101 protein-coding genes and 1 tRNA gene are annotated in these 114,356 nt (G+C 59.2%); 53 read left to right on the top strand and 49 right to left on the bottom strand.

The features are described 5' to 3' along the window. The first annotated feature begins 242 nt into the window (after positions 1–242). A complete protein-coding gene (locus FS804_RS19370; RefSeq protein ID WP_063947153.1) occupies positions 243–509 on the top strand; it encodes a DUF6074 family protein in 267 nt (88 codons plus the stop codon). Between the two features lie 72 nt (positions 510–581). Here FS804_RS19370 and FS804_RS19365 read toward each other — a convergent pair whose 3' ends face one another. Then, complete coding sequence (locus FS804_RS19365; protein ID WP_144578534.1) at positions 582–1,481, bottom strand: tetratricopeptide repeat protein; 900 nt, start codon at positions 1,479–1,481, stop codon at positions 582–584. A 121-nt stretch (positions 1,482–1,602) separates the two neighbouring features. After that, the gene (gene rpsU, locus FS804_RS19360; protein ID WP_063947155.1) at positions 1,603–1,830 is read right to left on the bottom strand and encodes a 30S ribosomal protein S21; all 228 of its coding nucleotides are present in this window, start codon (positions 1,828–1,830) and stop codon (positions 1,603–1,605) included. Positions 1,831–2,147: 317 nt separating this feature from the next. On the opposite strand from rpsU, the gene FS804_RS19350 reads away from it, so the two are divergent. The 5 genes from FS804_RS19350 to FS804_RS19330 are packed head-to-tail and all read left to right on the top strand — an operon-like array spanning position 2,148 to position 7,641. Continuing rightward, positions 2,148–3,401 (top strand): sarcosine oxidase subunit beta family protein, encoded by a 1,254-nt coding sequence (locus tag FS804_RS19350; RefSeq protein ID WP_059756984.1) that lies wholly within the window; start codon positions 2,148–2,150, stop codon positions 3,399–3,401. Continuing rightward, complete coding sequence (locus FS804_RS19345; protein ID WP_186376910.1) at positions 3,401–3,811, top strand: hypothetical protein; 411 nt, start codon at positions 3,401–3,403, stop codon at positions 3,809–3,811. The genes FS804_RS19350 and FS804_RS19345 overlap by 1 nt, the downstream gene beginning before the upstream one ends. 11 nt (positions 3,812–3,822) lie before the next feature. Next, positions 3,823–4,137: a sarcosine oxidase subunit delta gene (locus FS804_RS19340; protein WP_144578533.1), complete on the top strand. Its 315-nt coding sequence runs from the start codon at positions 3,823–3,825 to the stop codon at positions 4,135–4,137. Further along, positions 4,134–7,094, top strand: coding sequence for a sarcosine oxidase subunit alpha (locus FS804_RS19335; RefSeq protein ID WP_144578532.1), 2,961 nt, complete (start codon positions 4,134–4,136; stop codon positions 7,092–7,094). The genes FS804_RS19340 and FS804_RS19335 overlap by 4 nt, the downstream gene beginning before the upstream one ends. Beyond that, entirely contained in the window at positions 7,087–7,641 is a 555-nt protein-coding gene (locus FS804_RS19330) for a sarcosine oxidase subunit gamma (RefSeq protein WP_144578531.1), read from the top strand. The genes FS804_RS19335 and FS804_RS19330 overlap by 8 nt, the downstream gene beginning before the upstream one ends. A 145-nt stretch (positions 7,642–7,786) precedes the next feature. Here FS804_RS19330 and FS804_RS19325 read toward each other — a convergent pair whose 3' ends face one another. The 10 genes from FS804_RS19325 to FS804_RS19280 form a co-directional block, all read right to left on the bottom strand. Continuing rightward, positions 7,787–8,827: a DUF2332 domain-containing protein gene (locus FS804_RS19325; RefSeq protein ID WP_144578530.1), complete on the bottom strand. Its 1,041-nt coding sequence runs from the start codon at positions 8,825–8,827 to the stop codon at positions 7,787–7,789. A 22-nt stretch (positions 8,828–8,849) separates the two neighbouring features. Beyond that, positions 8,850–9,338 carry a MaoC family dehydratase gene (locus tag FS804_RS19320; protein WP_144578529.1) on the bottom strand — a complete coding sequence of 163 codons (489 nt, stop codon included), beginning with the start codon at positions 9,336–9,338 and terminating at the stop codon, positions 8,850–8,852. Between the two features lie 55 nt (positions 9,339–9,393). After that, positions 9,394–11,349: a glycogen debranching protein GlgX gene (gene glgX / locus FS804_RS19315; RefSeq protein ID WP_144578528.1), complete on the bottom strand. Its 1,956-nt coding sequence runs from the start codon at positions 11,347–11,349 to the stop codon at positions 9,394–9,396. Between the two features lie 230 nt (positions 11,350–11,579). Continuing rightward, positions 11,580–13,208 (bottom strand): alpha-D-glucose phosphate-specific phosphoglucomutase, encoded by a 1,629-nt coding sequence (locus tag FS804_RS19310; protein ID WP_144578527.1) that lies wholly within the window; start codon positions 13,206–13,208, stop codon positions 11,580–11,582. A 4-nt stretch (positions 13,209–13,212) separates the two neighbouring features. Then, the gene (gene glgA, locus FS804_RS19305) at positions 13,213–14,655 is read right to left on the bottom strand and encodes a glycogen synthase GlgA (RefSeq protein WP_144578526.1); all 1,443 of its coding nucleotides are present in this window, start codon (positions 14,653–14,655) and stop codon (positions 13,213–13,215) included. A gap of 5 nt (positions 14,656–14,660) precedes the next feature. Then, positions 14,661–15,923, bottom strand: coding sequence for a glucose-1-phosphate adenylyltransferase (gene glgC / locus FS804_RS19300; RefSeq protein ID WP_063947166.1), 1,263 nt, complete (start codon positions 15,921–15,923; stop codon positions 14,661–14,663). A gap of 21 nt (positions 15,924–15,944) precedes the next feature. Then, positions 15,945–18,152: a 1,4-alpha-glucan branching protein GlgB gene (glgB, locus tag FS804_RS19295; protein ID WP_144578525.1), complete on the bottom strand. Its 2,208-nt coding sequence runs from the start codon at positions 18,150–18,152 to the stop codon at positions 15,945–15,947. Next, entirely contained in the window at positions 18,152–20,614 is a 2,463-nt protein-coding gene (locus FS804_RS19290) for a glycogen/starch/alpha-glucan phosphorylase (RefSeq protein ID WP_144578524.1), read from the bottom strand. The genes glgB and FS804_RS19290 overlap by 1 nt, the downstream gene beginning before the upstream one ends. 473 nt (positions 20,615–21,087) lie before the next feature. Next, positions 21,088–21,858, bottom strand: coding sequence for a class II glutamine amidotransferase (locus tag FS804_RS19285; RefSeq protein WP_144578523.1), 771 nt, complete (start codon positions 21,856–21,858; stop codon positions 21,088–21,090). Beyond that, entirely contained in the window at positions 21,859–22,572 is a 714-nt protein-coding gene (locus FS804_RS19280; protein WP_144578522.1) for an aspartate/glutamate racemase family protein, read from the bottom strand. Positions 22,573–22,738: 166 nt separating this feature from the next. On the opposite strand from FS804_RS19280, the gene FS804_RS19275 reads away from it, so the two are divergent. Then, on the top strand, positions 22,739–23,200 hold the full coding sequence (locus tag FS804_RS19275) for an Lrp/AsnC family transcriptional regulator (protein ID WP_080828478.1): 462 nt from the start codon (positions 22,739–22,741) through the stop codon (positions 23,198–23,200). Between the two features lie 7 nt (positions 23,201–23,207). Here FS804_RS19275 and FS804_RS19270 read toward each other — a convergent pair whose 3' ends face one another. From FS804_RS19270 to FS804_RS19260, 3 genes are all read right to left on the bottom strand, one after another. Beyond that, positions 23,208–24,200, bottom strand: coding sequence for an aldose 1-epimerase (locus FS804_RS19270; protein ID WP_144578521.1), 993 nt, complete (start codon positions 24,198–24,200; stop codon positions 23,208–23,210). 142 nt (positions 24,201–24,342) lie between these two features. Beyond that, positions 24,343–25,236 carry an NAD(P)-dependent oxidoreductase gene (locus FS804_RS19265; RefSeq protein WP_144578632.1) on the bottom strand — a complete coding sequence of 298 codons (894 nt, stop codon included), beginning with the start codon at positions 25,234–25,236 and terminating at the stop codon, positions 24,343–24,345. A 50-nt stretch (positions 25,237–25,286) separates the two neighbouring features. Beyond that, positions 25,287–26,042, bottom strand: coding sequence for an SDR family oxidoreductase (locus tag FS804_RS19260; RefSeq protein WP_144578520.1), 756 nt, complete (start codon positions 26,040–26,042; stop codon positions 25,287–25,289). 206 nt (positions 26,043–26,248) lie between these two features. Here FS804_RS19260 and FS804_RS19255 point away from each other — a divergent pair, with 206 nt between their 5' ends. After that, positions 26,249–27,292, top strand: coding sequence for an L-idonate 5-dehydrogenase (locus FS804_RS19255; protein WP_144578519.1), 1,044 nt, complete (start codon positions 26,249–26,251; stop codon positions 27,290–27,292). 190 nt (positions 27,293–27,482) lie between these two features. Here FS804_RS19255 and FS804_RS19250 read toward each other — a convergent pair whose 3' ends face one another. From FS804_RS19250 to FS804_RS19220, 7 genes are all read right to left on the bottom strand, one after another. Continuing rightward, a complete protein-coding gene (locus FS804_RS19250) occupies positions 27,483–27,671 on the bottom strand; it encodes a hypothetical protein (RefSeq protein ID WP_063947174.1) in 189 nt (62 codons plus the stop codon). Positions 27,672–27,693: 22 nt separating this feature from the next. After that, positions 27,694–28,125: a DUF3597 domain-containing protein gene (locus tag FS804_RS19245; protein ID WP_144578518.1), complete on the bottom strand. Its 432-nt coding sequence runs from the start codon at positions 28,123–28,125 to the stop codon at positions 27,694–27,696. A gap of 12 nt (positions 28,126–28,137) precedes the next feature. After that, positions 28,138–28,389, bottom strand: a complete 252-nt coding sequence (locus FS804_RS19240) for a GlsB/YeaQ/YmgE family stress response membrane protein (protein WP_003508605.1) — start codon at positions 28,387–28,389, stop codon at positions 28,138–28,140. A 146-nt stretch (positions 28,390–28,535) separates the two neighbouring features. Continuing rightward, complete coding sequence (gene nadC / locus FS804_RS19235) at positions 28,536–29,402, bottom strand: carboxylating nicotinate-nucleotide diphosphorylase (protein ID WP_144578517.1); 867 nt, start codon at positions 29,400–29,402, stop codon at positions 28,536–28,538. A 1-nt stretch (position 29,403) separates the two neighbouring features. Then, the gene (locus tag FS804_RS19230) at positions 29,404–30,972 is read right to left on the bottom strand and encodes an L-aspartate oxidase (RefSeq protein WP_144578516.1); all 1,569 of its coding nucleotides are present in this window, start codon (positions 30,970–30,972) and stop codon (positions 29,404–29,406) included. Continuing rightward, complete coding sequence (nadA, locus tag FS804_RS19225; protein WP_144578515.1) at positions 30,969–31,940, bottom strand: quinolinate synthase NadA; 972 nt, start codon at positions 31,938–31,940, stop codon at positions 30,969–30,971. The genes FS804_RS19230 and nadA overlap by 4 nt, the downstream gene beginning before the upstream one ends. 69 nt (positions 31,941–32,009) lie before the next feature. Next, positions 32,010–32,912 (bottom strand): hypothetical protein, encoded by a 903-nt coding sequence (locus FS804_RS19220; protein WP_144578514.1) that lies wholly within the window; start codon positions 32,910–32,912, stop codon positions 32,010–32,012. Between the two features lie 208 nt (positions 32,913–33,120). Here FS804_RS19220 and FS804_RS19215 point away from each other — a divergent pair, with 208 nt between their 5' ends. Continuing rightward, positions 33,121–33,495 (top strand): PAS domain-containing protein, encoded by a 375-nt coding sequence (locus FS804_RS19215; RefSeq protein ID WP_063947180.1) that lies wholly within the window; start codon positions 33,121–33,123, stop codon positions 33,493–33,495. Positions 33,496–33,759: 264 nt separating this feature from the next. Here the strand turns inward: FS804_RS19215 and FS804_RS19210 are convergent. Together FS804_RS19210 and FS804_RS19205 are read right to left on the bottom strand one after the other, a co-directional pair. Next, positions 33,760–33,835: transfer RNA gene (locus tag FS804_RS19210), tRNA-Ala, on the bottom strand. 153 nt (positions 33,836–33,988) lie between these two features. Beyond that, a complete protein-coding gene (locus FS804_RS19205) occupies positions 33,989–34,375 on the bottom strand; it encodes a TIGR02300 family protein (protein ID WP_063947181.1) in 387 nt (128 codons plus the stop codon). A 226-nt stretch (positions 34,376–34,601) separates the two neighbouring features. Between FS804_RS19205 and cmk the strand changes: the two genes are divergently transcribed. Both cmk and rpsA read left to right on the top strand, forming a co-directional pair. Next, positions 34,602–35,234 carry a (d)CMP kinase gene (gene cmk / locus FS804_RS19200; RefSeq protein WP_144578513.1) on the top strand — a complete coding sequence of 211 codons (633 nt, stop codon included), beginning with the start codon at positions 34,602–34,604 and terminating at the stop codon, positions 35,232–35,234. Positions 35,235–35,403: 169 nt separating this feature from the next. Next, a complete protein-coding gene (gene rpsA, locus FS804_RS19195) occupies positions 35,404–37,104 on the top strand; it encodes a 30S ribosomal protein S1 (protein WP_063947182.1) in 1,701 nt (566 codons plus the stop codon). Positions 37,105–37,197: 93 nt separating this feature from the next. Here rpsA and FS804_RS19190 read toward each other — a convergent pair whose 3' ends face one another. The 4 genes from FS804_RS19190 to FS804_RS19175 form a co-directional block, all read right to left on the bottom strand. Next, positions 37,198–38,748, bottom strand: a complete 1,551-nt coding sequence (locus FS804_RS19190; RefSeq protein WP_144578512.1) for a hypothetical protein — start codon at positions 38,746–38,748, stop codon at positions 37,198–37,200. Positions 38,749–39,006: 258 nt separating this feature from the next. Beyond that, a complete protein-coding gene (locus FS804_RS19185; protein WP_144578511.1) occupies positions 39,007–39,315 on the bottom strand; it encodes a hypothetical protein in 309 nt (102 codons plus the stop codon). A gap of 48 nt (positions 39,316–39,363) precedes the next feature. Continuing rightward, positions 39,364–40,596 (bottom strand): hypothetical protein, encoded by a 1,233-nt coding sequence (locus FS804_RS19180; protein ID WP_144578510.1) that lies wholly within the window; start codon positions 40,594–40,596, stop codon positions 39,364–39,366. An 84-nt stretch (positions 40,597–40,680) separates the two neighbouring features. After that, entirely contained in the window at positions 40,681–41,307 is a 627-nt protein-coding gene (locus FS804_RS19175; protein WP_063947186.1) for a ribonuclease D, read from the bottom strand. A gap of 160 nt (positions 41,308–41,467) precedes the next feature. Here FS804_RS19175 and FS804_RS19170 point away from each other — a divergent pair, with 160 nt between their 5' ends. From FS804_RS19170 to FS804_RS19130, 8 genes are all read left to right on the top strand, one after another. Continuing rightward, positions 41,468–42,079, top strand: a complete 612-nt coding sequence (locus tag FS804_RS19170; protein ID WP_144578509.1) for a nucleoside 2-deoxyribosyltransferase — start codon at positions 41,468–41,470, stop codon at positions 42,077–42,079. Then, positions 42,076–42,825 carry an SDR family oxidoreductase gene (locus tag FS804_RS19165; RefSeq protein WP_063947188.1) on the top strand — a complete coding sequence of 250 codons (750 nt, stop codon included), beginning with the start codon at positions 42,076–42,078 and terminating at the stop codon, positions 42,823–42,825. The genes FS804_RS19170 and FS804_RS19165 overlap by 4 nt, the downstream gene beginning before the upstream one ends. Positions 42,826–43,356: 531 nt before the next feature. Beyond that, positions 43,357–44,544 carry a Xaa-Pro peptidase family protein gene (locus tag FS804_RS19155; RefSeq protein ID WP_144578508.1) on the top strand — a complete coding sequence of 396 codons (1,188 nt, stop codon included), beginning with the start codon at positions 43,357–43,359 and terminating at the stop codon, positions 44,542–44,544. A gap of 117 nt (positions 44,545–44,661) precedes the next feature. Next, positions 44,662–46,266 (top strand): ABC transporter substrate-binding protein, encoded by a 1,605-nt coding sequence (locus FS804_RS19150; RefSeq protein ID WP_144578507.1) that lies wholly within the window; start codon positions 44,662–44,664, stop codon positions 46,264–46,266. 63 nt (positions 46,267–46,329) lie between these two features. Next, complete coding sequence (locus tag FS804_RS19145; protein ID WP_004437854.1) at positions 46,330–47,337, top strand: ABC transporter permease subunit; 1,008 nt, start codon at positions 46,330–46,332, stop codon at positions 47,335–47,337. Then, positions 47,334–48,248, top strand: a complete 915-nt coding sequence (locus FS804_RS19140) for an ABC transporter permease subunit (protein ID WP_144578506.1) — start codon at positions 47,334–47,336, stop codon at positions 48,246–48,248. The genes FS804_RS19145 and FS804_RS19140 overlap by 4 nt, the downstream gene beginning before the upstream one ends. A 3-nt stretch (positions 48,249–48,251) precedes the next feature. Beyond that, positions 48,252–49,091: an ABC transporter ATP-binding protein gene (locus FS804_RS19135; RefSeq protein WP_063947193.1), complete on the top strand. Its 840-nt coding sequence runs from the start codon at positions 48,252–48,254 to the stop codon at positions 49,089–49,091. Further along, positions 49,088–49,933, top strand: coding sequence for an ATP-binding cassette domain-containing protein (locus tag FS804_RS19130; protein WP_144578505.1), 846 nt, complete (start codon positions 49,088–49,090; stop codon positions 49,931–49,933). The genes FS804_RS19135 and FS804_RS19130 overlap by 4 nt, the downstream gene beginning before the upstream one ends. A 49-nt stretch (positions 49,934–49,982) precedes the next feature. Here FS804_RS19130 and FS804_RS19125 read toward each other — a convergent pair whose 3' ends face one another. Continuing rightward, positions 49,983–51,452, bottom strand: a complete 1,470-nt coding sequence (locus tag FS804_RS19125) for a mannitol dehydrogenase family protein (protein WP_144578504.1) — start codon at positions 51,450–51,452, stop codon at positions 49,983–49,985. Between the two features lie 105 nt (positions 51,453–51,557). Continuing rightward, the gene (locus FS804_RS19120) at positions 51,558–52,232 is read right to left on the bottom strand and encodes a GntR family transcriptional regulator (RefSeq protein WP_144578503.1); all 675 of its coding nucleotides are present in this window, start codon (positions 52,230–52,232) and stop codon (positions 51,558–51,560) included. A gap of 229 nt (positions 52,233–52,461) precedes the next feature. Between FS804_RS19120 and FS804_RS19115 the strand changes: the two genes are divergently transcribed. Next, positions 52,462–53,580: a mandelate racemase/muconate lactonizing enzyme family protein gene (locus FS804_RS19115; RefSeq protein WP_144578502.1), complete on the top strand. Its 1,119-nt coding sequence runs from the start codon at positions 52,462–52,464 to the stop codon at positions 53,578–53,580. A 186-nt stretch (positions 53,581–53,766) separates the two neighbouring features. Here FS804_RS19115 and FS804_RS19110 read toward each other — a convergent pair whose 3' ends face one another. Together FS804_RS19110 and FS804_RS19105 are read right to left on the bottom strand one after the other, a co-directional pair. Further along, a complete protein-coding gene (locus tag FS804_RS19110; RefSeq protein WP_144578501.1) occupies positions 53,767–54,789 on the bottom strand; it encodes an LLM class flavin-dependent oxidoreductase in 1,023 nt (340 codons plus the stop codon). A 135-nt stretch (positions 54,790–54,924) separates the two neighbouring features. Beyond that, positions 54,925–55,842 carry a LysR family transcriptional regulator gene (locus FS804_RS19105; RefSeq protein WP_063947199.1) on the bottom strand — a complete coding sequence of 306 codons (918 nt, stop codon included), beginning with the start codon at positions 55,840–55,842 and terminating at the stop codon, positions 54,925–54,927. A gap of 211 nt (positions 55,843–56,053) precedes the next feature. Between FS804_RS19105 and FS804_RS19100 the strand changes: the two genes are divergently transcribed. The 11 genes from FS804_RS19100 (at position 56,054) to FS804_RS19050 (ending at position 68,894) form a co-directional block, all read left to right on the top strand. Then, positions 56,054–57,262 (top strand): ABC transporter substrate-binding protein, encoded by a 1,209-nt coding sequence (locus tag FS804_RS19100; RefSeq protein WP_006698064.1) that lies wholly within the window; start codon positions 56,054–56,056, stop codon positions 57,260–57,262. A gap of 27 nt (positions 57,263–57,289) precedes the next feature. Further along, positions 57,290–58,075, top strand: coding sequence for an ABC transporter ATP-binding protein (locus FS804_RS19095; protein ID WP_144578500.1), 786 nt, complete (start codon positions 57,290–57,292; stop codon positions 58,073–58,075). Between the two features lies 1 nt (position 58,076). Then, positions 58,077–58,778, top strand: a complete 702-nt coding sequence (locus FS804_RS19090; RefSeq protein ID WP_063947202.1) for an ABC transporter ATP-binding protein — start codon at positions 58,077–58,079, stop codon at positions 58,776–58,778. A gap of 2 nt (positions 58,779–58,780) precedes the next feature. Next, complete coding sequence (locus FS804_RS19085; protein WP_004437878.1) at positions 58,781–59,668, top strand: branched-chain amino acid ABC transporter permease; 888 nt, start codon at positions 58,781–58,783, stop codon at positions 59,666–59,668. Position 59,669: 1 nt separating this feature from the next. After that, a complete protein-coding gene (locus FS804_RS19080) occupies positions 59,670–60,677 on the top strand; it encodes a branched-chain amino acid ABC transporter permease (RefSeq protein ID WP_144578499.1) in 1,008 nt (335 codons plus the stop codon). 72 nt (positions 60,678–60,749) lie between these two features. After that, entirely contained in the window at positions 60,750–62,345 is a 1,596-nt protein-coding gene (locus FS804_RS19075) for a GMC family oxidoreductase (RefSeq protein WP_144578498.1), read from the top strand. 13 nt (positions 62,346–62,358) lie between these two features. Further along, positions 62,359–63,243: a 3-hydroxyisobutyrate dehydrogenase gene (mmsB, locus tag FS804_RS19070; RefSeq protein ID WP_144578497.1), complete on the top strand. Its 885-nt coding sequence runs from the start codon at positions 62,359–62,361 to the stop codon at positions 63,241–63,243. Beyond that, positions 63,240–65,195: an acetoacetate--CoA ligase gene (locus FS804_RS19065; RefSeq protein ID WP_144578496.1), complete on the top strand. Its 1,956-nt coding sequence runs from the start codon at positions 63,240–63,242 to the stop codon at positions 65,193–65,195. The genes mmsB and FS804_RS19065 overlap by 4 nt, the downstream gene beginning before the upstream one ends. A gap of 4 nt (positions 65,196–65,199) precedes the next feature. Continuing rightward, on the top strand, positions 65,200–65,985 hold the full coding sequence (locus FS804_RS19060; protein WP_144578495.1) for a 3-hydroxybutyrate dehydrogenase: 786 nt from the start codon (positions 65,200–65,202) through the stop codon (positions 65,983–65,985). A gap of 133 nt (positions 65,986–66,118) precedes the next feature. Next, complete coding sequence (locus FS804_RS19055; protein WP_186376908.1) at positions 66,119–66,460, top strand: hypothetical protein; 342 nt, start codon at positions 66,119–66,121, stop codon at positions 66,458–66,460. 97 nt (positions 66,461–66,557) lie between these two features. Then, a complete protein-coding gene (locus FS804_RS19050; protein ID WP_144578494.1) occupies positions 66,558–68,894 on the top strand; it encodes a glucose/quinate/shikimate family membrane-bound PQQ-dependent dehydrogenase in 2,337 nt (778 codons plus the stop codon). Between the two features lie 155 nt (positions 68,895–69,049). Here FS804_RS19050 and FS804_RS19045 read toward each other — a convergent pair whose 3' ends face one another. Continuing rightward, the gene (locus FS804_RS19045) at positions 69,050–69,550 is read right to left on the bottom strand and encodes a ferritin-like domain-containing protein (RefSeq protein WP_063947211.1); all 501 of its coding nucleotides are present in this window, start codon (positions 69,548–69,550) and stop codon (positions 69,050–69,052) included. Positions 69,551–69,720: 170 nt separating this feature from the next. On the opposite strand from FS804_RS19045, the gene FS804_RS19040 reads away from it, so the two are divergent. Beyond that, positions 69,721–70,206, top strand: coding sequence for an MgtC/SapB family protein (locus FS804_RS19040; RefSeq protein WP_063947212.1), 486 nt, complete (start codon positions 69,721–69,723; stop codon positions 70,204–70,206). 34 nt (positions 70,207–70,240) lie between these two features. Here the strand turns inward: FS804_RS19040 and FS804_RS19035 are convergent, their stop codons facing one another. From FS804_RS19035 to FS804_RS19015, 5 genes are all read right to left on the bottom strand, one after another. Further along, on the bottom strand, positions 70,241–70,651 hold the full coding sequence (locus FS804_RS19035; RefSeq protein WP_144578493.1) for a TIGR02588 family protein: 411 nt from the start codon (positions 70,649–70,651) through the stop codon (positions 70,241–70,243). A gap of 7 nt (positions 70,652–70,658) precedes the next feature. Further along, entirely contained in the window at positions 70,659–71,519 is an 861-nt protein-coding gene (locus tag FS804_RS19030; RefSeq protein ID WP_144578492.1) for a TIGR02587 family membrane protein, read from the bottom strand. Between the two features lie 54 nt (positions 71,520–71,573). Continuing rightward, entirely contained in the window at positions 71,574–72,014 is a 441-nt protein-coding gene (locus tag FS804_RS19025; RefSeq protein ID WP_144578491.1) for a PPC domain-containing DNA-binding protein, read from the bottom strand. Positions 72,015–72,077: 63 nt separating this feature from the next. Further along, a complete protein-coding gene (locus tag FS804_RS19020) occupies positions 72,078–72,638 on the bottom strand; it encodes a type 1 glutamine amidotransferase domain-containing protein (RefSeq protein ID WP_063947215.1) in 561 nt (186 codons plus the stop codon). Between the two features lie 18 nt (positions 72,639–72,656). Next, positions 72,657–72,878 carry a hypothetical protein gene (locus FS804_RS19015; protein WP_144578490.1) on the bottom strand — a complete coding sequence of 74 codons (222 nt, stop codon included), beginning with the start codon at positions 72,876–72,878 and terminating at the stop codon, positions 72,657–72,659. Positions 72,879–73,167: 289 nt separating this feature from the next. Between FS804_RS19015 and FS804_RS19005 the strand changes: the two genes are divergently transcribed. From FS804_RS19005 to FS804_RS18995, 3 genes are read left to right on the top strand one after another with little or no spacing between them, the layout of a single operon-like run. Beyond that, positions 73,168–73,998, top strand: coding sequence for an N-formylglutamate amidohydrolase (locus tag FS804_RS19005; protein WP_144578489.1), 831 nt, complete (start codon positions 73,168–73,170; stop codon positions 73,996–73,998). Continuing rightward, entirely contained in the window at positions 73,995–75,872 is a 1,878-nt protein-coding gene (locus FS804_RS19000) for a flavohemoglobin expression-modulating QEGLA motif protein (RefSeq protein ID WP_144578488.1), read from the top strand. Before FS804_RS19005 ends, FS804_RS19000 begins: the two co-directional genes overlap by 4 nt. A gap of 10 nt (positions 75,873–75,882) precedes the next feature. Beyond that, positions 75,883–76,929 (top strand): glutathione synthase, encoded by a 1,047-nt coding sequence (locus FS804_RS18995; RefSeq protein ID WP_144578487.1) that lies wholly within the window; start codon positions 75,883–75,885, stop codon positions 76,927–76,929. Here FS804_RS18995 and FS804_RS18990 read toward each other — a convergent pair whose 3' ends face one another. Together FS804_RS18990 and FS804_RS18985 are read right to left on the bottom strand one after the other, a co-directional pair. Next, on the bottom strand, positions 76,930–77,949 hold the full coding sequence (locus FS804_RS18990; protein ID WP_144578486.1) for an NAD-dependent epimerase: 1,020 nt from the start codon (positions 77,947–77,949) through the stop codon (positions 76,930–76,932). Between the two features lie 86 nt (positions 77,950–78,035). Beyond that, a complete protein-coding gene (locus FS804_RS18985) occupies positions 78,036–79,367 on the bottom strand; it encodes a UDP-glucose/GDP-mannose dehydrogenase family protein (RefSeq protein ID WP_144578485.1) in 1,332 nt (443 codons plus the stop codon). 377 nt (positions 79,368–79,744) lie between these two features. Between FS804_RS18985 and FS804_RS18980 the strand changes: the two genes are divergently transcribed. After that, complete coding sequence (locus FS804_RS18980) at positions 79,745–80,632, top strand: DMT family transporter (RefSeq protein ID WP_144578484.1); 888 nt, start codon at positions 79,745–79,747, stop codon at positions 80,630–80,632. Positions 80,633–80,736: 104 nt separating this feature from the next. After that, complete coding sequence (locus tag FS804_RS18975) at positions 80,737–81,717, top strand: glutathione S-transferase family protein (protein WP_144578483.1); 981 nt, start codon at positions 80,737–80,739, stop codon at positions 81,715–81,717. 11 nt (positions 81,718–81,728) lie between these two features. On the opposite strand, the gene FS804_RS18970 is transcribed toward FS804_RS18975, so the two are convergent. Continuing rightward, a complete protein-coding gene (locus FS804_RS18970; protein ID WP_144578482.1) occupies positions 81,729–82,631 on the bottom strand; it encodes a LysR family transcriptional regulator in 903 nt (300 codons plus the stop codon). A 210-nt stretch (positions 82,632–82,841) separates the two neighbouring features. On the opposite strand from FS804_RS18970, the gene FS804_RS18960 reads away from it, so the two are divergent. From FS804_RS18960 to FS804_RS18945, 4 genes are all read left to right on the top strand, one after another. Further along, positions 82,842–84,371: an aldehyde dehydrogenase family protein gene (locus FS804_RS18960; RefSeq protein WP_186376907.1), complete on the top strand. Its 1,530-nt coding sequence runs from the start codon at positions 82,842–82,844 to the stop codon at positions 84,369–84,371. 227 nt (positions 84,372–84,598) lie between these two features. Further along, entirely contained in the window at positions 84,599–85,552 is a 954-nt protein-coding gene (locus FS804_RS18955; RefSeq protein WP_144578479.1) for an aliphatic sulfonate ABC transporter substrate-binding protein, read from the top strand. Between the two features lie 15 nt (positions 85,553–85,567). Continuing rightward, complete coding sequence (locus tag FS804_RS18950; protein ID WP_063947224.1) at positions 85,568–86,347, top strand: ABC transporter permease subunit; 780 nt, start codon at positions 85,568–85,570, stop codon at positions 86,345–86,347. Positions 86,348–86,355: 8 nt separating this feature from the next. After that, complete coding sequence (locus tag FS804_RS18945) at positions 86,356–87,183, top strand: ATP-binding cassette domain-containing protein (protein ID WP_144578478.1); 828 nt, start codon at positions 86,356–86,358, stop codon at positions 87,181–87,183. 38 nt (positions 87,184–87,221) lie between these two features. Here FS804_RS18945 and putA read toward each other — a convergent pair whose 3' ends face one another. Then, entirely contained in the window at positions 87,222–90,896 is a 3,675-nt protein-coding gene (gene putA, locus FS804_RS18940) for a trifunctional transcriptional regulator/proline dehydrogenase/L-glutamate gamma-semialdehyde dehydrogenase (protein ID WP_144578477.1), read from the bottom strand. 175 nt (positions 90,897–91,071) lie between these two features. Here putA and FS804_RS18930 point away from each other — a divergent pair, with 175 nt between their 5' ends. Continuing rightward, the gene (locus FS804_RS18930) at positions 91,072–91,542 is read left to right on the top strand and encodes an Lrp/AsnC family transcriptional regulator (RefSeq protein WP_063947227.1); all 471 of its coding nucleotides are present in this window, start codon (positions 91,072–91,074) and stop codon (positions 91,540–91,542) included. 62 nt (positions 91,543–91,604) lie between these two features. Here FS804_RS18930 and FS804_RS18925 read toward each other — a convergent pair whose 3' ends face one another. Then, a complete protein-coding gene (locus tag FS804_RS18925) occupies positions 91,605–92,171 on the bottom strand; it encodes a sigma-70 family RNA polymerase sigma factor (RefSeq protein ID WP_063947259.1) in 567 nt (188 codons plus the stop codon). Continuing rightward, positions 92,171–92,377 carry a NepR family anti-sigma factor gene (locus tag FS804_RS18920; protein WP_063947228.1) on the bottom strand — a complete coding sequence of 69 codons (207 nt, stop codon included), beginning with the start codon at positions 92,375–92,377 and terminating at the stop codon, positions 92,171–92,173. Before FS804_RS18920 ends, FS804_RS18925 begins: the two co-directional genes overlap by 1 nt. Before the next feature lie 137 nt (positions 92,378–92,514). Between FS804_RS18920 and FS804_RS18915 the strand changes: the two genes are divergently transcribed. Next, complete coding sequence (locus FS804_RS18915; RefSeq protein ID WP_063947229.1) at positions 92,515–93,309, top strand: response regulator; 795 nt, start codon at positions 92,515–92,517, stop codon at positions 93,307–93,309. 95 nt (positions 93,310–93,404) lie between these two features. Beyond that, entirely contained in the window at positions 93,405–94,391 is a 987-nt protein-coding gene (locus tag FS804_RS18910; RefSeq protein WP_063947230.1) for a sensor histidine kinase, read from the top strand. Positions 94,392–94,647: 256 nt separating this feature from the next. On the opposite strand, the gene FS804_RS18905 is transcribed toward FS804_RS18910, so the two are convergent. Beyond that, on the bottom strand, positions 94,648–96,372 hold the full coding sequence (locus FS804_RS18905) for a sensor histidine kinase (protein WP_144578476.1): 1,725 nt from the start codon (positions 96,370–96,372) through the stop codon (positions 94,648–94,650). A 233-nt stretch (positions 96,373–96,605) separates the two neighbouring features. On the opposite strand from FS804_RS18905, the gene FS804_RS18900 reads away from it, so the two are divergent. Continuing rightward, positions 96,606–97,178: a PRC-barrel domain-containing protein gene (locus FS804_RS18900; RefSeq protein WP_144578475.1), complete on the top strand. Its 573-nt coding sequence runs from the start codon at positions 96,606–96,608 to the stop codon at positions 97,176–97,178. An 88-nt stretch (positions 97,179–97,266) separates the two neighbouring features. Here the strand turns inward: FS804_RS18900 and galE are convergent, their stop codons facing one another. The 3 genes from galE to FS804_RS18885 all read right to left on the bottom strand — a co-directional run bounded on the left by galE (position 97,267) and on the right by FS804_RS18885 (position 99,209). Further along, the gene (gene galE, locus FS804_RS18895) at positions 97,267–98,250 is read right to left on the bottom strand and encodes a UDP-glucose 4-epimerase GalE (protein ID WP_144578474.1); all 984 of its coding nucleotides are present in this window, start codon (positions 98,248–98,250) and stop codon (positions 97,267–97,269) included. A 172-nt stretch (positions 98,251–98,422) separates the two neighbouring features. Further along, positions 98,423–98,860: a hypothetical protein gene (locus FS804_RS18890; RefSeq protein WP_144578473.1), complete on the bottom strand. Its 438-nt coding sequence runs from the start codon at positions 98,858–98,860 to the stop codon at positions 98,423–98,425. A 4-nt stretch (positions 98,861–98,864) separates the two neighbouring features. Then, on the bottom strand, positions 98,865–99,209 hold the full coding sequence (locus tag FS804_RS18885) for a YqjD family protein (RefSeq protein WP_063947235.1): 345 nt from the start codon (positions 99,207–99,209) through the stop codon (positions 98,865–98,867). Positions 99,210–99,488: 279 nt separating this feature from the next. Here FS804_RS18885 and nspC point away from each other — a divergent pair, with 279 nt between their 5' ends. Beyond that, positions 99,489–100,586, top strand: coding sequence for a carboxynorspermidine decarboxylase (nspC, locus tag FS804_RS18880; RefSeq protein WP_144578472.1), 1,098 nt, complete (start codon positions 99,489–99,491; stop codon positions 100,584–100,586). A 59-nt stretch (positions 100,587–100,645) separates the two neighbouring features. Further along, positions 100,646–101,884 (top strand): saccharopine dehydrogenase family protein, encoded by a 1,239-nt coding sequence (locus FS804_RS18875; RefSeq protein ID WP_144578471.1) that lies wholly within the window; start codon positions 100,646–100,648, stop codon positions 101,882–101,884. 276 nt (positions 101,885–102,160) lie between these two features. Here the strand turns inward: FS804_RS18875 and FS804_RS18870 are convergent, their stop codons facing one another. Further along, a complete protein-coding gene (locus FS804_RS18870) occupies positions 102,161–104,008 on the bottom strand; it encodes a DEAD/DEAH box helicase (RefSeq protein WP_063947237.1) in 1,848 nt (615 codons plus the stop codon). Positions 104,009–104,397: 389 nt separating this feature from the next. Between FS804_RS18870 and FS804_RS18860 the strand changes: the two genes are divergently transcribed. The 6 genes from FS804_RS18860 to clpB all read left to right on the top strand — a co-directional run bounded on the left by FS804_RS18860 (position 104,398) and on the right by clpB (position 114,254). Then, entirely contained in the window at positions 104,398–105,675 is a 1,278-nt protein-coding gene (locus FS804_RS18860; RefSeq protein ID WP_144578630.1) for an aspartate kinase, read from the top strand. 175 nt (positions 105,676–105,850) lie between these two features. Beyond that, complete coding sequence (gene ptsP / locus FS804_RS18855) at positions 105,851–108,118, top strand: phosphoenolpyruvate--protein phosphotransferase (protein ID WP_144578470.1); 2,268 nt, start codon at positions 105,851–105,853, stop codon at positions 108,116–108,118. A gap of 29 nt (positions 108,119–108,147) precedes the next feature. Beyond that, positions 108,148–109,227: a peptide chain release factor 1 gene (gene prfA, locus FS804_RS18850; RefSeq protein WP_063947239.1), complete on the top strand. Its 1,080-nt coding sequence runs from the start codon at positions 108,148–108,150 to the stop codon at positions 109,225–109,227. Continuing rightward, positions 109,224–110,099, top strand: a complete 876-nt coding sequence (gene prmC / locus FS804_RS18845; protein WP_144578469.1) for a peptide chain release factor N(5)-glutamine methyltransferase — start codon at positions 109,224–109,226, stop codon at positions 110,097–110,099. Before prfA ends, prmC begins: the two co-directional genes overlap by 4 nt. A 393-nt stretch (positions 110,100–110,492) precedes the next feature. Continuing rightward, a complete protein-coding gene (locus FS804_RS18840; protein ID WP_144578468.1) occupies positions 110,493–111,278 on the top strand; it encodes a DUF4167 domain-containing protein in 786 nt (261 codons plus the stop codon). A gap of 351 nt (positions 111,279–111,629) precedes the next feature. Next, positions 111,630–114,254, top strand: coding sequence for an ATP-dependent chaperone ClpB (gene clpB, locus FS804_RS18835; protein ID WP_144578467.1), 2,625 nt, complete (start codon positions 111,630–111,632; stop codon positions 114,252–114,254). Positions 114,255–114,356: the final 102 nt, after the last annotated feature.

Here is a 114,356-nt window from a genome sequence, read left to right as displayed (position 1 = left end):
CAACACACATATACTTCTTCTAGGGGTTGCAGCATGAAATTTCGGTAATCTTGATTGGTAAATTCCTTGGTAATCGTGGAATTTTTCGATCGAGCCCGTTTCCACCGGCCGTCCTTGCGTCTGAGACAGCTAAAATACGTCTTAAGCGGCCAATTGCAGGGGGCCTTCGCGTTCTGCAGACTTCGTTAACCATCTCGCCTTTAAAAAGCCGGTATTGATTCCTCGAAGACCAGGGTGACCGCGTGACAACGAGTTCAGAAGTAATCGCCTTCCCGGCAAAAAACCGTATTGCCGACGTCAAACGCTGCGCGACGATGCTCGATCGGCTGCATGGCGCGGAGGCAAACGACTTCTGGCGCACGGAGTGCCGCAGCCTGGCCGCCCGCCTGACTGCCCTTGGCTATGACGATGCTGCTATGCGGCGGGAGGTCATGGAGTTTCAAAATGCCGTTCAGGCAGAATTGTGGTCGAGCGATGCTGCGCCGGAGGCGCGCCGCGACAGCCACTAAAGGCTTTCAATCCGTGATGCATAAAGCCGACGGGTAATGCACCTGCCGGCTTTTTGCTGGTCTCTTAAAAACTCAGGAAGCGCCGGCAGCGCCGCGTGTGCGGGCAACGCCGTCAAGTGCGGGTTTGTATTTCGGATCAAGCCTTGCCGCATGCGCGTAGGACTTGGCAGCCTTGGCCATTTCACCACGTCGCTCGTAGACTAGCGCCTGGTTTGCCCAGGATTCCGCAACATTGCCATCAAGCGAGATCGCGTGGTTGAAGTCGGCAAACGCGTTTTCGTCGTCGTTGAGCGCGACGTAGGAAAGTCCGCGGCCGTTATAGGGCTCAGGCGACGTCGATGAAAGCGAGATGGCCTTGGAGAAATCTTCAATGGCCTGCGCATGCTGGTTGCGCAGCTGGTAGATCAGGCCCCGATTGTGCCAGGCGCGGCCGTCAGTGGTTTCCAGCTCGATGGCGCGGGAAAAGTCATTGAAAGCTTCGTTCACACGGCCCGACTGACGATAGAGATTACCGCGGCCGATCAGCGCCACATCATAGCTCGGGTTGATCTGCAGGGCGGCATTGTAATCCTGCAGGGCCTGCTGTTGCTGGCCGCTGTTGCGATACACCAGTGCGCGGTTGGCATAGGCCTGGTAAAAGCGAGGGTTCAGCTGCAGCGCCCTGTTGAAATCTTCAATGGCGCGGCGCGAATCGCCAGCCCGGCCATAAGCCGAGCCACGCACATTGTAGCCCTCCGGATCCTGCGGATTGGCGTTGATGACCGACGTGAGAGATGCGATATTTTCCTGGGAGCCCTGCGCGCGGTCGATCCGGAACACATCGTCCGTCTGGTTGGATGTCGCGCAGCCGGAAAGACCCGCAAGCACGGTGCAGACCACAAGAGAAGCGCGAAACCCTCTGTTGCTCATTAACGGTATCCGGCGCTTGGAGGCATCGGACATTTTCACAACACAGGCGTCGACAGCGATCATTCGATGTGGGTTCCCTCGCAGGCCGGTCTCATGAACATTCTCCGACCACAAACACAAAGAGCGGTGACGAACTGATCGCCCCCGCCCAACAAGCATTCAAAAACGTCCAAAAGACGGCCTGTTAACGACCTGCGCGGGCGCCAGCGACCAAACCTTCGCGCTGTGCACGCTTGCGCGCAAGCTTACGGACGCGGCGAACGGCTTCGGCCTTTTCGCGGACGCGCTTCTCGGAGGGCTTTTCGAAGAAATCGCGCATTTTCATTTCACGGAAAATGCCTTCGCGCTGCATCTTTTTCTTCAGGGCGCGGAGCGCCTGATCAACGTTATTGTCGCGGACTAGTACCTGCACGTGTATCCTGTTCCTTTAATTTTGCTGTCTTGCTGGGCGAATAAAGGTATTCGCACGCAAATAAAATTCGTTCATCCGGCCGTAAGGCGGGGCGATTGATCGCGTGGAATATCAGATCATTGGCAACAAGTCCAGCCGCAGACGGATAATCCGCCTGTAAAACGCCTCCAGCAGACGATTCCTGTCGCGATGTCGAAACAAAATCATTGCGGCGTCGCAAAATGGATATTGCCTCCCATCCCGATTTGCCATGTGTAATGATATGGACCGGGACGATGTTGCCGGTCTCTTGCCGGTTCTTAAGGAGCAGACCGAGAATGCGCAAATATTCCGTTTTTGCCGTGGCGCGTGAGGCGCTCAGGGGTCATAAAGGGTGGGATGCGCAATGGGCCTCACCCGAGCCGCGCAAGGACTATGATGTCATCATCATTGGTGGCGGCGGTCACGGTCTGGGTGCTGCATATTATCTTGCCAAGGAACACGGCATTACCAATGTCGCAGTTCTCGAAAAAGGCTGGCTCGGCGGCGGCAATACCGGCCGCAACACCACCATTATCCGCTCCAACTATCTCTATGAAGAGAGCATGGATATTTACGAGCACTCCCTGAAGCTTTGGGAAGGCTTGAGCCAGGATCTCAATTACAACGTCATGTATTCGGCGCGCGGCGTGATGATGCTGTCGCACAATATCCATGATCGGCAGTCCTTCAGCCGCCATATCAATGCCAACAGACTCTATGGCATCGACAATGAGTGGCTGACGCCGGAGCAGGCAAAGGCGTATTGTCCGCCGCTCGATATATCAGGCAATGCGCGTTATCCGATCAACGGCGCTGCCCTTCAGCGTCGCGGCGGCACCGCGCGCCACGATGCAGTGGCATGGGGTTATGCGCGGGCCGCTTCCGATCGCGGTGTGCACATCATCCAGAATTGCGAGGTCACGGGCATTCGCCGCGGGCCGGACGGAGCGGTGACGGGTGTGGAGACCAATCGTGGTTTCATCGGCGCCAAGAAAATCGGCGTTTCCGCCGCCGGCCATTCGTCCGTGATCATGAAGATGGCTGACGTGCGTGTTCCGCTGCACTCAAACCCGCTGCAGGCGCTGGTGTCGGAACCGTTAAAGCCGATCTTCCCCTGTGTCGTCATGTCCAACACAGTTCATGCCTATATTTCGCAATCCGACAAGGGCGAGTTGGTCATCGGTGCCGGTACCGACCAGTATAATTCCTATTCGCAGACCGGTGGTCTGCAGATCATCACCCATACGCTGGACGCCATCTGCGAGCTGTTCCCGATCTTCCGGCGCGTGAAAATGATGCGCCAATGGGGCGGCATTACCGATAACACACCCGATCGGTCCGCCATCCAAAGCGTGACACCGGTGCAAAACCTCTTCGTCAATTGCGGTTGGGGTACGGGCGGCTTCAAGGCGACGCCGGGTTCGGCCAATCTCTTCGCGCATCTCATCGCCCGCGGTGAACCGCATCGTCTGGCGGCTGGCCTGACGCTCGACCGGTTCCGCACAGGCCGGCTGATCGATGAGGCTGCTGCTGCGGCGGTGGCGCATTGATGCTGGCGGCGGCCATGCTTGCGATCAACGTCTCCGGCGCGGCCGACGTCGTGCCTGCCGGCAGCGTCATTCCCGATGCAAAGGATTTCCGCAGCCAGAAAATCCAGAAGATGCAGGGCGAGAAAGACTGGCCCTTCATGGCGGAAAAAGGCCTGCTTCTGTGTGCTCCAAGCCTCGCGAACAAGATGGTCTATTTTGTCGGCGAGAAGGAGGATGGCGAGCAGGACTATCCCTTCGCGATCGATACCGACATGATGGCGGTTGCCATCGTCAATATGGGCCGGGCCTCGGCGCTGCGCCCCTTCGATAATTTCGAGCAGCTTTTAAAGCGGCTTTCCCCCTTCGTAGCCATGGGGAAGCGGCTGTGTGACCAACCCGCCGGAACAGCGCTTCCGGAAAATTCTCTCTAGGTGGAGCGACGATGCTTCTGATCCATTGCCCCTATTGCGGGGAAGACCGTTCCGAACTGGAATTCCGCTGGGCGGGCGAAGCCCATATAGCGCGGCCGGAAAACATCGCCGATATCTCCGACGAGGCCTTCGCGGAGTATTTCTTCATTCGCGACAATGACAAGGGCCTCGTTTTCGAACGCTGGCGGCACATTCATGGTTGCGGCCGCTTCTTCAACGCCGCCCGCGATTCGGTGAGCGACAAATTCCTGATGACCTATAAGGCGGGTGAACCGAAACCCGATGCCGAAACGGTCCTTTCCGCAGAAAAGGGAGCCGGGCAATGAGCGGCGATTATCGTATCAAGGGTGCGGGCCGTCTTACTCCGGCGAGAACCGCGCGCTTTACATTCGACGGCAAGATTTATCCGGCACTGGAGGGTGATACCGTCGCCTCCGCGCTGCTGGCCAATGGCGTGCATCTGATCGGCCGCTCATTCAAATATCACCGCCCGCGCGGTTTCCTCTCCGCCGGGCCGGAGGAGCCGAATGCGCTGATCGACGTGTCGCGCGACAGCCTGCGCAAGCAGCCCAACGTGCGCGCCACGGTGCAGGAAGTGTTCGACGGCGCGATCATCGCCTCGCAGAACCGTTTCCCGTCGCTTTCCTTCGATCTCAGCGCCGTCAATGACCTCCTGTCGCCGATGTTTGCCGCTGGTTTCTACTACAAGACGTTCATGTGGCCGAAGGCCGCCTGGCACAAGATTTACGAACCGCTGATCCGCCGAGCCGCCGGTCTTGGCAAGGCGCCGAGCGAACCTGATGCCGATCATTATTCCGGCCGCTATGCCCATTGCGACGTGCTCGTCGCCGGTGCAGGCCTCGCCGGCCTGACGGCGGCGCTGTCGGCGGCAAAAGCCGGTGCCAGCGTCATTCTGGTGGATGAGAATGCCGAGGTCGGCGGTGCGTTGCGCTTCGACAATGGCGCGGTGATCGATGGTCTGCCAGGTTACGAATGGGCGCAGAAGGTTCTTGCCGAATTGCAATCCATGCCCAACGTCCGGGTTCTGACCCGCACGACCGCCTTTGGATATTACAACCACAATTTCGTCGCGCTCGCCGAACGCGTCACCGATCATCTCGCGACACCGGCCAAACACCAGCCGCGCGAGCGCCTCTGGCAGGTCCGCGCCAAAAAGGTCGTGCTGGCGGCCGGTGCGATCGAGCGCCATATGGTCTTCGCCAATAATGACCGGCCCGGCATCATGCTGGCTTCAGCGGCCCGTATTTATCTCAACCATTACGGTGTTGCTGTAGGGCATAATGTCGGTGTCTACACGGCGCATGATTCGGCCTATGAGACGGCCTTCGATCTGAAGAAGGCCGGGGTGAAGATCGCCGCCATCGTTGATTGCCGTGAGAACCCGGATCTGCGTCTGCTGGATGAGGCCCGGGCGCTCGGCATCGAAGTGCTGGCGGGTCACAGCGTTTACAACACCGCTGGCCGCCTGCGCGTATCCTCGATGACCGTTGGTCGAAATGGTGGCTCCAACAAACGCAAGATTGCCATCGATGCGCTTGTCGTTTCCGCCGGCTGGACACCGTCGGTGCATCTTTTCTCCCAGTCGCGCGGCAAACTGAAATTCGACGCGGCGAACCAGCGCTTCCTGCCTGACATCCATGTCCAGAACTGCGTCTCCATCGGCGCCTGCAAGGGCACGGATGATCTTGCCGCGATCATTGCCGAAGCCGCAGCGGCCGGCGGCGGTTCGGTCACGTTTTCGGGCGAGAATGCTCGGGCCTGGACCGGCGGCATGATCGGTGCGGCGGAAGGTGCTGGCGAGGGAACCGGAGTCAAGGCGTTCATCGATTTCCAACACGATGTATGCGCCAAAGATATCCGCCTTGCGGTGCGCGAGGGCATGCATTCGGTCGAGCATATCAAGCGCTTCACCACCAATGGCATGGCGTCCGATCAGGGCAAGATGTCGAACATGCATGGCCTCGCCATCGCATCGGAAGCGCTGGGCCGGGACTTGCCCAAGGTCGGTCTCACCACCTTCCGCCAGCCCTATACGCCGGTTACCTTCGGCACGCTCATCAATCATTCGCGTGGTGCGCTGTTTGATCCGGCGCGCAAGACACCGATGCATGAGGAAGAACTCGCGGCCGGTGCGGTGTTCGAAGATGTCGGCAACTGGAAACGCGCCTGGTTCTTCCCGCGTGCAGGCGAGGACATGCATGAGGCGATCAACCGCGAATGCAAGACGGTGCGTGACAGCGTCGGCGTGTTCGATGCCTCCACGCTGGGCAAGATCGAGGTGGTTGGCCCGGATGCGGCGAAGTTCCTGAACCTCATCTACACCAATGCCTGGGACACGCTGAAGCCCGGTCGCTGCCGTTACGGCATCATGACCCGCGAAGACGGCTTCGTTTACGATGACGGTGTCGTCGGGCGTCTGGCCGAGGACCGCTTCCATGTGACGACGACCACGGGCGGTGCGCCGCGCGTTCTCCAGCACATGGAAGATTATCTCCAGACCGAATTTCCGGATCTCGATGTCTGGCTCACGTCGGCCACCGAACAGTGGGCTGTCATTGCCGTGCAGGGACCGAAAGCGCGGGAGGTGATCGCACCTTTCGTCGAGGGCATCGACATTTCGCCCGAGGCTTTCCCGCATATGGCCGTGGCCGAGGGCAAGTTCTGCGGCGTGCCGACGCGGCTTTTCCGCGTCTCCTTCACCGGTGAACTCGGTTTCGAAATCAATGTGCCTGCCGATTATGGCGCAGCTGTCTGGTCCGCGATCCGCGACCGGGCGGAAGCCGTTGGCGGCTGCCTCTATGGCACCGAGACGATGCACATCCTGCGTGCCGAAAAGGGCTATATCATCGTCGGTCAGGACACGGATGGCACGGTGACGCCTGACGATGCCGGGCTTGCCTGGGCCGTCTCCAAGAAGAAGACGGATTTCGTCGGCATTCGCGGTCTGAAACGCATCGATCTTACGCGGAGCGGCCGCAAGCAGCTCGTCGGTCTGAAGACGAAGGACCGGCTGACCGTACCGGACGAGGGCGGTCAGATCGTCGCCGATCCGAACCAGCCAAAGCCGATGACCATGCTCGGCCATGTGACCTCGGCCTACTGGTCGGAAAATCTTGGCCATTCCATTGCTTTCGCCCTGGTGGCGGATGGCAGGGCGCGCATGCGCGAAACGCTCTACATCCCGCTTGCCGATAAAACCATTGCCGTCGAAGTGACCGACATGGTCTTCCTCGACAAGGAAGGAGCCCGTCTCAATGGCTGATATGCTGCACGCAAAACGCAAATCCGTACTTGAGGATTTTCACGGCGGCTCGCCCTTCGTGTCTCTGAAGCCAGCGGCTTCAGCCTCGCGGTTGGCATTGCGCGCACGGGAAAGCGCCATCCCTGCCTTGTCAGAAGCGCTTGGTCTTGCCCTGCCGGTGAGGCCGAAAACATCTGTCACCTCGGGCCTGCGCTCCGCCCTGTGGCTGGGGCCGGATGAATGGCTGGTGATTGATCAGGGCGAAAGCGACCTGTTGGCGGCGCTTGCCGATGTGTCCGGTCTGTTCTCGGCAACGGACGTTTCCCATCGCAACAACGCCATCATCGTGTCGGGTGCGGGCGCTGAAGCTGCGCTAAATGCCGGCTGCCCGCAAGATTTGTCGCTAGCAAGCTTCCCGATCGGCGCCTGCTCACGCACCGTGTTCGGTAAGGCGGAAGTTGTGCTGCTGCGCACGGCAGATGACACGTTCCGGGTGGAGTGCTGGCGTTCTTTCGCGACCTATGTCGGCGGTTTGTTGCAGGAAGCGGCGCAGGATGTGATGATATAAAATGTTGAAGAAAAGGGCGCCAAGGATCTACCCGAAAACGCCCTGGAGCATTTCCAGACGAAGCGTGTTCGCTTCGGCGTCGGACAATGGGGCAAAGCGAAAGGGATAGAGCATTAATTGTGATCCGGTAATCACCGCAAATACTCTAGGTCTGCCAACCTCGCCACTCGACCCATCGTCCATGGAAATCGGCTCGGCCGATTTCCTGCTTCTTGCCCGTAGGCCATAGTTGAAGGGTAATCGCGGCACCATTGGGCGCCGCATCTGCCTCCATCTGGAGGCGAGCAAGCGGAGCCTCTGCCGTTGCCCGCGCTCCGGCCTCTGCCATTAGCGCCTCTCCCGCCTCTTTGAGGTGGTCCGGCAGATATTGCCATGCGATCGAGTGGTAGATCACGTGCGTCGCGCCTTCATACCGCTGCGCCAAGCGCGATTTTAGCCAATCAACCGCGTCAGCCTTTTCGACATGCAGGCCGTGTTCCTGCGCAAGGCGCAGTGCTGCCGCTGTTCTTTCCAGCCTGTCCGTCTGGTCGGCCCAGACGTAAGAGATCAATCTCAGCCGATCCTCCTCAGATGACGGGTCAAGCGGATTGAGATCGCAGCCGGCGCGCGAGATAACCTCAATCTCTTCACGGGGCGGGTTCTCGCCGTGCCACTCCGGTGACAGGAATACCTCCGATTGCGGACCCCAATCGAGGTCACCCAAACGATACTGGTAGCGGTCGAATTGCAGATTGAGCCCAGCGCTGGCACCAATTTCCGAAAGCACAAGCTTCCTGCCGGTCAATGTTGCGAGCGTAAGGAAGCCGGGCAAGAGAACGGCGGATCGGCGAACCTCGTTGGTCTGCGGAGGCGATTTCAATCGTTCGAGAATGAAGGCGGCGTGGAAACGTAGGGCACTGGCACAGGCACGCCAAAGGGCGTCCTCGTCGTCGGGGCCGATATCGACAAGAGGGGCGATCTTTTCCTCTATCGCAAGGGCATGCAACGCCCCGGCCAACCGCAGGGGAACGGAATCGCCGGAAGGTCCAACATCGCCGGGCCAGGACAAGATAGTCTCGCCCACCTCGGTCTGCCGGTCGAGCCGTGTGGCGACAACGCGACAAATCCGCGCGGTAAAGGGAGATCCGAGGCTGTCACAGGCTTTTGCCTGAACCAGAAACGCATTCCTTACGGCTTCGTCATGCATTCGGGTTCTCCCTGCCTGCGCCTCAGGCGTCCTGTGGCCGATCTTCTGCGTTAAACTGGCTGATCGTCGTCCAGCGGGCGGTGAGGGCAGGTTTCTTTTCGTTTTCGATTTCCACCGTGACATCGTAAGTCGTCATCAACATTGTGGCGCCGCGAAAGCGGATCTCTGCCAGCGTGAAACGACCGCGCACCCGCGCACCGCTTTTGACAGGAGCGACGAAGCGGACGGCGTCAAAACCGTAATTGATGCCCATGGTTTGCTCACGAATACGGGGCAGGGCATCATAGTTGAGGGCTGAAAGAAGAGAGAGCGTCAGAAATCCATGGGCGATGGTGCCGCCGAACGGGCTTTCTGCCTTCGCTCTCTCCGGGTCAGTGTGAATGAACTGGTCATCGAGCGTCGCTTTGGCGAAGGCATCGATCATCGACTGGTCAACCGTAATCCAGTCGGAAACGCCCATTTCGCTGCCAACGTGGTTTTTCATCTCCGCCAGCGCAATTTCTTTTGTCATCTTACCTCGTCCGCATTGGTTTACCGCGACTTATACGGCTGGTGATGCGACGTGATCAACCGCGCAGATAAAAGACAACCGAGCGGGCTGGAAGGAAGGCGGGATTGCCGAAATCCGTACCGATCGCGGACCAGCCATCCCCCGGCAGGGCGAACGGTACGATGTTCCGGCTGCGGTTGATCAGCACGGCTAGCTCTGCGTCCTCACCAGTTTCACGGTCCAGGGTGAAAAGCACCATGGCGAAGGCCTGCACCTCCTGGCTTTCCCAGTCTGCCACCGTCATCGCCTCACCGCCCGGCGCAAGCCACACAACATCACCGCGCCCGGTGAAGAAATCGGCCTTGGTAAACACGTCGAAGCGCCTGCGCAATGTGGCAAGAAACGCCGTATGGTCGATCAATTCGGGGACAAGCGACGACCAGTCGACCCAGCTGATGGCGTTGTCCTGACAATAGGCATTGTTATTGCCCTGCTGGCTGCGCCCTCCCTCGTCGCCTGCCGTCAGCATCAAGGTGCCGCGACTGACAAAAAGCGTGGATAGTAACGCTCTCACATCCGCAAGCCGCGCTGCCATGATGGCAGGATCGTCCGTCAGACCTTCGAAACCATTGTTCCAGGAATGGTTGTCGTTATGGCCGTCGCGATTGTTCTCACCATTTTGATCATTGTGCTTGCGCTCATGGCTGACGAGGTCGAACAGGGTGAAGCCGTCATGGGCGGCAAGAAAATTGACGCTCCGGCTTTTAGTCCGCCCGTGTCTGGAGAAAATCGGAGACGAGCCGGATAAGGCATCAGCGAGTGCGCCTGTCATGCCGGCATTCCCACGCCAGAAACGGCGCATGTCGTCGCGGGCGCGGTCGTTCCATTCGAGAAAGCTTTCCGGGAAATTGCCAAGCTGATACCCGCCGGGCCCGATATCCCAGGGTTCAGCGATCAGCACCCGGTCGTACAAAACAGGATCGGAATGCATGGCGGCCAATGTTTCGCTGGCCATGTCGAAACCCGCCGCGGTTCTCCCGAGCACGGGTGCCAGATCGAAACGGAAGCCGTCCACCCCCGCATGAAGAACGAAGTGTCGCAGCGAATCAATGATGAGCTGGCGAATATAGGGGTGGTCGCACGCGACTGTATTGCCGGTGCCGGTATCGTTGACGAGCTCGCCCGGCTTTCCCGGCATGTGACGGAAGGCGGTGAGATTGTCGAGGCCGCGCAGCGACATGGTCGAACCCTCGATATCGCTTTCACCGGTGTGGTTGAAGACCAGGTCAAGAATGACGCCGATGCCCTGCGCATGCAATGCCGCAACCGTGTCGCGCAGTTCCAGCACGCCGCCCGGGCAAAGGCGCGGATCGAGCGCCATGAAGCCGATCGGATTGTACCCCCAGGCGTTGGAAAGGCCGAGAGGCGGCAAATGGCGTTCGTCTATCCACGCCGTGATTGGCATCAGTTCGACCGCATCAACGCCGATCTTTTTCAGATGGGCGAGAATGGCGGGATGCGCAAGCGCCGCGACGGTGCCCCTGATATTCTCGGGGACGTCGGGATGCAGCTGGGTGAAGGATTTGACGGCGAGTTCGTAAATCAGCCCGCCTTCGGCAAAAAGCGGCGGCTGGCGTTGAAGCGGGTGATGAGGGGAAAGAATTGCCTTGGGCACGATGTGGCCCGTTTCCTGACCAAAGGCATATAGCGCGGGATCGTGGCGAAACGGGCGGTCAATTTCCGTTGCATAGGGGTCGAGTAGCAGCTTTGCCGGATCGAACCACAGACCATGGTCGGGTGAATAAATGCCGTGGGCGCGAAAGCCATAGCGTGTGCCGGTGCTGGCGTCGGAGACAGTCAGCCGATGAACATCATCCTCGCCGCGCACCATCGGCAGGCGCGCCGTTTCTTTGTCACCGGTTTTATCAAAAAGGCAGAGATCGATCTGGGAAGCATGCCGCGAATAGACCGTGAACTCCGTTCCGTTTTCCGTCCGCTGCGCGCCCTTGGGAAAAACGGAAGGTGTCTGCATGCTCTCTCTCCGATAGGGTATTTACCTCATAAAAGGCGCCGACAGTCTTAGGAGCGAACCTTCGCTCTGTCATCCACGGGCTTGACCCGAGGATCCAAAACCCGGACATCCAGTAGATCCTCGGGTCAAGCCCGAGGATGAAGCCGAGTGTGACGAGGGTTGCTTCACTCTCGCAAACCCATCGTCATGCGCGCGGCGCCGGCTCCGCTGGGGTCAGCGCCGCGGTGGCCTCAGGTGATAACGCTCGGCGCACTGCGCCCGGTGTGGGCCTTGATGCCCGCGATCGTATCGGCAACGGCGATCAGATCGGCGAGTGCTTCCTGCGTTTCGATGCCGTGCCGTGCTGCATCCGGCTCGTAACGCTCGACATAGAGACGAAGCGTGGCGCCGGCCGTGCCTGTGCCGGAGAGACGTAGCACGATGCGCGAGCCGCCTTCAAAGAGAATGCGTATACCCTGGTTCTTGCTCACGGACTGGTCGACCGGGTCGTGATAGGCAAAATCATCCGCCGAAGCGACCTTGAGATTGCCGTAGCTGGTGCCCGGCAACGTCGCGAGCTTTTCACGCAGGATGGCCACGAGCGTGTTGGCGGCGTCGGCGTCAACCTCTTCGTAGTCATGGCGCGAATAATAGTTGCGGCCATACTCCGCCCAATGTTTGGTGACGATGTCCTTGACGCTTTCCTTGCGAACGGCAACGATATTCAGCCAGAAAAGCACGGCCCACAGACCGTCTTTTTCACGCACATGGTTCGAGCCGGTGCCGAAACTCTCTTCGCCGCACACCGTGACCTTGCCGGCATCCAGCAGGTTGCCGAAAAACTTCCAGCCGGTCGGTGTCTCGTACATGCCAAGGCCGAGCTTTTCCGCGACGCGGTCCGCCGCGGCGCTGGTTGGCATCGAGCGGGCGATGCCTGAAATGCCGCCAGCATAACCGGGCGCCAGTTTGGCATTGGCGGCAATGATGGCAAGACTGTCCGACGGCGTGACGAACATGCCCTTGCCGACCACCATGTTGCGGTCACCGTCGCCATCGGAGGCGGCACCAAAATCCGGGCCCTCCGGGCTCATGACGTCGTCGTAAAGCTCCTTGGCATGGACAAGGTTCGGATCTGGGTGGTGGCCACCGAAATCCGGCAGCGGCGTCGCGTTGCGGACCGAACCCTTGGGCGCACCAAGCCGCTTTTCGATGATCTCGACGGCATAGGGGCCGGTAACCGCGCTCATGGAGTCGACCACAACCTTGAAGCCACCGGCGATGAGTGCACGAATGGCATCGAAATCGAACAGTTCTTCCATGAGGGCCGCGTAATCCGCGACCGGGTCGATCACCTCGACCGTCAGGTTGTCCACCTTGAAGCTGCCGACCTTGTCGAGATCGATATCGGCAGCGTCGGAGATTTTGTAGCTGTCGATGACTTTGGAGCGGGCATAGATCGCGTCCGTGATCTTCTCAGGGGCGGGACCGCCGTTGCCGATATTGTATTTGATGCCGAAATCTTCGGTCGGGCCGCCGGGATTGTGGCTCGCGGAAAGCACGATACCGCCGAAGGCCTTGTATTTGCGGATGATGTTGGACGCGGCCGGCGTGGAAAGAATGCCGCCCTGACCGACCATCACCTTCCCAAAGCCGGCGGCGGCGGCCATCTTGATCGCTTTCTGGATGACTTCGCGGTTGTAGTAACGGCCGTCACCGCCGATAACCAAGGTCTCCCCTTGGAAGCCTTCGAGAGAGTCGAAGATCGACTGAATGAAGTTCTCGGCGTAATTTTCCTGGGCAAAGACGGGCACCTTCTTGCGCAGTCCCGAAGTGCCCGGTTTCTGATCCTGATAGGGCGTCGTCTGAACGGTCTTTATCATTGGTTCAATGGCCTTTCGATATAAGCTGGTTGTAAAGCGCGGCGTAAAGAGCGGCGCTCTTTTCCCAGGAAACATCGGATTTCATTCCGAGTTTCTGCATTTGTGTCCAGAGTTTGGGGTCGTGATAATAACGGACGGTCCGACGGATCGCCTGTTTGAGGCCGTCGAGCGTCACCGGTGAAAACTGTACGCCCGTCGCCGATTTATTAGCGATCGCGGCGTGATTGGCGTCGATGACGGTATCGGCAAGGCCGCCCGTGCGGGCGACGACCGGAATGCAGCCATAACGCAGCGCATAAAGCTGAGTAAGCCCACAGGGCTCGAAGCGCGAGGGAATGATGATCGCATCGCAGCCCGCCTGCATCAGGTGCGACAGCGGCTCATTATAACCGATGGCGACGCCGACACGGCCATGGTGGCGGGAGGCTGCCGCCAGAAGTGCCCCTTCCAATGCCACATCGCCGGCGCCAAGCACGACGAGCCGTCCGCCGAGGGAAACGACCTCATCCACCGCATCGGCCATGAGATCGATGCCCTTTTGCCAGGTGAGGCGGGAGATGACGCAGAATAGCGGGCTGTCATCATCATCGATCCGGAAATGCTCGGCGACGGCCTTCTTGTTTAACGCCCGGTTCTTGAGGTTGGCTGCGGAGAAATTGTCATGGATCAGGTGATCGGTTGCCGGGTTCCAGACGTTGGCGTCGATGCCGTTGACGATGCCATGCAACACGTGCGCGCGGCTGCCGATGACCCCGTTGAGACCCATGCCGAATTGTGGGGTGAGGATTTCCTCTGCATAGGAAGGGCTGACGGTGCTGAGCGCGGTTGCCGTCTGCAGGCCGCCCTTCAGGAAGCTGACATCGTTGTAATACTCCACGCCTTCCATGCTGAACGCATGGGCCGGCAGGGCAAGCTTGCTGAAAATGTTGGCGCCGAATTGCCCCTGGAAGGCGATGTTGTGGATGGTGAGTAGGCTCGGAATCTCAGGCGTTTCGGCATAACGCATGTAGACCGGCGCCATGGCGGCCTGCCAGTCGTGCGCATGCACGAGATCCGGGCGCCAGCCGGGAAATTCGCCGGCCGCAATGCGTGCTGCCGCCAGCGAAAGCGCTGCGAAGCGCTTCCAATTGTCAGGATAATCCTTGCCGGTCTGGTCGAGATAGGGGCCGCCCGAGCGCTCGTAATAGGCAGGCGCATCAAGAATAAGGAGATCAAGCCCCTCGTGCCGCGCTTCGAGCACCTCGGCTTTTTCGCCGAGAAGATCGGTAAATTCGAAACATTTGACGGCATCCGTCACGGCTGCTTTTACAGCCGGGTATCCGGGGATCAGAGTCCGCGTCTTGATGCCAAGCGCTTCCAGCGCGATGGGGAGCGCGCCGGCAACATCGGCGAGCCCTCCAGTCTTGATTAGGGGATAGATTTCGGATGAAACCGAAAGGACATTCATCGGCGCTACAGGTCCAGCTTGTCGATCATCGATTGGGTGATAAGGCAGATGCCGTTTTCAGTGCGGCGGAAACGTTTGGCATCCAGTTCTGGGTCTTCTCCTACAATCAATCCTTCCGGAATGACCACGCCATGGTCGATCACGACATTGCTGAGCTGGGCGTGACGCCCGATCTTCACACTCGGCAGTACTACGGCATTCTCAAGGCGTGAGTATGAATTGGCTCTGACGCCTGTGAACAACAGGCTGCGGTTCAGCGATGCGCCCGAAATGATGCAATCACCGGAAACGACCGAAGACACGGCCGAACCGCGGCGGTTCTCGTCATCGTGCACGAATTTAGCCGGCGGGGTGATTTCCGCATAGGTCCAGATCGGCCAGGATTTATCGTAGATATCGAGGTCGGGCACGATGTCCGTGAGGTCGATATTGGCCTGCCAATAGGCATCGATGGTGCCCACGTCGCGCCAGTAGGGGCCATGCTCGAAATCCGAGCGCACGCAGGAATCCGCGAAGCGATGGGCGACGGCTTTGCCATGCTCAACGATATAGGGAATGATGTCCTTGCCGAAGTCGCGGCTGGAGGTCGGGTCGGCGGCATCACGGCGCAGGGCTTCCATCAGGAATTTCGTGTGGAAGACATAGATGCCCATGGAAGCGAGCGCGAAGCCTTCATTGCCGGGAATACCGGGCGGATCGGCCGGCTTCTCGATGAAATCGATGATCTCGTCTTTTTCATTCACATGCATCACGCCGAAGCCGGTCGCTTCCATGCGCGGGACTTCGAGGCAACCGATCGTCACGTCGGCACCGGAATCCACATGCTGCTGCAGCATGTATTCGTAGTCCATTTTATAGATATGGTCGCCGGCGAGGATGACCATGTATTCAGGCCCATAGGGCTCGATGATGTCGATGTTCTGGTAAACTGCGTCGGCGGTGCCTTCATACCATTGCGTTTCTGAAACGCGCTGGGAGGCGGGCAGGATGTCGAAGCTTTCGTTGCGTTCAGGACGGAAGAAGTCCCAGCCCCGCTGCAGGTGGCGAATAAGGGAGTGCGCCTTGTATTGTGTGGCGACGCCGATGCGGCGAATGCCGGAATTGAGCGCGTTGGACAGCGCAAAATCGATGATGCGGGCCTTGCCGCCGAAATAAACGGCGGGTTTTGCCCGGCGGTCTGTCAGTTCCTTGAGGCGGCTGCCTCTGCCGCCCGCGAGGACATAGGCCATTGCATCACGCGCCAAAGGCTGAACTCTTTTTTCCGACATGGTGTCCTCCCTCTGTATGTGTCAGTTTTCCGGTTCGAGCATGATCGTGGCGAGCGGCGGCAGGACGAGCATCGCCCCGATATTGCCGCCGGCATCGACCGCCTGAACGCGTCCGCCATTTCCCTTGCCGCTGCCGCCATAGATTTCGGCATCGGTATTGAGAATTTCCCGCCACCGCCCCGCCTGGGGCAGCGGCACGTAATAATTTTCCCTGTAGACCGGCGTGAGGTTGCAGATGACCGCCACCGGCTTTTCACCAGGCGCCGTGCGCAGCCAGGCGAAGACGGAATTCTCGTGATCATCGACCACAAGCCAGCGGAACCCTTCGGGTTCGCAATCGCGGGCGTGCAGGGCGGCTTTGGACCGATAGGTGAGGTTGAGGTCGCGCACCAGCCGGCGCATGCCCTCATGCATCGGATATTGGCGCAGGTTCCAGTCGAGTGACCCCTTTTCGCTCCACTCGCTCCATTGCGCGAACTCCTGTCCCATGAACAGCAGCTTCTTACCGGGATAACCCCACATGAAGCCGTAATAGGAGCGCAGATTGGCGAATTTCTGCCAGTCGTCGCCGGACATTTTGGCGATCAGCGAGCCCTTGCCGTGTACCACCTCGTCGTGGGACAGCGGCAGCACGAAATTTTCGGTGAAAGCGTATAGCAGACCGAAGGTCAGTTCCTGGTGGTGGAACTTGCGATGCACCGGCTCACGCGCGAAGTAGCTGAGCGTGTCGTGCATGAAGCCCATGTTCCACTTGAAACCGAAACCGAGACCGCCCTCATGAACGGGCTGCGACACCTTCGGCCAGGAGGTGGATTCCTCGGCAATCGTCATGACGCCCGGATGGGTGCCATAAACAAGGGAATTCATCTTCTGCAGGAAACGCACGGATTCGAGATTTTCCCGTCCGCCATATTCGTTCGGGATCCACTCGCCTTCCTTGCGTGAATAATCGAGATAGAGCATCGAGGCGACCGCATCGACGCGCAGGCCATCGAGATGGAATTTCTCGGCCCAATAGAGCGCGTTGTTGATGAGGTAAGACATCACCTCGACGCGACCGAAATTATAGATCGCCGTGTTCCAGTCTGGATGAAAACCCTGCCGCGGATCGGCGTGCTCATAGAGCGCCGTGCCGTCGAACCAGCGAAGCCCATGTTCGTCGGTCGGGAAATGAGCGGGAACCCAGTCCAGCAAGACGCCGATGCCAACCTTGTGCGCACCGTTGACGAAACGGGCAAAGCCTTCCGGATCGCCAAACCGTGCGCTCGGTGCGTAGAGACCCGTCGTCTGGTAACCCCAGGAGGGATCATAGGGATGTTCGGTAATCGGCAGGAACTCGATGTGGGTAAAGCCCATATCGGTGCAATAGGGAATAAGCTGCGCGGCGAGCTCGTCCCAACTCAGGAAGGTGCCGTCTTCGCGCCGCTGCCATGAGCCCGCATGCACTTCGTAGATGCTGATCGGCTGGCGACGCTGGTCCACCTGCGCCCAATGTTCCCGGTGGGCCTGATCTTCCCATTTCTGCGACAGTTCGGGGGCGGTGACGGATGCATTTTTCGGTCGCAACTCGGCACGGCGCGCGTAGGGGTCCGCTTTCAGCGGCAGCAGCTCGCCATTCGCGCCGAGGATTTCGAACTTGTAGGCGCAACCGGCATAGACGTCAGGCGCGAAGATTTCCCAGATGCCCGTATCTTTGCGGAAGCGCATGACGTGGCGGCGGCCATCCCAATTATTGAAATCGCCAACCACCGAAACGCGCCGCGCATTGGGCGCCCAGACGGCAAAATGGAAGCCTTCAACACCTTCAAGTTTCAGAGGATGTGCACCCATCCGGTCGAAGAGCCGCAAATGCGATCCCTCGCGGACGAGATAATCATCCATCGGTCCGAGAACCGGGCCAAAACTGTAAGGATCGGTCACTGCCCACTCGGCATCATCGCGGGCAGCGCGGTATCGGATCGGCTGGCGTTTCTGGAGGTCGATCGGGCCTTCAAAAAAACCATCGGGATCCAACCGCTTCAATTCGCCGACGAAAGTCCCGTCCAGTGTCAGGACAGAGACTTCCTCCGCACCGGGAATGAAACAGCGGGCAAGAAACCCTTCCGGCGTTTCGTGAACACCGAGAAGGGCGAAGGGGTTGGAATGCAAACCGCTCTTAATCGCCTCGATTTCAGCCTTCGTGATGTCGACAGTCTTTTTCTCTTCGGCCGAATTGAGCGGTTTTTTCATCAGGCTCTCCAGATCTCGGTGGCATATTGACGGATCGTCCTGTCGGACGAGAACCAGCCCATACGCGCCGTGTTGCGCACTGCTTTGGTGTTCCAGCTATCCTGATCGCTCCAGATCGCATCTACTTTGCGCTGAGCCTCGGCATAGGCGTCGAAATCGGCGGCGACCATGAACCAGTCGCTGTTGTAAATGCCGTCGATAAGGGCGGAAAACCGGGAACGGTCGTCGGGTGAGAACACGCCCGACGCAATGGATGACAGCGCCTGCGACAATTCCGCAGACCCTTCGATAATGGCACGGGGATTATGACCATCGGCACGGGCCTTGGCGACATCTTCAGCGGTCATGCCGAAGATGACGATGTTGTCGGCGCCGACATGTTCCAGCATTTCCACATTCGCGCCGTCGAGCGTACCGATGGTGAGTGCGCCATTGAGTGCGAATTTCATGTTGCCGGTGCCGGACGCTTCCATGCCGGCCGTCGATATCTGCTCGGAGAGATCGGCAGCGGGAACCATAATTTCCGCGAGCGAGACGTTGTAATTCGGAACAAAAACCACCTTCAGAAGCCCGCGCACGGCCGGGTCGTTATTGATCACCCGGGCAATATCGTTGGCAAGCTTAATGATCAGCTTCGCGTTGTGGTAACTCGGCGCTGCCTTGCCTGCAAAGAACTTAACGCGCGGCACCCAATCCAGTTCCGGATGCGAACGGATTTGATCATAGAGTGCGACGGTTTCGACAAGGTTCAAAAGCTGCCGCTTGTATTCGTGAATGCGCTTGATCTGGATATCGAACATCGCAGACGGGTCGACGCGGATGCCCATGCGCTGCGCCACCGTATTGGCAAGGCGGACCTTGTTCAGGCGCTTCACCTCGGCGAATTTTTCGCGGAAACCGGCGTCGTCGGCAAAGCGGTCGAGAGCTGTCAGTTTTTCTGCATCATCGAGGAAATCGTCGCCGATCGTCTCGCGCAGCAGGCTTGTCAGACCGGGATTGCACTGCATCAGCCAGCGGCGTGGTGTGATGCCATTTGTCTTGTTGTTGATCCGCTCCGGATACAGGCTGTGCAGATCGGCAAACACCGTTTCTTTCATCAGATCGGTGTGAAGGGCGGAGACGCCGTTGATGGAATGCGAGCCGATGAAGGCGAGGTTGCCCATGCGCACACGTCTCTCGCCACCTTCGTCGATGAGAGAAATGGAGCGGATCTGCTGGTCCGCCATCTTCTTTTCCTTGCGGGCAAAGAGCAGAGTATTGGCGTTGATCGCATAAACGATCTGCATGTGTCTTGGCAGCAGACGCTCAAGCAGCGGCACCGGCCAACTCTCCAGCGCCTCGGGAAGCAGCGTGTGGTTGGTATAGGAGAAGGTGCCCTGCGTGATCTTCCAGGCTTCCTCGAACTCCAGACCGTGCACATCGCACAGAAGGCGCATCATTTCCGCGATGGAAACGGCCGGATGGGTATCGTTGAGCTGTATAGAGACCTTGTCCGGTAGAGAGGTGAAATCCGGATACTGCTGCAAGTGGCGGCGCAGGATGTCCTGCAGCGAGGCGGAAGAGAAGAAGAATTCCTGCCGCAGGCGCAGTTCCTGGCCGGCCGGCGTTGCGTCCGCTGGGTAGAGAACGCGCGTCAGGCTTTCCGCCTTGTTGCTCTCGCGAAGAGCCCCGATATGGTCGCCGGCATTGAAGGCGGCGAGGAGAATGGGGTCTATCGGCTGTGCCGACCAGAGGCGCAGCGTGTTGACGCGGGTGCCGCGCCAGCCGACGACCGGCGTGTCGTAAGCCATGGCGATGACGCGCTCGGCCGGTTTCCAGACGAAGCGCTGCGGGTCTTCATATCCGCCGATCGTCTCCACCGAGCCGCCGAAGCCGATTTCATAGGAGCTTTCGCGGCGTTCGAATTCCCATGGGTTACCGTGGGCAAGCCAGGTTTCCGGCAGTTCCACCTGCCATCCGTCAGCCATCTGCTGGCGGAAGAGGCCATGCACGTACCGGATGCCGTAGCCATAGGCGGGAATATCAACGGTCGCCATGGATTCCATGAAGCAGGCAGCAAGACGCCCAAGACCGCCATTACCGAGTGCCGCATCCGGCTCCAGCCCGGCGATAACGTCAAGATCGACGCCGAGGGAGGACAGCGCGTCACGAATCTCGTGCATCAGGCCGATGTTGGAGATGGCGTCGCGCATCAGGCGGCCGATCAGAAATTCCAGCGACAGATAATAAACGCGCTTGGAATTGTTGGCATAGGCCTTGCGGGTGGATTCCATCCATTTGTCGATGATGCGGTCACGCACGACGAGGATGGTTGCGGTCAGCCAGTCATGCGGTTTTGCAACCTTAACGTCTTTGCCGATGCGGTAGGTCAGTCGCTCGATGATTTCCGCGGCCATGATTTCCGGGTTGGAACTGCGCGGCGCGGGGCGGGGAAGATCGGCGGCGTTGAGATTATTGATCATTGGTCGGTCAGCACCTTGGTGGGAGGAGAGGGTCTGAGAGGTTGATCCGTATTGCCATTGCTGATGCCAGTTTATGCATCGATATGGAGGCGTGGCAACAGCAATTTTCGCGGAAAGTGGTGTGGGCTAGAATTCTGAAAAATAAGGTTTTTTTCACGCCCTGAAGGACACAAAGACTGTTCTAAGCCTCCTATCCGCAGTTTGTGAGGCTGTTTGCGTCGGCGCTGCGATGTCTGGCATCGTTCAAAAGAGAATGAGGCTGCAAAAGTTTGAAATGGTTCACCGGTCCTGAAATCTGTTCATTTTATTATATCCATGCACCAGACTGGAAACCGTCCGTGGTTTAGCCGAATGCCTCAACCTACACACTATCCTTCGCAGCCGCAAAAATTCAATGAAAATAAATGAGCCGCCACGGCGCAAATTGGATGGCGGCTTTATGCTCTTGGCAAAATCGTCTCGGATAAGAATCTCTATTGCAGGAAAAAAGGTGCCGCCGTCATTTCTCCCGCGCGGATCGTCAGGCTGGTGTTCGGCGGAACGGCGCACCAGGGCGTGCAATCGAAGGAGAAAGGCTCCGAACTGAGCGCGATGCCGTCATCGAGCATGCGCCAATAGAGCGTCGGCGGCTTGTCGTCGCTCGACCAGCGAAAGGCATGCACGCAGTCGCCATCCATGAGCACGGCGCTGAAGCGAAGCGCAGCGGATACGCCTGCCGCGACCATCTTTTTATGGCAGAGCCGCAGCGCCGTCGCGATCGCACGGACGGGATCGGCTTCAAGGTCGAGCCCCGCAGCAATCAGAAAAATGGCTTCGCTGTCGCCGGTGCCGCGCCTGTTTGCATAGAGGTCGTCCGGAATGAGGGAATCGATGTCGCGCCTGATTTGCTCATAGCCGCCGATCTGGCCGTTATGCATGAACAGATATTGGCCATGGGAGAACGGGTGGCAATTGGCGCGGGAAACTTCGCCAGATGTGGCGGAGCGCACATGCGCCATGAACATGCCCGAGCGAAGCTGGTGGCAAAGCGCCGCCAGATTGGCATCCGACCAGGCAGGTCGCGTGTCGCGAAAGACGCCGGGCGTTCCGCGCTCGCCGTACCAGCCGAGGCCGCAGCCATCGCCGTTCACAACAGTTTTGGCCTCTCTCGCGGCCATGGACTGGCTGACCAGCGATGCTTCGGGCTCGATCAGAAGGCTGTCGAGCCAGACCGGTTTACCGGAATAAGCAAAGAGGCGGCACATTCACGCGGCTCTGTCGAACGCCTTGTTCCCAAGCGCGAAGGCGACCGCGGCCTTCGCATGAATGGCTGTCGAATCGTAACCCGGCAGCGGCAGCGCGTTGGGGTCGATCAGCAGGGAAATTTCGGTGCAGCCGAGAATGACGGAATCAACACCCAGCGCACGCGCTTTTTCGATTACTGCAAGGTAGCGCTCGCGCGAACAAGACTTGATTTCCCCCTGGCAGAGCTCGCCGAAAATGATGTCATGAATTGCAGCCCGGTCATCCGCTTCGGGCACAACAACGTCGATGCCCTGGCGACGCATCCGGTCGGTGTAGAAGCCGTGTTCCATCGTGTAACGGGTGGCGAGCAGCAATGGCTTGCGGCGTCCATCCGCCTTCAGGGCGGCGGCGGTTTCGTCGATAATGTCGATCAGGGCGACGCCTGACATTTTTTCGACCGTGTCTGCGACAAGATGCATGGTGTTGGTGCAGATGAGCACGCAATCGGCACCGGCATTGGCGAGGCGTGCGCCGGCAGCGCCCAGAAGCGCGCCTGCTTCATCCCAGCGGTCAGCCTTCTGAAGGGCGACAACTTCGGAAAAATCGAGCGAATGCATGACGAGATCGGCCGAAACCAGCCCGCCGCGGCTGTCGCGCACGGCCTCGTTGATCATTCGATAATAGGTGGCGGTGGATTCCCAGCTCATGCCGCCAATCAGGCCGATGCGTTTCATCTGTTTCCCCTTATCAAAATTGATTGCGACAAGGATGCCATCGCCGTCACGAAAACGGCGTGCGTTTTTCCTTCGATTTTTAGGCGGAAGTGCAAGTATGGAGCGGGATGGCCGGTAAATGCGCAAATTTCTTGCGCAAATATGTTAACAGGTGCATTCTTTCCGGATGATTGATGATCGAGACCGCCGAATCCTTGCGATTCTCCAGGAAAATGCGGAAACGCCTCTCGCCGATATCGCCGAGGAGGTTTCCCTGTCGCTATCGGCCTGTTCGCGCCGCATTACCCGGTTGCGCACGGAGGGATATGTGACGGGCACGATGGCGCTGTTGGATCGGCGAAAAATCAATCTGCCGACCACGGTTTTCCTGCTGGTGAGAACGGGCCTGCATGCCGAGGATTGGTTGGACAAGTTCCATGCCGCCGTCAGCACCATACCGGAGATTGTGGAGGTTCACCGCCTGACGGGTAATTTCGACTATATTCTCAAACTCGTGCTGCCCAATGTCGAATATTACGACACCGTCTACAAGCAAATCCTGCGTCGCGTTCAGCTTTACGATATGTCGGCCTACATCTCGATGGAGACGGTGAAGCTGTCGTCATCGCTGCCGACAACGCACATCTGAGCGCTCGTCAACGCTTCGTCGATTGGCCGTCGAAACGAAAACCAAAGCGGAAGCTGCGCGTTTCTGCCGGCTTCAATGTTATCGCGTCCGCGAGTTCGGGCTGGTTGAACGCATTGGTGGGCGTTTCCACGGGTTCCAGGGCTATAGAGTGGCGCCTGCCGCGCGCGAGGGTATCGCCGGTAAAGACATGCATATGACCCCGCTCCTGCCATACTGTCAGGCTCGCGCCGCTATTACGGTCTTCCAGCCTTGTTTCGTAAAGCCCGTTTTCGGATGCATTCAGATCGGTGAAGCATAAATCGAGCACATGGCCTGATAGCGGCGTTTGGACAAAACCAATGTCGTCCCTTTTGACGACAGCGCCTTTTGGGTCACGAAGGGGGATCAGATTTTCGTCTGTTTCGATAACGGTCTTCGAGGGCAGCGTGAGAAGAAGGTCATCGATAGACGTCGTGCCGGGCAGGCGGAAATAGGGATGCCAGCCGGCCGCGAAGGGCAGGGGCTGATCACCGCGGTTGATGCCGCGGATGTCGATGGCAACCTCATGGCCGGAGAAACGATATTCCACCTCGATGGTGAGCCGGTATGGATAGCCCGCAAAATCGGCAGGCCGTATATCGGCGCGAAACAGCAGAATGTGGGCGTCATCCGCCTTGTCGGAATGGACAAGGATGAAGGGCAGGGCTCTGGCAAATCCGTGAAAAACCAGGGCTTCATGGGCAAGTACCGGTTCAATGCGATGGTCCTGCCCGCCAAAGCTGAAGCGACCATCCGCAATGCGGTTGGTGAAGGGGGCGAGAATGCCGTTTCTCACTCCATTCTGCGAGCCAATGTCGGATGGGGTCAAATATCCGTCGATGAGGTTCTCGTTCCCAGCACCGTCTGCAGAGAGGGGTCGCCAGCTCAGGAGCGTCGCGCCCTCGTAGGCAATTTCGGCAGAAAACCCATTCCCGGAAACGGTGACACCAGCAATTCCCGCGCCTGTGGTCGAAATAGTCATCGGGAAATGTCCTCTGCATGTATGTCTGCGGTCATACGGCAAATGCCCTGCCGATTCGCCGATCATCGTCGGTGCGGGACCATTTCGCAATGGGACGGCGCGGCAGTTTCAACAGCCTGCCGCCATCCGATGTTCCCGGGCATCAGCCCGAAAGGTTGCGTTTTGCGCCGCTGAAAAACTCCATCAGTGCAGCTTGGTCTTCTCCGCCAAGTCCGGCTGCCGTCAACATCCGGTGCACCTCGGCGCAGACGGCCGTCAGTGGCATGGCAGTGTTGGTTCGCCGGGCAAGGTCCTGCGCGCCATTCAGATCTTTCACCATGTTATCGATGCGGCCGGTCCGGCGGTAATCCTTTGCTACATAGCGGGGCATATACTCCTGAAGGATGGCGCTGTCGGCGCGCCCGCCCTTTAGCGCCTGCGGTATCTTTGCGGCATCGACGCCAGCATCGAGTGCGAGCTGCGTTGCTTCCGCCACGGCGAGAAAGTTCAGCCCGCAAAGAACCTGATTGATAAGCTTGGTGGTCTGGCCCGCCCCGCAGGGCCCCATATGGGTATAGTTGCTTGCGACATGTTGAAGCACCCGGTGAGCATCGGCCACATCCTTTTCACTACCTCCGGCCATCAATGTCAGTTGCCCGATGAGCGCCTTGGGCGCACCGCCGGAAAGCGGGCTGTCCACCCAGCGCAGGCCTTTATCTGCGGCGTCAGCCGCCAGTTCCTTAGTCGCTTCCGGGTCAATCGAGGACATGTCGATGATCAGCGTGCCGGGTTTTGCGCCGGCCGCCACGCCATCCTTGCCGAAGACAGCGATGCGAACGATTTTCGGCGAGTTGAGGCTGAGGATAACCACATCGGAAGCCGAAGCCGCCTCCGCAGCCGTGCCGGCGCTCTGTGCGCCGCGGTTCGTCAGCGCTGACACCTTTTCCGCGTCGAGATCGAAAACCGTCAGATGATTGCCGGTTTCGATGAGCCGCGTGCCAATAGCGCCGCCCATAGCGCCAGCACCGATCAGGGCGACTTTGTTCTTCTCGCTCATGTTGCTCACGGCATCCTCCCAAAGTGTCGTGGTGTCGTCGGACTGCCTTTTTACAGCGAAGCGGTAATGCCGCCATCGACATAGAGAATATGTCCGTTCACGAAGGACGAAGCGTCTGACGATAGGAAAATGCAGGCGCCGACGAGTTCGTCCACCTTGCCCCAGCGACCGGCAGGTGTGCGCTTTTCAAGCCACGCAGAAAAGGTGGGATCAGCCACCAGTGCAGCATTGAGCGGCGTGTCGAAATAGCCAGGCGCTATAGCGTTGCATTGCAGGCCATATTTCGCCCAATCCGTCGCCATGCCCTTGGTCAGGTTGCCGACAGCGCCCTTGGTGGCGGTGTAGGGCGCAATGCCCGGCCGTGCGAGGGCGGTCTGAACGCTGGCGATGTTGATGATCTTGCCGCGGCCTCGGGTGATCATATGGCGCGCGGCTGCCTGACCGGCGTGGAATACCGAGGCGATATTGGTTTGCAGCAGGCGCTCGAAGGCGTTGGCCGGGAAATCTTCGAGAGGAGAGCGGTGCTGCATGCCGGCATTGTTGACGAGAATATCGATCGGACCAACCTCTGCTTCAAATTGATCGATAGCGCTGCGCACAGCGGCATGGTCCGTGGCGTCGAAGGGCAGTGTTTTAGCGCCTTTGATCCGGGTGGCGGCATCATCCAATTTCACTTCATCACGGCCGTTCAGCACCACGTCCGCTCCCGCCTCCGACAGGCCTTGCGCCAGCGCAAAGCCGATGCCCTGGGACGAGCCGGTGATCAGGGCTCTGCGCCCCGAAAGATCAAACAATTTCGGGCTCACTATTTCCTCCAGTCTCTCCCGGCATTGACCTCATGCCGATTTATGTTATCGATAACATTCATCCGTTTTGGCCATGAATGTCAAGGCTGAAACGCTCGCCTCCAGTAAGCGGCGGGTAGATGTCCGCACGCGATACATTCGTGGAGGCGACGGATGTAAGCTATATTTGTCACGTCGCGGAGGGGCGACGTCAAACGGAGATATCAATGAGAGCGATTGTTGCCCACGGGGCGAAGGATGTCCGCATCGAAGAGCGGCCTGAGGAGATGCCGGGGCCGGGTGAAGTGCGGCTTCGTCTGGTCCGGGGCGGAATCTGCGGCAGCGATCTGCATTATTACAACCATGGCGGCTTCGGCGCGGTGCGCCTTCGGGAACCCATGGTGCTCGGGCATGAGGTATCGGCCATTATCGAAGAGCTGGGCGATGGTGTGGAGGGGTTGAAGGTCGGTGGGCTTGTTGCGGTTTCGCCCTCCCGCCCATGCAGGACATGCCGCTATTGCCAGGAAGGCCTGCACAATCAGTGTCTCAACATGCGCTTTTACGGCAGCGCGATGCCTTTCCCCCATATTCAGGGCGCTTTCCGCGAAGTTCTGGTGGCAGATGCATTGCAGTGCGTACCGGCCGATGGCTTGAGCGGTGGAGAAGCAGCCATGGCGGAACCCCTGGCGGTGACGCTGCATGCGACGCGCCGCGCTGGCGATCTGTTGGGAAAACGGGTGCTTGTGACTGGCTGCGGCCCCATCGGCATTCTTTCCATTCTCGCCGCCCGGCGTGCGGGTGCTGCTGAGATCATCGCGACCGACCTTTCCGATTTCACGCTCGCCAAGGCGCGTGAAGCGGGGGCGGACCGTGTCATTAACAGCAAGGACGAACCTGATGCGCTGGCGGCCTATGGTGCCGACAAGGGGACCTTCGATGTTCTCTATGAATGCTCTGGGGCTGCGGTGGCGCTCGCGGGCGCGATTCCGGCGCTGCGTCCGCGGGGGATTATCGTTCAGCTTGGTCTCGGCGGCGATATGAATCTGCCGATGATGGCGATTACCGCGAAAGAACTCGATCTGCGCGGCTCGTTCCGCTTCCACGAAGAATTCGCTATCGGCGTCGAATTGATGCGCAAAGGCCTGATCGACGTCAGACCGTTTATCACGCAGACTGTCGATCTAGACGATGCTATCTCGGCTTTCGAATTTGCCTCGGACCGCAGTCGTGCCATGAAGGTGCAGATAGCGTTTCGTAATGCGACCGTGTGAGCGTCGGCCATATCCGCACCGATGGCACTGACGAGGGCCGGCATTCGCTAGCTGTTACCGATATCATTACCAGACTGATCGGTTTAGCGAGCTAAGATGCGATGGCAGTGGTCACTTGGACATTAAAGAAGGGCAGCATCCAGTCGGGATGCTGCCCGATTTTAATCAGTCGCGTCTGAACGACTGGCCGTCAGTGAATGGAGATGCCCCGCTTGTCCGCTTCTTCCTTGATGATGTCTTCGACGACGGTCCTTTTCAGATCAGGATTTCCGAGAAGGTAATCGTCGGCGATTTCGAAGATCGACTTGGGATTCTCGGTCCTGTGCAAGGTGTCGAGGTCCTGACCGATCTGCTCTCGAAGGCTGGAATAATCGTCCATTGCTGCGCTCCCTTATTATCGTTCAGTCGAGAAGCTCGGCCGGAACCTTGCCACCATTTTCAGAAAGCTTCTTGATAACGGCCTTGTGCAGCCAGATGTTCATGGTCGCGGAGTCCGAAGTGTCGCCGGTGTAACCCAGTTCGCTCGCCAGCTCCTTGCGGGCCGTGAGGCTGCTGTCGAGGTCGAGGGCTTTCAGAAGATCAACGATGGAGTGTTTCCAGTCGAGTTTCTGGCCGTTCTTTTTGACAGCGGCATCAAGAATGGAGGCGACGTCAACATTGCCTGTTGCTGCGGGGGCCGGCGCCTCGGTTGTTGGCGCAGGCGCGGCAGGTGCTGCCGGGCTTGTTGCCGTCGGGCTCGCGGTGGATGTCGGCGTTCCGGCCGGCGCGGAGGCCTGTGGTGCCGCTTCGGCCTTGCCGAAAATCGCGTTCTTGATCTTGTCGAAAAAGCTCATGGTGTCCTCCCCTTACCTGCGGAATGCCCGCCCGATCGCGATGAGTATGCAGGCACCAATGAAGCCGGCGATGAGGTAACCGATCCAGCCGCCGAGCGAAATGCCCACAAGTCCGAGAAGGAAATTCGCGACAATCGCGCCAATGATGCCGAGAATGATGTTCATGAAAACACCCATATTGCTTTTCATGAACTGTTCGGCGAGCCAACCGGCTACGCCGCCGATGATGATTGCTGCAATCCAGCCAACTTGTGCGTCTTCCATAACAGGCCTTTCCTTTCTTGAGAGAGGTCAGGAGGCTTATGGACCCGCATGTTTACGCACGTCCCCCCGCCTTGAAATGACCCCAGGCGGGATTATAACGACGGTGCGGAAATTTTGTTCCGCGCGGCGTGTAAGCTTCTACCGTTTCAACCCTGACTCTTAAAATCCAGCCCGATGTCGAGCACCGGTGCGCTGTGCGTCAGCCAGCCAATCGAAATGAGGTCGACGCCGGACGCGGCAATGGCTGGCGCGGTCTGAGGATTGATGCGGCCGGAGGCTTCGGTAATGGCGCGACCGGCGACGACGTGGACCGCCTCGCGCAATTGTTCAGGCGTCATATTGTCGAGGAGGACGGCGTCCACGCCTTCTTCCATCGCCTCTTGCAACTGCGCCAGCGTATCCACCTCCACCTCGATCTTGACGAGATGCCCGACACCCTTCTTTGCCCGGCGGATGGCGTGGCGCACGCTGCCTGAGACGGCGATATGGTTGTCCTTGATCAGAACGGCATCATAAAGGGCAAAGCGGTGGTTCATGCCGCCACCGGCGCGCACCGCATATTTTTCCATCGCTCTCAGCCCCGGTGTCGTCTTGCGGGTGCAGGCGACCGAAGCCTTGGAACCGGCAATGGCCGCGACGATTCTTGCCGTCACGGAAGCGATGCCTGAGAGATGGCCGAGGAAATTGAGCGCCGTCCGCTCTGCCGTCAAAAGGCCACGGGACGGCCCCTCTATCGTTGCGATGATGTCGCCCGGTTCGACCGTTGCACCGTCCATCACATTCCGGTTCATGACGATGGCGGGGTCCACCAGCTGAAACGCGAGCTCCGCGGCATCGAGACCGGCGATAACGCCCGGTTCGCGCGCGGCCATAACGACCACCGAGCGATGATCGGCAGGAATGACGGCGTTGGAGGTGATGTCGCCCGCCAGGCCCAGATCTTCCAGAAGGGCGTTACGAACGATTGGTTCGAGGAGGAGCCGGGGCAGGGGTGGAAGGGTAGAAACGGTCATATCAGGCGCTCCGCGCAAAGCTGGCCGCAGGACGGTCGGACGACACAAATTCATGGGCGATGGTGGTGATGTCGCTGAGGTTCAGCCTGCGCCTCGTGGCGACGGCGTGCCGCCCGGGGAAATCGTCGCGGAAATGCGCGCCGCGCGATTCTGCGCGCAGCGCCGCGAAGACCGCGACGGCTAGTGCAACAAGCGCTGGATCCGATGCGGCGCCATTTCCCTTTGCCAAGGGCAGAAGATCGCGGATCGCATTGGTCAGTCCCTCTGCATGTCTTGCAATGCCGAGGTGGCGTGAAACGATGGGCCGGATGAGAGAGAGATCGGCCGCAGGAAAATCCGGGAGGGGCAGCGTCGGTATAGTTACCGCCGCTCTTCCGGCGGAGGCGGGTCTGCCGGCAATGTCCTGCGCCGCCCGCATGCCCATGGCGGCCGCTTCGAGCAGGGAATTGCTGGCGAGCCTGTTTGCCCCGTGCAGGCCGGTGCAGGCGGCTTCGCCGGCAACCCAGAGGCCCGGCACGGAGCTGCGCCCATTGCCATCGGTTGCGACGCCGCCCATGTGGTAATGCACGGCCGGGCGGACGGGAATGAGGTCACGGGCCGCGTCTATCCCCGCTTCCCGGCAGAGCCGGTCGATTGCGGGGAAACGGGTAGAGAACTTTGAGCCGGGCGACTTGCGCGCATCGAGAAAGACCTTGCCGCCGCGCTCGATTTCACGGTTGATGGCACGGGCGACGATGTCCCGCGGCGCAAGTTCCCCACCCGGCGTGGCAGCCATGAAACGGTCGCCACTTTCGTTGACGAGCACCGCGCCTTCTCCTCGCACGGCCTCGCTGACCAGCGCCAGCGGCCGCCGGGTCGAAGAAAGTGCGGTGGGGTGAAACTGCACGAACTCCATGTCGGCAAGAATGGCGCCGGCGCGCGCGGCAAGCATGATGCCCTGCCCTAAATTGGCCGGTGGGTTGGTCGTCGCGTCGTAAAGCCCGCCGAGGCCGCCAGTCGCGAGGACAACTTCCGCAGCCGGAAGGGTAAAACAGCCTTTCGGACCGAGGCATGCAACGCCGGCGACCACGCCGTCCTGCGTCAGCAGCCGACGCACGTCCGTGCCATCAAGAACCGAGATCGATGGCGTGCGAAGAACGGCCGCTGCAAGCGCGCTGACGATCGCGGCGCCCGACCCGTCGCCTTCCGCGTGGAGAATGCGACGCCGACTATGAGCGGCTTCGAGCCCGAACACGTAGTTGCCCTTGGCGTCGCGGTCAAAGCGAACGCCCGCCCGCTCCAGTGCGTCGATGACGGCGGGTGCCGATGAAACAATTTCGACTGCGAGATCCTCATCGCAAAGGCCATCGCCTGCAGCAAGTGTATCGGCCAGGTGAAGCGCGGGGCGGTCATCAGGCCCAAGGCTTGCTGCGATGCCTCCCTGCGCCCACGCACTGGAGGTTTCGCCGCCCAAGGCGGCACGCGTGATAAGCAGCACGGGCCGCGGGGCAAGCGTCAGCGCCGTCATCAGACCGGCAATGCCGCTTCCGACGATGACGGTCCAGCCCGCTTGCGGATGGCCCTTGCTCATATGTTCAGCATCCTCTCCACAGCGCAGCGCGCGGCAACGGCGATGGCCGGATCAACCGTCACTTCGTGGCGGTTTTCCTCCAGCGCCGTGCGGATGTTGCCAAGCGTGATGCGTTTCATATGCGGGCAGAGATTGCAGGGGCGGATGAATTCGACATCCGGGTGATGCACGGCGACGTTGTCGCTCATCGAGCACTCGGTTAGCAATACCACGCGGGCGGGGCGCTCGCGGCTGACATAGTCGGACATGACGGCGGTTGAGCCGGAAAAATCTGCGGCATCCACGACATCGGGTGGGCATTCCGGATGCGCCAGCACGGTGACGCCGGGATGGCTTTCCCTGAGTTCCCTGATGTCGTCGGCGGTGAAAAGCTCATGCACCTCACAATGGCCGCGCCATGCTATCAGCTCCACATGGGTTTCGCGCGCGACGTTTTTCGCCAGATATTCGTCCGGCAACATCAGCACACGGGGCACGCCGAGGGATTCCACCACCTGACGCGCATTGCCTGAGGTGCAGCAGATATCGGAGGCGGCCTTCACGGCCGCGGACGTATTCACATAGGTCACAACAGGCACGCCGGGATAGGCTTTGCGCAGAAGGGCGATATCCTCGGGCGTGATGGAATCGGCGAGCGAACAGCCAGCACCCATATCCGGAATGAGCACGGTTTTTTCCGGGTTGAGGAGCTTGGCCGTCTCCGCCATGAAATGCACGCCTGCGAGGACGATCACATCCGCTTCCACCTCCATTGCCTTGCGGGCGAGCGCAAGACTGTCGCCGACGATGTCCGCAACGCCGTGGAAGATTTCCGGTGTCTGGTAATTGTGGGCGAGGATGACGGCGTTGCGGTCCCGCTTCAGCGCGAGAATGGCGTTTACATCGTCCTGGAAGCTCATCCATTCCGCTTTGGGAATGACGCGGGAAACGCGGTCGTAAAGGCTTGCAGCGGAAATCGGTTCGTTCACGGACGCCTCCCATTAATGCTCTAATTGAGCATATGTCGTCCAAATACATATTCTCATCATGAGCATATGTCAATTGCGAGAGAGGGGAAGCTTTGATCCGGAAAGCGCGCGCTCATCAAGAACGGTTTGACGAAAGCGGAAGAGTTTGGCTGGCCGTCCGCCGGTCTCGGTGGTCACGTCGCCGGTTTCTTCGACCAGCTGCTGCAACTCGATCAGTCGGCGGAAATTCTGTTTGTGCAGCGTGAGGCCCGCCAGCGCCTCGACCGCGCGTTGAAGCTGGAGGAGCGTGAAGGCATCCGGCATGAGTTCGAAAACCACCGGACGATATTTGATCTTCGCTCGCAGGCGCGCGATGCCGGTGGCAAGGATGCGGCGGTGATCGGCAAACATCGGCTTGCCGAAATTGATCCGTGGTTCGCCCTGCGCTTCCTCGACCAGCCCGGCTTCATAGAGCAGCTCGTACCGTTGCAGGGTAAGTTCTTCGTTCCAGCCGCCGCCATCGAGGCCGAAGGTGAAGTTGGCCCGCAGATGACGCTGGTCCTTGCAGGCAAGGTCGGAATCGGCCCAGTCGCGGAGCCGGTCGATGATACTGCCCAGAATTTCGGGACGGCCCTTGCGATGATCCTCCCAGGGGAAATAGTCGTACCAGCCGTGCCACAGCGCGCGTCTCCCGCCCGACGCTTCCTGCTCGCGCACCAGGCCGAGATAACCGATCGAGATCGTTCTCCCGCCTGGAATGTCATTGTTACGGTCGCGATCGGCGAAGGTGTAGAGCTGCTCCAGGTAACCAATTGGGTGGTGCGTCTGCTCGTGGATCCATTCACGCAACCCGCTCTGGAGCGTCCTGTGTCCGAATTCGAAAGGCCCAGAGGGTAGGGCGATACCTTCCCGAACGGTCATCACACGCGGTTCATCCGTCGTCATCGCGGTAACGACGGCAATGAGTTCGGCGTGGGCAAGCCCGATTGTCACGGCTGGTCCTTTAATCGTTGTCCCCAGGATCAATCTTCTTTGGCACAGGATGCCCGGTTCGCCAACATAGCCGCTAAAATGCGCTGTCGATAAAATGCCTGTTCGCACAATCGCGGCCCGTCAGACAAAAGGATGAACTCTTGGCATTAGCCGTCCGGCATCAGCTATGTTACAGAGCCGCCGCAAGCATTTCAGACCAAAAAGGCTAGTGTTGGACAACATATCTTTCGAAGAGACACTTGTGGGTTATTACACCTGGAACGTCGGGCCGAATCTGGTTTATCTGGATGCCGTAGCCGCCCATCTGCGCGAATTTTCCCCGGAACAGGGCGCAAGAGGCATTCCGGTCGAGGATTTCATTGCCCAAATCGAAAACGGTTCGCGCGCACGCGTTGCTCAGGCCGTCTATAATTCCCTTACCAATGGCGTGTTTTATGATCAGGAATACCGCATCCAGCTGAAGGCGGGTGGTTTTCGCTGGTTGCGCACGACGGGACGAGTAATTCTGGACAGCGACCGTCTTCCGATCATGGCGATGGGAACGGTGAGGGATGTGACAGCCGGCAAGGTTCTGCTGATGTAGCAGACGGCTGGTCGCCATGAAGCCGGCTGATCAATTCATGCATTGCCAGATGGTGCGGTGAGGTTCTGGGCCGGAGTGCGTGCTACCGGTCAACATATCATCGGCCTCCGCCTGCTGCACGCGGGCTCACCGGTGCTGAAGCATCGTCTGTGTGACAAATATCTGGATGCTCGCCTCAGGCACGAGGATGTACGGCGACAAAACGCGATGCTCGGACATCGTTTTACGTTTTTGCGCAAAGAAATTTTACTGCTGAGAAGGGTTTGGTGGAGCTAAGCGGGATCGAACCGCTGACCTCTTGCATGCCATGCAAGCGCTCTCCCAGCTGAGCTATAGCCCCATAAGGGTTCCGGCATTTCTTCCGGTTCCGGGAACCGAAGCGGTTGTTGTTTCCGTTCGGTGGCGGCTTACTACTTCGGCTTTCCGGTGAGTGCAAGCATAAAAAACGGCCCGGCGTCATTTTTTTGTCGCCGGGCCGGATTATCATGGAAAATCAAGCTTCTTCGTCGTCACCCGGTACGCCGATGATGCCGGACATGTCGTCGTCGTCATCTTCGTCGTCGGTTTCGAGGAAGGTGTCGTCATCGTCGTCGATTTCGACGTCGTCGTCGTCACCCAGATCAGGGATGTCGTCGCCGCTGTTGTCGCCATCGGCATCTTCCAGCGAGACGAGTTCGACTTCCGTGTTTTCGGTATCGACTTCCGCCACTTCCTCTTCTTCAGCCTGCTCCATCTTGGCCTGGGCGGTGCTTTCCTCGAAGAAGGAGAGCGGCCAGGACTTGCCGGTGTAGGGAGAAACGACCGGATCGCGGTTCAGATCGTAGAACTTCTTGCCGGTATCGGGGTCTGTGCGCTTGGTACCAAGTTCCGCTTTTGCCACTGTCTAAGCCTCAAATTGTCGAATGAGTTTCGGTGTGTACGCCGTGAAACCGGCATAGACGGTAAAATTTATAGCCGGTCCCCTTAATCGTTGCGCTCTTTCGTGTCAAAGACAAACTTCGCGTGCTACCTCCGCTGGCGCAAGCCCTATGCGTCTATGCTGATGTAATAGGAGAGGCTTCGCACACATTATTAAAGTGACGACGGATGCACGGACGGAACGCTTCATGACCTTCACGATTGCCATAGATGGGCCTGCCGCGGCCGGCAAAGGAACCCTTTCCCGCAGGATAGCCGAGACCTATGGCTTTCATCACCTTGATACAGGCCTGACCTACCGCGCGACCGCCAAGGCTCTTCTGGATGCCGGGTTGCCGCTCGATGATGAGACCGTCGCGGAGAGAATAGCGCTGGAGGTCGATCTTGCCGGCCTGGATCGCGCCGTGCTTTCCCGGCACGATATCGGCGAGGCTGCGTCAAAGATTGCGGTGATGACGCCCGTGAGGCGCGCGCTGGTCGAGGCGCAGCAGCGCTTTGCCGCAAAGGAGCCCGGTACGGTGCTTGATGGCCGCGACATCGGGACCGTCGTCTGCCCGGACGCGCCGGTGAAGCTCTATGTGACGGCTTCTCCAGACGTGCGGGCGCGCCGGCGCTACGATGAAATTCTGGAGAGTGGCGGCGCCGCGGATTATGATGCCATTTTCGCCGAGGTGAAAAAACGTGACGAGCGGGACATGGGCCGTGCCGACAGCCCGTTGAAACCGGCTGAAGACGCGCACTTGCTTGATACGTCGGAAATGAGTATAGAGGCGGCGTTTCAGGCCGCGCGCACGATTATCGACGCCGCTCTGAAGAGATAGGTTTTTCGCGGAACGGCTTGTCGCCATCTGCGTTTAGTCCGGAATTGCCTGAAGACATGTCCTTGCGCCGGAAAGCCTCTTGAAGAGGCGGGCATGGGTTCGGGTATCAACAACACTAGCCCACCGGCGCTTTGTATTCGCCCCCGTGCGGATGCATTCAGGAGATTTCATGTCAGTATCTACCCCCACGCGCGACGATTTCGCAGCGCTTCTCGAAGAATCCTTTGCCTCTAACGATCTTGCCGAAGGCTATGTTGCCAAGGGTATCGTCACGGCAATCGAGAAGGACGTCGCCATCGTTGACGTCGGCCTCAAGGTCGAAGGTCGCGTTCCGCTCAAGGAATTCGGCGCAAAGTCCAAGGACGGCACGCTAAAGGTTGGCGACGAAGTTGAAGTGTACGTCGAGCGCATCGAAAACGCTCTCGGCGAAGCTGTTCTGTCGCGCGAAAAGGCTCGTCGTGAAGAAAGCTGGGTCAAGCTCGAAGCCAAGTTCGAAGCTGGCGAGCGCGTCGAAGGCGTTATCTTCAACCAGGTCAAGGGTGGTTTCACCGTCGATCTGGACGGCGCTGTTGCCTTCCTTCCGCGTTCGCAGGTCGACATCCGTCCGATCCGCGACGTGACCCCGCTGATGCACAACCCGCAGCCCTTCGAAATCCTCAAGATGGACAAGCGTCGCGGCAACATCGTCGTTTCGCGTCGTACGGTTCTCGAGGAGTCGCGTGCCGAGCAGCGTTCTGAAATCGTTCAGAACCTCGAAGAAGGCCAGGTTGTTGACGGCGTCGTCAAGAACATCACCGATTACGGTGCGTTCGTTGACCTCGGCGGCATCGACGGCCTGCTGCACGTCACCGACATGGCATGGCGCCGCGTCAACCATCCTTCGGAAATCCTCAACATTGGCCAGCAGGTCAAGGTTCAGATCATCCGTATCAACCAGGAAACCCACCGTATCTCGCTCGGCATGAAGCAGCTCGAGTCGGATCCGTGGGATGGCATCTCCGCCAAGTACCCGGTTGGCAAGAAGATCTCCGGTACGGTCACGAACATCACCGACTACGGTGCATTCGTTGAGCTGGAGCCGGGCATCGAAGGCCTGATCCACATTTCCGAAATGTCCTGGACCAAGAAGAACGTACACCCCGGCAAGATCCTGTCCACGAGCCAGGAAGTTGACGTTGTCGTTCTCGAAGTCGATCCGTCCAAGCGCCGCATCTCGCTCGGTCTCAAGCAGACGCTTGAAAACCCGTGGCAGGCATTCGCTTACAGCCATCCGGCTGGCACGGAAGTCGAAGGCGAAGTCAAGAACAAGACCGAATTCGGCCTGTTCATTGGCCTCGAAGGCGATGTCGACGGCATGGTTCACCTGTCGGACCTCGACTGGAACCGTCCGGGCGAGCAGGTCATCGAAGAGTACAACAAGGGCGACGTCGTTAAGGCTGTCGTTCTCGACGTTGACGTTGAGAAGGAACGCATCTCGCTCGGCATCAAGCAGCTCGGCAAGGACGCTGTCGGCGAAGCCGCTTCTTCCGGCGACCTGCGCAAGAACGCAGTCGTTTCCGCTGAAGTCACCGCGGTCAACGATGGCGGCATCGAAGTGAAGCTCGTCAACCACGAAGACCTCACCTCGTTCATCCGTCGCGCTGATCTCTCCCGTGACCGTGACGAGCAGCGCCCTGAGCGCTTCTCCGTTGGCCAGGTTGTCGACGCCCGCGTCGTCAACTTCTCGAAGAAGGACCGCAAGGTCATGCTTTCGATCAAGGCTCTGGAAATCGCTGAAGAGAAGGAAGCCGTCGCACAGTTCGGTTCCTCCGACTCGGGCGCTTCGCTCGGCGACATCCTCGGCGCGGCTCTGAAGAACCGCGGCGAATAATCGCCAAGATCGTTGAAATGAAGAACCCGCCTGAATTTCCGGCGGGTTTTTTATTGCTTGCAGCTCATCCTTATGGGGGCAGCGAGCCGCTTTTCAGAGCATGCCGCTCATCTTCAGGTAATAGTTTTCTGCACTGTCGTCGGACGTTGCTGGGGACCCGCTCACCTGCTCCCCGCTCGTGTCATTGGCGGCGATGCGTTCTTCCTTGTCTTCCTGATTATCGCGATCCTCAGCCCCAGCCTCGGCTTCCTCTTCCGCCTCTTCCTCTGAAAACGGTCCACCACCCCGCGGTGGCGTTTCCGATTCGTAGTCTTCATCCGCTGGCGGGTAGGCGACGAGCGGTAGTGGCGTGCCGTCTTTCGCAAGAGCCGCGGCGAGCAGGGATTGCGAGGCCGTTTGCTCCAGCATCGCCGTTCTCGCTTCCGGGTCGAGCGTCGCGCGCATCTGGGGTTCCGGTCGATTGGTCGCAGCGTCCGTCTCCTCGCCGACGGGATGAGTCGTAGGCGTTGCGAGGGCGGCTTTTTCCGTGGCCTGATCGTCAGACTGCTGTTGCGCAGCGCTTTGCGGCGCGGGCAGTGCCTGCTGCGGAACGGCTGCCTTGAGCGGAAGCCTGCCTGTTGCGGCCGCAAGCAACAGGGTGTTTATGGTCTCGGCATCGTCCGTTAGCGCACCGGATGGTGAGATGACGCCCGTGCGGGCTTCCTTCGAATCAGTCTTGGCTAATTCCCGATGCGCAACGGCAGGGCGCGTTTCACCATTGTCGATGCGGGGCAAGTTTGGCAGACGGTTGTCACCTGACATCTCCTTCGCCCCGCCGCCGGCTTGCGGGGGAAGCGGACGTGCGGCGTCGTTCGCTCGTCCATCCGGTTTGGCGAGAATGCTCGGCACCTCATCCGTGTCGGCCAATACGACTTGCTTTGTGGTGCGAAATTCGGGCGGCGTAGTCAGAGCCGCGACCGTTGCTTTCACCGCTGCGCCACTGAGGACGAGCGGGCCGATGAGCATGGGAAGAAGTTTGGTGGCGCCTGCGGCGTTCGCCGCCGGCGCTGTGGGGGCGGAAGATCGGCGGGGTTCGATAGTCTGATTTGGTGCTGTCTGTTGTCTCGGTTGGTTGGGCGGTGCAGCGGTCGTCCCAGAATGAGCCGCGTTGTTCTGCTGATAGAATGAAACCGCGGCCCTGGCCGCCAAATCCGCACCCTTGTATCGGGAAAGCTCTATCAGCAGCGCCAAACGAGCAGCATCCGGCCCCGTCGGCTGTTTGAGAATTTCGGCGAGCATTGTCAGGGTCAAACCCTGCAGCGCCTTGCCGACCTGTTGTTCCAATGCCAGGCGCTGCGATGCTGGCAAGGCGCGGAGCGCCTCCGTCAGTCGCGTCACATAGGTCTGGATAGCCTCGCCGTCCCGGCGTGGCAGGTTCATAAGCTTGCCCAACGCTTCTGCCAGAACAGCAGTGCTGCGGGAGAGCTGAAATTCGCCGGTGAGCGAGGCGACGGCGGCCCGGGCGAAGAGGCTGCCACTGGTTTCAGGGGCAGGGTCGCCCATCCGTGTCGGCACGATTTCTTTCACCGGCGTGCGCGTGGTCACCAAAACGGTGGTCCCATTGGCGGCGTCGGCTGCTGCGATTTTCGGTACAGGCGGTAACATGCTGCGCTCCGTTCCTATCGGTGACCGCCGCTGGCTGCGAGAGGCCAATCCCCATTGGCCTCGTGATCCGCATCTGGCTCGAATGGTGAGAAATCGCCGCGCCGGTGATGTACAGGTGTCATCTCGCCCGCTCATGCGGGAGCGCCGTATGCGTCCCTGCCCGCGTCAACGGTTCCAGCGCATACAGAATCATCTGGTTCAATCCTGGCTTGCAACCGTTAAGATTTGGCTAACCGGCCCCGCGCCGTAGACGCGCAGTCAGGGAGAGACGCCGATGAACATGCGATAGAGGCCGTTATCGTCGGAATTCACCGAGGAAATATGGTCCGCGTCGCTTGAAGGAGCTTCGTACGAAACCGGTGGCATGGCATCAAGCCAACTCGCCATGGGCAAGCTGCGCTCCGGCCGCCTCTGCAGCGTGGACATGGGTTGCTCCTCGTCGGCGGCAGCAGCAATAGTCGCGTCGTCGGGAACAAGCGGCGGGGCGGCCATGGATAGCAAGGCTTGCGCCACATTGTGCTCATCGTCGTAAAGGACCTCGCCGGGCAAGCCGGGAATATCGGTCATGTCTGAACTCACATCATGTTTCGCTCAAGGGAATGGTCCGAACGGCAGTCATGCCGCCTTTTTCTTCAGCAGTTCGTAAAGCCCATTGTCATCGATCGCGATCGGCAAAATGGCGGCGCGGGCGTCATTAACAACCGCCTGCGCTTTAAGCAGTTCTTCAGCATCATTTTCCACGTCAGCTGGACTTTCGGCCGCCGCTTTCGCCTTTGCCGGCTCATCTTGGTTTTCAGTTGGAGCGGTGTCTTCCTTCGATGTCGCCGCTAATACGGAGATGAGCGTCGTTTCAGGCAAGGTATCGCTCGGCTTCTGCTTGTTGCTGCCGTCTGCCTTTTTGTCCATGGAAGCATCGATGTGCTCCTTCACGACATCCTGAAGCTCCTGCACGTCCTCAAGCTTGCCCTGCGCATTGAGGGCCTTGATTTCCTCCTCGCGCTCGGCCTTGACTTCGGCATCGTTGATTTCGCCGATCTCTTCCTTGCCGCGTTCGGCTTGCAGCTTTTCCTTGGTCTTCGGATCGGCGACATCTTCAAGGCGCTGGATAATCTTCAACGTCTCCCGCGTCATGAATTGCGTGCCCTGCACCTGCTCGTTCAGAGCATTTTTCACCGCGCGCGCCTCGTCCCCATAGGGGTTCGCGATAGCAGCGATCATCTGTTTTGCCGAAATGCCGAGTTCCTTGAGCCCCGTGACCTCTTCGAGTTCGGTGTCGTTTTTCGGCAAGGTTGCACGCATGGACATGATGACCGTCGACATCTGCGCGCCGAAATTTTCCTCCTGACCCGTCAATCCCGCGCGCTTTGCGATGCGGGCGGCGAGAGCAGCCATGGCATCGGTCTTGGCAGTGATACCGTTGTTCAGCACCTCCACAACCTGCGCCTCCGAAACGCCGAAGGATTTCAGAGAAATCGTCGTGGCTTTTCCCTGCACGTCGGTTTTGCTGAAACTCGTCGTCAGGGTCAGGGCGTCCTGAAGCCGCCGCGCGAATGAGAAGCTTGATTCATCGGCTTCCTGCGTGACGCCAAGCGCGGAGGAAAAGCGGGAGACAAGGGATGCGAATGCGTTCGGGTCCTGTTTCATGAAACCGAACAGATAGGCACTGATCTTTTCGTTGGCGATACGATGGCTTTTGTCCGGCTGCGGCTGGGTCTTGACCGCATCATCCCTTTTGGTGCCGTTCGCCTTTTCCTGCTCTTCGCGCCTGCGGTCCTCTATGGCTTCCACCATCGAGCGCATCAGGTCGCTGACAGCAATACCCGCTGTCTGCTGTAGCGGAGTGATCATCCTTCACGGTTCCCGGCTGCCCAAAGTTGCAGCCGAGAATAGGCAGTTCTGGTAAATCAGAGCTTAAACACAGGCTGGGAACGCTCAACTATGGGCGAAAATATCCGTTTCGTCCCAACCGAGAAGATCAAGCTTGGAGCGGGTCGGCAGGAAGGCAAAACAGGCGTCGGCATGATCGATTCGGCCGTCACGGATGAGGCGCGCGGTCAGCTTGTCACGTAGTGCGTGCAGATAAAGCACGTCGGAGGCGGCATATTCGAGCTGTGCCGGCGACAGGGTTTCCGCCGCCCAGTCGGAGGATTGCTGGGCCTTGGAGATATCGACTTCCAGCATTTCCTTGAGGTTGTCCTTCAGCCCGTGCCGATCCGTATAGGTGCGGCAGAGACGTGACGCGATCTTGGTGCAGAAGACCGGCGTGGTCGTGACCCCGAACGTATGGAACAGAACGGCGATATCGAAACGGCCATAGTGAAAAATCTTCTGATGGGCGGGGTCAGCCAGCATTCGGACCAGGTTCGGGGCCTCCGTCTGGCCGGCAGCAATGCGGATGACGTCAGCCGTGCCGTCGCCCGGTGAAAGCTGGACGACGCAGAGACGGTCGCGGCGCGGCACCAGCCCCAGCGTTTCCGTATCGATGGCGATGGCACCGGTGTAACGGGCGGCATCTTCGGCGGAAATATCGCCCTCGTGGTAGCGGATGGTGGCTGCCATGTCTTGCTCCGAATTTTCCTGTCTGTCGAACCGGCTATAACGCAAAGGGCATCGGGGCGATACTGTTTATGGGCGGTTTCCGCCCTTCATCGGCTTGCCTTTGCGAAACAGCCCGGGTTAGGTTCAACACATTCCTTCCTTCAGATTGCATGAATTCCCCATGACAAAGAAAATCTATCTCGCTGGCCCGGAAGTTTTCCTCCCGAATGCGCGTGAGATGCTTGACCTCAAGGCCGCGCTCGCCCGGGAAGCCGGGTTTACGCCGCTCTCTCCAGGTGATTTGCAAATACCGCCGGCGGATAGCAGGATCGGCCACGGCTGCAATATCAACGAAGTGGACGAGCGGATGATGCTCGAGGCCGATGCGGTGATTGCCAATCTCACGCCCTTTCGCGGGATCGCCGCCGATACCGGCACAAGCTACGAGCTTGGTTTCATGTGCGCGCTGGGTAAGCCGGTTTTCGCTTACACCAATGTCGCCGCCAATCATTTCTCGCGTATCAAGGCGCATTACAACGATGTTGCCACGATGGATGAAATGGGGCGGTATCGCGGACCGGACGGGCTTTCCATCGAAAATTTCGACATGGTCGACAATCTCATGCTGCACGGCGGCATCCTGCGCCGGGGCGGGGTTGTCATTGTTGGCGATGCCGCAGAAGAGGCGCTGTATACGGATCTCGAAGCGTATAGACGCTGCCTTGCAGTGGCAGCCCAAAGATTGCTGACTGAAACCTATCCTGAAAAAACGAATGTGGAGGCATCATCATGAGCGGCACCATCCTTATAACCGGCGCGACATCCGGTTTTGGCCAGGCGACGGCCCGGCGTTTCGTCAAGGAAGGCTGGAAGGTCATTGGCACCGGCCGGCGGGCGGAAAGGCTGGAGGCCCTATCAGCAGAACTCGGGTCCGCATTCCATGGGGCAGCCTTTGACATTACCGATCAACCGGCGACCGAAGAGGCGTTGGCGGCTTTGCCGGAGGAATTCAAGGGCATCGACATTCTCGTCAACAATGCGGGTCTTGCTCTCGGCACCGCGCCCGCGCCGCAGGTGCCGCTGAAAGACTGGCAGACGATGGTCGACACCAACATCACCGGTCTGCTCAACATCACCCATCATCTTTTGCCAACGCTGATTGAGCGCAAGGGCATTGTCGTCAATCTTGCCTCGGTCGCCGCGCATTATCCGTATACGGGCGGCAATGTTTACGGCGGGACGAAGGCTTTCCTGCGCCAGTTTTCGCTGGGCCTGCGTTCTGACCTGCATGGAAAGGGCGTGCGCGTAACGTCGATTGAGCCCGGCATGTGTGAAACCGAATTCACGCTGGTGCGCACCGGTGGAAACCAGGAAGCGTCGGACAATCTCTACAAGGGCGTTAACCCGATTACGTCCGAGGATATCGCCAACACGATCTACTGGGTGGCTTCGCAGCCAAAACACATCAATATCAACAGCCTGGAGCTGATGCCAGTCAACCAGTCCTTTGCCGGTTTCCAGGTCTACCGCGAAAGCTGATGTCGCGCTGAACGATGTGTGCTGAAAAACAGAGCAAGATCCGGGGAGCTATGCAGATTTGCAATGCTGCATTGCGAGACTTGCTCTGTTAAAAATCGCAGGAACCGCTATATTCCAATCATCGAAGCGACGCACTCCTCCTCCCAGCGTCGCTCGATGTGGATCGGTGGTACTCCTCCTCCCAATCACCGATCAAGTTTGAAGCCTGCCGCACCTCCTCCCGCGGCAGGCTTTTTCGTTTTCTGGACTTCTCTTCGCAGAAATATTTTTGTGGCCGCTCCCCGTTGCCGGCTGACAATACCCTTGGATTTCCGGGGGTGCGCCAATTCAAGTCGTCAAGGCGACGGCAACCGAAATCGGGACGGCGTCGATCACATTTTCGTTATGTCTAGATAAATTTGCACAGTTTTCTCTTGCCGCTCTCCAGCGGCCCATTGCTTCGCTCCATGGCTCTGTTTAAGCATGAGCAAAAGAACGCTTGGGAGGTGGCTGGCACTTTGATGTCTGCGGCCCCAAAGCGACGGGGAGAGAATGGCAGACTTACAAGAGGCGCTGAAACGTTTTCAGCCGGTCGCGGTTTCATCGATCGCTGAAGATGAGTTCAGGCTGCGGCTGCGCGGCCTTCAGGCGCGGATGATCCGTGAAAATGTGAAGGCGGTCTGGCTCGATGCTTCGTCGTCGCTGACCTATTATACCGGTTTGTCGCTTGGTCTGTCCGAGCGTATTCATGGTGCTCTCATTCCTTCCAAGGGCGCGCCGCTTTATATCAGCCCGACCTTCGAAGAACCGAAGCTGCAGACGCTCATCCGCATTCCCGGTGACGTCGCCGTTTGGGAAGAAGATGAAAATCCCTTCGATCTGATGTCTGATCGCATCGACGCTTTGAGCTGTCCTGGTCATCGCGTTGCGATCGATCCTGCTACGCCCTTTGTGTTTGCATCGGCGCTCATGCAGCGGCTGGAAGGGCGGATCATCTCCGCCCAGCCGATGATCGTTGCGCAACGGCAGGTCAAGTCCGCATCCGAAATGGCCATCATCCAGACGGCAATGGACGCGAGCTACAGCGTGCAGAAGGCAGTGTTCGAAGGTCTTCGACCCGGAATATCGACGACCGAAGTCGCCGATTTTGTCAATGCCGCCCATATTGCGCTTGGCCTCAAGCCCCTTTTTGTGGCGGTGCAATTCGGTGAGGCGACGGCCTATCCGCACGGCGTTGCCCATGCACAGACGCTGAAGGCCGGCGACATGGTGCTCGTCGATCTCGGGGGTATTCTCCATGGATATCGCTCAGACATCACCCGCACTTACGTTTTCGGCACGCCGACCGATCGCCAGCGCTTCCTCTGGAACGCAGAGCGCGATGCTCATGCCGCAGCCTTTGCCGTTGCGCGCCCCGGCGTCGCCTGTCAGGACGTCGACAAGGCCGCGCGCGAAAGCCTGAAGGCGGCCGGTTTCGGTCCCGGTTATCAGGTTCCCGGCCTGCCGCACCGCACCGGCCATGGGCTGGGGCTGGATATTCACGAGGAACCCTATATCGTTGCTGGAAATGCGACGGTGCTGGAGCCGGGCATGTGTTTTTCCATTGAACCGATGCTGTGCGTCTATGGTGAATGCGGCGTCCGTCTCGAGGATATAGCTTATATGACGGAGGCAGGGCCGCGCTGGTTCTGCCCGCCGGAAACGAACCTCGACCGGCTGTTTCAGCCGGTTGCCGGGTAATTGGTCGGGAGGCAAAAGACCGAACGGTGACACGGAACCCATGTCGCTGCTGACCAGAAGAGGTAGGCCCCTGGAGGGGGCCGCAGGAACTCAGAAAAAGAGGGAAAGGACCATCAGATGAAAATGCTGACCCGCAGTTTGCTTATCGCTTCTGCACTTGCGATGACTTCCGCCATGCCAGCCATGGCGAAGACCTTCGTTTATTGCTCCGAGGCATCGCCGGAAGGCTTCGATCCGTCGCCTTATACCGCAGGCGGCACCTTCGATGCTTCCGCGCATCCGGTCTACAACCGTCTGACGGAGTTCAAGAAGGGCACGACCGAAGTAGAGCCCGGCCTTGCGGAAAAATGGGACGTTTCCAAGGATGGTCTCGAATACACTTTCCACCTGCGCAAGGGCGTCAAGTGGCACTCCAACGACAAGTTCACGCCGAGCCGCGAATTCAACGCTGACGACGTGATCTTCAGCTACAACCGCCAGGGCGACGCCAAGAACCCGTGGAACCAGTATATCGCAGGCATCACCTACGAATATTACAACTCCATGGAAATGCCGTCCCTGATCAAGGAAATCGTCAAGGTCGACGATTACACGGTCAAGTTCGTGCTGACCCGCCCGGAAGCGCCGTTCCTCGCCAATATCGCCATGCCTTTCGCTTCGATCGTGTCGAAGGAATATGCCGATACGCTTGAGAAGGCCGGCACCAAGGAAGACTTCAACAACCTGCCGATCGGCACGGGTCCGTTCAAGTTCGTCGCCTACCAGAAGGACGCGGTCATCCGCTATCAGAAGAACGCCGACTACTGGGGTGAAGCCCCGAAGATCGACGACCTGATCTTCGCGATCACGCCTGACGCCGCCGTTCGCCTGCAGAAGCTGAAGGCCGGCGAATGCCACCTGATGCCTTATCCGGCTCCGGCTGACCTCGCCACCATCCGCGCCGACAAGAACCTCAAGCTCGATGAACAGCCGGGCCTGAACGTCGCTTACTTCGCCTACAACACGACCGTTGCACCTTTCGACAAGCCGGAAGTGCGCAAGGCGCTGAACATGGCGATGAACAAGCAGGCGATCATCGACGCCGTGTTCCAGGGTGCAGGCCAGGTTGCCAAAAACCCGATCCCGCCGACCATGTGGTCCTATAACGACAGCATCAAGGACGATGCTTACGATCCGGAAGCAGCCAAGAAGGCTCTCGAAGCCGCTGGCGTCAAGGATCTGTCTATGAAGATCTGGGCAATGCCGGTTCAGCGTCCGTACATGCCTAATGCCCGTCGCACCGCCGAGCTGATCCAGTCGGATTTTGCGAAGGTCGGCGTCAAGGCTGAGATCGTCTCCTTCGAATGGGGTGAATATCTCAAGAAGTCCACCGAAACGAAGCGCGACGGCGCCGTCATCCTCGGCTGGACCGGCGACAACGGTGACCCGGACAACTTCCTCAGCGTTCTCCTTTCCTGCGCCGCAACAGGTGAAGGCGGTGCGAACCGTGCACAGTGGTGCAACAAGAAGTTCTCGGACCTGCTCGCCAAGGCAAAGCAGACCACCGACGTTGCAGAGCGCACCAAGCTTTATGAGCAGGCCCAGGTGATCTTCAAGGAACAGGCTCCGTGGGCGACGCTTGCGCACTCCACGCAGTTCGTTCCCATGTCCGCCAAGGTTTCCGGCTTCACCATGAGCCCGCTTGGCGACTTCACCTTCGAAAACGTCGACATCGCGGAGTAATCCCCGAACAACCGGACGCGCGGAAGAACCCTGTTCTTCCGCGCGTCTTTTCAGGAAAAAACCATGATCCGGTTCATTCTCGGCAAACTTCTCTATCTCGTTCCGACCTTCCTCGGGATTACCATCGTCGCCTTCGCCTTCGTGCGCGTCCTGCCGGGCGATCCCGTGCTGCTGATGGCGGGCGAGCGTGGTATTTCGCCCGAACGGCATGCGCAGCTTGCCGAACAGCTCGGCTTTGCACAGCCCGTGTGGCAACAATATCTCCATTTTCTCGGACGGCTGCTTCAGGGCGATCTCGGCAATTCGCTGGTCACCAAGAAGCCGGTTCTCACCGAGTTCCTGTCGCTCTTTCCCGCGACGGTCGAGCTCGGTCTCGTCGCCATCATCATCGCAACGCTCATCGGCGTGCCCGTTGGCGTCATCGCCGCCATCAGACGTGGTTCCTGGTTCGACCAGATTTCCATGACGACGGCTCTGGTTGGCTTTTCCATGCCGATCTTCTGGTGGGGCCTGCTGCTCATCATCATGTTCTCCGGTATCCTGCAATGGACGCCGGTTTCGGGCCGTATCTCGCTGATGTATTTCTTCCCCTCCGTCACCGGCTTCATGCTGATCGACAGCCTGATTTCGGGGCAGAAGGGCGCCTTCGCCTCAGCGTTTTCGCATCTTATCCTGCCCTCGGTGGTGCTTGCCACCATTCCGCTTGCCGTCATTGCGCGCCAGACGCGCTCGGCCATGCTTGAAGTTCTGGGTGAGGATTATGTGCGCACGGCTCGCGCAAAGGGCATGTCGCCTTCGCGCGTCGTTGGCATTCATGCGCTGCGCAACGCCATGATCCCTGTCATCACCACTATCGGTCTCCAGATCGGCGTGCTGATGGCGGGTGCCATTCTGACAGAAACCATCTTTTCCTGGCCGGGTATCGGCAAGTGGATGATCGATTCCATCTCGCGCCGCGACTATCCGGTCGTGCAGAGCGGCCTGCTGTTGATTGCGGGCCTGGTGATGATCGTTAACCTGCTCGTCGATTTGACCTACGGCCTCATCAATCCAAGGATCCGTCACAAATGAGCGATCTGACCACAGCTCCGGTCGTCAGGCTTTCTGACGCTGCCATCCGCCGCCGGATGATCGCCGATTTCTGGTTTTATTTCCGCCAGAACCGTGGTGCCGTCATCGGCCTTGCTGTCTTCATTCTGTTGGTGCTTGTCGCGGTGTTCGCGCCGCTCATCGCGCCGCATGATCCAACACAGCAATATCGCGACGCCCTGCTCGTGCCGCCGGTCTGGCAGGAAGGCGGCCGTGCCGGCTTCTTCTTCGGCACGGACGCCGTCGGGCGTGACATGTTGTCCCGGCTGATCTACGGGGCGCAATATTCGCTGTTCATCGGTATCGTTGTCGTCTCCATCGCGCTCGTCGGCGGCATCGTCATCGGTCTCATTGCCGGCTTTTTTGGTGGCTGGGTCGATTCCGTCATCATGCGCGTCATGGACGTCATCCTGGCGTTTCCGTCGTTGCTGTTGGCGCTGGTGCTGGTCGCGATCCTTGGGCCGGGCCTCACCAACGCGATGATCGCCATTGCCATCGTTTATCAGCCGCATTTTGCCCGTCTGACGCGCGCTGCCGTCATGAGCGAGCTTCGGCGTGAATATGTCACGGCCGCGCGCGTGGCCGGTGCCGGCAATCTGCGGCTGATGTTCAAGACCATCCTGCCGAACTGCCTTGCGCCGCTGATCGTGCAGGCAACGCTTTCGTTCTCGTCCGCCGTTCTCGACGCGGCCGCACTCGGCTTCCTCGGCATGGGCGCTCAGCCGCCTGCCTCCGAATGGGGTACGATGCTTGCCGAAGCGCGTGAGTTCATTCTGCGCGCCTGGTGGGTTGTCACCCTTCCGGGCCTGACGATCCTGATCTCGGTGCTTGCCATCAACCTGATGGGTGACGGGCTGCGCGATGCGCTCGATCCCAAACTGAAGCGGAGCTGAGAGATGAGCCTGCTGAAAATCAAGAACCTGACGGTTAAATTCGCCACCGCGACAGGCGCGTTCACCGCCGTCGATGGCATCGATGTCTCCGTCGACAAGCACGAAGTGCTGGCGATCGTCGGTGAATCCGGGTCGGGCAAATCGGTCTCGATGCTTGCCGTCATGGGGCTTCTGCCCGATACGGCGACGATTACGGCCGATGAAATGGTGTTTGACGGTATCAACCTGCTGGCCATGTCGCCGCAGGAGCGCCGCAAGTTGATCGGCCGCGAGATTACCATGATCTTTCAGGAGCCGGTCGCCTCGCTCAATCCGTCTTTCACGGTCGGTTTCCAGATCGAGGAAGTTCTGCGCCTCAATCTCGGCATGGGCGGCGCTGCCGCGCGCGCCCGGGCGCTGGAACTGTTCCGCGCCGTCGGTATTCCCGATCCCGAGACGAAGCTGAAGGCCTATCCGCATCAGATGTCGGGCGGCCAGTGCCAGCGCGTGATGATTGCGATTGCGATCGCCTCCAAGCCGCGCCTTCTGATCGCCGACGAGCCGACGACTGCGCTCGACGTGACCATCCAGAAGCAAATCCTCGACCTGTTGATGAAGCTGCAGGAAGAATACGGCATGGCGCTGATCCTCATCACCCATGATATGGGTGTCGTGGCGGAGACCGCCGATCGCGTCGTGGTGCAATATAAGGGTCGCAAGATGGAGGAGGCAGATGTCTTGAGCCTCTTCGAAGCCCCGCAGCATCCCTACACCAAGGCATTGCTTTCGGCCCTGCCGGAAAATGCCACCGGCGACCGTTTGCCCACTGTCTCCGATTTCTTTGGCAAGGAGGGCGTTCGATGAGTATCGTTGTCGAAGGCAAGGGGATCAGCCGCCATTACCACGTCCCCGGCGGCATTTTCGGCGGCGCAAAGACCGTTCAGGCGCTGAAGGGCATCGATTTTGCCGTCGAACGCGGAAAGACGCTCGCCATCGTCGGGGAATCCGGATCGGGCAAGTCGACGCTCGCCCGCATCATCGCGCTGATCGACCCGGCGTCCGGCGGTGAGCTCAAGATCGAGGGCAAGCCGGTCGATATCGCCAAGCGCCGTCCGGACACGCAGATGCGCTCCAAGGTGCAGATGGTGTTCCAGAACCCCTATGGCAGCCTCAATCCGCGCCAGAAGGTGGGTGACGTGCTGATGGAGCCGCTCATCATCAACACCAACATGCCGGCTGGCGAGCGTCGCGAGCGGGCCGAAGCCATGCTGGTGAAGGTCGGCCTTGGTCCTGAGCATTTCAATCGCTATCCGCACATGTTCTCGGGCGGGCAGCGCCAGCGCATCGCCATTGCGCGCGCGCTGATGCTGAACCCGGCGCTGTTGGTGTTGGACGAGCCGGTCTCGGCACTCGATCTTTCGGTGCAGGCACAGGTCTTGAATCTGCTGCGCGATCTGCAGGAAGAGTTCGAGCTGACCTATGTCTTCGTCAGCCACGATCTTTCCGTGGTCCGCTATATTGCTGACGACGTGCTGGTCATTTCCAAAGGCGAAGCTGTGGAGCAAGGCACGCGTGAGGAGCTTTTCGCCGATCCGAAGCATCCCTATACGCGGCAGCTTTTTGCCGCCACGCCCGTCACGGATGTGGAGGCAATCCGCGCCCGCGTTGAACGCCGCAAGGCGGCGCGACAGGGCGCAGCAGCTTAAGCAGACGAAAGCACTGATGACAGGCCGGGTTTCCCGGCCTGTTTCATTTTCAGGACTTTAAAAACTTTCCGATGGCGGCAAGTGCGCCGAGCTCTCTGATGTCACCGTAGGCCGCCTTCAGGCTCGAAACGAAGGCCTCGTTGTCAGGCAGATCATCAGCGAAGACGCGTTTGAAGGCCAGAAATCGGTCGACAACCTCATCCGGCGCCATTTTCAACTGATCCGGTGCATCCCACTCCATGAAGGCGGGATCGAGAATCGTGACCGGCTCTCCCTTTTCGTTTCTCCCCGCACAGGACCTGATCCACAGGGCGACGGCGAGAATGATGGCGCGGCTTTCGGCGTTCTTCTCGAGCAATTCGCGCAAGGGTGCAAGAATGCGTAGCGGCACTTTCTGCGAGGCATCGGAGGCGATCTGCATCGTCTTGTGTTCTAGCGACGGATTGGCGAAACGCTCCCGCAGCCCGGCCGCGAATTCCACACCATTGACGGCAGGGGCGAGCGTCCGGCCGACTTCTCGCCAGTAGGCATCGATGAAATCGCGCACGGTCTTTTCAGCCCAGGCGTCGGCCACGGTCGCGAGGCCGGTAATCTGGCCGATAGCGGCGATGGCGCTGTGGGAGCCGTTCAGCATCCTCAGCTTCATATGCTCGTAAGGTTCGACATCATCGACGAATTCCACGCCTGATTTCTCAAGCGCCGGCCTGCCATGCGGAAAGTGGTCTTCGATGACGAAACGGAAATAGGGTTCGGCAACGACCGGCCACGCATCACGCAGGCCGAGTGCGGCAGAAATCGCATGCCGGTCCGCATCAGTGGTGGCGGGAACGATACGGTCGACCATCGAGCAGGGGCAGGCAATATTGTCTTCGATGAAGGATGCCAGTTCCTCATCCGCAAGGCGCGCGAATTCGAGCAGCAGCTTGCGCAGCATGTGTCCGTTAGCGGGCAGGTTGTCGCAGGACAGCAGCGTCAGGGGCAGGGAACCCTCTGCACGTCTGCGTCGGGTCGCTGTAAGGATGAAACCGAAGATCGAGCGCGGCCGCTTCGGATTTTCGAGATCGTGGACGATATCTGGATGGTCGCTCAGCAGGCTGCGGGAGGCGAGGTTCGTCAGGTATCCCTTCTCCGTCACGGTCAGGGTAACGATGAGGACGCTCGGGTCGACCATCCGCTCTACCAAGCGCTGCGGGTTTTCCGGGACGACGACGGTTTCAACAATCGAGCCGATGATGCGCAGGCGCTCGCTTTTGCCGTCGCGAAGGCAGAAGGTGTAGAGATTATCCTGCGGTTCGATGGCGTCGCGGGTGTCCGGGCTGCGCAGCGATGCGGCGATGATGCCCCATCCTGTTTCGCCGCGATTGAGGCAATCGTCGAAGAAAACCGCCTGATGCGCCCGGTGAAAAGCGCCGACGCCGAGGTGCACGATGCCGGGCGTGATCGTCTCCCGGTCATAGGTAGGCGTTGCGACCGTCGGTGGCAGAATGGCGAGGGTTGCGACGCAAAGCCGGTCTGGCATGGAGGGAAATCTCCGTCTGGAAGGATAGGGATTCGGTTGGCAGCGTGGGCCTCAAGATTGACGCCGTTTCGGTGTTCTCGTCCATCCCATCTGGCGCTCGCTCTTTCAGGCGCTGGCCTCTTTGAGGAGCCGAACCTGACGCAGCGTGTTCTGGCGGCTGCGCTCCAGATGCCGCCATAGCGCATCGATGATCTGGGCCTTACTGCCGGCGGCAATGGCATCGGCAATATTCTGGTGCTCCTCGACCGAGCGGGCGTAATCACCGAGGATCGAGACGAAGACCGTGTGGGTCTGGTCGAGAATGCGCTCATGCGAGTCGGAAATGACGGGAATGCGCGCCGCCGACACAAGGATCGTGTGGAAGCTGCGGTCATAAAAAAGCGCTTTCGACAATTCGTCCAGCGTCGAGCCCTTGGCGAACTCGCGATGTTTCGCAAGGCTTTCCAGCAGTGTCGCGTGCAGCGCTCCGTCCAATTGGCCGGCATCGAAGGCCACGTCCACCGCACCTTTTTCGAGCAGCATTCTGGCGGCGTAAAGTTCCTCAACGTCCTCCACGGTGAAATCGCGCACCACCATGCCGCGGCGGGAGGAATTGACCACCAGGCCATCGGCCTCGAGTTTCAGGCAGGCTTCCTTGACCGGCGTGGGGCTGATGCCGAGATCGGCGGCAAGCTCATTGGGCAGCAGCCGTTCCCCGCCGCGCAATCTGCCGCTGACGATGCGCGCGCGCAGTTCCTGATGCGCCTGTTCGGCGAGCGTGACTTTGACCAGCGAGTTCATGGCGGCATCATTGCCCAGCTTCTAAGGGCTGGCAATGGCTGAATATTAAAAATAAAAAATTTTTTATTTTACAAATGCCGTTTTTCCTTTAGCTCTACCCATCGTCGGAAGCCGGGTGCTGGAGGAGGGCGGTCTGGCGAATTCCCGAAAGCCACTTCGCGGCCATGGTCGCGAGGACGCGGCGTCTATTCCTCCCCGCAAGCAATCAGCAATCGAGGAATCACCGATCATGAAAATCACCACCGTCGAACCCTTCATTCTACACCTGCCGCTGACCTCGGACTCCATTTCGGATTCCACCCACAGCATCACCCATTGGGGCGTCGTCGGCGCGAAGATCATCACCAGCGAGGGCCTTGAGGGCTATGGTTTCACCGGCACCCATGCGCATCTGGCGTCGGACAGGTTGATTACATCCTGTATTAGTGATTGTTATGCACCATTGCTCGTCGGCGAGGACGCGTCGGAGCATTCACGGCTCTGGATGAAACTCGCCCGTTATCCCTCGCTCCAATGGGTCGGCAGGGCCGGCATCACGCATCTGGCGTTAGCCGCGATCGATGTGGCTCTCTGGGACCTGAAGGCGAAAAAGGCGGGTGTGCCGCTGTGGCACTATCTCGGCGGTGCACGCACGCCGGCGGTGGAAGCTTACAATACCGATATCGGCTGGCTTTCCTTCTCGTTGGACGATTTGCTCGCAGGCAGCACAAGGGCGGTGGAGGAAGACGGTTTTACCCGATTGAAGATCAAGGTCGGGCATGACGATCCGAATATCGACATCGCCCGGCTTGCCGCCGTCCGCAAACGCGTGGGCTCATCCATCCGCATCGCCATCGACGGCAACGGCAAATGGGATCTGCCCACATGCCAGCGCTTCTGTGCGGCAGCGAGGGATCTGGACATCTACTGGTTCGAGGAACCGCTGTGGTACGACGATGTGACGAGCCATGCCCGGCTGGCGCGCAATACCACTATCCCGATTGCGCTCGGCGAGCAGCTCTATACGTCGGATGCGTTCCGTTCGTTCATCGATGCAGGCGCGGTCGCCTACGTCCAGCCTGACGTGACGCGGCTTGGCGGCATCACCGAATATATCCAGGTCGCGGATCTGGCACTCGCCCATCGCCTGCCTGTCGTGCCGCATGCTGGCGAGATGAGCCAGGTGCATGTGCATCTGAGCTACTGGCACCCGGCTTCGACCATTCTCGAATATATACCCTGGATCAAGGATCATTTTGAGGAGCCGATCCAGGTGCGTGATGGTGTTTACAAACGGCCCGAGCAGCCGGGGGCGAGCACCACGCCGCTGACGGAAAGCTTCGCGCGTTATGGCAAGGCGGTGAAATGAACAGCGGTACACAGCCCGGATTTTAATGGAGGTAAGTCCGTCCTCCGTCATGCCGGACTAGCTCCGGCATCCAGCCACGGCGCGTCTGCGCCGTGAAAAGAGTCTTTCGCGATCAAAGACTTGATCGCGCTGGACCCCGGATCTAGTCCGGGGTGACGGAGTGTGGATGGTGCAATTTTTCCAAATTTAGCGCCAACCGAGAGCCGGCGCCACCTGCTTCAGGATGGTCTCGATCACATGGGCGTTGTAATCGACGCCCAGCTGGTTCGGCACGGTCAGCAACAGCGTGTCGGCCTCGGCGATGGCTTCGTCGGCCCTCAGCTGTTCGATCAGCTTTTCCGGTTCGGCGGCATAGCTGCGTCCGAAGATCGCGCGCGTTTTGTCGTCGATATAGCCGATCTTGTCGTCGCCTTCGTTACCGTAACCGAAATAGGCGCGGTCGCGATCATTGACGAGGCCGAAAATGCTGCGGCTGACGGAGACGCGCGGCTCGCGGGCATGTCCGGCCTCCTTCCAGGCTTCCCGGAAGGTGCGGATCTGTTGCGCCTGCTGGACGTGGAAAGGCTCACCCGTTTCGTCCGTCTTGAGCGTGGAACTTTGCAGGTTCATGCCAAGCTTTGCCGCCCACACCGCCGTTGCATTGGAGCTCGAACCCCACCAGATGCGCTCACGCAAACCTTCCGAATGCGGCTCCAGCCGCAGAAGGCCGGGCGGGTTGGGGAACATCGGCCGCGGGTTCGGCTCGGCAAAGCCTTCGCCCTTCAAAAGCTCGAGGAAGACCTCGGTGTGCTGACGCGCCATATCTTCTTCGCTCTGGCCCTCAGCCGGTCGGTAACCGAAATAACGCCACCCATCGATGACCTGTTCAGGCGAGCCGCGGCTGATGCCGAGCTGCAGGCGTCCACCGGCGATGAGGTCGGCCGAACCGGCATCCTCCACCATGTAGAACGGGTTTTCGTAGCGCATATCGATGACGCCGGTGCCGATCTCGATCTTCTTCGTGCGGGCGCCGACGGCGGCCAGTAGCGGGAAGGGCGAGGCCAGCTGACGGGCGAAATGGTGCACACGGAAATAGGCGCCGTCAGCCCCCAGTTCCTCCGCAGCCACGGCGAGGTCTATCGATTGCAGCAGCGTATCGGCTGCCGAGCGGGTCTGCGACTGGGTGGAGGGCGTCCAGTGGCCGAAGGATAGGAATCCGATCTTTTTCATAGTGATCTTCCAGATGTCGGAGGATGCCGGCTCTGCAAGCCAGCTCTGTTGTTGTCCCTCATATAGGCAATGGGGCAGTTCCTCCAACCTGCCGGGCGTAGACAGGGTGTCGCCAAAATGTGAACGATCGCGATTTCAGACCATGATGCCGCGGTTGAGAATAAAGAGCTTTTCGTGGGCGCGCGCGGTGGTGAGGATGAAATCCATCAGGGAGCGCACCCGTGGCACGTTGGCAAAGTCCTGATGGCTGGTAAGCCAGTAACCTCGCCGCAGCTCGACCTCACCCGGAAGCACCATCTGTAAATCCGGAAAGCGCGCGGCGATGAAATTCGGCAGGATGCAGAGCCCTCGCCCTCCGAGCGTGGCGGTTAGCTGTGCGAAGATGCTCGAAGACTGGAAATTTGGCCGCAGGCCTGGAAGCACGTCGCGCATGTAATCGAGGCCGGGCGAAAAGATCAGATCCTGCACATAGCCGATGAAGAAGTGGTCGAGCAGGTCTTCCCGCTTCGTGATTTTCGGCTGTCCGGCGAGATAGGACCGTGAGGCGTAAATATGCAGCGTGTAATCGATGATCTGTTCATTGATATAGGGACCGGCCTTCGGCGGATCGAGCGTGACAGCCACATCCGCCTCCTTACGGGAAAGCGCCATGATCTGCTGGATCGTCACCATTTCCACCATGATGTGGGGATGGGTGGCGGCGAAGTCCTTCAGCCTTTCAACGAAGAAAAAATTGGAAAAACCTTCAGGGGCGCTCAGGCGCACAACGCCACGCAGCAGGCTGCCGCTTTCGGAAATATCCGATTGCAGCCGTTCAGCCTCAGCCTCTATGCGCTCGACGGTATCCACCAGTCGACGACCCACCGTTGTCAGTTCGTAACCGCGCGGGTTTCGCTCGAAGAGCTTGGTTTTAAGCGAAAATTCCAGCCGGTCGATATGGCGGGAGACGGTGGCGTGGCTGGTGCGCAGGCTTCTGGCGGCGGATGAGAGTTGTCCGGTGCGGGCCACGGCCAGGAAATATTGCAGGTCGTCCCAGGTGAACGGCGTGGCCATATTTGTCTCCCATCAAGAATTCTGTTCAAAAATGAACAGTTCCTGTTCGCAATTTGATGATGACTTGCTCTTGTGTCAATGGACGAATTCGAGAAGTCTACGCTCAGGATGCACCGCTTTGAGGAGGGCGGTGCGGCCATTCATGTGCAGGGTTTCGGTTCACCGCTGCACAGACAATCTGAGGCTCGCAATCTCTCTGGGAGGAGAAGTCATGCGCAAGAGTATCGTTTTATCCACGGCCATGGCACTGGCCGCTGGCACCGCTGCCTATGCTGCCGAGATTTCGGACGGCAAGGTGAAGATCGGCATCCTGAACGATCAGTCGGGTGTTTACGCCAACTTCGGCGGGAAATACTCCTATGAAGCCGCGAAGATGGCGGTCGAGGATTTTGGCGGCAAGGTGCTCGGTGCGCCGGTGGAAGTGGTGACCGCCGACCATCAGAACAAGGCTGACGTTGCCTCCAATATTGCCCGGCAGTGGTACGACACCGAGCAGGTCGATTCCATCATGGAACTGACCTCGTCATCGGTTGGCCTTGCCGTGCAGGCGCTTTCCAAAGACAAGAAGAAGATCACCGTCAACACCGGTGCTGCCACCACCGAGCTGACCGGCAAGCAGTGCAGCCCTTATGGTTTTCATTGGGCCTATGACACCTATTCGCTGGCTGTCGGCACCGGTGGCGCACTCGTCAAACAGGGCGGCGACAGCTGGTTCTTCCTGACAGCCGACTATGCCTTTGGCTATTCGCTGGAAGAAAACACGTCCAATTTCGTCAAGGCCAATGGCGGCAAGGTGCTGGGCTCCGTGCGCCATCCGCTGGCGACGACCGACTACTCGTCCTTCCTGCTGCAGGCGCAGTCCTCGGGCGCGAAGGTTATCGGTCTTGCCAATGCCGGTCTCGACACCTCCAACGCCATCAAGCAGGCGGCGGAATTCGGTATCGTTGCCGGCGGCCAGCGCCTTGCAGCGCTTCTCTTCACGCTAGCCGAAGTCCATGGCCTCGGCCTTGAGGCAGCTCAAGGATTGACGCTGACGGAAGGTTTTTATTGGGACCGCGACGATGAATCGCGGAAGTTTGGTGAGCGCTTCAAGGAGCGCACCGGCGCCATGCCGAACATGGTTCACACCGGCACCTATTCCGCTGTCTTGCATTATCTGAAGGCGATCGAAAAGGCCGGCACCGACGATGCCGACGCCGTCGCGAAAGCCATGAAGGAAATGCCCGTCAACGACGTCTTCGCCAAGGACGGCCATGTGGCCGCCAATGGTCGCATGATCCACGACATGTACCTCATGGAAGTGAAGAAGCCTGACGAAAGCAAGCAGCCCTGGGATTATTACAAGGTTCTCGCCACCATCCCCGGCAAGGAAGCCTTCATGGACCCCGCAAAGAGCGGTTGCCCGCTGGTGACGCAATAAAAGACTGATGCAATAAAGGGGAAAGTCATGACGATCGCTCCCGCCCCCGCCGGGCAGGCAGAACCTCGCGTCGTTCTTTCGGCGCGTGGTCTCACTAAAACCTTCGGCGCATTCGCAGCCGTGAAAAACGTCGATCTCGACGTGCATCACGCCCGCGTCCATGCGCTGATCGGCCCCAACGGCGCCGGCAAGACAACGGTCTTCAACCTGTTGACCAAGTTTCTCCAGCCGACAGGCGGGGCGATCACCTTTATGGGAACGGATATAACAAAGACGCCACCGGACAAGGTGGCGCGTCTAGGCCTTGTGCGCTCTTTCCAGATATCGGCGGTGTTTCCGCATTTGACGGTTCTGGAAAATGTCCGGGTTGCGTTGCAGCGGCCCAATGGCCTTGCAACGCAGTTCTGGCTACCGCTGTCGTCGCTCGACAGGCTGAATGCCCGCGCCGAGGAGCTGATCGCAACGGTTGGCCTGACAAGGGAAAAACATACGCTTGCGGCCGATCTTTCTTACGGTCGCAAGCGGGTTCTCGAAATCGCTACCACGCTGGCGCTCGATCCAAAGGTTCTGCTGCTGGACGAGCCGATGGCCGGCATGGGCGGAGAAGATGTCTCGCATGTGGCCGAGCTTATTCGTGAGGTGGCAAAGACCCGCGCGGTGCTGATGGTCGAACACAATCTGAAGGTCGTGGCCGATATCTGCCATCAGGTCACGGTGTTGCAGCGCGGCGAAATTCTGGCGGAGGGCGATTATGCCACGGTTTCCGCCGATCCGCATGTGCGCACGGCCTATATGGGCACGGAGGAGGCTTGATATGGCGGCGATGCTCGAAGTCTCCAACCTAAAATCCTGGTATGGCGAAAGCCAGGCGCTGCACGGCGTCGATCTGACGGTCGGCGAGGGTGAGACCATCACCATTCTCGGCCGCAATGGCGTGGGCAAGACCACGACGTTGCGCACCATCATGGGCATCATCCGCAACCGCAAGGGCGTCATCAAGCTCGGCGGCAAGGATATGATGCCGGTGCCGCTGCATCGTACGGCAAAATACGGCCTCGGTTTCGTGCCGGAGGAGCGCGGCATTTTCGCGACCCTGAGTGTTGAGGAAAACCTGAAGCTGCCGCCCGTGGTCGCACCCGGCGGCATGACGCTCGATGAAATCTACGAGCTATTTCCCAATCTTTACGAACGCCGCACCAGCCCCGGCACGAAGCTCTCCGGCGGCGAGCAGCAGATGCTGGCGATGGCGCGCATCCTGCGCACCGGCGTCAAGGTGTTGCTGCTGGACGAGCCGACCGAAGGGCTTGCCCCCGTCATCGTTCAGCGCATTGGAGAGGTTTTGCAGAAGCTGAAGAGCCGAGGCATGACCGTGGTTCTGGTGGAGCAGAATTTCCGGTTTGCGAGCCGCATCGCCGATCGCTTCTACCTCATGGACCACGGCCAGATGGTCGGTGATTTTCCGGTGGGGGAGCTTTCCGCCCGCATGGGTGAGCTTAACAAGGTGCTGGGGGTTTAACCATGACGATGATCTTCGGCGTTCCCATTCAGGCGCTCCTCGGGCAATTGCTTGTCGGCCTTATCAATGGGTCGTTCTATGCGCTGCTGTCGCTCGGTCTCGCTGTCATCTTCGGGCTGCTGCGCGTCATCAATTTTGCCCATGGCGCGCAATATATGCTCGGCGCTTTTGTCGCCTTTCTCGGCCTGCAATATTTCGGCATCAATTTCTGGGTAGCGCTCATCGTTACGCCGCTCGTCGTCGCGCTGTTTGGGGCCATCATAGAGCGTTTCCTTCTGTCACGGCTATATGATCTCGATCCACTCTATGGTCTGCTCTTCACCTTCGGCCTGGCGCTGGTGGTGGAAGGCACGTTCCGGTGGCTTTACGGCGCGGCGGGACAACCCTATTCGGTGCCGCGCGAACTGGCAGGCGGTACCAATCTCGGCTTCATGTTCCTGCCGAACTACCGCGCTTTCGTCGTCGTGATTTCGCTGATCGTGTGCATCGCCACCTGGGCCTTGATCGAAAAGACGCGCCTCGGCTCCTATCTGCGCGCCGCGACCGAAAACCCGACCCTTGTGCAGGCTTTCGGCATTAACGTGCCTGTTCTGTTGACGCTCACCTATGCGCTGGGTGCCGGCCTTGCGGGTTTCACCGGCGTGCTCGCCGCCCCCATCTATCAGGTCTCGCCGCTGATGGGCACGAACCTCATCATCGTCGTCTTTGCGGTGGTCGTCGTCGGCGGCATGGGCTCGATCATGGGAGCCATCGTCACCGGCTACATGCTGGGTATCGCCGAGGGTCTCACCAAGGTGTTCTATCCCGAGGCCTCCAACATCGTCATTTTCGTCATCATGGCCTTTGTGCTGCTCATCCGCCCCGCCGGACTTTTCGGAAAGGACGCCTGATATGTCCAAAGCCACTCATAGCCCGACGGCCGGTGCAATGCCGCAGACGGAAGTATCGACGACGGCAGCCACCATCAAGGCCGTGCTCATTCTGGCCGGGCTTGCCGTGCTCGTCGCCGCGCCGATGTTCGTTTATCCAATCTTCCTGATGAAGCTTCTCTGCTTCGCGCTTTTCGCCTGCGCTTTCAATTTGCTCATCGGTTATACCGGACTGCTCTCCTTCGGCCATGCGGCATTCTTTGGCGGTGCGGCCTATTTCACCGCCTATTCGGTGAAGGAATGGGGTGTCACGCCGGAAATCGGCCTTGTGATCGGCATGTCGGGCGCGGCGCTTTTGGGTCTCGTCATCGGTTTTTTCGCCATTCGCCGGCAGGGCATCTATTTTGCCATGATCACGCTGGCGCTGTCGCAGATGTTTTATTTCTTCTGCCTGCAAGCGCCGTTCACCCATGGCGAGGACGGTTTGCAGGGCGTGCCGCGCGGCCACCTCTTCGGTATTCTCGATCTCAATGGCCCGCTTAACATCTATTACACGGTGCTTGCCGCCTTCGTGCTGGCGCTGCTGGTCATCTGGCGTTTCGTCAATTCGCCTTTCGGCATGATCCTGAAATCGATCCGCGAAAACGAGCAACGCGCCATTTCGCTTGGCTATAGCGTGCAGCGCTACAAGCTCGGCGCGTTCGTCATGTCGGCGGCGCTGGCCGGTCTTGCGGGTGGGCTGAAGGCGCTGGTGTTCCAGTTCGCGACGCTAACGGATGTGACCTGGCAGATGTCCGGCGAAGTGATCCTCATGACGCTGCTCGGCGGCATCGGCACCATGATCGGCCCTATCTTCGGCGCGGGCCTCGTCGTTACCTTGCAAAACTATCTCGCGACCTCGGATTTCCCGGTCACCATCATCACCGGCCTCGTTTTCATGGCCTGCGTTCTGGTGTTCCGTCGCGGTCTGATCGGTGAATTTTATGCTTCCCGGCTTGGGCGGAAACTCGGCTTTCAGCACCGCAGCTAGCCAATTTTGAAACACCTCAAAAGCCTCCCCGCGTTCGGGACGACGCGGCAAGGGTGGCGTGTGGAGAAGAGCATGGGCGAATATGACTATATCGTCATCGGGGCGGGCAGTGCCGGATGCGTTCTCGCCAACCGCCTTTCGAAAGACCCGAACAACCGTGTCCTGCTTCTGGAAGCGGGCGGCAACGATAATTACCACTGGATCCATATTCCGGTCGGTTATCTCTATTGCATTAACAATCCGCGCACGGACTGGTGTTTCAAGACGGCGGAAGAGCCTGGCCTGAATGGACGCGCGCTGATCTATCCGCGCGGCAAGGTGCTGGGCGGCTGCTCCTCCATCAACGGCATGATCTACATGCGCGGTCAGGCACGGGACTATGACGTCTGGCGGCAGCTTGGCTGCGAGGGCTGGGGGTGGAACGACATCCTGCCCTATTTCCTGAAGTCGGAGGATTTTTATCGCGGCAAGAGTGACCTGCATTCCTCCGGGGGCGAATGGCGGGTGGAAAAGGCCCGTGTGCGCTGGGATGTGCTGGATGCCTTTCAGAAAGCCGCAGGGGAAGCGGGCATACCCGCGACTGACGACTTCAACCGTGGAGACAATGAAGGGGCCGGCTATTTCGATGTCAACCAGCGGGCGGGCTGGCGCTGGAACACGGCGAAAGCCTTTCTTAAACCGGCGCTTGGCCGCAAGAACCTCACTGTCTTGACCAAAGCCCACGTCAAACGGCTCATCATCGAAGAAGACCGGGTCACGGGCGTCGAATTCCACCATGAAGGCGTCCTGAAAAAAATGCGGGCGCGGCGCGAAACCGTGCTGTCGGCCGGCGCGATCGGCTCGCCGCATATTCTGGAGCTTTCCGGGGTCGGCCGTGGGGATGTGTTGCAGGCTGCCGGTATCGATACGGTGGCGGAGGTTCAAGGGGTGGGCGAGAACCTGCAGGACCATCTGCAGCTGCGCATGGTCTACAAGGTCTCCGGTGTCCTGACGCTGAATGAGCGGGCCTCGACGCTCTTTGGCAAGGCGCGGATCGGCCTCGAATATGCGCTGACGCGCTCCGGGCCGATGTCCATGGCGCCGAGCCAGCTCGGTGTCTTCACCCGCTCTTCGCCGGAAAAGGAGACCGCCGATCTGGAGTATCACGTCCAGCCGGTTTCGCTCGACAAGTTCGGGGACCCGGTCCACACTTTTCCCGCGATAACGGCAAGCGTCTGTAATCTGCGGCCGGAAAGCCGTGGCTCAGTGCATGTGAAAGGACCGGATTTCGCCATGCAACCGGAAATCCGCCCGAACTATCTTTCCACCGAAGGTGACCGGAAGGTGGCCATAGATGCCATGCGACTGACGCGCCGCATCGTCGCCCAGCCGGCCTTTTCCCGCTTCAGGCCGGAGGAATACCGGCCCGGTCCCTCCTTCGAAAACGACAATGATCTTGCCAAGGCGGCAGGTGATATCGGCACCACCATCTTCCACCCTGTCGGCACGCTGCGCATGGGATCGGATATCGAAAGCGTCGTTGATGCACGCCTGAAGTTCCGCCGGCTCGCCGGGCTCCGCGTCGCCGATGCCTCGGTGATGCCGCGCATTACATCTGGAAATACCAATTCGCCGACGATCATGATTGCTGAAAAGGCCGCCGACATGATCCTTGCGGATAATCGTTGAAAGGAACCTACCGATGAAGACCGTCGCTTTTCTGGGGCTGGGACATATGGGCCTGCCGATGGCCGCCAATCTCGTCAAGGCTGGTTATGCCGTCAGGGGATATGATCTTGCCAAAGCCTGCCGTGCAGCGGCAAAGGAGGTGGGCATTCCGGTTGCCGCGGATTCTGCCGAAGCTGTCAAAGCTGCTGAAGTCGTCATCACCATGCTGCCGAAAGGCGAACATGTCGTTTCGGCCTATGGCGATCTGGTCGGTAAAATCTCTGCCGGAACGCTCCTTATCGACTGCTCGACTGTGGACATGGCAAGTGCATTGAAGGCGCATGAACTGGCCGCTTCCGCTGGCTGCCCTTCGGTCGACGCCCCCGTTTCCGGCGGCACGGGCGGCGCGGCGGCGGGCACCCTGACCTTCATGTGCGGCGGTGAGGCGGAGGCTTTTTCGGCAGCGAGGCCGCTGCTGGAAGCCATGGGCAAGAAGATCGTGCATTGCGGCAAGGGCGGCAATGGGCAGGCGGCCAAGATCTGCAACAACATGATCCTCGGCATTTCCATGATCGCGGTTTCCGAGGCTTTCGTGCTCGGCGAAAAACTCGGCCTTTCGCACCAGGCGCTGTTCGATGTCGCCTCCACCTCCTCGGGGCAATGCTGGTCGCTCACCACCTATTGCCCGGTGCCGGGCCCGGTGCCGACATCACCCGCCAACAAGGATTACCAGCCCGGATTTGCCGCGGCCTTGATGCTGAAGGACCTGAAGCTTTCTCAGGAGGCGGCCCATGGGGCCGACGCCTCAACGCCGCTTGGTGCTGCTGCGGCAGCGCTTTACGAGAGCTTCGTTGACGACGGGCAGGGCGGGCGTGATTTTTCCGCAATCGTTGAAATGCTGCGCGGGAGCAAAGCATGACAGCCGCAACGCCATCCGAGATTCTATGGGTGCCGCCGGAAGAGCGGGTGATGGGCTCGGCGCTTTTTTCCTTCGCGACAAAAACGGCAGAGCTCCACGGGCAGGCCGCCGATGATTATGCTCGCCTGCTGCGCTGGTCCATCGACGCGCCGGAAGATTTTTACAATGCGCTGTGGGACGAGCTCGGCATTATAGGTGCGCGCGGCGAGGTAGCGTTCAAGCCGGGCGCAACGATTCGGGAGGCCGAGTTTTATCCGGGCGCGAGGTTGAATTATGCCGAAAACCTACTGCGCGATCCCGATGAGCGTCTCGCCATCATCGCGCACCGGGACGACGGCACACGGCGCGAGATAAGCCGCAAAGCGCTTTATGACGACGTGTCGCGCATGGTGCAGGCGCTCGTTCATGCTGGCGTGCGGGAAGGCGACCGCGTCGGCGCGATCGTCACCCATGACATAGAAGCGATCGTGGGATATCTGGCCGTGAGCGCCATCGGTGCCATCTGGTCGTCCTGCTCCCCCGATTTCGGCCCCGCAGGTGCCTCGGACCGCCTTTCCCAAATCGATCCCAAAGTTCTCATGGCCGTACCGGAATATGGATATGCCGGCAAACGCATCGACGTCGGACCCACCATCCGCGCCGTAGCGGATAGTGCAGGCCCGGAGCAGATCGTCCTGATCGGCGAAACCGTACCCGAAAGCCTTGCCGATCTCGGCTGTGTCACGCTTGCGGATTTCGTCGCGCCTTATGCTGCGGGCGAGATTGCCTTCAATCGTCTGCCCGTCAAGGCGCCGCTGGCGATACTTTATTCCTCCGGCACGACCGGCAAGCCGAAATGCATCACCCATTCCGGCGGTGGACTGCTTCTCCAGCACATGAAGGAGCAGAAGCTGCAATGCGATATCAAGGAGGGCGAGCGCTTCTTCTATTTCACCACCTGCGGCTGGATGATGTGGAACTGGCAGGTCTCCGGTCTGGCGCTCGGTGCCACTCTCGTCACTTATGATGGCAATCCCGGCTATCCGACGCCCGGCCGGTTGATCCATCTCATCGATGCCGAACGTATTGCGACTTTCGGCACGTCGGCGAAGTTCATTGACGCCTGCCTGAAGGCCGGACTGACACCCCGCGAAAGCCACGATCTGTCATCGCTGCGGACAATCCTCTCCACCGGCTCGCCGCTCATCCCGCAATCCTTCGATTACATCTATCGCGACTGGAAAGCGGATGTGCATCTCGCCTCCATTTCCGGCGGTACCGACATCTGCGCCTGTTTCCTCGGCGGCAATCCGCTGCAGCCGGTTCATCGCGGCGAATTGCAGGGCGCCATGCTGGGCATGGATATCGATACGCTTGACGATGAGGGCCGTTCCGTTCGTGGCATTGCCGGTGAACTCGTCTGCCGCAATGCCCATCTTTCCATCCCGGTGAGATTCTGGGGCGACGACGATGGTTCGCGCTATCGGGCCGCCTACTTTGAACGGTTCCCCGGCCTTTGGGCGCATGGCGATTTTGCCGAACTGCGGCCTTCCGGCGGATACGTCATTCACGGTCGTTCCGACACGACGCTCAATCCCGGCGGCGTCCGTATTGGAACGGCAGAGATCTACCGGCAGGTGGAAGCCGTGCCTGAGGTCGAGGAGGCCATTGCCGTCGGCCAGGATATCGAGGGCGACCAGCGGGTCATCCTTTTCCTGCGCATGAAGGAAGGCGCTGCGCTTACGGAAGAGCTGGAAAAGACGATCCGCAGCCGCATCCGCTCAGGCGCGACGCCGCGGCACGTTCCAGCGAAAATCATCGCCGTCAGCGCCATTCCCCGCACCCGGTCGGGCAAGATTTCCGAAATCGCGGTACGCGACACCATTCACGGGCGGCAGGTCAAGAATACCGATGCGCTCGCCAATCCGGAATCGCTTGAGCTTTTCCGCAACCTGCCGCAGCTGAGGGACTAGGCCGATGGAGGATCAACCAAAGACCGTGCTGGTTACGGGTTCCACCAGCGGCATCGGGCTCGCCATCGCCAAACGTTTTGCCGAAGCGGGGTATCTGGTCGCGGTGCATGGGTTAGAGACCCCCGAGGAGGCGAGGCAGGCGCTGGAGACAGTTGCAAGGGTCGCGCGGCACAGGCCGGTCTATTTTTCAGCCAACCTCGCCAAATATGACGAAAGCGCTCATCTGCCGGAAAAGGTCATCGCCGAGTTCGGCCATATCGATGTCCTCGTCAACAATGCCGGCATTCAGAAGGTCGCACCCATCGATGAGTTCGATGCAGCGGATTTCTCCCGCATCGTTTCCATCTCGCTCGACAGCGCCTTTCACACCATCCACGCGGCCCTGCCGGGCATGAAGGAGAGGGGTTGGGGTCGCATCGTCAATATCGCATCTGCCCATGGCCTGCGCGCCTCGCCCTTCAAGGCGCCTTATGTGGCGACCAAACATGCGGTGGTGGGGCTGACGAAGAGCGTCGCACTGGAGATAGCGGAGCTCGGTATCACCTGCAATGCCATCTGCCCCGGTTATGTCTGGACCCCGCTTGTTGCCGCGCAGGTGGCCGATCAGGCGCGGGTGCATGGCATGAGCGAGGATGACGTGGTGAAAAAGGTCATGCTTGCGCCGCAGCCGACGAAACGCTTCATCCAGCCGGAGGAAATCGCCGAAATGGCGCTTTATCTCGCTGGCGATATGGCGCGTTCCATCACCGGCACCACCATCTCCATCGATGGCGGCTGGACCGCAAAATGAGCTGAAAAGTATCTCGACGTCAAAAAGCAGGTTTGCAAACCAGTGCTTTGGTCTGTCTCGGTCATCCTGTCCTGTCTGGAACAAAACCCGTCGCCGGGGATTAGATTTCCAAAGGACACAGGGAGTGAGAGATATGGCTAGAGACAATACCGGCTATATGCGCAGCCAGGATGCACCCAAAGCGGAAACAGCGACGCGCGCACGCCAGGGTTCGCGCGGACGACCTGTTCTCGTCATCCTGATCGTCAGCGTGCTTCTGGCGTTGGTGGTTTGGGGCGTAGTGGAATATTCCGTCTTCAAACCGGACGAGAACCTGCCGCCGAACCCGCAAACGGAAACCGCACCCGTGCCTCAGCAGCCGTCGGGTTCTGGTACCTTCGACAATGACCCTGCCCATGGCCGCCCGGCCGCTCCGTCTTCGACGGAAACGAACCCGACACCGCAGGATTCAACCGGCGCGCCCCGGAGCCCATAACCATCATGGGTTAAATACCCATGGTGATAAATAGTATGGAACCAGATCGCCCTCGATTCCGTTCGACCCAAAGTGACAGGAATCGGGGGTCTCATACATGGCAGTCACGGTCACTGCAGTTATTCTCGCGCTGATCGGCCTTGCGCTGTTCGGCTTCGGCTCCGAGCTCGTTATGCTGGGCGGGAGCTTTTATTATGTTCTTTCAGGGTTGGCCTTCCTCCTGACAGCGTTTCTGCTGTTCAAGCGCAATCGCGCCGCCCTTCACGTCTATGCCATCTTCATCGTGGCGACGCTCGCCTGGGCAGTCTGGGAAGTCGGTTTCGACTGGTGGCAGCTTGGACCGCGCGGCGGCGTCATCATCGTTATCGGCCTTTGGCTACTGGTGCCGTGGGTGAGGAAACCACTTGGTTTTTCCAGCCCGACCGGGCTGAGCTATGGCCCGAACGCCTGGCCGCTCGCGCTTTCCGTCATGGCATCAATTGCTGTGGCCGGTTATTCCATGGCACAGGATCCACATGACCAGCCGGGCTCGCTGCCGCAGGAAACCGCTTCGGCGGCACCTGTTTATGGCGGCGATGTGCCTGACGGAGACTGGCATCAATATGGCCGCACGCCCTATGGTCAGCGATATTCCCCCCTGACGCAGGTCAATGTCGACAATGTCTCCCAGCTTAAGGAAGCGTGGCGCTACCAGACGGGTGATGTGAAGCTGCCTGACGATGTCGGCGAAACCACCTACCAGGTGACGCCGCTTAAGATCGGTAACACGCTTTACATCTGCACGCCGCATAACTGGGCAATCGCCATCGATGCCGCCACCGGCAAGGAAAAGTGGAAATACGACCCGAATGTCGGCCTCAATCCGGACCGTCAGCACCAGACCTGCCGCGGTGTTTCCTATTACGCCGAACCCGGCGCTGCGGAAGGCACGGTCTGCGCCCAGCGCGTTTACCTGCCGACCTCTGACGCGCGCCTGATCGCCCTCGATGCCGGCACGGGCCAGGTCTGCACCTCCTTTGCCGATCAGGGTGTTCTCCATCTTGAGCAAGGCATGAAATACAACCCGGCAGGCTATTATTATTCGACCTCACCGCCGGTCATTGCCGCTGGAAAGATCATCATTGGCGGCGCGGTGAACGATAACTATTCGACGCAGGAGCAGTCCGGTGTCATCCGCGCTTTCGATGTGAATAGCGGTGAACTGCTCTGGAACTGGGATTCGGGCAATCCAACGAAAACCGAGCCGATTGCCGCCGGCGAAACCTATACCACCAACTCGCCAAACAGCTGGTCGGTCTTCAGTTACGATGAAGGCCTTGGTCTGGTTTATATCCCGCTTGGCAATCAGGTGCCGGACCAGCTGGGCATGGGCCGCAGCGAGAACGTGGAGAAATATTCTTCCTCCATCGTCGCGCTTGATATCAACACCGGCAAGGATCGCTGGGTTCGCCAGACGGTTCACCACGACCTTTGGGATATGGACGTACCGGCGCAGCCGGTGCTGCTCGACATCACCAAGGATGGCCAGACCGTGCCTGCGCTCGTCGGACCCACGAAGCAGGGCGACATCTATGTTCTCGACCGCCGCACCGGCGAGCCGCTGCTGCCGATCACCGAAGAACCTGCCCCTGATGGTGCGATCCCCGAGGATTTCACGTCTCCGACGCAGCCAACGACAGCCTTGTCCTTCAAGCCGGAGCCATTGCAGGAAAAGGACATGTGGGGCGTCTCCATGTTCGACCAGTTGGCCTGCCGGATTCGTTTCCATCAACTGAATTATAAAGGCCGTTACACGCCGCCTTCACTCAAGGGATCGATCATTTATCCCGGCAATTTCGGCACGTTCAACTGGGGCAGCGTGGCCGTCGACCCCGAGCGTCAGGTGATGTTCGGCATGCCGACCTATCTCGCCTTCACCTCGCAACTCGTGCCGCGCGCCGATATCCCGCCAAAGGGACAGGACGAAAAGGGCAGCGAACAGGGCTTGAACCGCAACGATGGCGCACCCTACGGTGTGTTCATGGGACCGTTCCTCGGACCGTTGCAGGTTCCCTGCCAGGCGCCGCCTTGGGGTTATGTCACAGGAGCCGACCTGCGTACCGGCGATGTCGCCTACAAGCACAAGAACGGTACGGTTTATGACATGACGCCCCTGCCGCTGCCGTTCAAGGTAGGTGTTCCGGGCATCGGTGGTCCGATGATCACCAAGGGCGGCGTGGCTTTCCTCGGTGCCGCTGTTGATAACTATCTGCGGGCCTACAACCTGACGACTGGCAAACAGCTGTGGGAAGCACGTCTGCCCGCCGGCGGCCAGGCGACGCCCATGACCTACTCCCTCGATAACGGGAAACAATATGTGGTGATGGTTGCCGGCGGTCATGGGTCTGTCGGAACCAAGCCCGGGGACTATGTCATCGCGTATACCCTGCCGTAACAACGGTTTCGGGCCCGTAAAAAACCGGAATGGTTGGCCATTCCGGTTTTCTCTTGTATTACAGTAAAAGCGGGGTCGCGTTTTACTTGTGCTTCATGCGATGGTGGTAGAGCACGCAGGGTTGTTTCGAAACCCGACGTGCTCTGCGGGCGGTATCAGGCCGCCTTTTTCTCGCCGGCAGCATTGACTGACGTTTTAGCGAGCGCGGTAAGCGCGTCGTCTGTCTTGGACTCCTCCTTGAGGGTCGCGTCGAGCAACGACACAGCCTTGGTATGGCCCAGCTTTTCCGCCCACGCCTTCAGTGTGCCGTAGCGGGCAATTTCATAATGTTCGACTGCCTGTGCAGACGACACGAGGCCGGCATCGAGAGCGGGCGAACCCTTGAAGTCGTCCATGATCTCTTCGCCTTCCGCGATGATGCCCTGGATAGCTTCACAGGTCTTGCCCTGCGCCCGTTTGCCGATGATCTCGAACACTTCCTGCAGACGCTCGATCTGACCCTGCGTCTCTTCCTTGTGCTTCTCGAAGGCCTGCTTGAGTTTTGGGTCTGTAGCTGCCCGCGCCATTTTTGGCAGGGCCTTCAGGATCTGCCTTTCGGCATAATAGATGTCCTTGAGCGTATCATAAAAAAGGTCATCGAGTTTCTTCTCGGCCATTGGTTCTTCTCCCATGAAGTGAATAGCATGAAGTGCGTCATGCGCACGGGAGACAAACTGTCCGCCGCTCCTATGGTTCCGGGTTGGTTGTGCACAAGGTTTATATTGCGCGGGCGGAACCAATGCGCGCGTTCGCGCTTAGTGTGACCAGTTTACGGAGGAGTGCGAACATGCCGCAGAGTCTGGCAGAAGAATTTTCAATGGATATTTCCATTCCGTTCGAGGTGCTTGTCGTGCGCATCTTCGGTGCCGTCATCCTGTGCGGTCTGATCGGTCTGGAGCGGGAGTTCCACAGGAACACGGCGGGCCTGCGCACCAACATGCTGATCGGCCTGGCCGCCGTCACGTTCTGCATCATCACCATCCATATGATGGAAACGATGGCCGAAGGCCAGGAGGCAGCGCGGCTCGATCCTATCCGCCTTGTGGAGGCAGTAACTGCCGGCATCGCGTTTCTTGCCGCGGGCGTGGTCGTTTATACGCGAGGCGATGTCAAAGGCCTGACGACCGGGGCCAGCATGTGGCTTTCGGCGGCCATCGGCCTCTCGGCCGGTCTCGGCCTGTGGCCCTTGGCTTTCCTCGCGTCGGCCGTGGGCATCATCGTGCTGTGGATGCTGCGTCGCGTCCAGGTCATCGCGGGTATCAAGGAAGAATGAGCGAGCTACCGCAAGCAGACACGATGGCAATGGCTCACGGCTCGGTATAGCCGGCGACGCTGAGGGTGAGTGTTCCGCTGCGTGGATCGTTACGGAAGAAGAGTGTGCCGCTGTCGCTGGATTCCGATGCGACATAATCGAAGGTCACGTCGGCGTTTTCCGGCGCTGCGTTATTCCGCTCGAGGTCTCCCCGCACCTTGACCTGGGCTGCCGTGGTCATCGAAAGATTGCGAATGTCGAATTTCACGCGATATTGCCCCGGCCCGCCCTCGACACGGCTGACGGCCACCTCAAAGCGTGCCTCCTCAGGGGAATAGCGGTAGATGTCATAGGCGATCCAGCCCAGCATCGCGGCAACCAGCAAGGTGCAGGCGATGCCCGTTACCCATTCAATCCAATGCGGATTTGAACTTTCCGTCTGTTTTCCGTTTTTTGATGTCGTCATCTTGTCCTCACAGGATCAGCCGGGCCGACGCCGCGCCGATCGAGGCGGGAACACCCAGAATGACCGCAGCATTCATGATCTGCGACAGCGACGTGTGGTCGAGGCGTTCGAAGGTCCAGAGCGTGTAAATGCTGATGGCGATGGCGACGACATAACCGGGCAGGGTAAAGCGGATGAAGGATTGCCACCATTGCTGGCCTTCATCCAGCTGATGTGATCCCTTGAAATGAAGCGCATAGACAAAACCGTGCATGACGGCGATGGACAGCAGGGAGAGCGCAAGAATGTGAAAGGGCGTCACCTTGTAGGCAATCAGGATCATTTCTTCCGTCGGCGCGACATTCAGGCTCAGAAAAAGCGCGCCCACCATCATCATGAACAGCTCGTGCAGATAACCGGTCTCGCCGGAATATTCGTCGTCTTCTTCATCGTCATCGTCGGAGTGCTGGCCAAGCTGGCTGCGGCCAAGAAGAGCGCCAATGCTGGCAGGCACGGATTGCAGCGCAACCTTCGCAACGGCCGTGGACGCGGTAAGCTGGTCGTCCATTATGCCGAACAGAAGGAGCACGGCTGCGCTGACCATTATGCCCAGGCCATAAGCGGTTATCGCATCCCTTAAAGCCTGGCCCCAGGAGTGGATGTTCTCAAAACCGATGCGGCGGGCAAGAAGAAAAAGAAGCGGGAGATTAAGGACGCAGAGCAGCAGAAGCCGCCATGGGTTGATGTAGAGACCCAGAAACCACATTTCCATGGTCATTAGCATCGGCAGGGCAAACAGCAGCGCACCAGCCGTTCCACGCGCAAGGCCGATCAGAAACTTTCTAACCTCGCCGTCTTCCCCGTCTTTACGATCTATTGCTGTCGCCATGCTGCCCCCAGATATACGCCAATAACGCCAGCGCGTTTTTCCGGTTCCGTCGTGTCAGCGCGCAGGATCGATCAACGCGATGCCAAAGTCTTTGCTGTAGCTCCGTCGCAGTTCCGCAGGCGTCTCGCGGATAACCACCTCCAGTGTCGGCCGTACCATACCCTTTAGGAAATGGCCTCCTCTCGTCGAGCCGTCGGCAAAACCCAGCACGACGTGCAGGTGAGGATTGGGCGTATCGTTTTCGTCGAGCACGATGTCGCCGAGCATGCTCAGGACCTCGCTCTGCGCACTTACCGGAATTTCCTTGTATTCTTTGCTGGCGAGATCGAAAAAAGCGAGCGTCGCCGTCGAAAAGGCGCCGATCGCGGTCACTGAGGCGGCATTGATATTTTCTCTTTTGGCAAAGCGCTTGATCGCCTCGAAGGCTTCTTCCTCGGGTTCGATGACGAGGATGAAAGTCCGCTCCGCGCCGCCTGCCAGTAATCTGCTTTTCATGTCTTCCTCCCGAATAAAAATGCCGCCGGCAGGGCCGGCGGCACGAAGGCGTCAAAGGATTGATCAGGCGGCGCGGCGCTCGTGGCGGCCTTCCTCGACCTCCTCAACGATCTTTGCGACGAAGGCATCGAGGTCGTCAGGGCTGCGAGAAGTAATGATGCCTTTGTCCGTTACCACCTTCTCGTCTTTCCAGTTGGCACCGGCGTTCCTGACGTCGGTCTTGATCGACCAGTAGGAGGTGGCGTCGCGTCCGCGCAGGGCGTCTGCTTCGATCAGCAGCCAGGGCGCGTGGCAAATCGCGGCGACCACCTTGCCGGATTTGACGAAGTCGCGCACGACGCGCATCGCGTCTTCATCATGGCGCAGCACGTCAGGATTGATCTGGCCGCCGGGAAGCACCAGCGCATCGAAATCTTCTGTCTTCACGGTCTTTGCCTGGATGTCGACGGCAATACTGTCGCCCCAGTCCTTCTCATCCCAGCTCTTGATTTCGCCTTCCTTGATGGAAGCGATCTTCACGTCCGCACCCTTGGCCTTAAGCTGGTCATAGGGCACGCGCAATTCTGAACGCTCGTAGCCATCGGTTGCGAGGATAAGGATTTTTGCAGAGTTGATGGAAGTCATGTCGATCTCCTTTTGATTTCAGTCTTCCTGGTCGGAATTGATGGATGGCAGGAAAAATTCCACGTCCTTGCGGCGTTCCGCATTGAGCTTTTCAATATTTTCCTGCCAGAACTTTTCTGCCTCGGCAGGCTCGTGCTCCCACTGGCGCACGAAGGTCTTGTTGTCGTCGATCATCACCTGACGAGTGCCGCCGAGACGCAGATATTCCTCGGCGATCTTACGCGTTTCGGTCTTTTCCATGTCGCGGCTCCTTGTGCGTGGAAAGCGAAGCGGAGGGGATACCGGATGGGTAAGAAGCTCGGCTGCCATTTCGTTGGCCATCGGGAGAAAACGGAAAAATCCCGATGTTCTTCAGCGCCATCGCGTCCGTTTGACACGGCGGCCCCTCCTGCCAGAACAACGTGAGCTTTTCGGTATGGTTCCGCATTTTTTCTGTTGAACTCGTGTTGACGGCGACTAGATCGCGCACAATTTTTACTGGAACAAATGCTGAGGTCGTGCTGTTTTACCCCCGATGCAGGGAGGCAGCATGTCAGCCAGAACAAACGACGGTGAAGGCAAGCGTATCAACGAAAACAAGGGCTTCTGGACGATCGACTTCGGCGGCTCGCCGATCGTTGGCACGGCTATTCATGATGGCCACCAGATCCGGCCAGATGTCGCCTATCTTATCGCCCTGTCCGACGAGCAATGTCTGAGAGAGGAAGACCCTTTCACCGGTGAGATGATTGCCGGCCTCACCAACCGCATTGTCGTTCACCATTCGCGGTTCGAGGTCGACCTCAACCGCGCCGCCGACCAGGCAGTGTATCTGAGACCCGAACAGTCCTGGGGCCTTGAGGTCTGGAAAGAGCAGCCCTCCGAGCAGGCAATTTCCCATTCTCTCGACTTCCACGCCGATTATTATGCGATGCTGGAGAGCGTGCTATCGGCTGTCGAAAGGCGGCACGGCGCTTTTGTGGTCCTTGATGTGCACAGCTACAATCATCGTCGGCAGGGGGCTTCTGCACCGCCGACGGCGCAGGCGGAAGCGCCGGACATTAATATCGGCACCTTTTCCATGGACCGTAGCCGCTGGGGGGATGTCGTCAGCATCGTCGGTCGCCATTTTGCATCGGCCACCATCGGTGGGCGCCGCCTCGACGTGCGTGAGAACGTTGCGTTTCAGGGCAAGGGAGAGCAGACCCGCTTCATCCATGAGCGTTTTCCCGAGAATGGCTGTGCCATCGCGATTGAGTTCAAGAAATTCTTCATGGACGAATGGACCGGTGAGCCAGACAGGCGTGTCATTGCTGATATCAGGGACACTGTCGCGTCCCTTCAACCAGTTCTCGAAGACTTCCTGAGGTCGCGGCGATGAACCTCTCATCCGCCCGACATGCGCCGCCGTCCGTGAACGATCTGGTCGATGACGTTACATCATGCCTTGAAGCCGGAAAGGCAATCCGCCGTGATGTGGGGAAGGATGGCCGCCTCCATATCGACCGGCCGCTGCCGTTTCTCTGCCTGCACCTGACCGGCGGCACGAAGAATTTGGCGGCCCGGGATATCGCCGCAGCCCATGCTTCCTACCTCATCGCTTCGAACATTCAGGAAGCCGCGCCGCTGATAAAGGCGGTCGGTGCTGTAATGCAGGCGCGTTTCGGCGCCTTTATCGTTCTCGATATTGGCGAACTGGAACACGACATTCTCCTTGCGGACGATTCACCTTTTCTGCCGCACTACGAGGTCTCAATCTCTGCGACGACGGAGCTGGAAACGCAAAAGGCGCGCAGGGTGTTCATCAAGGCGGTCTGCGATGCGGAGGTCCGGTTTCGCACGCCCCGCATCACACGCCCCGAGCCTGAGGCGGATCCAATACTCAGATTCCAGAATGCCAATCTGGAGTTCCCATGCATCAGCGTGCGCTTTGCGCCGATCTATCGCCAACCGGAATCCGGTGCGGATTATCCCGGCCTTCGCGAAACAATGATCGCCGATCTCTTCGATGCGGGTCTCCAGGCATTCTCGGCTTTTTCCTCCGGCATGGACGCGCTGAAAGTCACCACGCACCGGGCGCTGGGCCGCAAGGCATTTGTCGATGCGGTGAAACGTGCTGACCGATCGATCGACGATATCGTCTCCTCTTTCGACTTCCTTCTTTCCGTCACGCCGATCAATGCCCGGCGCGCCTTCGAGGAATTCCGCGACGGCGGCTTTCAGTATGCGCCGCGCCTGCTTTATCGCCCGCTCGGCGTCGATGTGGAGGAACAGAAACGTAAACTTTATTCTGTGGTCTTCGATCACCTCGAAGACCCGGTGCTTTACCATCTCTATCGCGAAAAGCAGCAGGAGATCGACCTGCAACTGACGATGCTCGCAAACCTGCACCGGCGAACCTTCACCGATTTCTCCCGCGCGCTTTATGGCGCTGTCGAGCCGGAGCTTCTGACGCTTGCGCTTCGTGTTCTCGATGAATGCCCGCGCGCAGAGGAGAGCGGCGCGATCGCGATGGTGGACTGTTACGCTGTCGCTGGCAAATCGCGTGAGATGATCGAGACCTATCTGGCGGAAGAACCGGAATTCAAGGCGCGTGTCGAAATTCGTGACGACCTACCGCCCGGCTTGATGGTGACGGGGGAGAAGCTTTTGATTTCCCGGCACACCGTCATGGAACAGCGCCGCGTCGAGGCTCTGTTGTCGCACGAGATTGGGGTGCACCTACTTACATATTTCAACGGCTCGTTTCAGGGCCTGCGCCTCTTCCGCACGGGGCTATCGGGTTACGAGGGCGTGCAGGAGGGATTGGCAGTTCTGGCAGAGCATCTGGCCGGCGGGATGACGCGCGAGCGCCTGCGGCTGATCGCCGGCCGCGTTGTCGGCTGCGCGGCGATGCTGGATGGCGCAAGCTTCGTCGACACCTTTCGCATCATGACGCGCGAGCACGGTTTCGACGAGGCCGGCGCCTTCAATATGGTGCTGCGCATCTATCGAGGCGGCGGTCTTTCGAAGGATGCAATCTATCTGCGGGGTCTTTCTGAAGTGATGGAGCATTTGCGCCGGGGCGGCGCGCTCGATCCATTCTGGATGGGCAAGATCGCGGCCCAGCATTTTCCAATCATGCAGGAGCTTGCGCTGCGTGGCCTGTTAAGGCCCCCGGGCGTGCGGCCAGCATTTCTGTTACCCGCAAAGGCGAATGAACGCCTGGAAAAGATCCGTGCGGGATTATCCATTGCCGAACTGGCGACATTATAGGAGGGGCTCCATGCGTATCGCATTTTTCGTCAACTCTATCGAAACCGAAGGTCCGACCTTCGCAACCGGTCTGCTGGCCATGGCGGCGCTCAATCGCGGCCACGAGGTGGTCTATCTGACGCCCGGCGATTTTACCCTGCGCTCTGACGACACGCTGGCCGTCCATGCGACGATCATGCCTAAGGGAAAATACAAGAAACCCGAAGCCTTTCATACCGCCCTGCAGGATAAGTCGCTCGAGCGGATGACCATGGATGTGGAGGAAATCGATGCGCTGATGTTGCGCAACGATCCCTCGCTCGACCAGACGACCAGACCCTGGGCGGTTCACGCCGGCATTCTGTTCGGCAGGCTTGCCGAGCAGCGCGGCGTCGTCGTGCTTAATGATCCGGAAGGTTTGGCGCTTGCGCAGAACAAGCTTTATTTCCAGAGCTTCCCCGAGATCGTGCGGCCGACGACGCTTATCTCCCGGAATGTCGAGGAAATCCGCGCATTCGCCGACGCCCATCCCAAGGGTGTCATCGTCAAGCCGCTTCAGGGGTCCGGAGGCAAGAACGTCTTCAAGATCGGGTCCAGTAAGGAAGCCAATCTCAACCAGATTTTCGAGGCGGTCAGCCTCGAAGGTTATCTCATCGCGCAGGCCTATCTCCCTGCGGCGAAGGAAGGCGACGTCCGCTTTTTCATGATGAACGGCAGGCCGCTGATGCGCGATGGCCAATATGCCGCGCTTCGCCGCGTTCCGGCCAAGGGCGACCTGCGTTCCAATATTCACGCCAACGGCACCGCCGAAGCGGTGAAGGTGACGGACGACATCGTCGAGCTTGCCGAAATGATGCGGCCAAAGCTCGTCGAAGACGGGATGTTTTTGGTGGGTCTCGATATCGTCGGTGACAAGATACTCGAAGTGAACGTCTTTTCGCCCGGCGGCCTATCCAACATCCTGGAGCTTACCAATGTGGACTTCAGCGATACGATCATAGAGGCCGTCGAGACCAAGGTGTCGATGCAGGCGGCATCGGGCGGCACGCTATCGAACCGCCTGCTCGCGACCCTTTGATTATTCCTGCAGCGGGCCGTTCATCTCGAGATACCAGGCGACGAGGGCCTTGATGCCCTCTTCGACCGGAGTGTGCGGCACAAAACCGGTCAAAGCCCGGAGAAGATCAGGCGACGCGAAGGTTCGCGGAACATCACCCTGCTGCATCGGAAGCATGTTGCGGATCGCCGGTTTTCCCACCGCCTTTTCGACCGTTTCGACGAAATGCATCAGTTCCACCGGTTGGCCGCCGCCGATATTAACGACTCGGAACGGCGCGTGGCGGGAAAGTGTATCAATGACGCCGTCCTCGGTGACCCGGTTTTCCTCGGAAGGGATAATCTGGCTTAGCCGCACAATGCCTTCGACGAGATCATCGATATAGGTGAAGTCACGGCTCATATTACCCTGGCCATAAATGTCGATCGGCCGACCGTTGGAAACGGCGTCAACAAACTTGATCGGCGCCATGTCCGGGCGTCCCCATGGTCCGTAGACGGTGAAGAAGCGGAAGGCAGTCGTCGGAAGCTTGTGAAGATGGGCATAGGAATGCGCCATCAGCTCCATCGATTTTTTGGTGGCCGCATAAAGCGTCATCGGCTCATCGGCTTTGTCGCTTTCCGCAAACGGGATTTTCTCGTTGGCGCCGTAGATGGAGGAGGTCGATGCCAGCATCAGGTGCTTCACCTCCAGGCTTCTCGCAAGCTCCAGCATGTTGAAGGAGCCGATGAGATTTGAATCGACGTATGCGCGCGGGTTTTCGAGGCTGTAGCGGACGCCGGCCTGCGCGGCGAGATGGATGATGATTTCCGGCTCTGCGGCCTCTGCGGCACGCTTCAAGGCATCCACATCTTCCAGCATGCCGATTTCGGCCCGAAAGCCGTTAGAGCGGGAAAGGATGGCGTGGCGTTTTTCCTTGAGACTGACATCGTAATATTTCGTCATTCCGTCGAAGCCGGTGACGAAATGCCCGGCATCCAACAGCCGTTTCGCGACGTAAAAGCCAATGAAACCGGCAGTGCCTGTAACCAGATAACGCATGATGATCATATCCTGAATTGTTTGGCGCGTTTGCGATCTGACCGAAACGCTGAAAATCTATTAATGAAATTGTAAAACTGGAACCTTCATGCGCCCTGGTCGAGGCTGATTTCGTGCGGACGACCAACGGCGGCATAGGTGAAGCCATGGGCGGCAACCTCATCCGTGCGGTAGATATTGCGCAGATCCACCAGAACTGGGCTCTTCATGATGGCCTTGAGACGCGGTAGATCGAGCGCGCGGAACTGGTTCCATTCCGTCACGATAACCACGGCGTCGGCGTCCTGCGCCGCTTCGTAAGGGCCAGTTGCATAATCGATGTCTTCGATGAGCTGCCGGGCATTCGTCATGCCTTCCGGATCGTAACCCACAATTTTCGCTCCGCCATCCTGCAGGGTCTGGATGATGGCAATGGCCGGGCTGTCGCGCATGTCGTCCGTATTCGGCTTGAAGGTGAGGCCGAGAACAGCGATCTTCTTGCCGCGCACATCGCCACCCACGGCATTGATGACCTTGCGGCCCATGGCGCGCTTGCGGTTGTCGTTGATGGCAATGGTGGTTTCGATCAGTCGCACCGGTGCGTCATAATCCTGCGCGGTCTTGGCAAGCGCCAGCGTATCCTTGGGAAAGCATGAGCCGCCATAGCCCGGCCCGGCATGCAGGAATTTCGACCCGATACGGCCGTCCAGGCCGATGCCGCGCGAGACGTCCTGTACGTTGGCACCGACTTTTTCGCACAGATCAGCCATCTCGTTGATGAAGGTGATTTTCATCGCCAGGAAAGCATTGGCGGCATATTTGATCAGTTCGGACGCTCTTCTGGTGGTGAAAAGGAGCGGCGACTGGTTGAGGTAAAGCGGTCGATACACCTCGGTCATGACCGGGCGGGCGCGCTCGTCCGAAAGGCCGACGACGATGCGGTCCGGCCGCTTGAAATCCTCGATGGCGGCACCTTCGCGCAGAAACTCCGGATTGGAGACCACGGCAAAATCGGCAGATGGATTTTCCTCGCGGATGATGCGTTCCACCTCGTCGCCAGTGCCGACGGGCACGGTCGATTTTGTGACGATGACGGTAAAGCCGTCGAGCGCATGGGCGATCTCCTTTGCCGCCGCATAGACATAGCCCAGATCGGCGTGTCCATCGCCGCGCCGCGACGGCGTGCCGACCGCTATGAAGACGACATCGGCATTGGCCACGGCTGCCGAAAGATCTGTTGTGAAGCTCAACCGGCCCGCTTTGGTATTGTTGGCGACGATGGTTTCGAGACCCGGCTCGAAGATCGGTATATGGCCGCTTTTCAACGCCTCGATTTTCTCCGGCATCTTGTCGACGCAAACCACGTCATGCCCGAAATCTGCAAAGCATGCGCCGGACACAAGACCGACATAACCCGAACCAATCATTACAATTCGCATTCGTTTTCCTTTCGGTTAGCAGGGCGATGGTAACGCATCGGCAGCCGATGGGGAAACTGGCGGATGAAAAAAACCGTCGCAATGGTTAGCCGCCGTCGTGTCAGGCACCAGCCCCTTTATCATCACCGGCTAACCGCTTTCCGTGACGGTGATGTGATGCCCCGCGGGACAAATTTGCCGCACCTCGCAGCCATTTGCATCGATGTTGGAGGATGACCCAATTTTGCCGGTTTTGCGGCTTGCACTCATAGGTAGCCGGGTCTAGCCATAGGGTGAGGATCAAATCTGCCAGACTGTCTGTCCCTACAGGGGCGTCGGGTCGCGTGTCACGCGACCGGGATACGCTTTGCGTTGCGGTCGATGTTCGGGGAAGTCGGATGCAAAAGGGTTTTCTGCTCGGTCTGTTCGCCTATGCGACTTTCTCCATGGGCGATGCCACCATCAAGTCGCTGGGATCTCAGATCAGCGTTTTTGAAATCGGTTTCTTCAGCATCCTGTTTTCCGGCATCTTCATCTTCTTCAGCAAGCCGCGGGAAGAGAGGTGGCGCGAATTCTGGCGCATGAGTCGTCCTTTCGCCGTGCATGGCCGCGCGATTTCCGGCCTTTTCGCTGGTATTTTCGGCATCTATGCCTTCACCACCATTCCGCTGGCGGAAGCCTATGCGCTGATCTTCCTGTCACCGCTCTTCGTGACCGTGCTGTCAGCTTTTGTGTTGAAGGAGAATATAGGCCCTTGGCGCTGGGCGGCGGTACTCGCCGGCATCATCGGTGTCATCCTTGTGGTGCGGCCGGGGTTCAAGACGCTGGAGCTCGGGCACATCGCCGCCATCGGTGTCGCCTTCCTTGCTGCCATGACCATTGTGCTCTTGCGTTCGCTCGCGGGAAAGGAAAAGCGCACCTCGATCATGGGTGTGCTGTTGATCTATGGTTTGACCTTCAATGGAATTGCCGCGATCCCCGATTTCGTCATGCCCAATTTGCACCAGTTGCTCGCATTCGCTTTCATCGGGCTTTGCACGGCAACGGGTCAGATCACCCTCTTGGTCGCAACCCGTATCGCACCGGCAAGCCAGATCGCGCCGTCGCATTATTCGCAAATCCTTTGGGCCGTAGCGATTGGCATGACCTTCTTCCATGAATATCCTGATGCCATCGCCGTGCTCGGGCTCGCCGTCATCGCCGCATCGGGGTTGCTGACGATGATCCGCGAAAAGGTGAGGCTGGGCACGGTGCGCTGGAACCCGTTTTTCCGCAATCGCCTTTGAAATCATTCGTGGTTTGAAACAGTGCGTCAACCGAAGCGTGGCTTGTGAAAGGATGACGACCCGTTCCATATGGCGTTCATCGATAGATGAACGGGGAGCCGCAAATGCTCGTGGATGGAAAATGGACCGCCGAATGGCATCCGGTGCAGGCGACCGACACGAAAGGCGGCTTCGTTCGCCAGACCTCCGGTTTCCGCAACTGGGTAACTCCAGATGGTTCTGCCGGACCAACGGGTGAGGGCGGTTTTGCGGCGGAAGCTGGCCGTTATCATTTTTACGTCGCGCTGATCTGCCCTTGGGCGTCGCGGACGCTGATCGGGCGAAAGCTGAAGAAGCTGGAAGATGTCATTTCGGTCTCGGTGGTGGAGCCGGCACTCTCGGACGAAGGCTGGAAATTCGGTGACTATCCGGGTTCGGACCGCGATATGCTCAACGGCTTCATCTATATGCATGAGGTCTATACCAGTGCGGACCCACACTACACCGGTCGCGCCACAGTGCCGGTTCTGTGGGACAAGAAGACGAGAACCATCGTCAACAACGAGTCTGCCGATATCCTGCGGATGCTGAATGACGGCTTTGGCAATCTTGCCGATAATGGCGTTGATCTCTATCCCGAAGCGCTGCGCAACGAGATCGATGCGCTTAACGACCACATCTATCCGCGCCTTAACAACGGCGTTTACCGAACCGGTTTCGCCACCACACAAGGGGCTTATGAAGAGGCCTTTGCAGATGTGTTCTCGACGCTCCAGGAGCTGGAAAATCGCCTTCTTTCAGGTGGACCTTTTCTTTTCGGCCATCAGCTCACCGAGACGGATGTCAGGCTTTTTGTGACGCTGGTGCGTTTCGATGCTGCCTATTACGGCCTGTTTAAATGCAATCTTCGCCGTATCGCAGATTATCCCGCATTGCAGGCCTATATGATGCGCGTGCTGGACATTCCAGGCGTGCGCGAAACGGTCAATATCGACCATATCAAGCGCGGCTATTATTCCATCAAAGCACTCAATCCGACCCGTATCGTTCCTGTTGGTCCTGATCTTCCGGGGCTGGACGACGTCGCCTCGGGCTGGGCAGGCTGACGAAGCAGCGCTCAGACGGGTCTGCCGACCTGGTCGAGCAGCCACGCCTGGAAGCTGCGGGCAAGCGCATTGTCCTGCCGTCCTTCCGGCAGGGCGACATAATAGCTCTTGTCGGTCTGCAGGGGGATGTCAAAAACGATTTCGAGGCGGCCGGACGCCAGTTCCGCCTCGATCAGATACCGTGGCAGAAGGGCGAAGCCGATGCCGCTCGCTGCGGCCTCGATGATCATCGAAAACTGATCGAAACGGCTGCCCTGATAGGCATTGTCTGCCGTCACTCCGTTCATTTCCAGCCACTCCGTCCAGAGCTTCGGGCGGGTGGTCACATGAAGCAGCGGCTGTGCGGCCAGATCCTGGACATGGGTCACGCCGGCGCGGCGAAGCAGGGAAGGGCTCGCCACAGGAACGATGACCTCATTGCACAGGAAGGTGCAGGTGCCGTGCGCCCAGACCGGCTGGCCATAATGGATGGCGAGATCGAAACCCTCCTCATCGAAATCGAAGGGGTGCGATCGTGAACCGATGGTGATCGTCATGTCAGGATTGGCATCGATGAAGCGATAGAGGCGCGGCATCAGCCAGCGGCTTCCAAACGTCGGTAGTGTCGCGACGGAAAGCGATGCGTGGGAGGTACCGGCAGAAACCGCACGCACCATCAACTGTTCGGATTGCTGCAACAGGCGTCGCACGTCCGGCAGAAATTTCCGGCCCGCCTCTGAGAGGACAACCCGTCTGCGGATACGCTCAAAAAGCTGCATGCCCGTCTGCGCTTCCAGCTCGCCGATCTGCCGGCTCACCGCACTTTGCGTGAGATTGAGTTCTTCGGCCGCGCGCGTAAAATTGCCGTGCCGTGCCGCGCATTCGAACGCTTGCAGGGTGACGATATCAGGAACCAGTCTTCTGCGCGGGTCCATTCCATTCTCGCATCAACTTACCCGCGTTTGTCATTGGAAACGGGTTGTTACGGTCATATATGATTACGGGAAAGAATGGAACGACGTTTCCCGGCAATGCCGGCGCAGTTTCAGAAAACGAATGAAAAATTCGGGGAAAGAAGAGCGACGGGAGTTGAAGGCGCCGTGTCAAGCGGCCTTTCCTCCCTTTCAACCAAAAGGACGATGGACATGGATGCGATGACGAAGCTTGACGTGAAACAGGAAGCGGCGGCCCTTCTCGACAGGATGGGCGTTGACCGCGATCTCTATATCGGCGGCGACATGGCGTCCTTCAGCCCCGTCACGGGTGAGCAGATTGCGCGCCTCAAGACCGTGTCGGTCGAAGGTGTCGCCGCTGTGATCGAAAAGGGCGATGCGGCTTTCCGGACCTGGCGCAACGTGCCGGCGCCCCGCCGCGGCGAATTGATCCGCCTGTTGGGCGAAGAGCTGCGCGCCTTCAAGACCGATCTTGGCCGTCTCGTTTCGCTGGAAGCGGGCAAGATCCCGTCCGAAGGTCTCGGTGAAGTGCAGGAAATGATCGATATCTGCGATTTCGCCGTCGGTCTGTCCCGCCAGCTTTATGGTCTCACCATCGCCACCGAACGGCCCGGCCACCGGATGATGGAAACCTGGCATCCGCTGGGTGTCGTCGGCGTCATCTCGGCCTTCAACTTCCCCGTTGCCGTCTGGTCGTGGAATGCCGCACTTGCCCTCGTCTGTGGTAACTCGGTTGTCTGGAAGCCTTCGGAGAAGACCCCGCTCACGGCTCTTGCCGTTCAGGGCATTTTCGAGCGCGCCGCGGCCCGCTTTGGCGATGCGCCGGAAGGCCTGTCCCAGCTGCTGATCGGTGACCGCGCTGTTGGCGAGGCGCTGGTTGATCATCCAAAGGTACCGCTCGTCTCGGCCACCGGCTCCACCCGCATGGGCCGTGATGTCGGGCCGCGCCTGGCAAAGCGCTTCGCCCGCGCCATTCTGGAACTCGGCGGCAACAATGCCGGCATCGTCTGCCCGTCTGCCGATCTCGACATGGCGCTGCGCGCCATCGCCTTTGGCGCCATGGGCACGGCCGGTCAGCGCTGCACCACGCTTCGCCGCCTTTTCGTGCATGACAGCGTCTATGATGAGCTCGTGCCGCGTCTGAAGAAAGCCTATGCCTCCGTCTCCGTCGGCAATCCGCTGGAAAGTTCCGCACTCGTCGGTCCGCTGGTCGACAAGGCGGCCTTTGACGGCATGCAGAAGGCGCTCGAGGCCGCCCGGGCGGCCGGTGGCGCGGTACACGGCGGCGACCGCGTGGATACGGGTGCGGCAGATGCCTATTACGTAAAACCAGCACTGGTTGAAATGCCCAAGCAGGTTGGCCCCGTTCTGGAAGAGACGTTCGCCCCGATCCTCTACGTCATGAAGTACAGCGATCTCGACCAGGCGATCGACGCGCATAATGCTGTCGCCGCCGGTCTTTCCTCATCCATCTTCACTCGCGACATTCAGGAGTCCGAGCGGTTCCTGTCGTCGGAAGGCTCGGATTGCGGCATCGCCAACGTCAATATCGGTACCTCGGGTGCTGAAATCGGCGGCGCATTCGGCGGTGAGAAGGAAACCGGGGGTGGACGTGAATCCGGTTCTGATTCCTGGAAGGCCTATATGCGCCGCGCGACCAACACCATCAACTACTCCAAGGCGTTGCCTCTGGCGCAGGGCGTTTCCTTCGATATCGAATAGGCTCGGACCATTGCGATTGATCTCTATGCCGGCGCCCCTCGCGCCGGCATTTTGTTGAGGCGAAAAGAATGTCGCCGCGATTATTTGCGGGAAGGCCCAATGGCGGCGGAATTTTATTCCCGCCATATCAGTTATATTGAATTATTGTCTCTCTATCGTTTTTGTTGGAAATCCTAGCATTGCTCCATATCGCAGACCGGCCAGTGGGGCTGGTGATAGGAGATGAAATGCCAGCCATTACCCGACGCGCCCTTTCCGCCGGTCTCATCGCGGCAGCCGCATTTTCAACGCTCGCGTTCTCCGCCCAAGGTGGGGAAGAACTGAAAATCGGTTACCAGAAAACCGGCCTGCCAGTTATCGCAAGGCAGCAGGGCGTCATCGAAAAGGCGCTTGAGGCAAAGGGCGTCAAGGTCTCCTGGATCGAATTTACGGCCGGCCCGCCGCTGGTCGAGGCACTGAATGTCGGCTCGATCAATGTCGGCTGGACGGGAGACGCACCCCCGATTTTCGGACAGGCGGCAGGTTCGGCCATTGTTTACGTCGCGGCGCTTCCTTCGAACGGCAAGGGCGAGGCGGTCTTTACCAAGACTGAAAGCGGCATCAAGTCAGTGGCTGATCTCAAGGGCAAGAAGATTGGGGTCGGCAAAGGCACCAGTGCTCACAATCTTCTGGTAGCGGCTTTGGAAAAGAACGGCCTGAAATTCAGCGATATCGAGGTGACCTATCTTAGCCCCGCCGATGCTGCCGCCGCTTTTGCCAGCGACAAGATCGATGCCTGGGCAGTGTGGGATCCTTTCTACGCGATCGCCGAAACCCGCTACAAGCCTGTCACTCTTGCGCGGACGAGCGACATTCTTGATGTCAAAACCTATTTCCTCGCCAACCGGGACTATGCCAAATCGCATGGCGACACCATCAACACGACGATCGATGCGCTCGGAGAGGCCGCGACGTGGTCCGCCGCCAATCGCGACAAGGTTGCTTCGGCGCTGCATGAGGTGACGGGTGTTCCGCTCGAGGCGCAAACGCTTGCCGCCAACCGCTCGGAGTTTGGCATTACCAAGATCGATGACAAGATCATCGCCAGCCAGCAGGAAACCGCCGATCGCTTTTATCGTCTCGGCCTTATCCCGAAACAGATCAGCATCAAGGATGCTGTCTGGTCGGGCGCGACGAACTGAGCCGGAGGATATGCCGTGAGCAGCAGTAAGCGCATCGAGTTTGGCGGTATCATCGGTTGGCTGCTTCCCGCACTCATCCTCGTAGGGTGGGAGGCGGCAGCAAGGGCGGGGGTGATTTCGGCTAACGTCCTGCCAGCACCTTCCGCCGTCGCGGAAGCATTCTGGCGTCTGCTCCTATCCGGCGAGCTTGTTGCCAATATCGGGGTAAGTTCTGCCCGGGCACTCGCAGGCTTCGCCATCGGGGGCTCCATCGGTTTCATTTTCGGGCTGGCCAATGGTCTCTCCAGATTTTCCCGAAGCTTCACCGATACGACGCTGCAGATGATCCGCAACATCCCGCATCTGGCGCTCATTCCGCTCGTTATCCTATGGTTCGGCATCGATGAGGAAGCCAAGCTCTTTCTGGTCGCACTCGGCGTGTTTTTCCCGATCTACATCAACACGCTGCTCGGCATTCAGGGCGTCGATCCGCAACTAGTGGAGATGGGCCGTACCTATGGAATGACGCCCTTTACGCTGTTTCGAAGGGTCATCCTGCCGGGCGCGCTGCCATCCATCTTTACCGGATTGCGGTATGCCCTTGGCATCATGTGGCTGACGCTGATCGTCGCGGAAACAATCTCCTCATCGTCCGGTTTGGGTTACATGGCGATGCAGGCGCGTGAATTCCTGCTGATCGATGTCGTGGTTCTGTCGATCCTCATCTATGCACTCCTCGGCAAGCTCGCCGACAGTTTCGCCCGCTTCCTGGAAAGCGTCTTCCTGCAATGGCATCCAGCCTTCAAGAAAGCCTGAGGTAACCCATGTCGAACGGTAATGTGACGACGCTGAGACGCCCCGACGCTACGCAATCCCTTCCATCCGGAACCGAAGCGCGGATTGTGGAACGCGCCAAACCGGACGAAAGCAAGGTTGCCTTCAGTTTTCGAAACGTCACGAAGAGTTTTGGCGATAAACCCGTTCTGCGCGGCATCGATCTCGATGTACGGGAAGGCGAGTTTCTGGCCATCATCGGCAAGAGCGGCTGCGGCAAAAGCACGCTTTTGCGCTTTCTGGCGGGCCTCGACACGCCGACGACAGGAACCGTGTCGAAGGATGCGTCCAGCCGAACCCGCATGATGTTTCAGGAGCCGCGCTTGCTGCCTTGGGAGAGGATCGCAAGCAATGTTTCCGTTGGGTTGACTGGCATCGCCAAAGGCGAAGCGGTGCAGGAGCAGGCGCTTGCCATTCTTGAGGAGGTCGGCCTGAAGGACCGGGCGGGGGAATGGCCCTATGTGCTCTCCGGCGGTCAGAAGCAGCGCGTTGCGCTGGCGCGCGCGCTTGTCGCCCATCCGCAGATACTGGCGCTGGATGAGCCGCTCGGTGCGCTCGATGCGCTCACCCGTATCGAAATGCAGCTCCTGCTGGAACGCATCTGGCGCAAGCAGAAATTCACAGCCGTCCTCGTCACTCACGATGTCTCGGAGGCTGTTGCGCTCGCAGACCGCATTGTTGTCATCGATGAAGGGCGCATCGCGCTCGACCTCGATGTAAAATTGCCGCGCCCACGTCGCCACGGCACCGCCGAGTTTGCCAAATTGGAAGAGCAGGTCCTGGACCAGCTTTTTGGCCGTGGCGAGAGCAACGGATGAGGTTGACCGGCAGGGCCTGAGCCCCGCCGGTTTCGTGTTTAGCCGATGCTCATCAGGCTGGCGTTGCCGCCAGCCGCCGTGGTGTTGACGCTGACGGAAACCTCTTCGACGAGCCAATCCAGCGTGTAAGGCTGGCTGTCACCCTCGAGCGCCTCCGTGGTTGCGGCCTGAACCAGAACCAACGGTCCCGGAAGGGCGGCGATCTTCCTGTTCACGTCTACCACCCGCTCCGCATCCCCTTCGACAAGCGCCCCTGCGAAGGGACCGGCCTTCGACCATTCATCCGCCCAGACAATCCGTGATGTGACAGTTGCCGGAAGGCCGTAGGTGGATTTTTCCAATCCCGATACATTGTCGATGACAGCGGTGTTGCCGGTTGCGAGCGCCGCGGCGAGCTGGCGGTAAAGCCCCTGTTCGGTTGCCGGCACTAGCAGGATTTTTCCGCGCGGATGAAGCGCGTAGACGTTGCGCTCGCCAACGGGTCCGGCAAGCTCCGTGTCAAAGCCCAGGCCGGAATGCGCTGCAGCCTGGCGTGTGGCCTCGGCCGCAACGGTCTCGCCGTTTTCATCCAGCCAGCGGGCGAGTTCGACCGCAGCCTGATCTTGCTGGCTGGCGATGCGGTCGATCTTCGGTGCTTTCTCCGTCATGCGGCCAAGATAGAGCGGGCCGCCGGCCTTGGGGCCGGTCCCGGAAAGGCCGCGGCCGCCAAAGGGCTGCACGCCGACCACCGCGCCGATGATGTTGCGGTTCACGTACATATTGCCGGCCGCCACGCGGGAAAGCACATGCTGGATCGTATCATCGAGACGTGTGTGCAGTCCAAAAGTCAATCCGTAACCGGTAGCGTTGATGTCATCGATCAGCCGGTCGAGATTGTCGCGCTTGAAGCGGATGACATGCAGCACCGGCCCGAAGACCTCGCGCTTCAGGTCAGCAAGCGATTTCATCTCGATGATGGTCGGCGGCACGAAGGTGCCCTTGCCGGTTTCGCCGGCAAGCGTGATCTGCTCGATCCTGTGGCCAAGCGCGCGCATACCTTCGATATGCTTTTCAATGATGCCCTTAGCCTCAGCGGTGATGACGGGGCCGACGTCGACCGAGAGCCGGTCCGTGCGGCCGATGCGCAATTCGTGCAATGCGCCTTTCAGCATGGTCAGCGTGCGGTCCGCCACGTCTTCCTGTAGGCACAGAATGCGCAATGCCGAGCAGCGCTGGCCGGCGCTGTCGAAGGCGGAGGCAATGACGTCGGCGACGACCTGTTCGGCAAGAGCCGAGGAATCGACGATCATGGCGTTCTGGCCGCCGGTCTCGGCAATCAATGGCACCGGCTGGCCATTGGCCAGAACCCGGCCGGCAAGCTGGCCTTGAATCAGCCGCGCCACTTCCGTGGAACCGGTGAACATGACGCCCGCCGTCAGCGGCGATCGGACAAGTGCTGCCCCCGTCTTGCCGTCGCCCGGCAGAAGCTGCACGGCGTCTTGCGGAACCCCTGCCTCATGCAGGAGGCGTACGCCCTGCGCGGCGATCAGCGGCGTTTCTTCAGCGGGCTTTGCGAGAACCGGATTGCCGGCAACCAGCGCCGCCGTCACCTGACCGATGAAGATGGCGAGCGGGAAGTTCCACGGGCTGATGCAGACGACCGGGCCAAGCGGCGCTTCGCCGGCCTTGAGGTTTTTACGGGCTTCCCCGGCATAGTACCGCAGGAAGTCGATCGCCTCACGCACCTCGGCAATGGCGTTCGGCATGGATTTGCCGGCTTCGCGCATGATGAGGCCGAGCAGTGCAGGCATTTCGGCCTGCATGGCGTCTGCTGCGCGTTCCAGGCAGGCGGCGCGTTCGTTGACCGGGGTTGAGGGCCAGCCAGAGGCCGCGGCCCGCTGCATGGCCTCTTCGACGTCGGCTTGCGTCGGTTCGGTGACATAGCCGACGATATCATTATGGTCACCAGGGTTGCGAACCGGGCGGGTTTCGCCGTTCGCCTGTGGGGCGGCGGCCTTCCACTCCTTTGTTGCGCCCGCCTTCAGCGTTTCATTGAGGGCGGAAAGCGTCGTTTCGCTGGAGAGGTCAAGGCCCGAAGAATTTTTCCGTTCCGGGCCGAACAGGCCGTCAGGGGCTGCAATACGATCGTGGCGTGCGCCGGGAACGGCATAGGACTTGACGACCGCGACCGGGTCTTCCAGCAGGGAATCCACCGGCACGGCAGGATCGGCAATGCGGTTGACGAAGGACGAATTCGCACCGTTTTCCAACAGGCGGCGGACAAGATAGGCCAGCAGCGTCTCATGGGTACCGACGGGGGCATAGAACCGGCAGGGCCGGTCGAGCTTCTTTTTGCCGACGACTTCGCTGTAAAGCGGTTCGCCCATGCCGTGCAGGCATTGGAACTCGTAGTCGCCGGGTTTGAAGTCAGGGCCGGCGAGATGGTAGATCGTCGCCATGGACTGCGCGTTATGGGTCGCAAACTGCGGGAAGATGACGTCGCGCGCGGCGAGCAGCTTGCGGGCGCAGGCGATGTAGGAGACATCGGTGTGCACTTTTCGGGTAAAGACCGGGAAGTCCTCCAGACCCTCCACCTGCGCGCGCTTGATTTCCGCGTCCCAATAGGCGCCCTTGACGAGACGCACCATGATACGGCGGCCCGAACGGCGGGCAAGATCGATGATGTAATCCAGAACGAAGGGGCAGCGACGACCATAGGCCTGCACGACGAAACCGAGGCCATCCCAGCCTGCGAGGTCCTTGTCGAGCGCCAGTTCTTCCAGAAGGTCGAGTGAAAGCTCAAGCCTGTCGGCTTCTTCCGCATCAATGTTGAGGCCGATGTCATATTTTTTGCTGAGCAGCATCAGCGATTTCACGCGGGGCAAAAGTTCCGCCATCACGCGTTCGGCCTGCGAGCGGGCGTATCGCGGGTGAAGCGCCGAAAGCTTGATGGAAATGCCTGGCCCGCCGTAGATACCGCGACCGGCAGAGGCCTTGCCGATGGCGTGAATGGCGTTTTCATAATCCTTATAATAGCGCTCGGCATCCCTGGCGGTGGTCGCCGCCTCGCCCAGCATGTCATAGGAATATTGAAAGCCCTGCTCCTCCAGCGGCTTCGACCGCTTGATCGCTTCGCCGATGGTCTCGCCGGTCACGAACTGTTCGCCCATCATGCGCATGGCCATGTCGACGCCGCGGCGGATAACGGGTTCGCCGGCCCGGGCAATCAGCTTCGTCAGAGCGGCCGACAGCCCGCTGTCGTTGACGGTCGAGGTGAGCTTTCCGGTAATGACAAGGCCCCAGGTGGCTGCATTGACGAAGAGCGAGCGCCCTCCGCCGATATGGGACTTCCAGTCACCGCGGGCGATCTTGTCGCGGATCAGTGCATCGCGGGTAGCGGTGTCTGGAATGCGGAGCAGTGCCTCGGCAAGGCACATCAGCGCCACACCTTCATGGCTTGACAGCGAATACTCCTGCACCAGCCCCTCGACGCCCGTGCCCTTCGTTTTGGCGCGCAGGGCTTCGATGAGTTTGCGGGCGGTGGCGCGAATGGCTTTCGCCTCATCAGCCGTTACCGTCGCTGCCTCGATCAACGGCGCCATGCATTCTTCTTCGGCACGGCGATATGCCGCCGTGATCGCCTTGCGCAGGGGGCTCTGCTCGCGCACTGCCGGCGCGAAATTCCGGAAGATACCATTCGCCACTACACCGGCGTTGCTTGCACCATCGGCCATTCTTAAAATCCTGATAACGCTGTTGAAGGCAGATCGTCGGCGGCAGCGTTTCCTCCGCCCGCCGCCTGTCATCCTGGGTCACACAATATCACCGCCGCAAAAATTGCTATGGCCTTATTTTCAGGATAGAACAGGCAATATGAACTTTTATCAATCGAGATTGGCGTAGAATAGGATGGCAAATACTCAAAAAACAGACGGTCTGGATCATTTCGATCTCAAGATTCTCGAGGCGCTCAGCGAAGATGGCCGCATGTCCGTACTGCAACTCTCGAAAAGAGTCGGTCTTTCAAAGACCCCGTGCCAGACGCGGCTGAAGCGACTGGTGGATGAAGGGTACATTCTCGGCTTCCGCGCCATGCTCAATCCGCAGAAACTGGGCGTCGATCACATCGCCTTTGCTGAGGTGAAACTGTCTGACACGCGGGAAAAAGCGCTGGAAGAGTTCAACAGCGCGGTGCGCAAGATCAAGGAGGTCGAAGAGTGCCATATGATTGCAGGAGCCTTCGACTATCTTCTGAAGGTCCGCACCAGCGATATCCGCAAATACCGACGGGTTCTCGGCGAGAAAATATCAAGCCTTCCGTCCGTCGCAAACACATCGACCTTCGTGGTGATGCAGTCGGTAAAGGAAACCGGCATATAGCGCCCAACGAAAAACGGGCGGACGTCCGCGCCTGCCCGTTCAATAGGTTAGATGTCGTTCGCTCACCGCGCCGTAGCCGCGGCGGTCACTGCCGTCATTTGCGCGTCAGGACCGAACTCATTCTCGTTTTCGATGCCGAGAAGTTCCTGGAGGCGCAATCGGGCGCGACTCACACGGCTCTTGATCGTCCCGACAGGGCAGCCGCAGATCTCTGCCGCTTCCTCGTATGCGAAGCCCGAGGCGCCGATCAGCAGAATGGCCTCGCGCTGATCATCGGGCAGTTTCGCAAGCGCAGAGCGGAAGTCCTGAAGATCGACTGATCCATGCTGTTCGGGCGGTACGGACATGCGGGCGGTATAGACCCCATCGGTGTCCTGTACTTCTCGACCCGACTTGCGGATCTGGCTGTAGAATTCGTTGCGCAGGATTGTCACCAGCCATGCCCGCATATTGGTGCCCGGCTGATAGCTGTCCTGTTTCGCCCACGCCTTCATGATCGTGTCCTGCACAAGGTCGTCAGCACGATCTCTGGAGCGAATAAGGGAAATTGCGAAGGCGCGAAGATTTGGCAGTGCCGCCAGCATTTCCCGTTTGAAATTGTATTCTGTCTTCTCCGGCTCTTTCGCCATCATTCCCCCGAAGCCTTCACGTTGGCTTTGCTTTCGGCTTCATCGAGTTTTTCGAGAAGATCGAGGAACTTGTCAGGGATGCCCTCGTCCTGGACGGCATCGTAAAGCTCCCTGAGCTTACGGGAAATCACCGCCCGCCCGGAGTGCGGAACCTGGGGGGCGGCCGGATTATCCGGCTGGTCTTGGTCCGATTGAAAAATGCTCATAACGTCCGGTATTCCTTTTGTGTCAGGCTAAGAATGCGCGACCAAAAAAATAGTTCCGGGGCTCTGGAACTTTTTTTGGGGCATGTGCGTTATTATCTCAGGTTTGCGCTGCAAGCCGCATGAAAGGGGAGAATTCCATGTCAGTTTCTACACGCATCGCACCGCACCTGCCATATCTTCGCAGGTTCGCGCGTGCCGTTTGCGGCTCACAATCGACCGGCGATGCCTATGTTGCGGCGACGCTTGAGGCGCTCATTGCCGACATCAGCATCTTTCCGCAGACAAGCAACGATCGCGTTTCGCTTTATCAATTGTTCGTGTCGATCTTTAGTTCCGTCACCATCAACATTAAGGCCGATGAAAATCTGTCAGGATGGGAAAAACGCGCCTCGGCGAACCTCTCTGCCGTGCCGCCGCTCGCCCGTCAGGCCTTTCTTTTGACCACCGTCGAAGAATTCACGCCATCTGAAGCTGCGGAAGTCCTGAAGGTGTCGGAAGACCAGATTGGCAAGCTGATCGACGAGGCGGCCTCAGAAATCGCCCGCCAGGTCGCGACCGACATCATGATCATCGAGGATGAGCCTCTGATCGCCATGGATATCGAGCAGATGGTTACCGATCTTGGCCATCGCGTCACCGGCATCGCCCGTACCCACACGGAAGCACTTGATCTTTTCCATCGCACACAGCCGAAGATGATCCTGGCGGACATTCAGCTCGCCGATGGCAGTTCCGGTCTGGATGCCATGAAGGACATTTTGCAGATGACCACCCTCCCGGTGATCTTCATTACGGCATTCCCCGAACGTCTTCTGACAGGCGAGCGGCCGGAGCCGACCTTCCTCGTCACGAAGCCGTTCAATCCGGACATGGTAAAAGCGCTTATCAGCCAAGCTCTGTTCTTCAATGAAAGCTCACGCGTCGCGGCGTGAAAGTTGCCGAAACCGCGGATTAACCGGGAACCAGTCTGGTGCCCGGACGTTGGCGGTTACGGTCGTGGGACTGCGCCACGACTTTCTGCAAGGAGATGAATTTGCATCGGCTGGCATGGCATAACGCGGATAGGGACGAAAGCGAACTTCACGATTCGCTCGTCCTTGCCTTGCTCGATTCGGGCGAGACGGTCATGTTGCAGGACTGGAACCGCGATTACATTTTCGTGGCCAACCTGCCTGACATCTGGAAAATTCCGGCCGATTCACGTCCTACCGATGAAAATCTTTTCGGTACTGATCTCTCCGTACGTCTCGGCGAGCTGAAAAAGGATATGAAGACGGCAGGCAGCCGTGGCATGCTGGAAGTGAATGCCGGTCATGACCGCGTCTTTCAGTTTCAGATCCACTCCACGCTTAACCAAGCGAACCAGATGGTGATGAAAACCACCATCCGCGAGGTGACGGCGGAAAGGCGTCGTGAGCAGCTTTTACGATCGCTGCTTCGGGAGGTCAGCCATCGCTCCAAGAACCTGCTGGCGATCATTCAGAGCCTCGCCGGGCAGACGGCCCGTTTCAGTCTCACCAAGGATGATTTCCTTCGCAAGTTCCGGGGCAGGCTGCATGCACTCGCCCAAAGCCAGGATCTCATCACGGATTCCGATTGGAGGGGCGCGCGTATATTCGAGCTGCTTCGTCAGCAGTTCGACCTTTACGTCCCCGAATACCCCAACCTGATCCACATGGAGGGTGAAAACCTCCTGCTCAACCCGAACGGTGCACTTTACATCGGGCTCGCCTTCCATGAGCTCGTTGTCAACACCGTCAGCCACGGCGGTAATCTTGCCTTCCATCCGCCCATTATGCTTCAATGTCGCCAGGAAGACGAGTTTTACATCGTTGAATGGAACGAGCCAATGACGCCCTCGAAAGACCCGTCCGAGGCACGGCGCGGCAGCTTCGGAAGCGTTGTGCTGGAAAAGGTGGTGCCGTCTGCCCTCGGCGGAACCGCTGAGTATCATCTTACACCCGAGCGGATCGTCTACCGGCTCAAATTTCCCTCACGCGACATGGACGGCTGAAACCTGGAGCTTGGCAGCGGGAAACAGCCTGCTCCAAGTTTGCCAAAATAAAAAATAGCACGGCTCTTGAAAGAGCCGTGCTATTATTAGGACAGGTTTTCAGGGGCGAAACCTGTTTATTTCGGGCCAAGCTTCAGGCGGGGACGGGGGAATTGCTTGGCCTGCAGTAACAACACGCCTGAACGAAATAGGTTCCACGAAAATTCATTTTCTTGACAAGACGCAGAACCTGGAATTTTAGGGTTTACGCATCGTCTTAAGGCGCGTCTGTCTGTTCTGTTCGTTTCGGCGTGAAATAGCGCATCGGGGCCTCCAGTGACCATTCGAACCCCGTCGCCCGATATGTCGTTATCACTTGGCCGCCGAACGCGCCTTCTGCATGCCTCTTTATGACTGTTGTGCCAAAACCTTTCCGGCTCGGTTCGCTGGCCGCGGGGCCGCCTGTTTCCGTCCAAGCCAGATGAATCATCTGCCGCCCGTCCGTATCATGCAGCCGCCATCGGATCGTAATAGTCCCGGACGGGACCGAGAGCGCGCCGTATTTGATGGAGTTCGTCGTCAGCTCGTGGACAACCAGACCGAAATTCTGGGCGGCCTCGGGGGAGAGCATGAAATCATCACCCTCAAGCGTGACCCGTTGCGCTACCGAGCCGAAAACTTCGAGGTGTGTCTCGATAAGCTTGTGAATGGGCAGGCCCTGCCATTGAACCTCCGCCAGTGCCCTTATCGACATTCCGAGGCCGCGCAGACGGTGGTCCACTTCTTTCTGAAATTCGGGAATGCTTTTATTTTCCCGCCCCAGTTGCCGTATCATTGCCTGAACAAGCGTCAGGATATTCTTGGAACGATGAACCAGCTCGTGCAGCAGCAATTGCAGGCGCTCTTCCGATTGGCTTCTGTCGAAGGATGCGTTGGAAAGCGCATAGGCGACCTGATTGGCTTCCTTGATCTTCGTATCGACGGGCGCGACAATCTCGCCTTCGCCGATCCGTTCCGCCATGCGTGTCAGGTCGCGGATAGAGCGGCGCAGCTGCCGCCCCACGAGATAAGCACCGCCGATCGCGATCAGCACCAGCACAAGGCTGCCGATCATCATCTGCCGCCAGGTGTCGATGAGCGCGGCCTGACTGGCGGCCATTGGGCCCCACATCACCGTCCTCCATTGCCATCCGGGCAACTGGGCATAGGCGTAAAGATTGCCTTTACCGTCAAGAAGGTTGCCGCTGAACGCCTGCATTTCGGTAAGCAGGTCCGCGTTGAAAAAAGGCTTGCCGACCTCCGCCTGGTCCTGCGACGTGGAGGCGACGACGCGGTTGTTTCCATCGATAATCGCGACCGCCCAGTTTCGTGGCAGGTTCTCCGTGGAGATCAGCCGGCTGAGATCGCTCGCATTCTGTGTCAGGATCAGCGCGTCCCCCGCCGCATGCAGTTCTTCATCAAGCGGGAGGGTGACATTGAAAACCCACTCTTTGCTGATGTTGCCGAAAAAAATGTCAGATACGGTGATGCGACGGGCGTCGGCTGCCTTGGCGAGATTTGCCCCCTCAGGCACCCTGCTGAGAGGCTGACCGTAGGCAACTCGGGTGTTGAGCCGCTGCTGCCCATCCTTTGTTGCCAGAATGGCATAAAGCCCGTCTTTGGTCAGACTGTCAGCGACCCGTCCCTGGAATGCCGCTAGATTTCCGCTTTCCAGTTCAGGAAACTGTGAAAGAAGATTGAGCGAGGTGGCGATTTCCTGGAGGCGGCGATCGATGTTGCGGGAAACGGTGCGCACATCCTCGATCGTTTCCCTTTGCAGGTCATCGCGTTTCTCTGCTTCCAGCCTCATCGTGAGGTAACCGACGAAAAGGATCAGCGGCAGCGTCGTTACGGTTGCCATGACCACCAGATAGGTGCCGATCGAGGCTGTGGGGAAAAAATTCGCGCCGCGCCGACGCAAAGCCGAGACTATGTTCATCAGTCTGTTGCCGGGTCGAGGCATGTGAAAACTCCGGCATTTATCCCTTTGTTACACATGGATAATAGCGCGCGACGGCTCATTAGCAATGGCTGATTTTTTACCTTGTGATGTTGTGGTTCACGACATCTCCCGAAGCCGTGATCGGAAAAATCGGAACTATTTTAACAACCATGCCGTTTGCCAGTCGAACCGGTCGAGGAGCGGAGGAAATGTCCCCGCCGGCCAGTTGAGAACGATGAAAGGAAGGTACGAAAATGACCAAGAAACTCGCAACTCTGTTTACCGCCGCTCTGATGGGTACCACCGCTTTCGCGCCGCTTGCCATCGCTCAGGGAACGACGCAGCCGGCGCCGGCAACCCCGGGCGCAACCGAGCCGGCAAGCCCTTCTGCTACACCGATGACCCCTTCCGCCCCGACGGCTGGTGACACCGCTGCTGCAACCACGGGCGGCGCCTACATCACTCAGCAGGGTGAAAATCAGGTGAGCGCGAACGACTATATCGGCAAGTCCGTTTACACTGGCGCCGATGAAAGCATCGGTAACGTGACAAACCTCATCATGGAACAGGATGGCGGTCTGGTCGCAGCCGTCATCGGCGTTGGTGGCTTCCTCGGAATCGGCGCAAAGGACGTCGCCGTTCCCATGGACAAGATCACGATGACCCGTAACGTCGAGGACGGCACCATTCGCCTGACGACGACCGAAACGGCAGAAACGCTGAAGGCCGCGCCCGAGTTCAAGACCCTCGAGCAGAAGGCCAGCGAGCAGAATGCTGCTGCACCGGCGACGCCTGACGGCACGACGACTTCCGCCACCAAGCCCTGATAAGGTTACCTGGGAGGCAGGAGCGGGACAGGCCTGAACTGGCAGTCCCGCGCGAGGCACCGACCGAAAGGTCGGTGCTTTTTTGTGCTCAGTCGCCAGCGTTGCGGGAGGAATGCCACGCCCAGGCGGACTTGATGATGTCGTGTAGCGTGTAACGCGGTTGCCAGCCGAGAACGTCCCGCGCCTTGTCGTTGTTGGCTACGAGGGTCGTCGAGTCCCCATCGCGGCGCTCCGTATACTCGACAGGGTAGGGACGGCCGGAAACTTCAGAAATGGCGGCCAGCAATTCCTTCACCGTGGTGCCAGTTCCGGTCCCGAGATTGAGCTCGACAGTCTCGCCGCCGCCGAGCAGGTAGTCCACCGCCCGCACATGCGCGTCGGCGAGATCGAGGATGTGGATATAATCGCGCACGCATGTGCCGTCGCGCGTATCGTAGTCGGTGCCGAACACCTTGAAGCCCTGTCGCCTGCCTAGCGCTGCCTCGATGGCAAGCGGGATCGCGTGGGTTTCAGGCTTGTGCCATTCACCGATGCGGCCTTCAAAGTCCGCGCCGGCGGCGTTGAAGTAGCGCAGCATTACCGAGCGCAGGCCTTTATAGGTGCTATAATCCTTCAGTGCCTGCTCTACGACCCACTTGGTGCGGCCGTAGGGGTTTATGGGCGCTTGGCGATGTGTCTCATCGATCGGCACCTGTTCAGGCAAACCATAGGTCGCGCAGGTGGAGGAGAAAACAAAGGCCGTCACGCCAGCGTCGATGGCGGCGGAAAGCAGGTTGAGAGATCCGATGACGTTATTGTCATAGAAGGCAACCGGCTGCTTGACGGATTCGCCGACTTCGATCAGCGCGGCGAAATGAAGGACCGCCTCAGGCCTATGTTTTGCGAAAACCTCGTCCAGCCGTGCCCGGTCGCGAATATCGCCCTGTTCAAATGGCCCCCAGCGGACAAATTCCTCGTGCCCATTGGACAGATTGTCGAAAACGACGGGCTCATAGCCTCTTTCAGAGAGCAGTAGGCAGGTGTGCGAACCGATATAACCGGCGCCGCCAACGACAAGAACTTTCTTCTTCATCAATTGCCTTTCAGAAAATTATCGACACGCGCGAGAGTGTATTTCACTGTGTTTAAAAAAGGGCGGCGAGGCGCGGGAAGCCCCAAGCCAATTTATCCTTCGCCGGTACCATAAAAAAAACCGCGCATCCATGGCTTGGATGCGCGGTTGGTTCGGTTCGCCTGCCAAGAAATCACTTGGTCTTTTTCGTACCTACTCTAGTCGCGAGGAAACCTGCGGCGACTGCGACGGCAAGGGTGGCATAGGGCCGCGCCTGAATTGCGAGTGAAAGCAGAGATTGCAGAGCAAGCGGTGCCGCCGTCAAAGGCGCAGCGGCAGCAAGCGGAGAAATCGGCCTCGTGGCATAAACCCGGGGACGTTTGAGGATCGCAAGCGCGACCAACATGATGACGCCGAGAAGGAATGCCGCACCCGCAACAACGAGGGCCGCCGGTCCGGCCCCGACATGGCGGGCAAGATAGATGGAACCCGCCACGACCGCTGCGACGAAGGCGATGAGGAAAAATATCCCAGCAAGTACCGATAGTATTATGACTGACCGCAGTCGTCGGGTGACGACGCGGCCTTCACGCCGGGTCTCTCCCAGATAGACCAGCAATGCCTCAAGCATGAGCTTATCGACGCGTCAGGAGAGCGAGAACGAAGCCGACGCCAACGGCAATGCCGAGCGATTGCAACGGGTTCTTCTGGACCTGATCGGTAAGGTTGTCGTTCAGCGTCGAGATTTCGTTGCGGACGGTGTCGGCCATGTCGCTGGACGCAGAGATCGCATCGTCAGCAACGCGCGCTGCCTGCGCTTTCAGTTCATACGAAGCGCCAACGCCAAGCGCCTTCACACTCTTGGCAAGATTTGCCAGGTCTTCGCGAAGCTGGGAGAGCTGGGCTGCCACGTCGGCTGCATCACCGCTTTCGAGGGATTGCTGGATCTTGTCGTTAACGCTGCTACGCACGCTTGCCATGAGTAAAGTCCTTCCTGAACATCGTTGATCGGGGTTGCGACGTGTCAGAAACCGCCGCCGTTTAACTCTCGTTACGGCGGCAGAAACACCCGCCTGTCCGCGATGGAAACGCGCCCGCTTAGGCTTGGTTCCGTAACGTCATGTGTTTTATTCGTCCGATTTTCGGGGAAAGGCCTTTTTGAAGGAATTCACCCCCGGACATTTGTTTTCCTGTCACAAGCATCATATAAGGCCCATCATCCAAGACCGACCTTGACTTCAATCAATATGTGAAACGACATGCTGCAGACGCCTTATTACCTGATCGACAAGACAAAACTCCTCCGCAACATGGAGAAGATTGCCTATGTGCGTGAAAAATCCGGCGCCAAGGCGCTGCTGGCGTTGAAATGCTTTGCGACTTGGTCGGTCTTCGATTTCATGTCGCAATATATGGACGGCACGACCTCATCGTCGCTTTATGAAGTCCGTCTCGGGCGCGAGAAATTCGGCGGCGAGACCCATGCCTACTCCGTGGCCTACGCTGATTACGAAATCGACGACGTCATTGCGAATGCGGACAAGATCATCTTCAATTCGATCGGTCAGCTGGAGCGTTTTGCCGACAAGGCATCTGGCATCACGCGCGGTCTGCGCCTCAATCCGCAGGTCAGCTCCTCGAGCTTCGACCTCGCCGATCCCGCACGTCCTTTCAGCCGTCTCGGCGAATGGGATGTCGCCAAGGTTGACAAAATGATGGACCGGATTTCCGGCTTCATGATTCACAACAATTGCGAAAACAGCGATTTTTCCCTGTTTGACCGCATGTTGACGCAGATCGAGGAGAAATTCGGATCGCTGCTGTCGCGCGCCGAATGGGTAAGCCTCGGTGGCGGCATCCACTTTACCGGAGACGATTACCCGCTCGACCAGTTCTGCGACCGTCTGCGCGCCTTCTCCGAAAAATACGGCGTTCAGGTGTATCTCGAGCCGGGCGAAGCGTCGATCACGAAGAGCACGACGCTCGAAGTGACCGTTCTCGACACGCTGTTCAACGGCAAGAACCTCGCCATCGTCGACAGTTCGATCGAGGCGCATATGCTCGATCTCTTGATCTATCGCGAGAGCGCCAAGGTTTCGCCGAACGAGGGCGAACATCCCTACATGGTCTGCGGCAAGTCCTGCCTCGCCGGTGATATCTTCGGCGATTTCCGTTTCGACAAGGAGCTGAAGGTCGGTGACCGCATCTCCTTCCAGGATGCTGCCGGTTATACCATGGTCAAGAAGAACTGGTTCAACGGTGTCAAGATGCCGACGATCGCCATTAAAGAACTCGACGGCTCGGTTCGCGCCGTTCGTGAATTCGACTTTGCCGATTTCGAGCAAAGCCTGTCTTAAACCCTGTTTCAACATCCAACGAAGCTCATCCCTGCGGGGAAAAGGAGGCATCACCTGAAATGAAGAAGAACGTTCTGATCATCGGCGCCGGTGGCGTAGCACAGGTCGTGGCGCATAAATGCGCCCAGAACAGCGATGTATTGGGAGACATTCATATTGCGTCACGGACCTTGGAAAAGTGCCGCAAGATTGTCGAGTCCGTACGCGAAAAGAAGAGCCTCAAGACGGAAGTGAAGCTTGAGGCCCATGCGCTTGACGCGATGGATATCGAGGCGACAAAAGCCTTGATCAAGAAAACCGGCGTGGAAATCGTCATCAATGTCGGTTCGGCTTTTGTCAACATGTCCGTTCTTCGTGCCTGCATGGACACGGGGGTTGCCTATATGGATACGGCGATCCACGAGGATCCGACCAAGATCTGCGAGACGCCGCCGTGGTACGGAAACTACGAGTGGAAGCGCGCGGAGGAATGCAAGGAAAAGGGCATTACCGCCATTCTCGGCGTCGGTTTCGACCCGGGCGTGGTCAACGCCTATGCGCGCCTTGCCAAGGATGAGTATTTCGACAAGGTCACGTCGGTCGATATCGTCGATATCAACGCCGGCAGCCACGGCCGCTGGTTCTCCACCAACTTCGATCCGGAAATCAATTTCCGCGAATTCACGGGCGTCGTTTATTCCTGGCAGAATGGCCAGTGGCAGACGAACCAGATGTTCGAAGTTGGCCAGGAATTCGATCTGCCCGTCGTCGGCAAGCAGAAGGCCTATATGACCGGCCATGACGAGGTGCATTCGCTTTCCAAGAACATGGACGGTGCCGATGTGCGCTTCTGGATGGGCTTCGGCGATCACTACATCAACGTCTTCACCGTGCTGAAGAACCTTGGCCTCTTGTCCGAAAAGCCGGTCAAGACGGCGGAAGGTCTGGAAGTCGTGCCGCTCAAGGTGGTCAAGGCCGTGCTGCCCGATCCGTCCTCGCTCGCGCCCGATTACGTCGGCAAGACCTGTATCGGCGATATCGTCAAGGGTATCAAGGACGGCAAGGAACGCGAAGTCTTCATCTACAATGTGGCCGACCACAAGGACGCTTACGAAGAAGTCGGTTCGCAGGGCATTTCCTACACCGCCGGCGTTCCGCCGGTCGCTGCCGCTATGTTGATCGCGACAGGTAAATGGGATGTGAAGCAGATGGCAAACGTCGAAGAACTGCCGCCGAAGCCGTTCCTGAACCTTCTGAACAAGATCGGTCTTCCGAACCGCATCAAGGACGAAAACGGGGATCGCGCTCTGGAATTCTGAGCGCAGGCGTTTTGATCGCGTTAAATAGAAAGCCCCGCGAAAGCGGGGCTTTTTGCTGAATCTGTCGACCTGAATCGATTGCCACTCCGTCAAGCCGGACTTGATCCGGGGTCTAGCGCGATCAAGTCTTTGATCGCAAAAGGGTCTTCTCACGACGCAGACGCGTCGTGGCTGGATGCCGGATCAGGTCCGGCATGACGGAGGAGGTCGTCGACCGGCTTGAGTCCCACAAAAAGGGACCCATTTTCCTGCAAGAGCCAAAAACGAAGGACGTCCTCAGCCCTTCGTCGGCTTCGGTCCGCGCTTCTCGAAAGGCTTGTCCTTTTTGCCTTCATATTTCGGCTTGTCGCCAAAGGCCTTTTTCTTTTTCCAGGGCTTGTCGTCGCCCTTGCGGTCATCGCGGGGGGCGCTCGCGTTGTCGGACTTGCTGAACTTCCGCTGGGCCTTGGCCGGGCGCGTGTCTTCGCGGAAGCCGCCGGTCATTTCCGGCTTGCCTTCCAGCGCCTTCAGACGAATGCCCTTTTCGAGGGTCATGTCCTTGCCGATGGCGGAGGTGAAGCGGTCGACGGCGTCGGCGGCCAGTTCCACGAAGGTCTCGGTCTGCTGCATGCGGATCGCGCCGATATCCTGGCGGGTGATCTTGCCGAAGCGGCACAGCATCGGGATCAGCCAGCGCGGTTCGGCACTCTGCTTGCGACCGACGGACAGCGAAAACCAAGCGCTGTCGGCGAAATCGGAACGCTCGCGACGCGGTGCGTTGTTCTCAACCGTTTCGAAACTGTCGCGGCGCGGCTTGCGGCTGTTGTCGAGCGACACCTCGGTGATGTCCTCGGGAGCAGACCGTCCGGCGTGATAGAGGCGCACGAAGGCGGCCGCAACCTTTTCTGCGCCATGCTGGTCCAGCAGCTTGGTGACGAAATCGCGTTCGTCCTCGGCCACGGCCTCCATCAGCGACGGGTCGGCCAGAAGCCGCGCACCATCACGCTCGATGATTTCTTCCGCAGATGGCGGGTGAACCCAGGCGGCGCTGACCTTCGCGCCTTCCAGCAGGCGTTCAGCCTTGCGACGCTGCGTGACAGGCACCACAACGGCGCTGACGCCCTTCTGCCCGGCACGGCCTGTGCGGCCGGAACGGTGGAGAAGCGTCTCGGAATTGGTCGGCAGGTCGGCGTGGATTACGAGTTCGAGACCCGGCAGGTCGATACCGCGGGCGGCAACGTCAGTCGCAACGCAAACGCGGGCGCGGCCGTCGCGCATGGCCTGCAGGGCATGTGTGCGCTCGTTCTGGGTGAGTTCGCCCGAGAGCGCCACGACCGAAAAGCCGCGATTGTTGAGACGTGCCGTCAGATGATTGACCGCGGCCCGGGTGGAGCAAAACACGATGGCGTTGCGGGCTTCGTAAAAACGCAGCGCATTGATAATGGCGTTCTCGCGATCGGCGGGCGTCACCAGCATGGCGCGATATTCGATATCGACATGCTGCTTCTGCTCGGAAGCAGTTGCGATGCGAACGGCATTCTTCTGATAGCTCTCGGCCAGCTTTGCGATGCTGCGCGGCACGGTTGCCGAGAACATTAGCGTACGGCGATCTTCTGGCGATTCTTCCAGAATGAATTCCAGATCTTCGCGGAAGCCCAGGTCCAGCATCTCGTCGGCTTCGTCGAGCACGACAGCGCGGATCGACGAGAGATCGAGCGCATTGCGCTTGATGTGGTCGCAGAGACGGCCGGGCGTGCCGACGACGATATGCGCACCGCGCTCCAGCGCCCGGCGCTCATTGCGGATATCCATGCCGCCGACGCAGGAGGCAATGGAGACGCCAGCAAATTCGTAAAGCCATTCCAGCTCGCGCTTGACCTGCATGGCCAGTTCACGTGTGGGAGCAATGGCAAGCGCCAGAGGCGCGGCGGCCTGGCCGAAACGGGTGTTGTCACGCAGCAGCGTGGTCGCAAGCGCGATGCCGAAGGCAACGGTTTTGCCGGAACCGGTCTGCGCGGAAACCAGCGCGTCCTTGTCGGCAAGTTCCGGCGCAAGCATGGCCTGCTGCACGGGGGTCAAGTCTTTGTAGCCGCGTTTTTCCAACGCCTGCGCGATCGCCGGGGCGATACCCTGGGTGTCTGTCATCTACCGTCTTTCGGATATGAGCTGCCCGCATCCGCCCGAAACCAATAGGTCCTAAAGTCTCCGGGGCAGCCGATACTGGCCATTTCGGCCATCTGGCCGGTTGCATTGCCGCGCTCATACTGCGAATGGCGCCATTTGTACAGTGCGCCGCGGTACGCTCTTTTACGGGTGCTTTATCCCGCCAGAGATTCGAACCGACAATCCGAACATCTTGCAGGCGCTCAAAAGGCGTACCGCATGGTTCATAAACGGCATTGCGTGCCCCCCGGCTTTTCGCTAAGAGACCCGCAACTTGAGGCTCTTTGTCATGAAGGGCCGACTGGGTGTGTTCTTGTCCGTCCGTCTTCTGAAAGAGCCGGCGGGAAAATGGGATGGTACTGGTCAAGGCTATGGCTCGCATTGTCATGAAATTCGGCGGCACGTCCGTCGCGAACCTCGAACGTATTCACAATGTCGCACGGCATGTGAAACGCGAAGTGGATGCCGGCCATGAAGTGGCCGTGGTTGTTTCGGCCATGTCCGGTAAAACCAACGAGCTGGTGGACTGGGTACAGAACGCGGCCAAGGTCGCGGGAAGCAACGCCGCATCGTTTTACGACGCGCGGGAATATGACGCTGTCGTCGCGTCGGGCGAGCAGGTGACGTCGGGTCTCCTCGCAATCACGCTGCAGTCCATGGGCATCAATGCGCGCTCGTGGCAGGGCTGGCAGATCCCGATCCGCACCGATAATGCGCATGGCGCCGCCCGCATTCTGGAAATCGACGGATCCGATATCGTCAAGCGCATGGGCGAAGGCCAGGTTGCCGTTGTCGCCGGTTTCCAGGGCATCGGTCCGGATAACCGCATCGCAACGCTCGGCCGTGGCGGCTCCGACACCTCGGCCGTTGCCATCGCCGCTGCCGTCAAGGCGGATCGTTGTGACATCTATACGGATGTCGACGGCGTCTACACGACCGATCCGCGCATCGAGCCCAAGGCTCGCCGCATGAAGAAGATCGCCTTCGAGGAAATGCTCGAAATGGCGTCTCTCGGCGCCAAGGTGCTGCAGGTGCGCTCGGTCGAGCTTGCCATGGTACACAAGGTGCGCACCTTCGTTCGCTCCAGTTTCGAGGATCCCGATGCGCCGGGCATGGGCGACCTCATCAACCCGCCCGGTACTTTGATTTGTGACGAGGATGAAATCGTGGAACAGGAAGTCGTAACCGGCATCGCCTATGCCAAGGATGAAGCACAGATCTCGCTGCGCCGCGTGGCCGATCGTCCGGGCGTCTCCGCCGCGATCTTCGGGCCTCTGGCGGAAGCGCACATCAATGTCGACATGATCGTGCAGAACATCTCCGAAGACGGTTCGCGCACCGACATGACCTTCACCGTTCCTTCGGGTGACGTTGCCAAGGCGCTCAAGGTTCTCAATGACAACAAGGCCCAGATCGGCTTCGACGTCGCGCAGAACGAAACGGGTCTCGCCAAGGTGTCGGTCATTGGTATCGGCATGCGCAGCCATGCGGGCGTTGCCGCCAGCGCGTTCAAGGCACTGGCCGAGAAGAACATCAACATCAAGGCGATCACCACCTCGGAGATCAAGATTTCGATCCTGATCGACGGCGCCTACGCCGAACTTGCCGTTCGCACTTTGCATTCCGCCTACGGCCTCGATAAAGCTTGAACCCGAGACATCGGGTCCCGATGCTCCGATTCTTCGGAGTTGCGTTCTTCCGATGTGGCGTTTCATGAAGGCGTGTCCCTTGCGGGACGCGCTTCTCTCGCTATAAATTTTTAAATGACGTTTCGATTCTCGAATATTATGAGATTCAGATCGGAAGCGTCGGGGAGCAAACGCGATGAGAGACCTTTCCGCAGGTCCACGCGTCCTGCTCAAGCGGCTGCGCGAAATGATGGCGGAGCACCTTGAACCGCAGGAGCGTCTGGACCAGATCGTCCGTCAGATTGCCAGCAACATGGTGGCGGAGGTTTGCTCGGTCTACGTGCTGCGTTCCGACAGCGTTCTGGAACTTTACGCCACTGAAGGTCTCAACAAGGATGCCGTGCATCTTGCCCAGCTGAAAATGGGGCAGGGCCTTGTCGGCACCATCGCCGCATCCGCCCAACCGCTCAATCTTTCCGATGCGCAGGCGCATCCCGCATTCCGCTATCTCCCTGAAACCGGTGAGGAAATTTATCATTCTTTCCTCGGCGTGCCGATTTTGCGCTCCGGTCGCACTCTTGGCGTTCTTGTGGTCCAGAACAAGGCCAGCCGAACGTATCGGGAGGATGAAGTTGAAGCGCTCGAGACAACCGCGATGCTTATCGCTGAAATAGTGGCGAGCGGTGAATTGAAGAAGATCACCCGCCCCGGCGTGGAGCTCGATCTGACTCGTGCCGTCTCTATCGATGGCGACGCCTATGGCGAAGGCATCGGTCTTGGCCATGTCGTGCTGCACGATCCGCGCATCGTCGTTACGAACCTGCTGAATGAAGATGCGGACACGGAAATCCGGCGTCTTGCCGATGCCATCGGCTCCCTGCGGCTGTCGATCGACGACATGTTGCAACGCCGTGACGTGCCGACCGAAGGCGAACATCGCGAGGTCCTTGAGACCTACCGCATGTTTGCCCACGACCAGGGCTGGGTGCGGCGCATGGAAGAGGCGATCCGCAATGGCCTGACGGCGGAAGCCGCGGTCGAAAAGGTGCAGAGCGACACCAAGGCGCGCATGATGCGTCTGACCGATCCCTATCTGCGCGAACGCATGCATGATTTCGACGATCTCGCCAACCGCCTGCTGCGCCAGCTGATCGGTTTTGGCGGTCGTGGTCCCGAGCAGGATTTCCCGGTCGACGCCATTGTGCTGGCGCGTGCCATGGGTGCAGCAGAACTTCTGGATTATCCGCGCGAAAAACTGCGCGGTCTCGTGCTCGAGGACGGCGCGGTAACGAGCCATGTCGTCATCGTGGCGCGTGCCATGGGCATCCCGATCATCGGACAGGCGACAGGTATCGTCGCGCTTGCCGAAAACAACGATCCCATCATCATCGATGGTGATGACGGTCAGGTGCATCTACGGCCGATGTCGGATCTGCAGCGCGCCTATGAAGAAAAAGTGCGGCTGCGCGCCCGCCGGCAGGAGCAGTTTCGGGCGCTTCGTAATGTCGAGCCGATCACCAAGGATGGCCAGAAAGTCAACCTGAAGATGAACGCCGGTCTTCTGGTAGACCTGCCGCAGCTCGAGGAATCCGGCGCCGATGGCATCGGGCTGTTCCGCACCGAGTTGCAGTTCATGATTGCCTCCAACATGCCGAAGGGCGAGGAGCAGGAGGCCTTTTACCGATCGGTTCTCCGGCAGGCGAAGGGAAAGAGCGTCACCTTCCGCACGCTGGACATCGGTGGCGACAAGGTCGTTTCCTATATGCGCGGGCAGGAAGAGGAAAATCCGGCGCTGGGATGGCGGGCGATCCGCCTGTCGCTCGACCGGCCGGGCCTGATGCGCACGCAGATGCGCGCCCTGCTGCGTGCCGCGTCAGGTGCTGAACTGCGCATGATGTTGCCAATGGTGACGGAGGTTTCCGAAATCCGCGCCGCGCGCGATCTTCTCCAGAAAGAAGTGCAGCATCTTTCGAAATTCAGCCATGCGCTGCCGAAAAAGCTGCAATTCGGCGCGATGCTGGAGGTGCCGTCTTTGATGTGGCAGCTCGATGAGCTGATGCAGGAGGTGGATTTCGTTTCCGTCGGCTCGAACGATCTGTTCCAGTTCTCGATGGCGGTGGACCGTGGCAACGCGCGGGTGTCGGATCGTTTCGACACCCTGGGTAAGCCGTTCCTGCGCATTCTGCGTGATATCGTGCGCGCCGGCGAAAGGCATCATACCTCCGTGACGTTGTGCGGCGAAATGGCAAGCAAGCCGCTTTCGGCGATGGCTTTGATCGGCCTCGGTTTCCGTTCGGTGTCCATGTCGCCAACGGCGATCGGTCCGGTCAAGGCGATGCTGCTCGGTCTCGATGCTGCGAGCTTGGCCGAGGAGCTAAACGCAGCGCTGGACGATCACAATTCGGTGGAAAGCGCGCGCGAGGTGTTGTTACGCTTTGCAGCGACGCATTCCATTCCCATCTAACAAGACCTGTTTCATAATTGGAGTGACTGGTGGCAAAGCTTCCCGTCGAAAAAATGCGCGAGTTGGAAAGGCGTTTCGGTGAAATCGAAGCGCGAATGTCGGCCGGGCCTGCTGCGGATGTGTATGTGAAGCTGGCTTCAGAATATTCCGAACTCGAGCCGGTGGTGAAGAAGATACGCGAGTACGAAAAAGCTGTTTCCGAGGCCGCCGATCTCGAAGCGCTGCTTGCTGACAAGACGACCGACAAGGATATGCGCGAACTGGCGGAAATGGAGCTGCCGGAAATCGACAGCCGGATCGAGGATCTGGAGAAGGACATGCAGGTCCTGCTGCTGCCGAAGGATGCGGCAGATGAAAAGAGTGCAATTCTTGAAATCCGCGCCGGAACCGGCGGTTCCGAGGCGGCGCTTTTCGCCGGCGATCTTTTTCGCATGTATGAGCGCTTTGCTGCTTCCAAGGGCTGGAAGGTGGAGGTTCTTTCCGCAAGCGAGGGTGAAGCGGGTGGTTACAAGGAAATCATCGCCACCATCAGCGGGCGAGGGGTATTCTCCAAGCTGAAATTCGAATCCGGCGTTCACCGCGTCCAACGCGTCCCGGAGACGGAAGCAAGCGGCCGCATCCACACCTCTGCCGCCACGGTTGCCGTGTTGCCGGAAGCTGAGGACATCGACATAGAAATCCGCCCGGAAGACATTCGTATCGACACCATGCGCGCGTCGGGTGCAGGCGGTCAGCATGTCAACACTACCGACTCGGCGGTTCGCATCACCCATCTTCCAACAGGTCTGATCGTCACCAGCTCGGAAAAATCGCAGCACCAGAACCGAGCCAAGGCCATGCAGGTGCTGCGGTCACGTCTCTATGACATCGAGCGTCAGAAGGTAGAGAGCGAACGCTCTGCCGACCGTAAGAGCCAGGTCGGCTCAGGCGACCGGTCCGAGCGCATCCGCACCTATAATTTCCCGCAGGGCCGCGTCACCGATCACCGCATCAATCTTACGCTCTACAAGCTGGACCGCATGATCGAGGGCGAGATCGATGAACTCTTGGATGCGCTGATCGCCGATTATCAGGCAGGACAGCTCGCCCAGCTCGGCGAGCAGCTTTGAGCACGCCGGGCGAAGGGAGCGTTGCAAGCGTGCTTGCCACCGCCCGCAAAAGGCTGCAGGCAGCCGGGATCGGCGATCCGCTTTTCGATGCGCGGGTTCTGATTGCTGATGTCGTCGGTTTCTCATTGACCGATTTCGTGATGAAGCCAGACCGTCCAGTCACCGTGGAAGAAAATGCCCGTATCGTCGCCATGATCGAACGTCGGGCCAGCGGCGAACCCGTTCACCGCATTCTCGGTCACCGCGAGTTTCATGGTCTGGATCTTCTGCTGTCGAAGGAAACGCTTGAGCCACGGCCGGATACGGAAGTTCTGGTCGATACGCTGTTGCCGGCGCTGAAAAAAATTGTTTCCGCCAAGGGCAGCGCTCGTATTCTGGACATGGGAACCGGCACCGGGGCGATCTGTCTGGCACTGTTGAAGGAGTGCCCAGAAGCGACCGGAATCGGCAGCGACATCTCCCTTGATGCGCTGGAGACGGCGGCCAAAAATGCAGGCCGAAACGGCCTCGGAAAACGCTTCGCAACCATTCGCAGCGACTGGTTCGAAAAAATCTCTGGTCGCTTTGACATAATTGCGTCGAATCCGCCCTATATAAGAACGGATGTCGTCGCAACGCTCGACCAGGAGGTTCGTAACCACGACCCGATGGCCGCGCTGGACGGAGGTCAGGACGGCCTGGCACCGTACCGCCTCATTGCCGCCGACGCAGGTCGTTTTCTTGTGGAAAACGGGATTGTCGGTGTAGAGATCGGTTTTGATCAAAGGCTTGATGTTTCCGCTATATTTGCTTCCCACGGCTTCTCTCTTCTGGGCGCCGTCAAGGATTATGGCGGTAATGATCGCGTTTTGACCTTCCGGAGAGAGTTGTGAGCGATTTGTTTGCGGGCTTTTTTTTCAAGGATATTTTGCACAGCAAAAGAAAAGGCTTGGATTTCCGCGGGAAGCGGGATAGTTTGCGGCCACATGCCGGGTGGCTGAGGACGAACTGAGATTCGTCAGGGTATGGGTCAGTCCCGAAGCGGGTTCTTTTGAGAACCCTGAAAGGCTGGGCGTTTCCGGCATGTGAATCAGGAAACTTTGTTCGCAGGCGGCTCGGTGCAGCATTTGCGCAGCCGGTCGTCATACGCGAGGTCTTGCCCAGGAGTTATCTTCGGCAAGGCGCGTGATGGAGCAATTTCAGGAAAAATTTCCAGCGGTTTTCCGCCCGGAATTGCATGAAAACAACCAGATTGTCAGCAAAAACAGAATTCAGGTGAGCAATTGATGAGGCCAGGACAGCAAAACAAGCGCGGCCGGGGGCGTGGAAACAACAACAATAACAATGGTGGCGGTAACAACAATAATTTCAACCGCAAGGGCGGCAATCCGCTGACCAGAACTTATGACAGTTCCGGCCCCGATGTTAAAATCCGTGGCACTGCGCAGCACATAGCGGAGAAATATGCCGCTTTGGCGCGCGACGCGCAGAGCTCCGGCGACCGCGTCATGGCGGAGAATTATCTCCAGCACGCTGAACATTATAACCGTATCATCGCATCGGCCCAGGCCCAGATGCAGGAACGCTTCCAGCGCGACGACCGCGGCGACTATTCCGGGCCCGATGGCGACGATATGGACGTGAATGATGGCGAGGAAGGCGTCGTTGCACCGCAGCAGCCGGCCGAACGAGCCGAGCGCGCGCAGCAGCCCGAACGTCAGGAGCGTGCTGAGCGAAACGAGCAGCGCCAGGAACGTCGCGAGCGTCCGGATCGCCGCGAACGGCAGGAGCGTCAGCCGCGCCAGCCGCAGGTGGCCGCCGAACAGCAGCCGCCGGTTTACGACGCCAGCCAGGCGCCGCAGCCCGTGATCGAAGGCACACCCATGGAAGTGGCTTTCGAGGAAGAGCAGCAGCAGGCCGAGGCGCCGGCGGCTGAACGCGCCCCGAAGACTCGCCGTGCAGCTGCCCCCCGTCAGCGCCGGCCGCGCCGCACCGCCACGGCGGAAGGTGCGGAAGGCGAAGAAAAGCCTGCCGGTGAAGAGGCTGCGCCTCTCGAGAATGCTGCCGAATAAGCAGCATCTGCAAATCACATCGCGATTGAAAAACTCCGGCTTGCCGGAGTTTTTTGTTTTCGGCGATCCTTCGCATTCTCCGGCTTTATTGGACTGGCGAATTGACACCTGTCAGGTAGACCGAAAATTTCTCGATACGGTAGATTCACTCCCCTTTAAACCGATGAAAACGCCTCCCATATTCGTGCAGGAAGGATAAAACCGCATTGTCGGTGCCGACCAGCGAGAGGCGACGGGCGTGAAATCTCTTCAACACGGCTGTCGTAGCGGGGCTTGCCTTTTGAGGGAGCCTCAACCCTAACACCCGGAGCCGTGCCGAAAGCGGGCGGACCGGTATATGGAGGTTCGACTATGAATATTGAAAAATACTCCGAGCGCGTTCGCGGTTTTCTGCAATCGGCGCAAACCTTTGCGCTTGCCGAAAACCATCAGCAGTTTTCGCCGGAACATGTTCTGAAGGTTCTGCTTGATGACGAGCAGGGCATGGCGGCATCACTCATTGAGCGCGCCGGCGGCGACGCCAAAGAAGCGCGGCTCGCCAATGACGCGGCCCTTGCGAAATTGCCGAAGGTTTCCGGCGGTAACGGCGGCCTTGCGCTGACTGCACCGCTTGCCAAGGTTTTCGCCACTGCTGAAGACCTTGCGAAGAAGGCCGGCGACAGTTTTGTCACCGTCGAGCGTCTTCTGCAGGCGCTTGCAATCGAAAGCTCTGCGTCCACCTCGGCTTCCCTGAAGAAGGCGGGTGCGACCGCACAGGCGCTTAATCAGGTCATCAATGACATTCGCAAGGGCCGCACGGCTGACAGCGCCAACGCTGAACAGGGCTTCGATGCGCTGAAGAAGTTCGCGCGCGACCTGACGGAAGAAGCCCGCGAAGGCAAGCTCGACCCTGTTATCGGTCGCGACGACGAGATTCGCCGCACCATTCAGGTCCTCTCGCGCCGTACCAAGAACAACCCCGTTCTAATCGGTGAACCAGGCGTCGGTAAAACAGCCATCGCGGAGGGCCTTGCGCTGCGCATCGTCAATGGCGACGTGCCTGAAAGCTTGAAAGACAAGAAGCTGATGGCGCTCGATATGGGCGCGCTGATCGCCGGCGCAAAATATCGCGGTGAGTTCGAGGAGCGCCTGAAGGCTGTCCTTAATGAGGTACAGGCCGAAAATGGCGGCATCATCCTGTTCATCGACGAGATGCACACGCTCGTCGGTGCCGGCAAGGCGGATGGCGCCATGGATGCGTCCAACCTGCTCAAGCCCGCTCTTGCCCGTGGTGAGCTGCACTGCGTCGGCGCCACAACGCTCGATGAATACCGCAAGCACGTCGAAAAGGATCCGGCCCTTGCCCGCCGGTTCCAGCCCGTGTTGGTGGACGAGCCGACCGTTGAGGACACGATCTCGATCCTGCGCGGGTTGAAGGAAAAATACGAACAGCACCACAAGGTCCGCATCTCGGATTCGGCCCTGGTTGCGGCTGCGACGCTTTCCAACCGCTACATCACTGATCGGTTCTTGCCTGATAAGGCAATCGACCTGATGGATGAGGCCGCCTCGCGTCTTCGCATGCAGGTGGATTCCAAACCGGAGGAACTGGACGAACTGGATCGCCGCATCATTCAGTTGAAGATCGAACGCGAAGCCCTGAAGCAGGAAACTGACCAGTCCTCCGCTGATCGCCTGAAGAAGCTGGAAGACGAGCTGGCGGATACGGAAGAAAAGGCGGATGCGCTGACGGCCCGCTGGCAGGCGGAAAAGCAGAAGCTCGGCCACGCCGCCGATCTTAAGAAGCGGCTGGATGAGGCCCGCAACGAATTGGCGATTGCTCAGCGCAACGGTCAGTTTCAGCGGGCCGGCGAGTTGACCTATGGCATCATTCCTGGCCTGGAAAAGGAACTGGCTGCGGCGGAAGCCCGCGACAGCAGCGGTGCCGGCTCGATGGTGCAGGAAGTGGTCACGGCCGACAACATCGCGCATGTCGTGTCCCGCTGGACCGGCATCCCGGTCGATAAGATGCTCGAAGGCCAGCGCGAAAAGCTGCTGCGCATGGAAGACGAACTTGCCAAGTCCGTTGTCGGGCAGGGCGAGGCCGTTCAGGCGGTTTCCAAGGCTGTCCGCCGTTCGCGTGCCGGCCTGCAGGATCCCAACCGTCCCATCGGTTCGTTCATCTTCCTCGGCCCGACGGGCGTGGGCAAGACCGAGCTGACCAAATCGCTCGCCCGCTTCCTGTTCGACGACGAAACCGCGATGGTTCGCCTCGACATGTCGGAATATATGGAGAAGCACTCCGTCGCCCGGCTGATCGGCGCGCCTCCCGGCTATGTCGGTTATGAAGAGGGTGGGGCGCTCACGGAAGCGGTTCGCCGCCGGCCCTATCAGGTCGTGCTGTTTGACGAGATCGAAAAAGCGCATCCGGATGTCTTCAACGTCCTGCTGCAGGTGCTTGATGATGGCCGTCTGACGGATGGCCAGGGCCGCACCGTCGATTTCAAGAACACGATCATCATCATGACCTCGAACCTCGGTTCGGAATTCATGACGCAGATGGGCGACAATGACGATGTGGATTCGGTTCGTGAACTGGTGATGGAGCGGGTTCGGTCGCATTTCCGGCCGGAATTCCTCAACCGTATCGACGATATCATCCTGTTCCATCGCCTGCGGCGCGACGAAATGGGTGCGATCGTGGAAATCCAGTTGAAGCGTCTCGTTTCGCTGCTTGGCGATCGCAAGATTTCGCTCGAACTGGATGAGGATGCCCGAACCTGGCTTGCCAACAAGGGTTACGATCCTGCCTATGGCGCTCGACCGCTGAAGCGGGTGATCCAGAAATCCGTTCAGGACCGGCTCGCCGAGATGATCCTCGGTGGCGAAATTCCTGATGGTTCGCGGGTCAAGGTCACGTCGGGAACCGATCGGCTACTGTTCAAGGTCAAGCCCGCGAAGGGTGAGGCCGAGACCGAAACCGCCGATGCGGCATAAAACGAGAGGGCTCCGGAAACGGAGCCCTCAGACTGCTGACAAACCCCTGGCGTGAGCTGGGGGTTTGTGATTCATTGGGACATGTTGAAGAAACCTGCTCCC

Source organism: Agrobacterium sp. DE0009 (assembly GCF_007680755.1).
GTDB lineage: Bacteria > Pseudomonadota > Alphaproteobacteria > Rhizobiales > Rhizobiaceae > Agrobacterium > Agrobacterium tumefaciens_B.
Note: the sequence above shows the minus strand (reverse complement) of the source record. Positions and strands in the feature narration are given on the sequence as shown.

What these genes read in the sequence shown, in the direction of transcription:
- FS804_RS19365 (WP_144578534.1), bottom strand. Translation starts at nt 1,481, where the DNA reads ATGATCGCTGTCGACGCCTGTGTTGTGAAAATGTCCGATGCCTCCAAG.
- FS804_RS19350 (WP_059756984.1), top strand. Translation starts at nt 2,148, where the DNA reads ATGCGCAAATATTCCGTTTTTGCCGTGGCGCGTGAGGCGCTCAGGGGT.
- FS804_RS19345 (WP_186376910.1), top strand. Translation starts at nt 3,401, where the DNA reads ATGCTGGCGGCGGCCATGCTTGCGATCAACGTCTCCGGCGCGGCCGAC.
- FS804_RS19340 (WP_144578533.1), top strand. Translation starts at nt 3,823, where the DNA reads ATGCTTCTGATCCATTGCCCCTATTGCGGGGAAGACCGTTCCGAACTG.
- FS804_RS19335 (WP_144578532.1), top strand. Translation starts at nt 4,134, where the DNA reads ATGAGCGGCGATTATCGTATCAAGGGTGCGGGCCGTCTTACTCCGGCG.
- FS804_RS19330 (WP_144578531.1), top strand. Translation starts at nt 7,087, where the DNA reads ATGGCTGATATGCTGCACGCAAAACGCAAATCCGTACTTGAGGATTTT.
- FS804_RS19325 (WP_144578530.1), bottom strand. Translation starts at nt 8,827, where the DNA reads ATGCATGACGAAGCCGTAAGGAATGCGTTTCTGGTTCAGGCAAAAGCC.
- FS804_RS19320 (WP_144578529.1), bottom strand. Translation starts at nt 9,338, where the DNA reads ATGACAAAAGAAATTGCGCTGGCGGAGATGAAAAACCACGTTGGCAGC.
- glgX (WP_144578528.1), bottom strand. Translation starts at nt 11,349, where the DNA reads ATGCAGACACCTTCCGTTTTTCCCAAGGGCGCGCAGCGGACGGAAAAC.
- FS804_RS19310 (WP_144578527.1), bottom strand. Translation starts at nt 13,208, where the DNA reads ATGATAAAGACCGTTCAGACGACGCCCTATCAGGATCAGAAACCGGGC.
- glgA (WP_144578526.1), bottom strand. Translation starts at nt 14,655, where the DNA reads ATGAATGTCCTTTCGGTTTCATCCGAAATCTATCCCCTAATCAAGACT.
- glgC (WP_063947166.1), bottom strand. Translation starts at nt 15,923, where the DNA reads ATGTCGGAAAAAAGAGTTCAGCCTTTGGCGCGTGATGCAATGGCCTAT.
- glgB (WP_144578525.1), bottom strand. Translation starts at nt 18,152, where the DNA reads ATGAAAAAACCGCTCAATTCGGCCGAAGAGAAAAAGACTGTCGACATC.
- FS804_RS19290 (WP_144578524.1), bottom strand. Translation starts at nt 20,614, where the DNA reads ATGATCAATAATCTCAACGCCGCCGATCTTCCCCGCCCCGCGCCGCGC.
- FS804_RS19285 (WP_144578523.1), bottom strand. Translation starts at nt 21,858, where the DNA reads ATGTGCCGCCTCTTTGCTTATTCCGGTAAACCGGTCTGGCTCGACAGC.
- FS804_RS19280 (WP_144578522.1), bottom strand. Translation starts at nt 22,572, where the DNA reads ATGAAACGCATCGGCCTGATTGGCGGCATGAGCTGGGAATCCACCGCC.
- FS804_RS19275 (WP_080828478.1), top strand. Translation starts at nt 22,739, where the DNA reads ATGATTGATGATCGAGACCGCCGAATCCTTGCGATTCTCCAGGAAAAT.
- FS804_RS19270 (WP_144578521.1), bottom strand. Translation starts at nt 24,200, where the DNA reads ATGACTATTTCGACCACAGGCGCGGGAATTGCTGGTGTCACCGTTTCC.
- FS804_RS19265 (WP_144578632.1), bottom strand. Translation starts at nt 25,236, where the DNA reads ATGAGCGAGAAGAACAAAGTCGCCCTGATCGGTGCTGGCGCTATGGGC.
- FS804_RS19255 (WP_144578519.1), top strand. Translation starts at nt 26,249, where the DNA reads ATGAGAGCGATTGTTGCCCACGGGGCGAAGGATGTCCGCATCGAAGAG.
- FS804_RS19250 (WP_063947174.1), bottom strand. Translation starts at nt 27,671, where the DNA reads ATGGACGATTATTCCAGCCTTCGAGAGCAGATCGGTCAGGACCTCGAC.
- FS804_RS19245 (WP_144578518.1), bottom strand. Translation starts at nt 28,125, where the DNA reads ATGAGCTTTTTCGACAAGATCAAGAACGCGATTTTCGGCAAGGCCGAA.
- FS804_RS19240 (WP_003508605.1), bottom strand. Translation starts at nt 28,389, where the DNA reads ATGGAAGACGCACAAGTTGGCTGGATTGCAGCAATCATCATCGGCGGC.
- nadC (WP_144578517.1), bottom strand. Translation starts at nt 29,402, where the DNA reads ATGACCGTTTCTACCCTTCCACCCCTGCCCCGGCTCCTCCTCGAACCA.
- FS804_RS19230 (WP_144578516.1), bottom strand. Translation starts at nt 30,972, where the DNA reads ATGAGCAAGGGCCATCCGCAAGCGGGCTGGACCGTCATCGTCGGAAGC.
- cmk (WP_144578513.1), top strand. Translation starts at nt 34,602, where the DNA reads ATGACCTTCACGATTGCCATAGATGGGCCTGCCGCGGCCGGCAAAGGA.
- rpsA (WP_063947182.1), top strand. Translation starts at nt 35,404, where the DNA reads ATGTCAGTATCTACCCCCACGCGCGACGATTTCGCAGCGCTTCTCGAA.
- FS804_RS19190 (WP_144578512.1), bottom strand. Translation starts at nt 38,748, where the DNA reads ATGTTACCGCCTGTACCGAAAATCGCAGCAGCCGACGCCGCCAATGGG.
- FS804_RS19185 (WP_144578511.1), bottom strand. Translation starts at nt 39,315, where the DNA reads ATGACCGATATTCCCGGCTTGCCCGGCGAGGTCCTTTACGACGATGAG.
- FS804_RS19180 (WP_144578510.1), bottom strand. Translation starts at nt 40,596, where the DNA reads ATGATCACTCCGCTACAGCAGACAGCGGGTATTGCTGTCAGCGACCTG.
- FS804_RS19175 (WP_063947186.1), bottom strand. Translation starts at nt 41,307, where the DNA reads ATGGCAGCCACCATCCGCTACCACGAGGGCGATATTTCCGCCGAAGAT.
- FS804_RS19170 (WP_144578509.1), top strand. Translation starts at nt 41,468, where the DNA reads ATGACAAAGAAAATCTATCTCGCTGGCCCGGAAGTTTTCCTCCCGAAT.
- FS804_RS19165 (WP_063947188.1), top strand. Translation starts at nt 42,076, where the DNA reads ATGAGCGGCACCATCCTTATAACCGGCGCGACATCCGGTTTTGGCCAG.
- FS804_RS19155 (WP_144578508.1), top strand. Translation starts at nt 43,357, where the DNA reads ATGGCAGACTTACAAGAGGCGCTGAAACGTTTTCAGCCGGTCGCGGTT.
- FS804_RS19150 (WP_144578507.1), top strand. Translation starts at nt 44,662, where the DNA reads ATGAAAATGCTGACCCGCAGTTTGCTTATCGCTTCTGCACTTGCGATG.
- FS804_RS19145 (WP_004437854.1), top strand. Translation starts at nt 46,330, where the DNA reads ATGATCCGGTTCATTCTCGGCAAACTTCTCTATCTCGTTCCGACCTTC.
- FS804_RS19140 (WP_144578506.1), top strand. Translation starts at nt 47,334, where the DNA reads ATGAGCGATCTGACCACAGCTCCGGTCGTCAGGCTTTCTGACGCTGCC.
- FS804_RS19135 (WP_063947193.1), top strand. Translation starts at nt 48,252, where the DNA reads ATGAGCCTGCTGAAAATCAAGAACCTGACGGTTAAATTCGCCACCGCG.
- FS804_RS19130 (WP_144578505.1), top strand. Translation starts at nt 49,088, where the DNA reads ATGAGTATCGTTGTCGAAGGCAAGGGGATCAGCCGCCATTACCACGTC.
- FS804_RS19125 (WP_144578504.1), bottom strand. Translation starts at nt 51,452, where the DNA reads ATGCCAGACCGGCTTTGCGTCGCAACCCTCGCCATTCTGCCACCGACG.
- FS804_RS19120 (WP_144578503.1), bottom strand. Translation starts at nt 52,232, where the DNA reads ATGAACTCGCTGGTCAAAGTCACGCTCGCCGAACAGGCGCATCAGGAA.
- FS804_RS19115 (WP_144578502.1), top strand. Translation starts at nt 52,462, where the DNA reads ATGAAAATCACCACCGTCGAACCCTTCATTCTACACCTGCCGCTGACC.
- FS804_RS19110 (WP_144578501.1), bottom strand. Translation starts at nt 54,789, where the DNA reads ATGAAAAAGATCGGATTCCTATCCTTCGGCCACTGGACGCCCTCCACC.
- FS804_RS19105 (WP_063947199.1), bottom strand. Translation starts at nt 55,842, where the DNA reads ATGGCCACGCCGTTCACCTGGGACGACCTGCAATATTTCCTGGCCGTG.
- FS804_RS19100 (WP_006698064.1), top strand. Translation starts at nt 56,054, where the DNA reads ATGCGCAAGAGTATCGTTTTATCCACGGCCATGGCACTGGCCGCTGGC.
- FS804_RS19095 (WP_144578500.1), top strand. Translation starts at nt 57,290, where the DNA reads ATGACGATCGCTCCCGCCCCCGCCGGGCAGGCAGAACCTCGCGTCGTT.
- FS804_RS19090 (WP_063947202.1), top strand. Translation starts at nt 58,077, where the DNA reads ATGGCGGCGATGCTCGAAGTCTCCAACCTAAAATCCTGGTATGGCGAA.
- FS804_RS19085 (WP_004437878.1), top strand. Translation starts at nt 58,781, where the DNA reads ATGACGATGATCTTCGGCGTTCCCATTCAGGCGCTCCTCGGGCAATTG.
- FS804_RS19080 (WP_144578499.1), top strand. Translation starts at nt 59,670, where the DNA reads ATGTCCAAAGCCACTCATAGCCCGACGGCCGGTGCAATGCCGCAGACG.
- FS804_RS19075 (WP_144578498.1), top strand. Translation starts at nt 60,750, where the DNA reads ATGGGCGAATATGACTATATCGTCATCGGGGCGGGCAGTGCCGGATGC.
- mmsB (WP_144578497.1), top strand. Translation starts at nt 62,359, where the DNA reads ATGAAGACCGTCGCTTTTCTGGGGCTGGGACATATGGGCCTGCCGATG.
- FS804_RS19065 (WP_144578496.1), top strand. Translation starts at nt 63,240, where the DNA reads ATGACAGCCGCAACGCCATCCGAGATTCTATGGGTGCCGCCGGAAGAG.
- FS804_RS19060 (WP_144578495.1), top strand. Translation starts at nt 65,200, where the DNA reads ATGGAGGATCAACCAAAGACCGTGCTGGTTACGGGTTCCACCAGCGGC.
- FS804_RS19055 (WP_186376908.1), top strand. Translation starts at nt 66,119, where the DNA reads ATGGCTAGAGACAATACCGGCTATATGCGCAGCCAGGATGCACCCAAA.
- FS804_RS19050 (WP_144578494.1), top strand. Translation starts at nt 66,558, where the DNA reads ATGGCAGTCACGGTCACTGCAGTTATTCTCGCGCTGATCGGCCTTGCG.
- FS804_RS19045 (WP_063947211.1), bottom strand. Translation starts at nt 69,550, where the DNA reads ATGGCCGAGAAGAAACTCGATGACCTTTTTTATGATACGCTCAAGGAC.
- FS804_RS19040 (WP_063947212.1), top strand. Translation starts at nt 69,721, where the DNA reads ATGCCGCAGAGTCTGGCAGAAGAATTTTCAATGGATATTTCCATTCCG.
- FS804_RS19035 (WP_144578493.1), bottom strand. Translation starts at nt 70,651, where the DNA reads ATGACGACATCAAAAAACGGAAAACAGACGGAAAGTTCAAATCCGCAT.
- FS804_RS19030 (WP_144578492.1), bottom strand. Translation starts at nt 71,519, where the DNA reads ATGGCGACAGCAATAGATCGTAAAGACGGGGAAGACGGCGAGGTTAGA.
- FS804_RS19025 (WP_144578491.1), bottom strand. Translation starts at nt 72,014, where the DNA reads ATGAAAAGCAGATTACTGGCAGGCGGCGCGGAGCGGACTTTCATCCTC.
- FS804_RS19020 (WP_063947215.1), bottom strand. Translation starts at nt 72,638, where the DNA reads ATGACTTCCATCAACTCTGCAAAAATCCTTATCCTCGCAACCGATGGC.
- FS804_RS19015 (WP_144578490.1), bottom strand. Translation starts at nt 72,878, where the DNA reads ATGGAAAAGACCGAAACGCGTAAGATCGCCGAGGAATATCTGCGTCTC.
- FS804_RS19005 (WP_144578489.1), top strand. Translation starts at nt 73,168, where the DNA reads ATGTCAGCCAGAACAAACGACGGTGAAGGCAAGCGTATCAACGAAAAC.
- FS804_RS19000 (WP_144578488.1), top strand. Translation starts at nt 73,995, where the DNA reads ATGAACCTCTCATCCGCCCGACATGCGCCGCCGTCCGTGAACGATCTG.
- FS804_RS18995 (WP_144578487.1), top strand. Translation starts at nt 75,883, where the DNA reads ATGCGTATCGCATTTTTCGTCAACTCTATCGAAACCGAAGGTCCGACC.
- FS804_RS18990 (WP_144578486.1), bottom strand. Translation starts at nt 77,949, where the DNA reads ATGCGTTATCTGGTTACAGGCACTGCCGGTTTCATTGGCTTTTACGTC.
- FS804_RS18985 (WP_144578485.1), bottom strand. Translation starts at nt 79,367, where the DNA reads ATGCGAATTGTAATGATTGGTTCGGGTTATGTCGGTCTTGTGTCCGGC.
- FS804_RS18980 (WP_144578484.1), top strand. Translation starts at nt 79,745, where the DNA reads ATGCAAAAGGGTTTTCTGCTCGGTCTGTTCGCCTATGCGACTTTCTCC.
- FS804_RS18975 (WP_144578483.1), top strand. Translation starts at nt 80,737, where the DNA reads ATGCTCGTGGATGGAAAATGGACCGCCGAATGGCATCCGGTGCAGGCG.
- FS804_RS18970 (WP_144578482.1), bottom strand. Translation starts at nt 82,631, where the DNA reads ATGGACCCGCGCAGAAGACTGGTTCCTGATATCGTCACCCTGCAAGCG.
- FS804_RS18960 (WP_186376907.1), top strand. Translation starts at nt 82,842, where the DNA reads ATGGATGCGATGACGAAGCTTGACGTGAAACAGGAAGCGGCGGCCCTT.
- FS804_RS18955 (WP_144578479.1), top strand. Translation starts at nt 84,599, where the DNA reads ATGCCAGCCATTACCCGACGCGCCCTTTCCGCCGGTCTCATCGCGGCA.
- FS804_RS18945 (WP_144578478.1), top strand. Translation starts at nt 86,356, where the DNA reads ATGTCGAACGGTAATGTGACGACGCTGAGACGCCCCGACGCTACGCAA.
- putA (WP_144578477.1), bottom strand. Translation starts at nt 90,896, where the DNA reads ATGGCCGATGGTGCAAGCAACGCCGGTGTAGTGGCGAATGGTATCTTC.
- FS804_RS18930 (WP_063947227.1), top strand. Translation starts at nt 91,072, where the DNA reads ATGGCAAATACTCAAAAAACAGACGGTCTGGATCATTTCGATCTCAAG.
- FS804_RS18925 (WP_063947259.1), bottom strand. Translation starts at nt 92,171, where the DNA reads ATGGCGAAAGAGCCGGAGAAGACAGAATACAATTTCAAACGGGAAATG.
- FS804_RS18920 (WP_063947228.1), bottom strand. Translation starts at nt 92,377, where the DNA reads ATGAGCATTTTTCAATCGGACCAAGACCAGCCGGATAATCCGGCCGCC.
- FS804_RS18915 (WP_063947229.1), top strand. Translation starts at nt 92,515, where the DNA reads ATGTCAGTTTCTACACGCATCGCACCGCACCTGCCATATCTTCGCAGG.
- FS804_RS18910 (WP_063947230.1), top strand. Translation starts at nt 93,405, where the DNA reads ATGAATTTGCATCGGCTGGCATGGCATAACGCGGATAGGGACGAAAGC.
- FS804_RS18905 (WP_144578476.1), bottom strand. Translation starts at nt 96,372, where the DNA reads ATGCCTCGACCCGGCAACAGACTGATGAACATAGTCTCGGCTTTGCGT.
- FS804_RS18900 (WP_144578475.1), top strand. Translation starts at nt 96,606, where the DNA reads ATGACCAAGAAACTCGCAACTCTGTTTACCGCCGCTCTGATGGGTACC.
- galE (WP_144578474.1), bottom strand. Translation starts at nt 98,250, where the DNA reads ATGAAGAAGAAAGTTCTTGTCGTTGGCGGCGCCGGTTATATCGGTTCG.
- FS804_RS18890 (WP_144578473.1), bottom strand. Translation starts at nt 98,860, where the DNA reads ATGCTTGAGGCATTGCTGGTCTATCTGGGAGAGACCCGGCGTGAAGGC.
- FS804_RS18885 (WP_063947235.1), bottom strand. Translation starts at nt 99,209, where the DNA reads ATGGCAAGCGTGCGTAGCAGCGTTAACGACAAGATCCAGCAATCCCTC.
- nspC (WP_144578472.1), top strand. Translation starts at nt 99,489, where the DNA reads ATGCTGCAGACGCCTTATTACCTGATCGACAAGACAAAACTCCTCCGC.
- FS804_RS18875 (WP_144578471.1), top strand. Translation starts at nt 100,646, where the DNA reads ATGAAGAAGAACGTTCTGATCATCGGCGCCGGTGGCGTAGCACAGGTC.
- FS804_RS18870 (WP_063947237.1), bottom strand. Translation starts at nt 104,008, where the DNA reads ATGACAGACACCCAGGGTATCGCCCCGGCGATCGCGCAGGCGTTGGAA.
- FS804_RS18860 (WP_144578630.1), top strand. Translation starts at nt 104,398, where the DNA reads ATGGCTCGCATTGTCATGAAATTCGGCGGCACGTCCGTCGCGAACCTC.
- ptsP (WP_144578470.1), top strand. Translation starts at nt 105,851, where the DNA reads ATGAGAGACCTTTCCGCAGGTCCACGCGTCCTGCTCAAGCGGCTGCGC.
- FS804_RS18840 (WP_144578468.1), top strand. Translation starts at nt 110,493, where the DNA reads ATGAGGCCAGGACAGCAAAACAAGCGCGGCCGGGGGCGTGGAAACAAC.
- clpB (WP_144578467.1), top strand. Translation starts at nt 111,630, where the DNA reads ATGAATATTGAAAAATACTCCGAGCGCGTTCGCGGTTTTCTGCAATCG.